The 115343-nt window shown below is 51.9% G+C and carries 91 protein-coding genes, 3 tRNA genes and 1 pseudogene (2 of these 95 only partly in view); 61 read left to right on the forward strand and 34 right to left on the reverse strand.

All coding sequences use genetic code 11. From position 1 onward, the window contains the following. A protein-coding gene (locus VCU37_RS02430; protein WP_336249039.1) for a multifunctional oxoglutarate decarboxylase/oxoglutarate dehydrogenase thiamine pyrophosphate-binding subunit/dihydrolipoyllysine-residue succinyltransferase subunit crosses the window boundary here: on the forward strand, positions 1-3299 show its 3' portion. 412 nt of this gene lie to the left of the window's left edge; 3299 of the gene's 3711 nt are visible here — the last part of the coding sequence; the start codon falls outside the window, past its left edge; its stop codon occupies positions 3297-3299. Between the two features lie 229 nt (positions 3300-3528). Here the strand turns inward: VCU37_RS02430 and VCU37_RS02435 are convergent, their stop codons facing one another. Next, positions 3529-4839, reverse strand: a complete 1311-nt coding sequence (locus VCU37_RS02435) for a M18 family aminopeptidase (protein ID WP_336249040.1) — start codon at positions 4837-4839, stop codon at positions 3529-3531. Between the two features lie 135 nt (positions 4840-4974). Between VCU37_RS02435 and VCU37_RS02440 the strand changes: the two genes are divergently transcribed. From VCU37_RS02440 to VCU37_RS02455, 4 genes are all read left to right on the forward strand, one after another. After that, the gene (locus VCU37_RS02440; protein ID WP_336249041.1) at positions 4975-5520 is read left to right on the forward strand and encodes a DUF2510 domain-containing protein; all 546 of its coding nucleotides are present in this window, start codon (positions 4975-4977) and stop codon (positions 5518-5520) included. 139 nt (positions 5521-5659) lie between these two features. Further along, complete coding sequence (locus VCU37_RS02445) at positions 5660-6421, forward strand: DeoR/GlpR family DNA-binding transcription regulator (protein WP_336249042.1); 762 nt, start codon at positions 5660-5662, stop codon at positions 6419-6421. Between the two features lie 16 nt (positions 6422-6437). Then, positions 6438-7376 (forward strand): 50S ribosomal protein L11 methyltransferase, encoded by a 939-nt coding sequence (locus tag VCU37_RS02450; RefSeq protein ID WP_336249043.1) that lies wholly within the window; start codon positions 6438-6440, stop codon positions 7374-7376. Then, complete coding sequence (locus VCU37_RS02455; protein ID WP_336249044.1) at positions 7363-8598, forward strand: class I SAM-dependent RNA methyltransferase; 1236 nt, start codon at positions 7363-7365, stop codon at positions 8596-8598. The genes VCU37_RS02450 and VCU37_RS02455 overlap by 14 nt, the downstream gene beginning before the upstream one ends. Before the next feature lie 75 nt (positions 8599-8673). Here VCU37_RS02455 and VCU37_RS02460 read toward each other — a convergent pair whose 3' ends face one another. Beyond that, positions 8674-9645, reverse strand: coding sequence for an alpha/beta hydrolase (locus VCU37_RS02460; protein WP_336249045.1), 972 nt, complete (start codon positions 9643-9645; stop codon positions 8674-8676). A gap of 318 nt (positions 9646-9963) precedes the next feature. On the opposite strand from VCU37_RS02460, the gene dacB reads away from it, so the two are divergent. Both dacB and VCU37_RS02470 read left to right on the forward strand, forming a co-directional pair. Next, positions 9964-11646, forward strand: coding sequence for a D-alanyl-D-alanine carboxypeptidase/D-alanyl-D-alanine endopeptidase (dacB, locus tag VCU37_RS02465; RefSeq protein ID WP_336249046.1), 1683 nt, complete (start codon positions 9964-9966; stop codon positions 11644-11646). Between the two features lie 3 nt (positions 11647-11649). Further along, positions 11650-12948 carry an alpha/beta hydrolase family protein gene (locus VCU37_RS02470; RefSeq protein WP_336249047.1) on the forward strand — a complete coding sequence of 433 codons (1299 nt, stop codon included), beginning with the start codon at positions 11650-11652 and terminating at the stop codon, positions 12946-12948. Here the strand turns inward: VCU37_RS02470 and VCU37_RS02475 are convergent. Continuing rightward, positions 12901-13512: a PTS sugar transporter subunit IIA gene (locus tag VCU37_RS02475; protein ID WP_336249048.1), complete on the reverse strand. Its 612-nt coding sequence runs from the start codon at positions 13510-13512 to the stop codon at positions 12901-12903. The genes VCU37_RS02470 and VCU37_RS02475 overlap by 48 nt on opposite strands. A gap of 106 nt (positions 13513-13618) precedes the next feature. Here VCU37_RS02475 and VCU37_RS02480 point away from each other — a divergent pair, with 106 nt between their 5' ends. The 9 genes from VCU37_RS02480 (at position 13619) to metH (ending at position 23877) form a co-directional block, all read left to right on the forward strand. Continuing rightward, a complete protein-coding gene (locus tag VCU37_RS02480) occupies positions 13619-14014 on the forward strand; it encodes a response regulator (protein WP_336249049.1) in 396 nt (131 codons plus the stop codon). A 9-nt stretch (positions 14015-14023) separates the two neighbouring features. Then, the gene (locus tag VCU37_RS02485; protein ID WP_336249050.1) at positions 14024-15124 is read left to right on the forward strand and encodes a protein-glutamate methylesterase/protein-glutamine glutaminase; all 1101 of its coding nucleotides are present in this window, start codon (positions 14024-14026) and stop codon (positions 15122-15124) included. Next, positions 15121-15996 (forward strand): CheR family methyltransferase, encoded by an 876-nt coding sequence (locus VCU37_RS02490; protein ID WP_336249051.1) that lies wholly within the window; start codon positions 15121-15123, stop codon positions 15994-15996. Before VCU37_RS02485 ends, VCU37_RS02490 begins: the two co-directional genes overlap by 4 nt. 2 nt (positions 15997-15998) lie before the next feature. Beyond that, on the forward strand, positions 15999-16439 hold the full coding sequence (locus VCU37_RS02495) for a chemotaxis protein CheX (protein ID WP_336249052.1): 441 nt from the start codon (positions 15999-16001) through the stop codon (positions 16437-16439). Between the two features lie 20 nt (positions 16440-16459). Beyond that, entirely contained in the window at positions 16460-16822 is a 363-nt protein-coding gene (locus VCU37_RS02500; protein WP_336249053.1) for a response regulator, read from the forward strand. Positions 16823-16886: 64 nt separating this feature from the next. Further along, positions 16887-17372, forward strand: coding sequence for a hypothetical protein (locus VCU37_RS02505; protein ID WP_336249054.1), 486 nt, complete (start codon positions 16887-16889; stop codon positions 17370-17372). Continuing rightward, positions 17326-18861: a GGDEF domain-containing protein gene (locus VCU37_RS02510; RefSeq protein ID WP_336249055.1), complete on the forward strand. Its 1536-nt coding sequence runs from the start codon at positions 17326-17328 to the stop codon at positions 18859-18861. The genes VCU37_RS02505 and VCU37_RS02510 overlap by 47 nt, the downstream gene beginning before the upstream one ends. A 1-nt stretch (position 18862) precedes the next feature. Then, positions 18863-20320, forward strand: coding sequence for a GGDEF domain-containing protein (locus VCU37_RS02515; RefSeq protein ID WP_336249056.1), 1458 nt, complete (start codon positions 18863-18865; stop codon positions 20318-20320). A gap of 65 nt (positions 20321-20385) precedes the next feature. Beyond that, positions 20386-23877, forward strand: coding sequence for a methionine synthase (gene metH, locus VCU37_RS02520; RefSeq protein WP_336249057.1), 3492 nt, complete (start codon positions 20386-20388; stop codon positions 23875-23877). Between the two features lie 484 nt (positions 23878-24361). On the opposite strand, the gene VCU37_RS02525 is transcribed toward metH, so the two are convergent. The 8 genes from VCU37_RS02525 to VCU37_RS02560 all read right to left on the reverse strand — a co-directional run bounded on the left by VCU37_RS02525 (position 24362) and on the right by VCU37_RS02560 (position 35596). Then, positions 24362-24943 carry a DNA-3-methyladenine glycosylase I gene (locus VCU37_RS02525; RefSeq protein ID WP_336249058.1) on the reverse strand — a complete coding sequence of 194 codons (582 nt, stop codon included), beginning with the start codon at positions 24941-24943 and terminating at the stop codon, positions 24362-24364. Between the two features lie 9 nt (positions 24944-24952). Further along, positions 24953-26530 carry a GTPase gene (locus VCU37_RS02530; RefSeq protein WP_336249059.1) on the reverse strand — a complete coding sequence of 526 codons (1578 nt, stop codon included), beginning with the start codon at positions 26528-26530 and terminating at the stop codon, positions 24953-24955. Next, the gene (locus tag VCU37_RS02535) at positions 26527-28173 is read right to left on the reverse strand and encodes a GTPase domain-containing protein (protein ID WP_336249060.1); all 1647 of its coding nucleotides are present in this window, start codon (positions 28171-28173) and stop codon (positions 26527-26529) included. Before VCU37_RS02535 ends, VCU37_RS02530 begins: the two co-directional genes overlap by 4 nt. 87 nt (positions 28174-28260) lie before the next feature. Next, entirely contained in the window at positions 28261-29526 is a 1266-nt protein-coding gene (serS, locus tag VCU37_RS02540; RefSeq protein WP_336249061.1) for a serine--tRNA ligase, read from the reverse strand. Positions 29527-29574: 48 nt separating this feature from the next. After that, positions 29575-30942 (reverse strand): amino acid permease, encoded by a 1368-nt coding sequence (locus VCU37_RS02545; protein ID WP_336249062.1) that lies wholly within the window; start codon positions 30940-30942, stop codon positions 29575-29577. A 33-nt stretch (positions 30943-30975) separates the two neighbouring features. After that, a complete protein-coding gene (locus VCU37_RS02550; RefSeq protein WP_336249063.1) occupies positions 30976-31971 on the reverse strand; it encodes a 5'-3' exonuclease in 996 nt (331 codons plus the stop codon). 57 nt (positions 31972-32028) lie between these two features. Beyond that, a complete protein-coding gene (locus tag VCU37_RS02555) occupies positions 32029-34647 on the reverse strand; it encodes a cell wall-binding repeat-containing protein (RefSeq protein WP_336249064.1) in 2619 nt (872 codons plus the stop codon). Positions 34648-34744: 97 nt separating this feature from the next. After that, on the reverse strand, positions 34745-35596 hold the full coding sequence (locus tag VCU37_RS02560) for an NAD kinase (RefSeq protein ID WP_336249065.1): 852 nt from the start codon (positions 35594-35596) through the stop codon (positions 34745-34747). A gap of 80 nt (positions 35597-35676) precedes the next feature. Between VCU37_RS02560 and proS the strand changes: the two genes are divergently transcribed. From proS to VCU37_RS02585, 5 genes are all read left to right on the forward strand, one after another. Then, a complete protein-coding gene (proS, locus tag VCU37_RS02565) occupies positions 35677-37080 on the forward strand; it encodes a proline--tRNA ligase (RefSeq protein WP_336249066.1) in 1404 nt (467 codons plus the stop codon). Between the two features lie 92 nt (positions 37081-37172). Further along, a complete protein-coding gene (locus VCU37_RS02570) occupies positions 37173-37865 on the forward strand; it encodes a DUF4446 family protein (RefSeq protein WP_336249067.1) in 693 nt (230 codons plus the stop codon). A 12-nt stretch (positions 37866-37877) separates the two neighbouring features. Next, positions 37878-38828: a prephenate dehydratase gene (gene pheA / locus VCU37_RS02575; protein ID WP_336249068.1), complete on the forward strand. Its 951-nt coding sequence runs from the start codon at positions 37878-37880 to the stop codon at positions 38826-38828. 101 nt (positions 38829-38929) lie between these two features. Beyond that, complete coding sequence (locus VCU37_RS02580) at positions 38930-40621, forward strand: glycerophosphoryl diester phosphodiesterase membrane domain-containing protein (protein ID WP_336249069.1); 1692 nt, start codon at positions 38930-38932, stop codon at positions 40619-40621. A 288-nt stretch (positions 40622-40909) separates the two neighbouring features. After that, a complete protein-coding gene (locus VCU37_RS02585) occupies positions 40910-42766 on the forward strand; it encodes a glycerophosphodiester phosphodiesterase family protein (protein ID WP_336249070.1) in 1857 nt (618 codons plus the stop codon). 50 nt (positions 42767-42816) lie between these two features. On the opposite strand, the gene VCU37_RS02590 is transcribed toward VCU37_RS02585, so the two are convergent. Together VCU37_RS02590 and VCU37_RS02595 are read right to left on the reverse strand one after the other, a co-directional pair. Continuing rightward, complete coding sequence (locus VCU37_RS02590; RefSeq protein ID WP_336249071.1) at positions 42817-43428, reverse strand: SA1002 family membrane protein; 612 nt, start codon at positions 43426-43428, stop codon at positions 42817-42819. 105 nt (positions 43429-43533) lie between these two features. Further along, on the reverse strand, positions 43534-45654 hold the full coding sequence (locus VCU37_RS02595; protein ID WP_336249072.1) for a cell wall-binding repeat-containing protein: 2121 nt from the start codon (positions 45652-45654) through the stop codon (positions 43534-43536). Positions 45655-46033: 379 nt separating this feature from the next. Here VCU37_RS02595 and VCU37_RS02600 point away from each other — a divergent pair, with 379 nt between their 5' ends. From VCU37_RS02600 to VCU37_RS02630, 7 genes are all read left to right on the forward strand, one after another. Further along, on the forward strand, positions 46034-46729 hold the full coding sequence (locus VCU37_RS02600) for a hypothetical protein (RefSeq protein WP_336249073.1): 696 nt from the start codon (positions 46034-46036) through the stop codon (positions 46727-46729). Positions 46730-46981: 252 nt separating this feature from the next. Further along, complete coding sequence (locus VCU37_RS02605) at positions 46982-47794, forward strand: ABC transporter ATP-binding protein (RefSeq protein WP_336249074.1); 813 nt, start codon at positions 46982-46984, stop codon at positions 47792-47794. A 23-nt stretch (positions 47795-47817) separates the two neighbouring features. Further along, positions 47818-48444: an ABC transporter permease gene (locus VCU37_RS02610; RefSeq protein WP_336249075.1), complete on the forward strand. Its 627-nt coding sequence runs from the start codon at positions 47818-47820 to the stop codon at positions 48442-48444. Between the two features lies 1 nt (position 48445). Beyond that, complete coding sequence (locus VCU37_RS02615) at positions 48446-49111, forward strand: ABC transporter permease (protein WP_336249076.1); 666 nt, start codon at positions 48446-48448, stop codon at positions 49109-49111. A gap of 72 nt (positions 49112-49183) precedes the next feature. Continuing rightward, a complete protein-coding gene (locus VCU37_RS02620) occupies positions 49184-50119 on the forward strand; it encodes an ABC transporter substrate-binding protein (protein ID WP_336249077.1) in 936 nt (311 codons plus the stop codon). Positions 50120-50269: 150 nt separating this feature from the next. Next, positions 50270-51751, forward strand: coding sequence for an SNIPE associated domain-containing protein (locus tag VCU37_RS02625; protein ID WP_336249078.1), 1482 nt, complete (start codon positions 50270-50272; stop codon positions 51749-51751). A 251-nt stretch (positions 51752-52002) separates the two neighbouring features. Next, positions 52003-53454, forward strand: a complete 1452-nt coding sequence (locus VCU37_RS02630; protein ID WP_336249079.1) for a S8 family peptidase — start codon at positions 52003-52005, stop codon at positions 53452-53454. A gap of 99 nt (positions 53455-53553) precedes the next feature. Here the strand turns inward: VCU37_RS02630 and VCU37_RS02635 are convergent, their stop codons facing one another. Next, positions 53554-54192, reverse strand: a complete 639-nt coding sequence (locus tag VCU37_RS02635) for a TetR/AcrR family transcriptional regulator (protein ID WP_336249080.1) — start codon at positions 54190-54192, stop codon at positions 53554-53556. A 95-nt stretch (positions 54193-54287) separates the two neighbouring features. Here VCU37_RS02635 and VCU37_RS02640 point away from each other — a divergent pair, with 95 nt between their 5' ends. The 4 genes from VCU37_RS02640 to VCU37_RS02655 all read left to right on the forward strand — a co-directional run bounded on the left by VCU37_RS02640 (position 54288) and on the right by VCU37_RS02655 (position 58207). After that, the gene (locus VCU37_RS02640) at positions 54288-55586 is read left to right on the forward strand and encodes an ABC transporter permease (RefSeq protein WP_336249081.1); all 1299 of its coding nucleotides are present in this window, start codon (positions 54288-54290) and stop codon (positions 55584-55586) included. Beyond that, positions 55583-57139 (forward strand): ATP-binding cassette domain-containing protein, encoded by a 1557-nt coding sequence (locus tag VCU37_RS02645; protein ID WP_336249082.1) that lies wholly within the window; start codon positions 55583-55585, stop codon positions 57137-57139. The genes VCU37_RS02640 and VCU37_RS02645 overlap by 4 nt, the downstream gene beginning before the upstream one ends. 163 nt (positions 57140-57302) lie before the next feature. Then, entirely contained in the window at positions 57303-57839 is a 537-nt protein-coding gene (locus tag VCU37_RS02650; RefSeq protein WP_336249083.1) for an ImmA/IrrE family metallo-endopeptidase, read from the forward strand. Between the two features lie 8 nt (positions 57840-57847). Next, entirely contained in the window at positions 57848-58207 is a 360-nt protein-coding gene (locus VCU37_RS02655) for a hypothetical protein (protein WP_336249084.1), read from the forward strand. A gap of 123 nt (positions 58208-58330) precedes the next feature. On the opposite strand, the gene VCU37_RS02660 is transcribed toward VCU37_RS02655, so the two are convergent. From VCU37_RS02660 to VCU37_RS02675, 4 genes are all read right to left on the reverse strand, one after another. Continuing rightward, a complete protein-coding gene (locus VCU37_RS02660; RefSeq protein ID WP_336249085.1) occupies positions 58331-59500 on the reverse strand; it encodes an LLM class flavin-dependent oxidoreductase in 1170 nt (389 codons plus the stop codon). 69 nt (positions 59501-59569) lie between these two features. Continuing rightward, positions 59570-60007, reverse strand: coding sequence for a MarR family winged helix-turn-helix transcriptional regulator (locus VCU37_RS02665; RefSeq protein ID WP_336249086.1), 438 nt, complete (start codon positions 60005-60007; stop codon positions 59570-59572). A gap of 133 nt (positions 60008-60140) precedes the next feature. Then, positions 60141-61259, reverse strand: a complete 1119-nt coding sequence (locus VCU37_RS02670; protein ID WP_336249087.1) for a heparan-alpha-glucosaminide N-acetyltransferase domain-containing protein — start codon at positions 61257-61259, stop codon at positions 60141-60143. After that, on the reverse strand, positions 61252-62535 hold the full coding sequence (locus VCU37_RS02675; protein WP_336249088.1) for a hypothetical protein: 1284 nt from the start codon (positions 62533-62535) through the stop codon (positions 61252-61254). The genes VCU37_RS02670 and VCU37_RS02675 overlap by 8 nt, the downstream gene beginning before the upstream one ends. A 32-nt stretch (positions 62536-62567) precedes the next feature. Between VCU37_RS02675 and msrB the strand changes: the two genes are divergently transcribed. Then, positions 62568-62963, forward strand: coding sequence for a peptide-methionine (R)-S-oxide reductase MsrB (gene msrB / locus VCU37_RS02680; protein WP_336249089.1), 396 nt, complete (start codon positions 62568-62570; stop codon positions 62961-62963). A 106-nt stretch (positions 62964-63069) separates the two neighbouring features. On the opposite strand, the gene VCU37_RS02685 is transcribed toward msrB, so the two are convergent. After that, a complete protein-coding gene (locus tag VCU37_RS02685) occupies positions 63070-64317 on the reverse strand; it encodes an MFS transporter (RefSeq protein WP_336249090.1) in 1248 nt (415 codons plus the stop codon). 299 nt (positions 64318-64616) lie between these two features. On the opposite strand from VCU37_RS02685, the gene pyrE reads away from it, so the two are divergent. The 3 genes from pyrE (at position 64617) to mce (ending at position 66111) form a co-directional block, all read left to right on the forward strand. Then, positions 64617-65150 (forward strand): orotate phosphoribosyltransferase, encoded by a 534-nt coding sequence (gene pyrE / locus VCU37_RS02690; protein WP_336249091.1) that lies wholly within the window; start codon positions 64617-64619, stop codon positions 65148-65150. A 58-nt stretch (positions 65151-65208) separates the two neighbouring features. Next, on the forward strand, positions 65209-65580 hold the full coding sequence (locus VCU37_RS02695) for a hypothetical protein (protein WP_336249092.1): 372 nt from the start codon (positions 65209-65211) through the stop codon (positions 65578-65580). 81 nt (positions 65581-65661) lie between these two features. Next, positions 65662-66111, forward strand: a complete 450-nt coding sequence (gene mce, locus VCU37_RS02700; RefSeq protein WP_336249093.1) for a methylmalonyl-CoA epimerase — start codon at positions 65662-65664, stop codon at positions 66109-66111. A gap of 62 nt (positions 66112-66173) precedes the next feature. Here mce and recD read toward each other — a convergent pair whose 3' ends face one another. Genes recD through VCU37_RS02725 form a run of 5 tightly spaced genes read right to left on the reverse strand, consistent with a single transcriptional unit; the run spans position 66174 to position 78139 of the window. Continuing rightward, the gene (gene recD, locus VCU37_RS02705; protein ID WP_336249094.1) at positions 66174-68108 is read right to left on the reverse strand and encodes an exodeoxyribonuclease V subunit alpha; all 1935 of its coding nucleotides are present in this window, start codon (positions 68106-68108) and stop codon (positions 66174-66176) included. After that, a complete protein-coding gene (locus VCU37_RS02710) occupies positions 68099-71533 on the reverse strand; it encodes a UvrD-helicase domain-containing protein (protein ID WP_336249095.1) in 3435 nt (1144 codons plus the stop codon). The genes recD and VCU37_RS02710 overlap by 10 nt, the downstream gene beginning before the upstream one ends. Continuing rightward, a complete protein-coding gene (locus tag VCU37_RS02715) occupies positions 71533-74844 on the reverse strand; it encodes an exodeoxyribonuclease V subunit gamma (RefSeq protein WP_336249096.1) in 3312 nt (1103 codons plus the stop codon). The genes VCU37_RS02710 and VCU37_RS02715 overlap by 1 nt, the downstream gene beginning before the upstream one ends. 2 nt (positions 74845-74846) lie before the next feature. After that, positions 74847-76940 (reverse strand): hypothetical protein, encoded by a 2094-nt coding sequence (locus VCU37_RS02720; RefSeq protein WP_336249097.1) that lies wholly within the window; start codon positions 76938-76940, stop codon positions 74847-74849. Next, a complete protein-coding gene (locus VCU37_RS02725) occupies positions 76937-78139 on the reverse strand; it encodes an Rv1476 family membrane protein (protein ID WP_336249098.1) in 1203 nt (400 codons plus the stop codon). The genes VCU37_RS02720 and VCU37_RS02725 overlap by 4 nt, the downstream gene beginning before the upstream one ends. An 18-nt stretch (positions 78140-78157) precedes the next feature. Here VCU37_RS02725 and VCU37_RS02730 point away from each other — a divergent pair, with 18 nt between their 5' ends. Genes VCU37_RS02730 through VCU37_RS02740 form a run of 3 tightly spaced genes read left to right on the forward strand, consistent with a single transcriptional unit; the run spans position 78158 to position 81023 of the window. After that, complete coding sequence (locus VCU37_RS02730) at positions 78158-78694, forward strand: beta-class carbonic anhydrase (protein WP_336249099.1); 537 nt, start codon at positions 78158-78160, stop codon at positions 78692-78694. Between the two features lie 53 nt (positions 78695-78747). Beyond that, complete coding sequence (locus VCU37_RS02735; protein WP_336249100.1) at positions 78748-79401, forward strand: DUF4191 domain-containing protein; 654 nt, start codon at positions 78748-78750, stop codon at positions 79399-79401. Next, positions 79401-81023, forward strand: a complete 1623-nt coding sequence (locus VCU37_RS02740; RefSeq protein ID WP_336249101.1) for a DEAD/DEAH box helicase — start codon at positions 79401-79403, stop codon at positions 81021-81023. Before VCU37_RS02735 ends, VCU37_RS02740 begins: the two co-directional genes overlap by 1 nt. A 29-nt stretch (positions 81024-81052) precedes the next feature. Here VCU37_RS02740 and VCU37_RS02745 read toward each other — a convergent pair whose 3' ends face one another. The 10 genes from VCU37_RS02745 to VCU37_RS02790 form a co-directional block, all read right to left on the reverse strand. Next, positions 81053-81538: a PspC domain-containing protein gene (locus VCU37_RS02745; protein WP_336249102.1), complete on the reverse strand. Its 486-nt coding sequence runs from the start codon at positions 81536-81538 to the stop codon at positions 81053-81055. Between the two features lie 17 nt (positions 81539-81555). Continuing rightward, complete coding sequence (locus VCU37_RS02750) at positions 81556-81822, reverse strand: PspC domain-containing protein (RefSeq protein ID WP_336249103.1); 267 nt, start codon at positions 81820-81822, stop codon at positions 81556-81558. A gap of 118 nt (positions 81823-81940) precedes the next feature. Further along, entirely contained in the window at positions 81941-84553 is a 2613-nt protein-coding gene (locus tag VCU37_RS02755) for an ATP-dependent helicase (protein ID WP_336249104.1), read from the reverse strand. 2 nt (positions 84554-84555) lie between these two features. Beyond that, positions 84556-86934 (reverse strand): SMC family ATPase, encoded by a 2379-nt coding sequence (locus tag VCU37_RS02760; RefSeq protein ID WP_336249105.1) that lies wholly within the window; start codon positions 86932-86934, stop codon positions 84556-84558. Continuing rightward, entirely contained in the window at positions 86931-88160 is a 1230-nt protein-coding gene (locus tag VCU37_RS02765; RefSeq protein WP_336249106.1) for a metallophosphoesterase family protein, read from the reverse strand. The genes VCU37_RS02760 and VCU37_RS02765 overlap by 4 nt, the downstream gene beginning before the upstream one ends. Positions 88161-88202: 42 nt before the next feature. Continuing rightward, positions 88203-90617: a putative bifunctional diguanylate cyclase/phosphodiesterase gene (locus VCU37_RS02770; RefSeq protein ID WP_336249107.1), complete on the reverse strand. Its 2415-nt coding sequence runs from the start codon at positions 90615-90617 to the stop codon at positions 88203-88205. Positions 90618-90624: 7 nt separating this feature from the next. After that, positions 90625-90930, reverse strand: coding sequence for a thiamine-binding protein (locus tag VCU37_RS02775; RefSeq protein WP_336249108.1), 306 nt, complete (start codon positions 90928-90930; stop codon positions 90625-90627). A gap of 128 nt (positions 90931-91058) precedes the next feature. Continuing rightward, positions 91059-91901: an alkaline phosphatase family protein gene (locus VCU37_RS02780; RefSeq protein WP_336249109.1), complete on the reverse strand. Its 843-nt coding sequence runs from the start codon at positions 91899-91901 to the stop codon at positions 91059-91061. Positions 91902-92074: 173 nt separating this feature from the next. Beyond that, a tRNA-Leu gene (locus VCU37_RS02785) sits at positions 92075-92156 on the reverse strand. Between the two features lie 35 nt (positions 92157-92191). After that, a tRNA-Leu gene (locus VCU37_RS02790) sits at positions 92192-92276 on the reverse strand. A gap of 159 nt (positions 92277-92435) precedes the next feature. On the opposite strand from VCU37_RS02790, the gene VCU37_RS02795 reads away from it, so the two are divergent. The 22 genes and pseudogenes from VCU37_RS02795 to VCU37_RS02900 form a co-directional block, all read left to right on the forward strand. Continuing rightward, entirely contained in the window at positions 92436-93155 is a 720-nt protein-coding gene (locus tag VCU37_RS02795) for a DUF3662 and FHA domain-containing protein (protein ID WP_336249110.1), read from the forward strand. After that, complete coding sequence (locus VCU37_RS02800; protein WP_336249111.1) at positions 93156-93611, forward strand: FHA domain-containing protein; 456 nt, start codon at positions 93156-93158, stop codon at positions 93609-93611. Next, positions 93608-94960 (forward strand): Stp1/IreP family PP2C-type Ser/Thr phosphatase, encoded by a 1353-nt coding sequence (locus VCU37_RS02805; RefSeq protein ID WP_336249112.1) that lies wholly within the window; start codon positions 93608-93610, stop codon positions 94958-94960. The genes VCU37_RS02800 and VCU37_RS02805 overlap by 4 nt, the downstream gene beginning before the upstream one ends. Continuing rightward, a complete protein-coding gene (locus VCU37_RS02810) occupies positions 94957-96324 on the forward strand; it encodes an FtsW/RodA/SpoVE family cell cycle protein (RefSeq protein ID WP_336249113.1) in 1368 nt (455 codons plus the stop codon). The genes VCU37_RS02805 and VCU37_RS02810 overlap by 4 nt, the downstream gene beginning before the upstream one ends. Next, positions 96324-97808 carry a peptidoglycan D,D-transpeptidase FtsI family protein gene (locus VCU37_RS02815; RefSeq protein WP_336249114.1) on the forward strand — a complete coding sequence of 495 codons (1485 nt, stop codon included), beginning with the start codon at positions 96324-96326 and terminating at the stop codon, positions 97806-97808. Before VCU37_RS02810 ends, VCU37_RS02815 begins: the two co-directional genes overlap by 1 nt. Before the next feature lie 48 nt (positions 97809-97856). Continuing rightward, on the forward strand, positions 97857-99860 hold the full coding sequence (gene pknB, locus VCU37_RS02820; RefSeq protein WP_336249115.1) for a Stk1 family PASTA domain-containing Ser/Thr kinase: 2004 nt from the start codon (positions 97857-97859) through the stop codon (positions 99858-99860). A 2-nt stretch (positions 99861-99862) separates the two neighbouring features. Beyond that, positions 99863-100018, forward strand: coding sequence for a hypothetical protein (locus VCU37_RS02825; RefSeq protein WP_336249116.1), 156 nt, complete (start codon positions 99863-99865; stop codon positions 100016-100018). A 72-nt stretch (positions 100019-100090) separates the two neighbouring features. After that, positions 100091-100163: transfer RNA gene (locus VCU37_RS02830), tRNA-Ala, on the forward strand. A gap of 439 nt (positions 100164-100602) precedes the next feature. Continuing rightward, the gene (locus VCU37_RS02835; RefSeq protein WP_336249117.1) at positions 100603-101334 is read left to right on the forward strand and encodes an ABC transporter ATP-binding protein; all 732 of its coding nucleotides are present in this window, start codon (positions 100603-100605) and stop codon (positions 101332-101334) included. After that, a complete protein-coding gene (locus VCU37_RS02840; RefSeq protein ID WP_336249542.1) occupies positions 101318-102046 on the forward strand; it encodes an ABC transporter permease in 729 nt (242 codons plus the stop codon). The genes VCU37_RS02835 and VCU37_RS02840 overlap by 17 nt, the downstream gene beginning before the upstream one ends. After that, the gene (locus tag VCU37_RS02845) at positions 102046-102264 is read left to right on the forward strand and encodes a hypothetical protein (RefSeq protein WP_336249118.1); all 219 of its coding nucleotides are present in this window, start codon (positions 102046-102048) and stop codon (positions 102262-102264) included. Before VCU37_RS02840 ends, VCU37_RS02845 begins: the two co-directional genes overlap by 1 nt. Positions 102265-102633: 369 nt before the next feature. Continuing rightward, positions 102634-104697 (forward strand): cell wall-binding repeat-containing protein, encoded by a 2064-nt coding sequence (locus tag VCU37_RS02850; RefSeq protein ID WP_336249119.1) that lies wholly within the window; start codon positions 102634-102636, stop codon positions 104695-104697. Positions 104698-104897: 200 nt separating this feature from the next. After that, complete coding sequence (locus VCU37_RS02855; RefSeq protein ID WP_336249120.1) at positions 104898-105287, forward strand: hypothetical protein; 390 nt, start codon at positions 104898-104900, stop codon at positions 105285-105287. Positions 105288-105444: 157 nt separating this feature from the next. Next, complete coding sequence (locus tag VCU37_RS02860) at positions 105445-105666, forward strand: helix-turn-helix domain-containing protein (protein WP_336249121.1); 222 nt, start codon at positions 105445-105447, stop codon at positions 105664-105666. Continuing rightward, on the forward strand, positions 105663-107624 hold the full coding sequence (locus VCU37_RS02865; RefSeq protein WP_336249122.1) for a site-specific DNA-methyltransferase: 1962 nt from the start codon (positions 105663-105665) through the stop codon (positions 107622-107624). The genes VCU37_RS02860 and VCU37_RS02865 overlap by 4 nt, the downstream gene beginning before the upstream one ends. A 3-nt stretch (positions 107625-107627) precedes the next feature. Beyond that, entirely contained in the window at positions 107628-110603 is a 2976-nt protein-coding gene (locus VCU37_RS02870) for a type III restriction-modification system endonuclease (RefSeq protein ID WP_336249123.1), read from the forward strand. Beyond that, entirely contained in the window at positions 110600-111133 is a 534-nt protein-coding gene (locus tag VCU37_RS02875; RefSeq protein ID WP_336249124.1) for an SLATT domain-containing protein, read from the forward strand. Before VCU37_RS02870 ends, VCU37_RS02875 begins: the two co-directional genes overlap by 4 nt. 17 nt (positions 111134-111150) lie before the next feature. Continuing rightward, a complete protein-coding gene (locus VCU37_RS02880) occupies positions 111151-112422 on the forward strand; it encodes a nucleotide-binding domain-containing protein (RefSeq protein ID WP_336249125.1) in 1272 nt (423 codons plus the stop codon). A gap of 483 nt (positions 112423-112905) precedes the next feature. Next, positions 112906-113356: pseudogene (locus VCU37_RS02885) on the forward strand (hypothetical protein); the annotation flags it as partial. Positions 113357-113520: 164 nt separating this feature from the next. Next, complete coding sequence (locus tag VCU37_RS02890; RefSeq protein WP_336249126.1) at positions 113521-114147, forward strand: 3'-5' exonuclease; 627 nt, start codon at positions 113521-113523, stop codon at positions 114145-114147. Positions 114148-114286: 139 nt separating this feature from the next. After that, complete coding sequence (locus VCU37_RS02895; protein ID WP_336249127.1) at positions 114287-114580, forward strand: type II toxin-antitoxin system RelE/ParE family toxin; 294 nt, start codon at positions 114287-114289, stop codon at positions 114578-114580. A 29-nt stretch (positions 114581-114609) separates the two neighbouring features. Next, positions 114610-115343 carry the 5' portion of an ImmA/IrrE family metallo-endopeptidase gene (locus VCU37_RS02900; RefSeq protein ID WP_336249128.1) on the forward strand. It continues 364 nt past the right edge of the window, so 734 of the gene's 1098 nt are visible here — the first part of the coding sequence; it begins with the start codon at positions 114610-114612; its stop codon lies beyond the right edge, outside the window.

Consider the following 115343-nt stretch of genomic DNA (forward strand, 5'->3'; position numbering starts at 1 on the left):
ATCTCAATCGTACGTATCAAGGGAAAGTAAGTTTCACACAATTACTGGCCTGGGCACTTGTGCGAGCCCTCAGCGCCCACCCTGGTATGCGCGCAATCTATGGGTTGGATCAACAAGGAAATCCTTGGGTTACCGAGGTTGAACATATCAACTTAGGCATCGCGGTGGACGTGGAACGTCGGGGAACACGTTCCTTACTCGTTCCGAATATCAAAGCAGCGGACACGATGACATTCACCGAGTTCTGGTCAACGTTTGAGCAAACAATCCGGCGAGTACTTCGCGGTGACCTTGATGCCAAAATGTTTGAAGGGACGACCCATACCCTTACAAATCCGGGTGGGGCAGGTACGGCCATGAGCGTGCCACGATTAATGGCCGGCCAATCAGCCATTATCGGGGTCGGTGCGATTGAGTTTCCTGGGCAGCTCAAAGGTTCGGACCCAGCCACGATGGCTGAACTCGGGATTTCAAAAATTATTCAAACTACCTCCACGTATGACCATCGGGTCATACAAGGTGCCGAATCAGGTGCCTTTTTAAATACCTTTGAGAATCTGCTCTTAGGTGCAGATGGTTTTTATGACGAGATTTTCACCGCGTTGCGGGTGCCGTATCATCCGCTTCGATGGACCAGTGATGCGGCGAGTGCAGTTCGTACGGACAAATATGTACGCGCCAAAAAACAGCTTGGTGTCCAGAACATCATCGGCAGTTATCGGACCCGTGGCCACTTAACCGCAAATACGAACCCACTTCAGGTAGCGCTCCCCGCACTGTATGAAGAGCTTGATCCGTTACATCACAATCTGACGATCTGGGATCTCGATCGTGTATTCCCTGTTGATGGCTTAGCTGGCCAGGACGAAATGACCCTCCGCCAAACGCTTACAACATTGCGAGATGCGTACTGCCGAACGTTGGCCATTGAATATATGCACAATGACCGCCCAGATAAGAAACGTTGGTGGCAAGAACGTATTGAGGGTGTAGAGGATGATGTTGATGGTGCTGACCGTGAACGTATCTTGCTGATACTGAATGAGGCTGAAGCATTTGAACGGTTCTTAGGGACAAAATATCTCGGCCAAAAACGCTTTAGCCTTGAGGGTGCAGAGAGCTTGATTCCTATGTTGGATGAGCTCTTTAATATTGCGGCTGATGATGAAGAGGTAACAAGTGCCGTTATCGGAATGTCACATCGTGGTCGCCTTAATGTGCTCGCCAATATCTTGAACAAAGACTTTGACCGTATCTTTGGTGAATTTGAAGATGCGATGGATACCAGTAGCTTGCAAGGCTCTGGTGATGTGAAGTACCACCTTGGACAGTCTGGGATACACGTCAGCCCAAAGGGTAATGAGATTTCAGTTACCCTGGCTGCGAATCCGAGTCATCTTGAAGCAGTAAACCCGGTGGTTGAAGGCATTGTGCGCGGTCGCATGGATGAGCTGGGCTTCCCGACACCACAAGAGAACAAGGATGAGCCTATCGGCACGGTTGGCCGGGTATTACCGGTCCTCATTCACGGTGATGCTGCCTTCATCGGTCAAGGTGTCGTTGCTGAAACCATCGGCATGAGCCGACTTGAGGGGTATCACACCGGCGGCACCATTCACATTATTATCAATAACCAAATTGGGTTCACGACCGCACCAGACCGCGCGCGATCAAGTGTCTATGCCTCTGACATGGCGAAAATCATCGGTGCTCCCGTCATGCACGTAAATGGTGACGACCCCGAAGCTTGCATTCGTGCTGTGCGTCATGCGATGGCCTATCGTGAGCGTTGGCACTCCGACATTGTGATCGACATGCTTTGTTATCGTCGACATGGTCACAACGAGAGTGACGAGCCTTCATTCACTCAGCCACAAATGTATGAGCGTATCAAGCAGCATCGCAGTGTTCGCAAGGTATACACCGATGCATTGCTGGCACGTGGTGAACTAAGTATGGAAGAAGCCGAAGCCAATTTCGCATCATTCCAAGTTCGCCTAGATGAGGTACTCAGCCAGGTTCGTGAATCCGAACCAGTTGTTCCTCAAGATCAGCTACCACCACCGCCACCCGTGATGGACATGGGCTTTACGATCGAAACGGGGGTAAGTCGTGAGCGATTAGATGCCGTTGCGAACACGCTGGCTGATATTCCCGAAGGATTTAACTTGCATCCGAAGCTAGCCAAGTTAGTTGATAAGCGCAGCTCGATGTTGGAAGAGAATCTGGTGGACTGGCCAATGGCTGAGCTTTTGGCCTTTGGCACCATTCTTCAAGACGGCATGAATGTTCGTATTGCGGGACAAGATGTGCCTCGAGCTACGTTCAGTCAACGCCATGCAACCTATCAAGACGCGGTTACGGGTAAGCGTTTTATTCCTTTGCAGTATCTCCCCGTTTCGGGCCAACCTAACGGGCCGGTACCTGATCGGGTCCGTGGCCAATTTCTTTGTTATGAAAGCCCCTTGAATGAGTTTGCCTGTCTCGGGTTCGAATATGGCTACTCATTGTCACGTATGGATTCGCTTGTGATTTGGGAAGCCCAGTTTGGTGACTTTGCGAATGGTGCCCAAATTATTATTGACCAGTTCGTGATGAGCGCATGGCATAAGTGGAAGCAAAACTCGGGGCTGGTTGTGCTATTGCCTCACGGGTATGAGGGGCAAGGTCCCGAACATTCGAGTGCCCGCATTGAGCGGTTCCTAACGATGGCTGCCCAACACAATGTTGAAATCTGCCAGCCATCTACCGCAGCTAGCTATTTCCATTTACTCCGTCGCCACATGGCTCAGGACCCAACAAAACGCGTACCACTCATCGTGTTTAGCCCCAAATCAATGCTGCGTGCACCCGCAGCAATGAGTCCGACTGAGGAGTTCATTTCTGGCCGTTTCAAGCGCGTTCGGGTTGAACCAACGAATACCCTCCCCGTTGCCCCAGAGGCTGTTCAGCGGGTCCTTGTGTGTTCAGGGAAGGTCGCCCATGCACTAGAAACCGCACGGGGCAATAAGCCGATTGCTGTTGTTCGGGTTGAGCAGCTCTATCCGTGGCCTGGAGAGCGGCTGCGTGAAGCCTTGGATCGGTATCCCAATGCAGTGGAAATCGTTTGGGTTCAAGAGGAACCAGAAAACCAAGGTCCGTGGCCCTTTGTACGGCCCCGTCTCGAAGCCCTCGTTGCCGAACAAGCCACTTGTCGTGCCATCACCCGAGTAGCAAGTCCATCACCGGCCACTGGGTCACACACCGTGAGTGATCTGGAAGAGGCCACACTGATAGCACAGGCCATAGATATGGAGTAATACATGCCAATCGAAGGCCCCCAAACCAGTACGGTCTGGGGGCTTTCTATGAAATACCTGTGAGCTACCTGGCGCTTTGGAGAACCCATTAGGGCTGGGTTGGTTTAGGACCTAATCCAGACCTACATTGATGTATACATTAAATGAGGTTTGGAATAGTCCCCATCACCTATCCGGGTTGTGCGCAATGGTTAAGCGCTTTCATGATTCACCCCACCTTATAAATGCTCTAAAAGGGCAATATAGGGATATTGAGACAAGCAGATAAAAATGCTGTCGTGGTATCGGCATCGTCCAAATGGCTAAGCTCACGAATTGAATGCATCCCGATGATTGGTTGACCCACGTCCACCGTTGCAATCCCTAATCGTGTTGCGGTAATTGGCCCAATAGTTGAACCACAGCGCTGATCAGCACGTGAGGTGAATGTTTGCAATGGCACTTCGGCTTGTGTTGCCGCCAAGTGTGCCCAAGCAGCCGTTAACCCGGTCGTGGCATAAGACTGATTGGCGTGGACCTTCAAACACGGTCCACCACCCAGTAGGGGATACTCCGTGTCGTCATAGCGATCCGCATAGTTGGGATGCCAACCGTGTGCAACATCTAAACTGACCAACCCACTTTTGGCAATCATGCGATATACCGCCTCGGTATCACCCCCTTGGGCATGAACAAGGCGGGCAAGGCTTTCTTGCACAAATGGCCCACCAGCACCTGTATTTGTTTCTGAGCCGATTTCTTCAAAGTCATAGCAGACAACCGCCCGGCTAAACGGTGTTACCGGTTGGGTGTGCACGGCATCCATTAAGGCATGTACTGCGGTAAAGGTTCCCAAGAGGTTGTCTTGGCGCGCCGCGGAGAAAAAGCGCTGAGAAGCTCCACTTACCAAGGGTTGTTCAGTTGGAACAAGTACTAAATCATGGGTCAGTATGTCGCCTGGCGTGATGTCGAGCGCTTGGGCAATCACGTCATAGAGGGTGGGATCACCAGATAGCCCCCAAATTGGTCGTGTTTTCGTTTGGGCATTAAATGCAGTTCCAGTGCCGTCTCGGTCTGTGAGGTGAATTGCTACGTTCGCAATCCGAGTACAAGACCGTTCAAGGTGGACAAGATGGCAACTACCATCTTGGAGAATAACTCGCCCTGCTACGGTGAGGTCACGGTCAAACCAACTGCTATGTAAGATGCCGCCATACGGCTCAACATTGAGTAGCTGCATACCCCCGGTCTCGCGCATGGCATGGGGGCGAATCTTGTAGGTAGGACTATCTGTGTGTGCACCGATGAGCCGAAGGCCATGGTCAGCCAGGGGTTCACTACCCAACACCACAAATATGATTGAACCATCACGCCGAATAATGACCTTGTCACCGGGTTCGGCATGCCACTGATTACCCTCATTCAATTCAGTAAACCCCCAACCGGTCGCAAGTTCTACCAAATGTGCAACCGTGTGATATGGCGTTGGAGACTGTACAAAATGCGTTATGAGATGGTCGCTAACGGGCTTGGCGAGATCAAAAGAAGCAGTATCAGACATAGCTCCATTGTGAGCTATTCAATCTGTGTTGACTGATACCAAGAGACCTTTTATTGAAGAGAGAAGTAACTTAACGCGAATAACATTCTTGAAGAAGAATTCCCTTTATCAAAAAAGTGCCATAAACTCACCCCTATGGAACACCTGCAACATCCCAAAGCCGATTGGTACGCCGACCCGTCAGGTAAATACAGCCTTCGTTATTGGGACGGTGCCACATGGACAGGACACGTTTCTACTAATGGCAGCCAGGAGTGGGATGATCCTGCTGATGCGCCGAAGGCTTGGACCTCATCAACAGACCCAAATGTGCAGGCGGTCTATCGTGCCGGTATCGATGAAGATGTAGCCCAGTGGTTACAAGCGGTTGCTGACCAAGTTGATCAGCGCCTTGATCTCGTTGCGACGAACTGGCGTCAACGCCCTCAGCCAGAAACCATTCGTGCGTGTGCGTACGGCCTGTTATTAGGGCATCTGGCTACGATGTACCCTCTCGCAGAACAACAAATCAGTTTGGTTGCTGAATCACATGCTTCCTTTGTCAACATTCCGGCGGGAAATCGGCTTGGTACGTTCAAGGAAGTTGCTGCCGATCCTGCCCGTACTGCCTCTTGGCTTGGACCGATGCTAGGTACTGGAGAACCAGAAGCCGTAGTGCGTTTATTTGCTGACGGCGATTAGAGGCGATTACGTGAGAAACCTGCCTAATAGGGCAGGTTTTTGGTGGCAATATTCAATTATTCCCAAGATTTTCCAGGAATATCCTAGATCATCGTTTAACTAGGTCGGATTAGCCGATTCCCTCTGTCATACTGCAGATGTGGAAACCATTGCCTTACCCGAAGAACGCCGCCAGCACATTCTCACCCGTCTTAATACCGACGGCCGTATTGAGGTTCCTGAAATTGCCAAGCAATTTGATACCTCGGTTGAAACAATCCGCAAAGACCTTATTGAATTGGAAAAGCGTGGACTTTTAAAGCGAGTCCACGGTGGTGCTTTGCCACTGAACCAGCATCCGTCACCACTTGGTGATCAATCTGATGGCCCAACAGACACACAACGCCGTATCGGTGTTGCCGCAGCTGCTCGTTTGACGAACGGAGGGTCTGTACTCATTGATGCTGGTACGACCACACAAGCGGTTGTCGAGGCCATCAAAACACCGACCGATACCGTTTTTATTACGAACTCTCTACGTGCTGCCGCTCATTTGGCCTCTGTAGCAACCACTCACTTCTTAGGCGGGGTCATCAATGCAGCCACGCTTGGAACTCATGGAGCTAAAACAGTCGACCAGCTCTACGCCCTACGTCCCGATTGGGTTGTCCTTGGCGCCGATGCTATAGATCCTGATTATGGGTGCTCATCAAGTGACCCGGAAATTGCCGAGGTAAAACGCAACATGGTCAGCCAGGCTACTCAAGTCATGGTTGTCGTTGAGGGCAGCAAGTTTACAACTCCAGCCCTCGTTCATTTTGCGCCGATTGACCACGTCGATGTGCTCATCACTAGCAAGGACCTACCCCAAGATGTGCGTGATGCCTTAGCAGAATACGACTGTGAAGTGATTTATACCTAATCATTGAGGTGCATTCATGAGCGATACGAACACCCCTGTCGGGGGTGAAGACCACCCGTCTGGGTATTGGACCTTTCATTCCCCAATTAACATTGATGAAGTTGCTACTGCGCTCTTACTGGCTGACATTGCTTATGATGCGCTCTCCCAGGCCGCAACTCTGCGTCCAGGAGCCAGCGAGGGGCGTGAAGAAACACCAGAAGAAACCGATTTTGAATCTCAATCAACGGTTGTGTACGCCCAGGATTGGACTGAAGACAACCGCCCCAATATGCCAGTACCAGGGCAATGGGTTTTTGAGCCTGAGCGCGACTGGAATGAAGCATGGCGCCGCGGCATCGAGCCAGTTCGTATCGGTCACGTACTCATTGTCCCCCCGTGGTTGGATGCGCAAATATCATCACAATCCGGTGATATTCGCTTCATTATTGACCCCGGCCAGGCGTTTGGTACTGGCCACCACGAAACGACCACACATTGTATTCAAGCACTCGTAGACACAGATCTTAACGGCAAACGTGTGGCTGATATTGGCACCGGAACTGGCATTTTGGCAATGGTTGCTGCCGCTCTTGGAGCAACTGAGGTGATGGCAGTTGATATTGACTCCACCGCCGTTCGTATTGCCCGCGACATCATTGCAGACCATCAACCACGGCTCTTTCCCAATACCCGTATGATGTGTGCCCAAGGCTCCGCTGATTCAATACCAACACCACCCACATTTGATGTGGTTGTTGCCAATATGATCTCACCCGTGTTAATGGAGATCGCAAACGACTTAGCACGTCTACTCAGCCCCAATGGCCAGTTAATTATGAGTGGCATTTCTAACCAACGTGCCCAAGAAGTAGAGAACGCATTTGCCCAAGAAGGAATCAAGCTGTCGATTACACCTGGTGTGGAGTGGGCCTTGGCGATAGGGCACACAATGGAGCGCAATGACGAACGCTGATATTCAAGATATTGAGATAACCGGCTGGACCCACGGGGGTGAAGGGGTAGGACATCTCAATGATGGCCGTGCCGTGTTTGTGGCCGGCACCATTCCGGGAGAGACGGTTCGCGCAGACGTTACGGTGAAACAAAAACGATTTGCCCGTGCAAACCTTGTTGATGTCCTGGAATCGAGTCCTCACCGTGTGGCACCGGCATGCACATGCCCAGGGTGTGTGTTGTCCTATATCGACCCGAATCATCAGCTTGCATTAAAGCGCCGCACCATTATTGAACAAGTTGAGCGTATCGGTCATATTGCTGATCCGCCTGTTGATCAGCCAGTCACACCAACCGCATGGCCAACAGGCTATCGAGCGACTGCTCGGGTGGTACTCACTGATGATGGCCGCATTGGTTTTAGTGCCAATAAGAGCCATGAGATCGTGCCTATTGATCGATGCGTCACATTCACGCCAAGTTTGTTACGCCTGGTGGAAACGATGGATGGCCATTGGGCTGGTGCTGAGATGCTACGCCTGCTTGCTACCGATACGGAGCATCTTGTTGAGGTGTACCCCGGCGAAGGCGGCCTTCCAAGCGCACCCGATGGCGACTATACCTATGCCATCGTCACCGTTGGCGAACCAGCAATCATGCGAGGGAGTGGTCATGTAACCATGCCCATCAGTCCGTCCAGCGTTCCGCCCTTTGCGTTACAAGTCAGCGCAGGGAGTTTCTTCCAATCTGGCCCGAGTCCGGCAGCCACCCTTGTCGATGTTGTGCTTGAGGCTGCACAGGTCCAACCAGATGATGACGTCGTCGATTTATATGCCGGTGTTGGACTCTTTACGCTGCCCCTAGCAAGGCTGGCCAGACACGTTACCAGTGTGGAGAGTTCACAAACCGCCACCGACGATGCGGTGGCAAATCTGGCGGATACGAGCGTTACGGTCTATCACGATGATTGCACCGACTGGCTTAAGAACGGTTATTGCCCTCCTGGTGCGGTAGTGGTCTTAGACCCTCCACGGTCGGGTGCCGGTGACGAAACCATCCAGCTTCTCGCGGCCACATCACCTCAGCGGGTGGTCCATGTGGCTTGTGATGTGGCTGCCCTTGCCCGTGACCTCGCAAGCTGGGTCAAAGCTGGCTACCACCTTGAACGCATCACGCCGGTTGACATGTTTGCCCACACTGCCCATATCGAAGCGGTCGCCACGCTAACACTCGGTGAATGAAATTAAGGTGTTGGGTCTGACGCGTTTTTCCACTTCTAACCCAACACCGTAATGTGAAGGTGATTTCATTCTGAGCTATGCACGGACCGCAGCAAGGAAAATACCGAGTGCCTGGTCACTTTCGGGAATCGGGACACAGGGGAAACAGTGGAACAATCCAGGGAAGGTGTGCACGGTAATGGGCAATTCTTGTTCCTTGGCGAGGGTTCCGAGCCGACGGACATCAGCGTGCAAAATGTCATGGGTCGCACTCACAACAGTAATGGGCGCTAAGCCGGATAAATCGCCATAAATAGGACTGACCAACGGGTCTTTCGTATCACGTTCACCAGCTACATAGGTACCTTGAATCCTGAGGAATTCACGGTTCAGCATGGGATCGCTTGGTTGGATAGCATCCATCTCATCATTGCTGTTAGAAATATCTAACCACGGCGAAATCAATAACCCAGCTTTGGGCATAGGTGCATTCCGGTCTCGTAGCATTTGAAGTAATGACAGGGCCAAACCACCCCCCGCCGAATCCCCCATCACTACGATAGATTGCGGGTCAATCCCACGTTCATTAATGAGGTACTGATAGCGGGCGAATACCATATCATGCATTTCCGGTGCACTGTGGGTTGGTGCTTTGGGATAAACGGGCATGACAATATGAGCATTAAAGGCCCGAGCTATCCGGTTAAAGAATGGGTAGTACAACAACGCTGGATCACTCCAATACCCGCCCCCGTGAAGATAGAAGATCGTGTAATCAGGATGGGTACGCTCATGACCGGCAATGATGGTGTCTGATAACCCGTCATAGGTGGTGATACCAAACAAGCTCGATGCTAATGGGGGAAGCTCATAGGTCGTTGTGCTGTCAGCATATCCAGCTTCAACATCTGGCTGTGTCTCAGCTCGTCCACCCATCAGCAACAAATAGTCCTTATACAGGACACTTCCCAGACTCTCTTTCTGTTGATTGGCTGCTGCAGTACGCATTGCCAAGAACCCTGCCCCAGCAACTGCAGCTAACCGAATCCCAAGATGTAACGGCCCCATCTTAAGAAACCTTCCTTCTCATACCCTTCAGTCCAACGCACCTTCTGTAGGTAGTGATAACGCTAAACGACGCCCAGACCCGTTGTCGAACCCACTCCTCGTTTCCCAGGGATAAAAATGGAGAACAAACCGGAGGAGTTGGTCATTGGTACGAACAAGACCGCATTGATGTCCTAAGGTAAGGCTTGCCTGTTCAAATGGATTAGCCGGAGTTAGGCGACTATTTGCCTCCCGTTTGGTACCGTGAGCCACAAGCATGTGTATGAAGCGAGACGGATCAGCCTATTACACTTCCTGTAGCCGAAGGCAAGGGGGTAGATGATGGCTACATCAAAAGTGGGTAGGCATGTAACGCCTCAACCCAATGGTCGTCGTGCTCCTCGTGCACAACAGCCTCGTCGATTCACTCGTAAATCGAGCGCGCCCACGTCTCGTTATCGTGGCCCAGCAACCATCATCGAGTGGATTATGAGTGTTGGCCTCGTAGGCCTCGTCGGTCTGGCATTAGGCCTTAATGCCGTAAGCGCCTATACCGCCCCTCAGTCAGCACCTCCCATTTCCTCAATGGCGGCACAACAAGCCGCTACCCCGGAGCCAGGGCAAGCAAGCGACCCCAACAGCGAGGGCATCTCGCGGGTCGGCCGTGATGTGCGCCCACCTATGTTAGGGAAAGCAGCTGATACGAACGCCGTTGAGGTCATCCGAAAAACCCTTGCACCCACGTTGGCAAGGTTTCCTCAGCATGACCAAGTGAGTGTTGCCCTCATTGACCCATCTGGCCGAATGATTGTTGGCCTCAACGAGGATGAACCTTTATTACCAGCTTCGGCAATCAAAGTAGCAACTGGCTCTGCGCTCTGGAACACGTTTGGTCCCGACTATCACTTCACAACGCGATTGATGGCTCGCGGCGATCTATCCCCCGACGGTGTACTGAACGGTGACCTCTTTCTGGTTGGCGATGGTGACCCATCACTGATGAGCGAGCTGGCAATTGATTGGAAAGTCCGCCCTCCTCGCCCCACGCTGAGCATGGGGACGATTGCCGAAGCCATAAAAAAAGCCGGTATCAAGTCCATCACTGGATCCGTAGTCGGCGTAGATAACATCTTTCACGGTGACCAAATCGCAAAGGGTTGGAAAGACTCCTATATCAGCGAACAAAATGCTACCTATATCCGTGCCCTCAGCGTTGATCGTGGCCGCGTCATCATCCCGAAAAATGAAAACGCATCGGATGAACGTGCCACTGACAAGGCGGTGTACCACACCACTCAAGTGGGTAACGCCGAACCTGAAACATTCCAAACGATTGCAAGTCCAGACACTCGAAAAGATGCCGCAGCCGCATTAACCCAGAGTTTGTCTGCACGCGGAGTCATGGTTGGTGGCCTCCCTGGTGCCGAGGATGCGCTGCCCTCTGATGCCAAAGAAGTAACCGCAGTACAAGGCCCCGCACTCCGCCAACTAGTTGATTGGATGGCATTACGAAGCGACAACCATATGGCGGATATGTTGATTCGCCGCTTGGACGTTCAAGAAGGTGGAGACGGTTCGTTCAAATCTGCGTCCAACGTCGTTATTGACCATATGGAACAGCTCGGTATTGATACGGCCAATATGGTGATGGAGGACGGTTCCGGATTAAGTCGTGATGACCGAGTTTCAGCCATGCAACTTGCCCAGATTGTCCTGCACATGGGTTATACCGACCCAGACTGGTTAGGAACCTTGGCCCTCATGGGGGAAACAGGCACCACGACAAACCGGTTAAAAAACACACCAGCACAGGGCCGTTGGATGGGAAAAACCGGCACCCTTGACGATGTATCCACCTATGTGGGTGCCATCAAAGATCGCCAAAACGGAGTCTGGACCCTTGCCATGATGGCCAATAAGACCACATCAGCGAGCGAAGCGGAAACACTCCAAGACGAACTGCTTGTGAGCCTGGCAAAGGTTCTGGTCCCACCGCCGAGTTTTTCGCCATCTGAGGGGTAGGAGATGATGGGCAAACGCCGTAGACAATCGAGTATCGCGCTTGCAGGGGCTATCACAACTGGTGCATTAGTTGCCAGCGGCATGGTGTTGGGAGAAGTGATCCGCTCCCAAGTTGTTGCACCTACCCGGGCACGAACCTTGTTAGATACAACCGTGCAATTCACAGCTCGCGGCACCGTCATTCTTCCTGGGGTACATAAATCTTGGACTCCATTGACAGGGATACGTACAGCCCGTTCTGTCTATCGACTTGGCCCCTTGAGCGAGCCGGTAGATCCCTCACGCACGAGTGGATGTGAGCGGCCAGTTACCCGTATGTTTGGGCCAGAGGAAGCCCCAGGTACCTACGGAGCTCGGTTTTATACCTACCAATGGTTCAGCGCTAAAGAAGCTGGCCTTAATGAGCGTTTTGAAGCGGTACCAACCCCTTATGGCACTGCCCCTGCCAAAATATGGACGGCACCACAGGTAGCCCAACAGTCAGACACATGGGTCATAGGCGTCCACGGTCGTTCTGCAGTCCATGAAGAATTGTTACGTATGGCGACGATCAGTTGTAGCCGTGGGTTCCCGTTTATGGCGATTAGTTATCGCAATGACCAAGTGGGAGGACCCCACACTGATGGGGTCAGCCGCATGGGCAGTACGGAATGGGAGGACCTGGACTGGGCCATTCGCCATGCACAACAATCGGGCGCCAAACGAGTCATTCTGCTTGGCGCCAGTCAAGGAGCATCCCTTATCGGATATTGGTTAGCTAAGGCTAAAACAGACCCTGATGCCCTTGTTTCCAACCCATCTGGTATCGCTGGAGTCATTCTTGATTCACCGCTTATTCGTGGATCAGCCGCGTTACGGGCCGCTATTCATAGTTCAGGAGTGCCGTCTGGGGTAGACCGTTTTTTAACGATGGCTACATCGGGGTGGATGGGTGTACGCGGACCACAACATGTCATTACTGTCAATCACCTCAATACCTTTAAGACGAGCAACCTCCCAACACTGCTCTTTGTCGGGATGAAAGACACGATGATGAGTCCTGAGCCGGCCTTACGGCTCTCAAAAGCAGACCATGTCACCTCAGTTATTGATGACCAGGCTGAACATGTTGAGGTGTATAACGAATCCGAAGAAACCTACACCGAAGTAATGGCGGCCTGGCTGGAGCATATTGCTGATCCGATATACCACCCCTCGGCACCAGTACGTTCAGGTGATCATCTCCCACCCTTTACACCTGATGAAACTGACGACTCATCGAACCTCGAGACTGAACAGATCGTCACCCGCAAACACACCTAAACTCCCCGCATTGGGCCGTACCTCTACATCATGGTCGCTGATGTGTTGGATAAGAACACAGGTGGCTAATGACTGAACTTGGGCACACACTCGCTCAAAGTCAAACCGTATGATCGGTTGCCCGACCACCACGTCGTCACCATCTTGTACCTCAGCGATAAAGGTTCCTTGAGGGAGGTGGACCGTATCCACCCCGATATGTACAAGGACGTCTATACCTGTCTCGGTCGTGATGGTGAATGCGTGCAGTGTGGGAAATGGTAAATGAAGCTTTCCAGCGACTGGTGCAACGATAAGCCCAGATTCGGCATCCACAGCAAGGCCAGCACCAAAATAAGTTTCAGCAATGGTGGGGTCCGGTACTTGGGTCAATGCCAAAACAGTCCCATCAACCGGGGCATGTACTTGGACTGTTGGGTCCACAACGGCTGGCGCATTGGCAACAGCCTTTGCCGGGGTGGGACCCCGATACCCTTTGCCGGGTTCGTCAATAAACGTAGGGATAAAGGGTTCGTCCTTCCCTCGCCCAATCAAGGTTCTTAATGTGCGAATTAACCCGGCCATCATCAAAACGGTAGCGCATACGGACGATCTTGACCGACACTCAGGTTCCACGCTCCGGTGCCGAACTTATGGGCACGATCAATTCCGTTCACCTCATGGAGATACTTTGAAACGCGCACTTGTGGTAGATGATTCACGAGCGATGTGCAGTCTATTGCGCCGGTTACTTTCTCGGTTCGGCTTTGAAAGTGATATTGCGCACAATGGTGAAGAAGCTCTAAAAAAAGTGGAAGAGCATGGGGCCTATGATGTGGCGTTAATTGACCACAACATGCCCATTATGAATGGGATCGCGATGATCGAAGCTATCCGTGAACATCGTGAGTATGACCATATGAAACTGTTGATGGTCACTGGTGATTCGGATCCACGCACCGTGGTACGTGCTTTACGTTCTGGTGCAGACGAGTACGCAATGAAACCGATCACCGTTGAAGTAATCGAAGACAAACTTCGGTTGCTCTCACTACCGATCGATCCTGTTCCAACGGCAAATCCCTAGGACGAGATTATGGCCTCCGCAGTAAAGGTGTTGTTAATTGACGACGCAAGTCTGATTCGTCGGTTACTTGGTCGTGTCTTAAATCAAGACCCGCTAATCGAAGTTGTTGGTGAGGCCGAAAACGGTCAAGAAGGCGTGGAACTCGCCCGGACCTTACAGCCCCAAGTCATCATCCTTGATATTGAGATGCCGGTGATGAACGGCATGGAAGCGTTACCACTCCTCAAAAAAGCCGCTCCAAAAGCTCGTATCATCATGTTCTCAACGCTCACGGAAAGCGGTGCGCGTGCAACATTGGATGCGTTATCTGCTGGAGCAGATGACTATGTAACGAAGCCGTCGAATACGGGTAGCTTTGCGGCAACAGCAGGCCAGATAAATAAGCAGTTGGCTCCAATGATTAAAGCATTGGCAGCCTCAGCAACGACATACCCTTCTATACGTCCTCATGCCGAGCCAAAGGCAGCGCAACAAACGGTGCCAGATGCTGACCACTCGTGGTTAACGGTTACAAGTGATGGGGCACCAGAAATTGTGGTGGTGGGTGTTTCAACGGGAGGCCCACAAGCCTTGCAAACGTTTGTGCCGGCGTTACCAGCAGATCTCGAGGTACCGGTATTGATTGTTCAGCATATGCCTGCAATGTTTACCCGCCTCCTTGCCGAACGTTTGGATGCCCAAAGCGCCGTGAAAGTGGGTGAAGCAACAAACGGTCAGGTCGTTAAACCTGGAGAAGTGTGGTTTGCCCCTGGTGGAGAGCATATGTATGTAACTCGCCAGGGAGAGAACATCGTATTAACCACGGACACAGCACCACCGGTCAATGAATGCCGCCCTGCTGTCGACCCGCTCTTTGAATCTGCGGTTGAGAACTTTGGATCCCGTGTATTAGGTGTCATGTTGACCGGCATGGGTAACGATGGCTTAGCTGGTTCACGCCTTATTAAAAGTGTTGACGGGTATGTCATCGTTCAGGACCAGGCCAGCAGTGTGGTATGGGGTATGCCCGGCATGGTCGCGAAAGCTGATCTTGCCGATCAAATCCTTCCTCTGAATGAAATTGCACCACGTGTTGTTGATTTGCTATCAACCCCGAGGAATCGCAAATGAGTATGGAGGCGTCAGCCCCATCCAGTAGCCCTCTGAGACTTAACAACAAAGTCAGTCAAGGGGACTACGAGTGGGTTCGTGAGTTCTTGCGCCGTGAGTGTGCGATATCACTGAGCGCTGGAAAAGAGTATTTGGTATCCAGTCGGATGACGCCGCTTATTCGACAATATGGTTTTAATGACATTGCTGAGCTCATTGAGGCAGTTCGCCAAGACCAAACCTCTCCACTGGCAGGAGAATTGGTTGACGCAATGACAACAAATGAAACATCATTTTTTCGTGATGTTCACCCATTTGATAGTCTGCGCGACAATGTTCTACCAGAACTGATACCGGCACGTTCAGCAACAAAGCGCCTCCAGATTTGGAGTGGGGCTTGTTCATCGGGCCAAGAACCCTTAAGTATCGCAATGTTGATCCGCGAGAACTTTCCTGAACTGAACGACTGGAATATTCAGATTATCGGTACAGATATTTCTCGATCTATTTTAGCCAAGGCAGAGAAAGGCGAGTACAGCCAGCTAGAAGTTAATCGCGGTCTGCCTGCCCGTCTCCTTGTTAAGTATTTTGACCGCCATGGTGCACGATTCCGTGTAAAAGACGAATTAATGCAGATGGTGAAGTACGCCCACTTAAACCTTGCAAAAGAATGGAAAGACCTTCCAACTTTTGATGTGATTTTCCTAAGAAATGTGCTTATTTATTTCGAAGATGACACAAAAGCAAGCATTCTTCGTCAAGCACGAGAACATCTTGCCGATGATGGGTGGCTTGCACTAGGTGGAGCAGAAACGACCCGCAGAGTACCAAACATGGACTTTTCACGTCACCTGGTTGGCCGTACGGTCTGGTATCGAGCGTGTAGAGGTTAATGATGATTTGTACTGACGATGACATTGTTGAAATTGTTGACACTATTTGGGCATCCTTTTTTGAAGGCGATGTTGACCCAGGTGACCCGGCAGAGTTTTCAGCTCAAACGCGAACCGGGCTTATCCATGTTCATGGACAAGATGAAGCCACAATCAACATCAAAGTCAATGAAGAGCTGGCTCAAATGATTGCATCCATGATGTTTGGTATCCCCGCGGAAGAACTCGCAGATGATGAAATCACTGATGCACTTGGTGAGATTACCAACATGCTGGGTGGTTCAGTGAAGGCCTATTTAACTGGAGATGCCAATCTCAGTTTGCCAACCGTAATTACGGGTGCCTATCGCGTCAATAGCCCGGGAACGATTACCACAAATACCGTTTGGATGTGGAATAACGATCAACCCATTCTGGTTGAAATTGTTGAACGAGCCAGTTAAACGCAAACGAAAGAAATGCTATGAAGGTACTAGTTGTTGATGACTCAAAAGCAATGCGCATGATCGTGACTCGAACCCTGAAGCAAACTGACTTTGCTGATGCAGAAGTCGTTCAGGCTGAAGACGGTGTTGAAGCGCTTGAAAAAGTTAAGCAAGAAGGTCCATTCAGTCTCATTCTGAGTGACTGGAATATGCCCAATATGGATGGTCTTCAATTCTTAAAAGAAGTCCGTGCCCTAGGGGTAGACACGACCTTTGGGTTTATTACCACCGAATCAACGGGTGCCCGTCGCCTTGAAGCGATTAAGGCCGGCGCTGACTTCACTATCGGCAAACCGTTTACAGCCGATGGGTTTAAAGAAATCATGGCAACTCTGGACTAACCCGAATACTAAATCCACGGTAGCTCGGGAGGACATAATGGCGAAAGCACAAGACCCTATCCCTATGCCTCTACAAGATGATGTAAGAGAAATCTTTGGCGATCTCTTTGGGCGCGGGTGCACAGTAGAAAAAACAAAAGACCGAATACCGTTTGGTCCCGATCAAGAAGAAATTGTATTAGGTGATTTCATTCTTGATGACGGGTCTGTCGGTGCGGTCGTCAGTGCCGATCTCGCGATGGCTGCTTATGCCGGGGCCGCTTTGGTCATGATGCCAGTAGGTATTGCTGAAGAAGCACTTAGCGCAGGGCGTATCGATGGAGACATGTTTGACTGCTTTCGCGAAGTAGTCAACGTCATGGGCCGGTTATTAAACCGAGAGAGCACACCCCATCTACGACTCCGCGCCATTTACCGATCGGGAGATATTTTGCCCGGTCAAACCCGAACAATGTTACGACAAGCTGACCGCAGGAAAGACTTCGATGTTGCAATCGAGGAGTATGGAACAGGCAAATTGGCCATCATGGTTAAAGGTACCGCTGCTTAGCAAACCCTTTGCTAAGGAGTCATTCGACGTACCTTCCATCGCAGTAGTTGCTGCGATGGCATCGGTCCTTACCGCATTTACGTGGTTTGGGCCTACTTGGGCGTCCAAAACCGTTATTTGGATATGTCTGTTTTTGACGTTGGAATCCTTTGGGTCTTTGCTTCACGAAACCGAGCACAAAACAACCTGGTTCTTCGCCATGGCCTGTGCCTTGTTACTCCCAATTTGGTTAACGGTTGCTATCCAGTATGGCCCCCAAGCCAGCCTGATCATTAACGTGCTCATTCTGGCCGCTGACGTATCTGCGATTTTAACGATTGCAAGTACAACGCACCGGACCCTATCAGCCATGATCACTAACACGATGCCAGTGCTCATTATGGTTTCGTCAATCACGATTGCGGTCATACTTGAGAGCGGTAACCCCGATGCATTGATCACCATCAAATGGTTGCACCTTGTTTGCTTACTCCTAATCGGGTTGACCGCCTATGACGCTTCCAACTACGTGCATTCAATCGGTCCGGTTTCGAGCATCATCATGCTGACTATGTCAGGGTACTGGTTTGGCACACTCTTCCAAGCGCTACCAACCGTCTCCTATCTTGTTGAAGGACTTACCTGGGAAACGGCATCTGGGCGTGTCATTACCGTATTGTGGTTGAGCTTTCTGACCTTGAGCATTACCGCCCAACGAGAAGCCATATCACTCAGCGAGTTCAATCGTAAAAAATCTGGGTTCAATTCAGCAGCAGCTTCGATCGGGAGCGTAGAACTGGCAATTTGGGTCCTGCCACTTACCGCCATCATGGGTATGTTCTCCTTGTCTGCCACGTCCTTCCGGGTCCTTGCGGTTTCTGCAATCATCGCAGCAGCCCTCTTTATTCGCCGGTTCCGGGTATTGCAGATAAGCGAAATGGAAACCAGTGACCGGCTCCATGTAGCGCTTGCCACGGACCCCTTGACCGGCGCTTTAAACCGCACTGGTCTCGCTAAACACTGGGATGAGAACCATTCAGGAGCAACGGTTGCATTCATTGACTTAGATCAATTTAAGCCAATCAACGATCGGCACGGTCACATCGTTGGTGATGAAGTTCTCCAGGTGCTATCTCGCCGGATCATGAACTCCATTCGCTGTGAAGATGTTGTATGCCGGTGGGGTGGTGACGAGTTCTTGATTGTCGGTCCAATTATGGATGCTGACGACGCCGATACGTTCTGCGACCGTATCCGAGACGCGATTCAAGTACCGATAACGGTTAAAGGCGGCCTTGTGCTCAAAATGGATGCATCCATTGGATACGCCTTGGTCAATGCTGGGGTGGACTTTGTGACCGCCACGGAGCAAGCCGACCGCATGATGTACTTGAAGAAGCAGAAAAAACAAGGTCGTGCACCAAAATCTACTACCACCCGGACTCGTGAAACCGCTCGGGTGAATACAACGCCCCTAAATCCCGAACCAACCGTATCGGAGAGGGGGTAACATGCAAGAACGTCGTCGGGCCAACCTCCAACTCGCTGAACAGCGCCTATCTGGTCCAGCTCTTGTTGCGTTGGTTGTCGCCATCGTGGTTAGTCTTGCTTTCACGGTCTATCTTCCACTGACCTGGTCGATTAACTTCTCAGCACTCGCCTATGTGGTCTGTATCGTGGCGTTGACCATCCACCTGGTCTTTGCAGAACGTCGCTTTGTGATCCTGCTTTTAATTTTCAATTTGTGCTGTTCATTGACAATGATGGCCGGTGTCTCACTGAACTTTTTGGGCTTCCCAACCGACTGGCCGACTTGGCTTATCGTTAGTCTTTCTGAATTGCAGTGGATTACCTTACTGGGCATCATCGTGGCAACGAACAACCGTGAGGCACGTGTTCAGCTCCAAACATTTATCCCTATCGCAATCGTATTTGTTTCCTTCGGCCTGCTTCGGATTTTAGATGTGGAGTCCTTGACGCTCCCGCAAATTCGTGTCCTAAACTCAATCCAAGACATCATCGTCGTCATTCTCGCAGCGGACTCTGTGCTCAATAACGCCAGATCCACGATTGCAGCTCGATTGATGATGGCTTCGATCCTGCTATTCAGTTTCTTTGACATGGTGGGTGTGATGCCCCATACCTACCTCACGGTGTACACGCCCGAGATGGTCACAAGCTATCTCGTTCGTTACTCCCTATTCTTCGGCGTAGCAAGTGCGTGGCTGATTTCGCTCGTGGTATGGCTACCAAACGCAGATCATATCGACATGCTGTTCCGGTTAGACCCAAACCGCCAAACACGGCAAATCAGCGCCGATGTGACCGTCATGTCCTTACCCGTTTTAGTACTGATCTTTGGTGGGTTCCCCACCCCCAATATGGGTTGGATACTTGGTGGAGCGTCGTTACTCAGCTCAGGCATCATCTTTTTGCAGTACCGTTCATCAGCTCGCCAACTCGAAACGGTCAACGACGGCCTCAAACGTTCTGCTACAACTGACCCGCTAACCCAGTTATCAAACCGTTACGGGCTTTCACAGTCCCTAGATAACTTGAAAACTGTTGGGGCAAGTGCCTGGTTTATCGACCTTAACCACTTCAAAGATATTAACGACGAGTATGGGCACGCCCTGGGTGACGCCGTCTTGCAATTTACGGCCCAGCAGCTTTTAAAGTGCGCACAACCTGACGACGTCGTTGCCCGATACGGCGGGGATGAGTTTGCCATTATTCGCCCCGAAGCTCGCCCACTGGAACTCTCTTCGTTTTCAAAGGAGTTGGAAGCTGCGGTTGGTAAGACCGTCACCTTGCACGGCCGCGAACTCACCATTAGTGCCTCAGTAGGTTCGGCCGTAGCCGGTGCAGGCGAAGATGTTCATGAGGTTGTTCACTTTGCTGACCTGGCCATGTATATGAAAAAGACCCGTCGTGGACGCGGACGGGCACGGGCACGGGTGAATCACTAATAGTCGCTGTTGACTGCCCGTTTCCCTGTAAGACTGGTCGGCTCTCTGTTTTTTGAAGGTGTGCCATGCCAGATTTCGCAAAAGCCCTCGCCAACACGGTTAACGATGGTCCTATCATCCTTGATGGAGCTATGGGTGCTTCCTTGCAAACGAAGGAACTGACCGAGGCTGATTTTGGTGGGCTTGATGGGTGTAACGAAGTGCTCGTTCGCACCCGGCCTGATGTGATCCGTGATCTTCACCTTGAGTTCCTGGCGGTCGGAGTGGACGCAGTTGAAACCGACTCCTTTGGTGGGGCGCCATGGGTTCTTGATGAATACGGCTTAGGTAAGGAGACTGAGGAACTCAACCGCCTCAGTGCGGCTATTGCACGCGAAGCCTGTGATGAGGCATACCGTTCAAGCAACCGTTCACGGGAACGGTTTGTTGTGGGTTCGATGGGACCAGGTACTAAAAGCCCGACGCTGTCACTAGCCAAACGAGGTGATGAGTTCGATTTTATTGCCACGAAAACAATGGTTGACGGCTATGTCCGCCAGGCTCGTGGCCTCTTGGCTGGTGGTGCCGACCTGCTCCTTATCGAAACGGTGTTTGATTTATTACAAGCTAAATCGGCGGTCGTTGCCTGCCATGAAGCCATGGCCGCAGAGGGTATCACCGTCCCTATTGCGGTGAGTGTGACTATCGAAGCCAATATCAACACGATGCTGTTGGGGTCTGACACCTCTGCGGCGCTCTATACGCTCGAAGCGTTGGGTATCGACCTTATTGGGTTGAACTGTGCGACTGGCCCGCAAGATATGCGCGAACACGTTCGCTATTTGAGTGAGCACTCTCGCTTGCCAATCATGGTGGTACCAAACGCGGGGCTGCCAGAGAATATCAATGGCCAAACGTGTTATCGCTTAACTCCAGAGGAATTAGCGGCGTCGCACCATGAATTTGTAACCAAGCTCGGTGTGCAGATGGTGGGTGGCTGTTGTGGCACAACGCCAACCCACTTAAAGGCCGTGGTTGATGCCGTCCAGCGGCAACCAGTGGCTGATCGAGCCGTGACATTTGAACCAGGGCTTGCCAGTTTGTATTCGGCAGTGCCATGGGAACAAGAAAACAGCTTTCATATTATTGGTGAGCGGTTGAATGCCAACGGATCGAAGGCGTTTCGTGACTATCTCTTAGCCGAAGATATGAACGCAATGCTCAAAATCGCGCGGACCCAAACCGCTGAAGGGGCAAATAGCCTGGACGTTTGCGTTGACTATGTAGGGCGCAACGGTGTTGACGATATGGTGCCCCTGGTCAACCAATTGGCCACCACATCTACGCTACCCCTGGTTATCGACTCCACCCAAACAGATGTCATTGAAGCCGCATTGATTCGTATGGCTGGTCGGGCGGTCATCAACAGTGTGAACCTCGAAGATGGACGCACAAAGGCAGATGTGTTGTTGCCGCTGGCTAAAAAGTGGGGTCATGCCGTGATAGCCCTGGCTATCGATGAAACCGGCCAGGCGCGAACGGCTGACTGGAAGGTCGATGTCTGTAAACGCATCGCTGAGATTGCGATTAATGAGCATGGATTACGGGCTGAAGACCTCATCTTTGACACACTGACGTTCCCGCTCGGCAGTGGTGCGGAGGACCTGCGTAAAGACGGCATGGAAACGCTCGAAGCGATCCGCCGAGTTAAAGCTGAGATTCCAGGCTGTTTGACAACCCTCGGTCTTTCAAACGTGAGTTTCGGGTTAAACCCTGCGGCCCGCCAGGTATTAAATAGTGTGTTTTTACACCACTGCTTAGAGGCCGGTTTGGATTCAGCCATTGTGCATGCCTCAAAGATTTTGCCGCTCGCCCGTATTGATGATGAGGCACGAATTACCTGTGAAGACCTTATCTTTGACCGGCGCGGAACGGCTGGGCGTGATGGTACCGCAGGTGAGGACTATGACCCCTTAATGCACCTAATTGAACTCTTTGAAGGGGCCAAAGTTGCCGACGATGGGGCGGCTCGGCTGGCCGAGTTGACACTTGAAGAGCGTCTCGCAACACGCATCATCGATGCTGAACGAGAAGGGCTCAATGAGGATTTAGATGCCGCGATGGCTGCTGGAATTAGCCCACTGGACATTATCAATGAACACCTCTTAGCGGGGATGAAAGTTGTGGGTGAACGCTTTGGGTCCGGTGAGATGCAGCTCCCCTTTGTGCTGCAATCAGCAGAAACGATGAAAGCGGCGGTTGCCTATTTGGAACCATTTATGGATGCGGTTGATACCAAAGCAAAGGCATCTATTGTGCTCGCTACGGTAAAAGGTGATGTGCACGATATTGGTAAGAACCTCGTAGACATTATTTTGTCGAATAACGGGTTTATTGTGCACAATATCGGGATTAAACAGCCTATTGATGCCATCATGGCTGCCGTTCGTGAAACGAACGCCGATGCGATTGGCTTGAGTGGGCTATTAGTGAAGTCCACCGTGGTGATGCGTGAAGACCTAGAAGTACTCCGTGCCGCCAATATGGCCGGTATTCCGGTGCTGCTAGGTGGGGCGGCGTTGAATCGTTCCTATGTTGAAAAGGATTTGCGTTCAGAACACCCAGGCCCTGTGTTTTATTGCAAGGATGCCTTCTCTGGCCTTCAAATTATGGAAGAACTCGCAGCAGGTAATGTGCCGGAGAATTGGGGCCGCGAGATCGCTGAAAGCAGAGTCAAAGCGGTGGGTGTCAAACGTGAGGAACGCGACTTGTATGAGGTGATCGAACGTACCGTACCTTCTGCACCGACGATCCCGACACCACCTTTTTGGGGTACACGAATTACCCGCGGGCTGACCTTAGCGTCTATTGCTGAATGGCTCAATAAAACCGCCTTGTTTAGGACCCAGTGGGGGTATGGGGCAAAGGATATTGACCAGGGCGAAGTGGCACTACGAGATGTGCTTGCGCGTGCACGAACCGAAGGCTGGCTGGTTCCTGAGATGGTTCATGGTTGGTTCCGCGCAGCATCTGACGGGAACGATGTCTTGATCTGGCGGCATCCCGATGACGCCGAACCAGCCCACCGCCTCACGTTTCCCCGGCAGACTGCTGGCCGTCGCCGTTGTATCGCAGATTTCTTTGAGCCAGTTGAGCGTGGGGTCACTGATGTGATCGGGTTTCAACTCGTAACGATGGGGAATGCGGTATCTGAACGTGCGGCTGAGCTATTCAAGGCAGACGCATACACGGATTATTTATATACACACGGCATAGGTGTTGAAATGGCTGAGGCGCTTGCTGAGATGGCCCATGCCCGTGCACGCACGGAACTGGGTATTGATGGTGATGATGCCAGCACCCTGAAAGAGATTTTCCGTCAGGGATATCGCGGGTCACGGTATTCCTTCGGCTATGCGGCCTGCCCGGATCTTGAGATGCGTGCCGTTTCTATGGATCTCCTTGAGGCTGAACGCATTGGGGTCTCCCTTTCTGACACCTTCCAATTACACCCGGAGCAATCAACCGATGCCTTTATTGTGCATCACCCTGACGCCAAGTACTTCAACGCCCGCTAAGAGAATAGGATACGAAACCTTATTCGAAAGCCATTATGCTTTGCCACCATCTGGCTAGGTAGTCACCTTTTCGAGGATTATAGGTTCTCCCTATGAAGTGTTTTATAGCCACTATTTTGGCTTTAATCACTTCAATCTTTCTTCTGAGATAATGCTCATTTGTTTTCATACTAAATGCTCACAGCGCTACATATTTGAGTTCAACCGGAACATGGAGAAAACACGAATACAAATGAGGCCGCTCACAGGAGCAGCCTCATTCATCTAATGGTCAGACGTATCCTACTCGAAGAGCACGCACAATCGTGCAGACCATCACGACGTTAAATGAATCGTTGCCATATATATCCCCATAGATTCAGGAAATAGCCTGGAATATCAGCTGTTCAGCAGGCCATTGCTCCATAGGTTCATGGTGATTAAACAAATGTGCAGCATTCGACCGCAGAGAACGGGGTGTGTGATATCCCGTGTTCACCTGAGATCAGATCGACTCAGCCGTACCTCGGAATGCACAGGAACGGATATGGTCATTCACCATGCCGGTTGATTGCATAAATGCATACACAATCGTAGGCCCAACAAAGCTGAATCCTCGCCGTTTGAGGTCCTCGCTCATCTTCTGGGCAATGGGAGTGAACGAAGGCACTTGGGTTGGGTCCTTCCAATGATTCACAATCGGAGTACCATCCACGAACTCCCAACAATACGTATCAAACGCAAGACCTTGGTCGCGCATGGTCAAAAAGGCACAAGCATTCGTTGTTGCAGCCGCAATTTTTAACCGGTTACGAATAATGCCGGGATTGGCTACCAATTCAGCGCGTTTTGCATCGTCATATTGTGCAAGCCTCTCGGGGTCAAAATCATCGTATGCCGTGCATAGTGCATTCCACTTCCGCAAAATCGTGACCCACGACAATCCGGCTTGTTGTCCTTCAAGCATCAGCATCTTGAATAACTGGTGGCTATCGTGAACAGGGTTTCCCCACACCTCGTCGTGATACTGCATTTCGATGCGTGAAGAAAGAGCCCACTTACAGCGCGGGAGTGTGGTGTCTATCATTTGCTAAGGTCACGTCCGTCTTATGGTCGTTGAGTGAGAAGGAACGGGGTGTTCAAGCTCGTGGAGTTCAATCGCAGCAGCAGATAATTCAGCAAGCGGTTCAGTCACGTGGGTATTGATCAGCGCATGCATCCCACTCAATAGTTGGCGCGTCGCCAGTTCACCTCGTTGACGTGCAAGAAGTGCCCCACCACCAGCCGCAAGCATCGAAGCAACCAGTCCGATAATAAGGCCGATAACCACAAGCCACGTAGGTGCGGGCAACGCGCCGATAGGGAGTGCAGCTTCACGCAACGTATCCGTACTCACAAGCAAGAACGCACCGATAAGGCGCAACCCGATGAGCCAGATACCTCCCAGTACTACCGCGAGTATGCCGATGAGTTGGCTTGCATTGAGGGCACGCACCCACCAAGGCATCGTTTCTGGCAGACTGAGCGTACGAGAAGCCGCCTGGTCAAGGCCAGCCAACACCGGTTCACGTGCCTGGTCAACAAGCGCCTTAACTGCAGGGCGCCAAACCGGCCCTGTTGCCGCTTCGATTGGGGCAGCAACGGCTCGCATTGCCTTCGCTACATGCGCACTCGCCATGGGTGAAACGGTGGGCCGTATAACTGTGGTGACAGGAATCTTTCGCCATCGTTCAAGCCATCGCATCGGTGGCCACCCTGCTTGTAAAAATACATCACGACGGGTTTGTGCCTTGACCGCATCAGCTACTTGGACAGCCCCAATACCTGCCGCTAGATCAGGAATCATCGCCTGTAGCACCACCGGCTGTTCAAGTACGTGGGGGTTCTTGACGCTATCGGCGCCAGGGAGTTGGGCACGTGTCTGGTGGAGGTCAGTCAGCACCCGCTGCACCATCGCTTCACGGGCTCGAACACGCTGGCCAATTCGGTTTCGCAAGGCAGGAATACCATCACCAGTAAGCCCACTAACGGCCAGTGGCTTAACCTGTTCTAGCCCGTCAGCCCGGAGGAGACGGGCCAAGTCGGCCATTACGGTGGCCACCTCATCTGATGAAAGACGATCACATTGGTTCAACAGAACATCTAAGACAGCAGCATGGCCGCGCATAGGTTGTAAAAAGTCTTGGTGCAAACTGGCATCAGCATATTTTTGTGGATCCGTTACCCAGATGATGGCATCCACAGCACCGATCAAACGCTCCGCCTGGGCACGATTACTCAATGCAAAGGAATCAAAGTCTGGGAGGTCAACGAGTACCAAGCCCATCAACGCCTCGGGGCTGTATTCAAGATAGTGGCGGTTACTGATTGCTAGCGCATCTAAGAGGGGGCCGGCTTCATCTAAACCGCCAAATACCACAGCTAATGGTTCGCCAGTGGTTGGGCGTTTCATTCCAGGTGTTGCAACCTCATGACCCACGATGGCATTAAAGAGCGTTGACTTTCCCGACCCTGTTGTGCCCGCAAGTGCTACAACCGTGTGGGCTTGACTCAACCCCAGTCGTCGTTTCGCCTGGTCAACGACAGCAACCGCATCCTGAACATCACCAAGTTTATAGCGTTGAATAATGGCAATCGCACCCTCGACATCGGCTAACGCTTCTTGAACATTCACGCCGTGTTTCCTCCTCTGGGCAACTCGCGGTGGTGTTCAACCGCCACTTGTTCAACCAAGGAGCGTAGGCGGGCACTGTCGTTATGGGTGGGGAGGTCGGCCAAGGCATCGACTGCAACCTGGCCTTGGGAATTGGCTAGTGCATACACCCTCGTTTTTAAGTCCTCTGCCGCCGCCTTCACCAAACTACGAACCGCCTGATCACCAAATACCGCACTCAGCATGGCTTGCCCAATTGCTGCGGTGCCGCCAGCCACCGCGACTTCTCCCCCAGTAATCCCACCGGTATACGAAAAGACGGCCAGCATGAGGGCAACCCCAATCGCGTTCACCCCAATACTCAGCCCGCGAGCAACCCCAACCTTCCCTTGGGCCTCTTGACGAACCATAGCCAACAGGTCGCTGCGCCATTGGGCAACCATGGCGTCAACACGCCCGCTCAAGTCGTCACTATCAATGGGTGGGAGGGTCGGTGCATGCTCATCAACGGCCCATGTTGATTGCACACGATCTTGGGCATCAAGGAGGGTTTGTGTAACGATCAGTGATAACCCACCCTCGATCTCTTGGGCGGCAAGATCTTCAGGCGTGTCTTCACGGGTAAACAGGGATACAAGCTTGTCTCGCCAGCGTCCTGCTGTGCGCTGGAGTTGGTCCATCCAACCCGACGTGCCGACGTGTTCAACAAAGCGATCAATCACTTCTGTTTTCAGCGCCACACCACGACCGGCTTGGAGCATCACCGAATCGGCTGCATGTTCAAACTCATTCCGAGCGATCGTTTCAAGGCGATCTCTCGCATCAGCCTGACGGTCCAAGTGGGCGGCTACTTCTTCGACGCGCGCCGGGAGGCTCTCCAACACGCCGTTCAATGTTGTGCCAATGGTCTGGCGACGGGTTTGTTCATCGGCAACCAGATTCCACATCCAGGTTTTCAGCTCCTCAACCCCATCAGTAATGAGTCCATCGTGTAAGCCATGTTCTTCGATTGCGAACACGGTTACATGGCCAAGACCGTGGTCATGGAGGAGGCGCTCAAAATCCTCAACCACGACCTCAACCGTTTCACCGGGCGGAATCCGGTTGATAATCACAGCGATAGCGACCCCATGTTGTGCGGCCTGATCCAAAAAGCCCCACGGCACTGCATCGGCATAGCGTGCGGCCGTGGTGGTAAAGAGCCATAAGTCTGCGGCACGTAAGAGCTGTGCAGCAAGTTCATGGTTGGCAACCTCAAAGGAGTCCACATCAGGAGCGTCAATGAGGCCGAGCCCAGCCGGAATGGTAGCCAGCGGGACAATATGGAGCCCAATTCCCGTGCCCCGTGCCCCCGTTGACCTTGGTAGCTCAGGCAGTACTCCTCCGGCCGTGAACCATGCCTGGTCATCAGGGTTGCACAACAACAACGGTGACCGAGTGGTTGGCCGTAACACCCCGGCTTCACTGACTACCTGGCCTATAAGAGAGTTCGTAATGGTGCTTTTCCCGGCACCAGTGGACCCCCCAAGCACCGCGAGCAGCGGTGCATCAAGCCGATTCAGTCGTGGAATCAAATAGTCATCAATCTGGTCAACAATGTTTACACCTTGATTAACGGATTTGAGCAGGTGTTTGAGCTCATTGAGCGCTGAAACCAGTGACATTACGCCAGTTTACCGATGTAAACGTGGTTCAAGTGTTGGTTCAGAAGCGTTTTTTCACTTCCAAGCCAACACTTGAACGTGCGTTATCTATGTGGTGGGTACCAGGGCTTCCTTACCCATTCGGGCAGCAAGTGCATCAGGCAAGACCACCGTGCCATCGGCTCGCTGATGGGTTTCCAAAATGGCGATAATGGTCCGCCCCACGGCGCATGCGGTGCCATTCAACGTGTGCAGAATCTCAGTGGAGCCATCTTCCTTGCGATACCGGATACCTAATCGGCGAGCCTGATAGTCGGTGCAGTTAGAGGTTGAGGTCAATTCACGGTACCGGTTCTGGCCAGGAAGCCAGCATTCCAGGTCGTATTTGCGGGCCGCAGGATCACCTAAGTCCCCTACCGCAATATCCACAACTTGCCCGTGTAAACCTAATCCTTCAAGAATCTCAACTTGGATATCGCGAAGGCGCACGTGTTCATCCCATGAGTCTTCGGGGAGGACCCAGGAGAACATTTCGACTTTATCAAATTGGTGGACACGGAAGAGTCCACCCATATCTTTGCCGTAGGTTCCTGCTTCACGACGGAAGCACGTACTGAACCCACCCATGCGCAACGGAAGGTCTTCCGGGTTGAGAATCTCGTCGGCAAACATCCCAGCCAATGGGGCCTCGGCAGTACCGACGAGATAGAGATCATCATCATTGATGTGATAAATCTGTTCTCGTCCACCAGGTAAGAAACCCGACCCAAATAGACTCTCCGCACGGCTTAAAACTGGTGGGATTGCGGGTTTGTGCCCATAGGACTCAATGACACTCATCGCATGTCCAACAAGAGCAAACTCAAGCCACACCGCATCACCCAATAAAAAGGCGAAACGGCTACCAGCAACCTTTACCGCACGTTCAATATCTAAAATGCCCAGTGCAGTACCGAGTTCAACATGGTCTTTCACGTCAAAATCGAACGCAGGTTTAGTCCCAAATGTGAATAATTGAACTGCGTCATCCTCACCACCGTCAGGGACGTCGGGGTGCGCTAGGTTTGGCAAGGTAGCCAGAATGTCCTGTTGAGTTGCCTCAAAGGCGGCAACTTGCGCTTTGAGCGCTTCTACCTGGTCACTCAAGGCACGGTTTTGTTCGATGAGCGCCGGGCGCTCCTCAGGACTTGCCTTACCAATTCGCTTCGAAAACGCTGAGCTTTCGGCTCGTAACGTCTGTTCTTTGGTCATGAGCTCACGGCGTTGTTCATCATTGGCGAGAAGCTGGTCAATGACCTCAGAACCCACCCCACGACGAGCCAGGCCGGTCTTGTACATCTCTGGGTTCGCGCGCAGCGCTTTAATATCAATCACACAGGCAGTGTAATTCGTTCACAACCATTTGAGCCAGACAAGCACACGCTATCTACTTGAGGGGGTTGCGATAGCCGGCCCTGAAGTCCGAAAACGGAGATACCACACCACGGCAAACACCACCTGTAATCCCATTGACATAGCAAAGGCACTTGGGCGTGTCACGGCGATAAGAACCAGCATCAACACAAAGAACGCGAGCGCCACATACTGAGCATACGGGAAGAACGGCGCAGGGAATCGAGGCGCTTTGGTGTAGCGCTTTCGACCAATAATTTGGCTGAGCACGATAAGAATCCAACACACGACAGCCGTACATGCCGCCAATGTGGCCGCAGGGAGGAATAAGGGCACCTGGCTAATCAAGTGCCATACAAACGCCACGATCATCACTGTGACGAGCGCCCATACACTGACCACCGGCACCCCGCGACTGTTGCGGCGCGCCAACGCTGCACTTGCAAGCCCGTCATCGGCTAGACCAGCAATCATCCGGCCAGAAGCAAAAAGTACGGCGTTGATAGTTGATAGTGCGGCGAGCAAAATAACAACGTTGAATACCCCAGCAGCCCAGGTCAATCCAAGGTCAGTCATGGATTGAACAAATGGAGATGCGTCCTCTGTAACGGTATTCCATGGTTGGATAACGACAGTTAGGGCGATAAGACCGATGTAAAACAGTGCGATACGCCAAGGCACTTGGTTCACGGCACTCGGAATAGCGGTATTGGGGTCATCTGCTTCCGCAGCAGTCAATCCGATCGCTTCAGTTCCGCCAAATGCAAAGAGGACTACCGCAAAACTGGTTGCAAACCCAACAATCCCATTGGGGAATAGCCCCCCGTTGCCAACAAGATTGGGAATATTCGTTGCTGGGTCGTGGATACCTAGCCCAAAGATGGCGAGGCCGAGTCCTCCGATCAGTAAAAGGATGACTGTTGTGACAAGCACAAGGGTCATGGCAAATTCAGTTTCACCGAAAATACGTACTGGAGCCGCGTTTAAGAGCCCCATACCGATGATGGTGACGAGTACCCAGATCCATGAGGGCACATCGGGGTACCAGAAGGCCATATAGATAGGAATCGCCCCAATTTCCGCCAGGGCAATGATGAGCATCAAAATGGCATAGGACCAGCCCAAGGAAAAACCAGGTAGGGCACCAAGGTACCGTCGCGCATAGGAGCTAAACGCCCCTGTATCTGGATGTTCAAGAACCATTTCACCGACGCTGCGGCACATGATAAAAATGGCCAGGCCACATAAGAAGTATGTGAGAACCACGCTGGGTCCGGTGGTAGCTATTGCGTTGCCTGAACCGAGGAAAAGACCGGTACCAATTGCGCCGCCAAGGGCAAAAAAATTAATGTGGCGAGCACTTAGCCCACCAGCTTTGGAGGCGGTTGGTTCGCTCATCGGCTTCTCCTTACACAGTGTTCCTATACAGCGTTAAATAATCTCGTCACCAAAGGCTAACGGCCATGGCTCATCAGGCAGCGGTGGATGTTCACCTGGTTCCCCGAACGCCAGACACGTCCGCCAGGCCATTGCGCCTAAGCCATTATCTTCCAATACAGCTTGTACCTGGTCAACAGGTGCACGGTCCGCATAGGTTTCTGGGCGAATGGGGACGTTCGTCTGAATCGTCATCAATGCAATATTTCTTCGTGTCATTGAGTGCTCATCGTGCCAATCGTCGAGCAGGGCTTTGCCGAGGCGAGCACCAAGTACATCTAGGCAGCCGGTGGGGTCATGAATAGCATCCTCAATCGTGGGATAACGCTGTAAAAGCTGAGCTGCCCGTTTTGGCCCAATACCTTTGACACCAGGCAGATTATCCGAAGGGTCACCACGGAGAGCAGCGAACTGGGTGTATTGGTTCGCTTGTACGCCATATTTGGCGTACAACTTGTCTCGATCAATCAGTGCGTGGTTACCAAGTCCTGGAGAAAGATGCAATACACGGGTATATCCCGTTATCAGCCCAAAGGCATCTCGGTCCGCGGTGGCGATTACACAGTGCTGGCCTTGGCCTTCAGCATTAGCCGCCACTGAACCACATACGTCGTCTGCCTCGAAAGGATCGTGACATTCGACGCTGATTCCGAGCGCATCAAGCAGCTCTGGGGTCCGCGCCAACAGGTCACGTAAGGCATCAGATTTGGGTGGCCGCTGGGCCTTATAGGCCGGCCATTCATTACAGCGGAAACTGCCACCAGGTGTATCAAACCCAACCACCGTTGCCCCTGGTTGAACCTGATTAGCGATATCCGCTAAGAGCGTCAGTACCCCGCTAAGACCTTCACGACGGGTATGGTCATTAGCCTGAACCACCGACGTGTTTTGTGCCCACTTCCCAATACGAGCATGAAAGGCACGATGAACGACCGCATTGCCATCAATAACAAGGACGGGAGAAGAATTAAGCTGCTGTGGCACAAACACCACAACAGCTTAATTCGTTATGCCACGTGACTGGGTAGGTCACGAATACATTGAGTCTTAATTTGTCCAGCGGACGGTAGCAACACCGAAGAGTTCAACAGGACGACCAGCGGCATCTAGGTCCAGCTTGCCATTACCGTTCCCGTTGATAGCCATAAAGGCACCACAGTCGGCCTTGGGTGATCGAACTGTGAAGCGGTACTGCCCATTGACGGGTGAGGCACTAAACACCCGGCGTGGCTGACTATCTGGCTTACCCATAAAGTGCGTAACATTGGCACCATTGGTATCGGTATTGCCATAGCCAGCTCCAGCACGCGGATCGTTTGATGCCGGCTTCACGAGCACATCACCCTGACCAACCGTGACCGACTTACATGGCAATGCCACAACACTAAGTCGGCCACTCACTGGTTTCCCATCCTTACGCTTGACGGTTAGCTCAACACTATCTCCGGCTCGCTTTGTCGAGTTTTCAGGTGTCACCGTGTAAATGTGTTTGGGGTTAACTTCCTTAGGTGCTTGCTCACCTGGCTTGGGACCGTTACCAATCTGCAACCAACCAAGTCCAAGGGCAGTTGTTGCGCGCCCCTCGTTATCGACACGGATCTTGTTACCATCCGCCGGATCAAATGCCGCAACCCACGCGCAGTCATCAATTCCAGATGTCAACACAGCATTGGTCAGGCCTGATGTAACTGGCTGGTTAATAAGGAGTTTGCCATTGGCAACGTTACGCCCGTTGATACCCGTAATCTCAATACCTTCGTTTGAGGCATGGCCAAGGCCATCAGCCACACCGTCATTATTCGTGTCGGAGAAGATTGGTACGCCATTACCGTCAAGGCGTACTTGGTTACAGGCGAATAGGCCCCAGTTCACCTGGCGCGGGAGGCTTGACCCATCACGGGTGCCTTGGAGGGAAAGCACCGACAAAGTTGAAATCCGATCTTGCATACCACTGATGTTCTGACGGATTTGACGATTGACCTCGGGGTGGATCCTCCATTTAGACATCACGACTTGCTTGAACGGATCTGCAGACCCTGATGGTGGGTTACTCGGTCGTGGTGAGGGAGAACCGGTGGGCCTTGGGGAAGGGGTTGGTGCAGGTGTTGTCGTAGCTGTTGGCTTTGGTTTCGGTGTTGACGGGTTGGGTACTACCTGAGGCAATGATGACGGACGAGTACAACCAGCCGCACTGGCCATTGCCTTGAGAACGGTTTCATCCAATGCGGAGTTTCCGCCAAAGCCCACAACACGGTCAATCGCACGGCATTGCTTTAACGCAAACTGTACAGGGACCTGGGTGAGATACTTAGGCGCGGTAGACAACACGATGGGAGAACGATGGTGCGCCGCGAATTGGGCTGATGTCATTGCATCGGGAAAGGCGTCACCTCGGGCAATACTCAGTGTGTGTGGGTCAAAGCCAGCCTGCCTGATCGTCCATTGCGCAACTTCAACACTCGTGGCCACACGTTCAGCTCCGGCAAGACGAACAATCTGAGTAGCCTTACCCGCCTTACTTAATGCAGTAACGGTGTCTTGGCTAATCGCACTCGTTCCCCCCAGCACCACGATTTGTTCTGGCTGATAGGCCTCGATAGCCAACAGGGTGTGTTCAGGCACTCCCTTGCCTGGCGCGTCGGCAAAGAGCACGGGAATGTGATCACGGTAGCTCAGAGGAGACGCGGCAAGGGCATCAGGGAAAGCATTACCACTTGCAATAAAGACTGTCCGCTTACCGTTTACCTTGGCAAAGGTATTGGGCACATTCCATACCGGTGTACTTGGGCGGTTGAGGAATGCCGATTGGTCTTCAGCTGGAGATGACTCACTCGTGGTAACCGGTTCTGGTTCGGTGGAAGCATCGGTGGATGCTCCCCCACTTCCCTGGCCACCTTGTGTGGGGTTGGCTGCACCATTACCGTCTTCAGTATTGTCTTCTTGTGCTTTACCGGTAGACGGTAAGACTGCGGAGTCACTTGCTGCACGGGCAGAAGGTGATGGCGTTGGTGTTGCTGATGGTGACGAAGATGCTGAAGGCGATGGCGTGGCAGCACCGGTGGGATTGTCTGTTGTTGGGATGACCCCTGGCGTGTTCACGGCTTGGCCGCCTGCAGCCATTATGGTGCGCGCTGTGAGCTGACGGGCAAGTTCGTAATAGCTATCGTCACCGAGTGACGTGGGTGCAAGCCGTTCAACGATGAACTTCTCACGGAGTTGACGCTCCACCGCACCACTCACCTCGGAAATCGATCCCACAATGATGATGCGTTTTACACCCAAACGGTCGAGAGATTTGGCGGTTTCATCAAGGCGGTCTGGCCACGCAAGGAGCTGTGCAGCATTAAGCTGGCCGGCGAGTGCAGCAGAGCCAAGTGTGGCATGCCAGTCGTCGGCACCAGTGATAACTGCCCAGTCAGTTCCTCCGGGGAATGCCTCCTCGGCGACACGAGCAGCAGTAGCCAAACGGGTGTCACCAGCGATGCGTTTCGTTGCGGCTGGCGCAGCGTCAGCAGGCAAATAGGTCAGTGGGTTTGCGGCTACAAGCAGCGCCGCAGCCACCACTCCAGCTACCGCGTGCCAGGGTCGTGTCGAGAAGTAGGTATGCACAGTGGACTCCATTGAATCGGGGAAGTCGGGCGTTACGTGCCCTCTCCCAGTGTGCATACAAGACGCTTCAGGGAACTAAATGATTGCGAAAAATTAACTGTACATACGGGCAGGACTATTCCAAGTACCTCGTGTTACAGCATCAGATTGCCCGCTATATGGGCATAAACTGTTCGCGCAAAATACGTTCTTCAAGGTTGTGATCGGCGTCAAAGAGCATCGTGATGGCATCTTCACGATGCTGCTCTATTTGCACATGTGAAATATCGCGGACCTCTTCATGGTCGGCAGTCACACTGACCGGCCGCTTCTCATATTCATGTACTTCTATCTCAATATCAACCGTGTCGGGCAACAATGCGCCGCGCCAACGACGAGGACGAAATGCACTAATTGGGGTAACCGCCAGTAGCGGTGTTCCAATGGGAATAATCGGCCCATAGGCACTGAGGTTATAAGCGGTGGAACCAGCGGCGGTACTCACGATAAGGCCGTCACAAATCATCCTGTGGAGGCGTACCGCTCCATTTACACGAATACTGAGCTTGGCTGCCTGACGTTCCTGACGCAAGAGCGAAACCTCGTTAAATGCTAGGGCTTCAACCACGGTTCCATCTTTTTTGGTAACGGTCATTTTCAGCGGATACAGGACCTCTGGCTGGGCAGCTTGGATGCGCTGACGAATATCACCCACCGTCCATCGGTTCATCAAGAAACCAACCGTGCCCCGGTTAATACCAAATACCGGAATGTTGAGATGTAAATACTTGTGAACCGTTTCAAGCATGAACCCATCTCCACCAAGCACAACGAGCACATCAGCTTCACCTGGATCGACATTGCCATATCGTGCGATTAAATGGGCATGTGAAGACTCCGCATCAGGACTACCTGACGACAAAAAGCACATCCGAAAGCCATTCGGGAACGGCATTCCCCCTCGGTCATGATTGGCACTCACGCGGGTTAGATCTTGTAATGATGATTGGCTTCGCTGATTGGTCACATCTCCTAGGTTGCCATTTCTTTCAATCTGTTTGTAGTTAGCTGAGGCCCCTTTCCACTCAGCGGTCTACTCTTGCAGGCATGTCAAAGCGCGTCCTCACCCCTCAATCCGAAGATTTCCCTCGCTGGTACCAAGATGTTGTTGCCAAAGCGGACCTAGCCGAGAACGGTCCGGTTCGCGGCACCATGATTATTAAACCGTGGGGGTACGCCCTTTGGGAGAGTGTGAAGGCAGAAGTTGATGCGCGTATTAAAGCCACAGGCCACCACAATGTCGCCTTCCCTATGTTTATCCCTAATAGCTTCATTACAAAAGAAGCCGACCACGTAGAGGGGTTTAGCCCTGAACTGGCGATGGTGACCCATGCGGGTGGGAGTGAACTCGCTGAGCCACTTGTGGTGCGACCAACGTCAGAAACGGTTATTGGCGATGCGATGAGCCGATGGATTCAGGGCTATCGTGACTTACCGCTACTCATTAACCAATGGGCCAATGTTGTGCGTTGGGAGATGCGTCCTCGACTGTTTTTGCGCACCAGTGAGTTTTGGTGGCAGGAAGGACATACAGCCCACGCTACCAATGAAGATGCCCAAGCCGAAGCCTTAATGGCTCATATGGACATCTATGCAGATGTACTCAACAATCACATGGCTATCGCCTCCTTTGCCGGGCTGAAGACCAAGCGCGAGACATTCGCTGGTGCTGATCTGACGTGGACCCATGAAGGGATGATGAAAGACGGTAAAGCCCTTCAAATGGCAACGAGTCACAACTTGGGCCAACAGTTCGCCAAAGCGTTCGACATCACCTTTACCGACGAAACCAACCAGTTGCGCCACGCTTGGACGACCTCCTGGGGTTTGAGTACGCGCACAATCGGTGCGCTGATTATGAGCCACGGTGACGATAACGGTTTGGTTCTCCCCCCGGCGATGGCACCTGAACAGGTTGTGGTTATTGCAATCAAGGAAGAAACTGTTCCGGCAACCCATGATCTTGTAGCCAAGCTTCGCACCGCTGGTCTCCGCGCTCATGCTGATATTCGTACCGAACAAGGATTTGGCCGTCGGGCAACAGAGTGGGAGTTAAAGGGCGTTCCGGTACGGGTTGAAGTCGGGCCACGAGATCTCGCCGAGGAGAAGGTCACCTATGCGGTTCGAGACCTTAGCGACGGCAAAAAGAGCGTTTCAATCACTGAGCTTGAAGGGGCACTGACACAAGAGCTAGATGTCATGCAAACACGGTTAAAGGAAGCCAGTGCAACCCGTCTGCGCGAACGCACCGTGGACGTTGAAACGGCAGATGCTGTCGATCGTGATTACGCAGGCTTTTACCGCATTCCGTGGGCAAACCTCGGCGAAGACGGCGAAACGACCCTGGCCGAAGATGCATGGACGGTACGGTGCCTTATCCACGAGAATGGTGAACAACCAAGCAGCCGTGACGAAGCAGGCTTGTTAGCAATCGTTGCTAAGGCGTACTAATTCATCACCAGATTGGCATGTAAGTTCACAACCCATTCGTTCACACTGTAAGTACCACAACATACGCTCCAAGTTTCCCCCGGAGGAGCCAGATGGACCAAACCACCCTTATCCTGCTCGTTATATCAATATTGCTCAGCGTCGCATCTTTAGCGATGGCTTTGAAGGCCATTAAAGGTGAGCAACGGATCAAGGCTGCCTACCGGCGCTTCTCGAAGGGTCGCAAGGAAGACGTTATTACGTTGCTTGACACCCATATCACAGAAGTTGAAGCCCTCCGAGATGAAGTGGCTGGTATGAGTGCAGAAAACCGCCAGCTACGCAGCCTGATTTCTAAAACTTTGAGCCGAGTCGGTGTTGTTCGCTATGACGCATTTGATGATATGGGTGGTCGCTTGAGTTTTTCGGCCGCCCTGCTTGATGAACATGGTGACGGCATCGTGGTTACGGCAATGAACGGTCGACAACAAACCCGAACCTATGCCAAGCCAGTGCGTGCTGGGGGGTCGAGCCACCACCTTTCTCGTGAGGAGGGCGCCGCAATTGACCAGGCCATGAATACCGGTCGAAACCGCACCAAACAAGCATTAGGGCCTTCGGGAAGCTCAACTCAGGTTGCCGTCAGTCGTGCTGATCGAACAGCAGAAACAGAAGCACCACGCGACCTTAATGACACCGGTGACTACATCGAAGTACTCGATCACAACACACCGGCACCTCACCGTGCAGCCCCGATGGCCGGGTATGGCGATGATGATGAATTGGACGGCACTCCCCAGGGGTAGGACACGCCCATCATGAAGACGGTTACAGATGGACAACCTAAACCCCTTGCGCATTTAGGTCCGGCCGGTACGTTCACTGAGTTGGCCGCGATGCGCTTTGCACAGCCTGGACAGCCGCTATCTCCGCTTCCATCTATTCGGGCGGTCATCGAAGCGGTCCGAAATGGGCATGTTGATGCGGGTGTAGTGCCCATTGAAAATGCGGTTGAGGGAGCAGTAACGGCAACATTGGATTTGCTTGGATTTGGACCTCCTGGCGTGTATATGCAAGCTGAAACGGATGTGCCTATAGAGATGGCGCTGCTTGCATTCCCAGGAACCGTACTTGATGAAATAACTGAGGTGCGTTCCCATCCAGTTGCACTCGGACAATGCACACAGTGGCTGGATACACACCTTGATTCAGCAGCCCTCATTGATGTGGCTTCAACCGCTGAAGGAGCTACTCAGGTGCGTGACGCAGGGGCACATTCTTCTATAGCTGCTCTTGGGAATGCGCTATTAGCCGAGCAGTTGGGCTTAGAGATTGTGGCGGCACCTGTCCAAGATCTTCACACTAACGCCACTCGATTTGCACTTATTGGCCGGTCCCTCCCTCCCCTGAGTGGCCACGACCGAACCTCTATCGTCGTGTTCTTGGATAATGATCGAGCTGGCCAACTCCTGTCTGTCCTCAGCCATTTCGCTAGCCGTGGTATTAACTTGACCCGCATTGTGAGTCGCCCTACACGACGTGCATTTGGGGACTATGCCATGTTCATTGATTTTGAAGGCCATGTAGAAGATAACCACGTCGGGAATGCACTTCGGGCTGTTCATCGTCACGTTGGTGATATCCGCGTCCTTGGCTCGGTTGCGCGAGCAGATGGCACGCCATCACCATCTAAGCCCCAAGGTGAATCAGACGCAGACTATGCCGCAGCCCGTACCTGGTATGATGGGTTACGAAATCTTGTGCAGTAATCACCCGCCAGATGGCCTGGTCACCGTCGTTTAGGATAGGTTCAATGCCAGGTCAGACTACAGAACCACAGTCAACTGTTACACCTCGCCAGACTCCTGATATGGCAAGTCGTCTCTGGGCTGACCTTTGGTTGTATGTGCGTTACCACATCGTCACAAAAGTATTGTTGCTCTTTGGTGTCTTGCCAGTTATTCGTGTGGGCATCAACACAACGATTGCAAGTGTGGGTAAACCCATTGTCGGACGAGATGACTTACTTTCTCTTGCATTTAGCCCACAAGGGATTGTGGTTATAGTCCTTTTGAGCATGTTCGTTGTTCTTGCTATCGCAACCGAGATTTCAGCGTTCATTATCATGGAAGCAACACGTGTGTTGCGTGGTGGGCAACCCGGGGTGTTTGCCACATTGGGAGCAGCCATCCGAGCATCTCAACGCTACTTCGTTCCATCTACGGTATTGCTCATTGCGTATATGGGATTGATCGTTCCTCTTAGTGGTGTTGGGTTATCCATCGGGCCACTTCGGCAATTCGCTCTTCCTGTTGATATCCAAGAGGTCATCCAAGCAAATTCAAGCTATTCCAATGCCTATGCCGTGGCTGTCATTGGATTTATGGTGCTCAGCTACTTCTTGATGTTTACGTTCCACTACATCCTGTTGGACTATGCAACCCCATGGCAAGGGATGACACGTTCAATGAAGTTCATGTGGATAAATGGCCTCAATTTGGCAAAAGAAACGATCACACGTTCAGGTAAAACTGTGGCCATTGGTGCTGGCATTGTCCTTCTTGCCGCGTTCGTGTTATCGGCCTACCAGGGAGCAGCAGTAACGGCCAAACTCCGATCATTTATCTCACTCATTGGGGTTGTTGGTGCCATTCAAGCAAATGGGGTATTGGTATTCATCTTGCTCCCGCTTCAGATACGAAATAGCACCCAACAGTTCATCACATACCACACACCACCTGAAACGGATGAAACCGCAACAGCCCCATTGGGGTTTGATCTGACCTATCTCCCAGAACGCACCGCCTCACCTACGCCCTACCCAAAGTTCTTTGTAACTGCCCTCCTCCTTATGGCATTTCTAGGAAATGGGGTTGGGTTTTATACATCATTTGTCCGTATTGATGATGTGATTGTGGATCGAAAGCCAATCAGTATCATTGCCAATCACCGCGAAAATGACCTCGGTGTGGAACCATCCATCCAGGCAATCACCGAGAGTATTCAGCATGGCGCAACCGGAATTGTTGTTGATGCCAGGAATGATGGCAAGGGACAGTGGGGCTTAGCTGATGGTACGGCCTTATCCATCGTGACCCAAGTAGCCAAAGGACAGGCAAGGGTATTTGTGGTTCTTCCTCGACACATCACAGCGCACGATAGCTATGCGCTTATTGATGTGCTTGAACAAGAATCGACCCTCGCAGAGGCTACGTTGCTGAGTACTGATTACTCGTTGCTGGCTGATATCCACCGCCATAACCCAACGGTCTCTACTGGGTATATTGCCGATTTTGCACTTGGGGACCTGTCGGCATTGCCAGTAGACACGATTGTGATCGAACGATTTAATGCCACCGAGGAGACCTTAAAGGCATTAAAGACGAAGCACATTCAAGTGCTCTACCGTTCCGCAGAGCCGCCCAAAGAACTTGCGCTGACCGTACCCAATGAAGTGGATGGCCTGATCACCAACCACCCAAAGCAGTTGCGAGAAGCCTTCAATCAAGTGGAGGGACGGAGCCCGGCTGAGCTTTTGATTACTCCGATCAGGTCAGAGTAAACCCAAGACGAACAATAACTCTAACGACATAACATGAAATTACAATATTCTGCATGATATAGAAATATTATATTATATATAAGACCTACATGTACTTACTCTCTAGTACTAAAAAATAACAGAGTGTAATCTGTTTGATTTTCAACTATATCAAGGAAATGGTGCTAGGTTTGGAAACTTGCCATGGTTCCAAGGATTTTAATAATCGTTAGAACATGGTGTAGCACATTCACCATAGTTGGCGTGAGATACGGCTGGTCTTGCCGAAAGAATGAAAGAGAAGACCACATGCAGCAAAATAACAACGAGGAGCAAGCATTTGCTCCACCAATTTCTATCGACAATGACTTTTGGCTAGATAACTGGCTCTTTATTAAGTACCAGCTACTGACCAAACCAATACTGGCTCTCTTAGTTCTTCCAGCATTTTCAGTTATCATGAAATGGCTGATTAGGTCATCTGGCCGAACAGCATTGAGTAGCGGTGACTACATTTCATTTTTACTTAGCCCTCAGGGTTTTGCCTTGTTGGCAATTGGGATCGTGTTTATTGTTGTTGCGATCGCCACCGACATCCTGGCATTTGTGATTATTGAATCCACAAAACGAACCAGAGGCTATCGACCAAATGCGCGACAGACCCTCATCGCAGCGTTTAAGACACTGCCCCTCTTTCTACACCCATCAGTCATTCTCTTAGTTGCCTATATTGCGCTCGTGGTACCGCTTAGTGGCGTTGGTATATCTGTTGGCGCCTTCAGCCAATTCAAAATTCCAAACTTTATTACTGATGTAATTTTTAGATCTCCGCTCTATAGCACACTGTATTACGTTGCTATCGGTGTCTTTATTGTGCTTGGTGTTTTCTTGCAGTTCACATTCCACATCATGCTGCTTGAAAAAGTCTCACCCTATGTAGCGATGAAGCGATCCTTTGTGTTTATGCGTCACAATCTTTGGGGCTATATCAAACATATTTTGCCACCATCATTAATCGTAACTATCACGCTTATCGCCATAGCTGCCCTCACATATTTTGGGTTAACTTTGGTAAATGGGCTGAATATCGAAATCTTGGCACGCCGATTTGGTTTAGTCCTCTTGTTACTTATCGGCGCTGCACTTCTTGCGTTTGTAACATTCCTGGCATTGCCGTTCTTCTTGAAATTGACAACACAGTTTTTCTTGCAACAGTACTTCCATATCTCAAAACCGAGCGATGTACGCAACTACGATTCACTCGTCCTCACCTATCTCCCCGATGAAGAGCGGGCGCAAGCCACCCGTCCAAAAACAATCATGGCGGGACTCACCGCAGGTGCCCTGCTGCTTAGTGTTGGCGGAGCCATGATCGGGGCTGCCTTTTTCGATGAGATCTTTCGCCCCAAACATCACATCGCTGTTGTAGCCCACCGAGGTGGCGGCGACCTCGGACCCGAAAATACGGTGGCAGGATTACAGGCTGCTATCGATCAAGGGGTGCAGTGGTCTGAATTCGATGTTCAACGCACCAAAGATGGCGGGTATGTGATCAACCACGACAAGGACTTCAACCGTGTTGCAGGTGTGGATAAAACTCCTGGCGATCTCACTGTTTCAGAGGCAACCGAGATTCCGGTTAAGGATCTATTCAACCCTCAGAAGCCATCCGGTTCCGTTGCGACACTTGATGATTACTTCAAGACTGCCAAAGGCAAAATTGGGTTATTCATCGAACTTAAAGGTGTCTCCGCCGATCATCAAATGGTTGATGATGTTGCCAAGATGATCAAGGAATACGGCGTTGAAGACCAGGCGGTTATCCTGAGTCTGGACTACGACATCATTCAGTATGCGGAGTCTACGTATCCTGAATTACTCACAGGGTTCTTGTATTTCTTTAGTGTCGGGGATTCGACCAACCTTGTAGGCGATTTCCTCATCATGGAGGAGGAAGAAGCCAAACAAGACAAAATTGATGAGATTCGTGCAACTGGAAAGAAAGTTGTGGTTTGGACGGTCAATAAGGACGAGTCCATTGAAAAATTTGTTCAGTGGGATATCGACGGATTAATCACCGACTTCCCAGGCAAAGTGCAACAGGGATTACAGCGCCAGGCGGGTTTGACCGACCTTGACCTAGTTCTTCAGGCGTTTAGCCTTTGACCCTCAGCTATGGAGTGGCCGAATAGCCTGATGCTGGCCACTCCATAGCGCTATTCAGCTCCAACCTGCTCGGGCAATCGCCGCTGTCGGAGCTTTTCAATCACTACAGCAATCCAAGTAGAAATAAGAATTGGTTGCATGGCTAAGTTGATATTTCTTGGGGTTAGAATTACCTGAAACATATCTTTTGCAGTCGATGCACCAATAACTTCAGAAAATACTTGGTTAATACCATCAAACATAAATTGGTAGACGGCAAGATAGATCGTGCTCCATTGAATAAAATATTCAATAATTTCTATATCTTCGCTTCCCAGCCGCTTAAGCCACCCACGATTAATCATAAATAATCGCAAGTAGAACTGAATAATTCCAGCAACAAAGACAATGATAAAAATCATTAACAGAAAGCTCGTTGAATTAAACTTTGAATGGAAGATTCCATCAATAAGCTCTAAGTAGCCATCGATGAGTAATGCAGACCCTCCAATTGGAATAGCTGCTAGCACAACGGAGATAGCCCCCGCAACAACCATAATTATAAAGTTAATAGCTATATACAAGAAACGGAACCTAGACTTCCCCTCCTTACCTCTATTAATAATTAAATCAATAAAATAAAATATAGTTATAATTCCTATTATTTGAATAAGGTTAATCATCAGGCCCCTTCATGCTCGGACCATAGCCTACCGCCTCCATCCCAACACAAAGAATGGGTACCTACAGTCAAATGAATCCGTAGGTACCCACACAGTACTGTCAAGCTAGGACCGAATACTTGGCGTTGGACTGATGACCTGTTCACCACCGACAAGCGTGAGTGATGTTGCATTATGGGGAATACCAACGGTCGTTCCATCAGTCAACACCATCGTCGCATCGTGTCGGGCGCTCCACGCACCCGCTGCCAGCGCATCGGGGAAATTGGAGGCTGAAACGGCAACGACCTTACCCGAGTAGGGCAGCCTGGCGGCTAGTAAATAGGCTGTTTCTAGACGGTCCTGACCGATGATAGTCGTGGCATTCGGTGCAGCTTCACAGGCCGGGCCACCTACACAGATGCCCTCACCTACAAAGGGGTGGTTGGTATCGACGAGTACAACCTTTCCACCCAGACGGGCAGCTGCTGACGACGCAACGAGCGCATCAGGAAAGTTTGACCCCGAAGCAATCAATGTTGGGCCAGGTTTAGGTGCAAGGCGGTCAATCATTTGATTAATCCGCTCAGCAGTTTCAAATCGGCTGGAGCCGGCGAGCCGTGTGAATGTGATCCCGTCTTCTGTTAGTGAGTTTTCTACTCCGTTGCCAATTGCGGCTAACCCACCAATGACATACACCTGCTTAACACCACTCGCGTTGAGCTGGGCACGTACAGCTGGCTCCAAACCATCATCACCCTGGGCGGTGGTAAGTAGGATGCCGGTTCGGAGTACACCTGCCAGTGCACCACCGGCAAGACCATCGGCATAAGAACGACCCGTAGCCAGGACCGCCACGGGAGCCTCTACCGTTTGGGCAAATAGCTTGATAGCCGTATCAACTCGGTTCTCTCCCGCGACCCGCGTTTGTTCAGCCGGTTCAACCGTGCGAGTGAACCGCTGCATAAATGGGATGGTATATCCATCACCATTCACCTGGGGGAATGCCGGTCCTGGCCGGTCACTAATGCGCCGTTCGGGGGAATCAGGCTGCGGTGATTGTGTCGGTGCTGGGGAAGGCGTTCTCGGCTGTTCAGCTACAGGCGGTGGCCCTTCAGGGCTGGGTTTCATAGTTGGTGGCACCGGCACGGGTGCAGGTGCCTGTACCGGTGGTTGTATCGGGTTTGGTTGCTCCGTTGGAGGTTGGGGCTGTACTGGCCCAGAAGGCGGTGAAGGTTGGGCATTCCCTGAAGATTGATCGCTAAAGAGATCTGGACGGGTACGGCGCAACCGAGCCTCTTCATGGGCTATCACATGTTCCCAGCCAGGTAGCTCCTCGCCATACGTTATTGCCGGTGGTTCAGGCTGAGTGGTACCGCTATAGACGATATTGTTCGCCCAATCCAGCGTCTCACCTTCGAGGAGCACTGCTCCAGCTCCAGGAAATTCAATTCTTGGCTGACCGGGTACTTCGAAATCCTCTGGTCCTGCGTACGATTCGACCGCTACTAAGCGTTCGTCATCTTCGGTCTCTGAGAACCAACCTCCGCCACTGTCACCAGAAGAAAGCTCGTAGAGATAGTTCAACTTGGCGTTGATATTAACTACACGGTGTTCTTGGCGTTCGATTTTTCGAATCATTTGGTAGTCAGGAAACGGCCCCCATATCGCAGAGGCAAATGGACGGTCCAACAACTCGCCGGGCCACGCATCATCCTGACGGATGGAATACATATAGCTTTTAATATTCTCAGCCGTACAACTCATCGAATAGTGATCAATATCCCGCTTACGTTCGGCAGCGATATTGCGGCCACACGCGCGAAAGGACATCCCAAGGGCCTTATTGGGCGTTTTAATTCCAAACTTCCGATATGCGATACCCGTATAGGTGCCAGGCGGCATAGTTAGTGCAGCCAAATCGCCTTCGCGGTACAGGTCAACACGAATGGCGTCCGCACAGTGCAAACGAGCGGTGCAGACACGAACTGTTTCAGGATTGTCAACGGATAACTGTTTACCCATTTCAAAACAGTGAGCAGAGGTTAATACATGCTGGTCCGAGACCACGGTCCCAGAACACAACATGCCTCTGGAGTTGATATCGCCAACCGCTTGAATCTGGACATGCATCGTTTGGGTGTGATCATCCCAGAACGGGTCTTTGCCCGCCGCCATCACGGGCGACGCAGTAGCTAAGAGCAATGCTCCCGCGCTGATGAGTCCACAAATCTGCCGTACTACCATCAATGCTCCATTCACGAAGGCGAAACGCCTATCAAACAGCTCCCATATCTACGGCGATTGTTCACAACAGCTAAAGGCTAAAAACCCAGGTCGTACCGAAAGCGCAACCCAACGTGCTCTCGATACCTCTGGCGGACATAGCGGCCAACAATGATGCCATTCCTCAGTACGAGGCTCATTGTCATCATTTCGTAAAACCTATTCACTAATACTAATCCTTAGGCAGACATAACATGAAAACTATTTAATAGAATCTTAAGTTACTTATAACTAAAGACTCCAAAACCCTTATTTTAGTTGATGAGTATCGGTTCTGTTGCTCTACTTGATGTATTCAGTTCACGAGCACGTTGCTCCCCACTTCAATTAAGGTCCGACTATGAATACACCATTTCGCCCCCATCAAATCGCCATCCTACTAAGCGCACTTGCACTACTTGCAGGGTGCTCTGGAACCGACGATATCGCCACAACTACATACCAAGACAAAAGCGACGCCATTACTTATCCCGACCAGATCGAAGATGATGCCATCACCTACCCCGACGACATCAAATCTGACGATGCCATCACCTACCCTGACGACATCAAATCCGATGACGCCATCACCTACCCCGATCGTGAACCAAAACCCAATCGGAAGGAAGGAGAGGATAAGGTGAACACCCACATCATTGTTGAAGGCAAAGACGATATGAACGCCGGTGAAGATGAGTTGCCGTTTGGATTTAATCCATCTGAAGTTAAAGACACCACAGCGGCAAAGAACTTGAAAGACGAGCACGCCTTGTCAATCGACACCCTTGTAGTTAAGCGCGACAACAAACTCCGGCTGATCTATATCGCTGGCGACGATAAATGCTATGGCCATCGACCTGTCGTAAAAGAGACGGACAAGGAGGTCATGGTTGGGCTTGTTGAGGGCCATCGAGAAGACGCACCAGAAGCATGCAGAGCTATCTTGATGGTAGAAGGTCAGAGCGTTGATCTCGAAAAGCCTGTCGGAGACCGAAAAGTTGTACTTCTGCCTGAAAAAGAAGTCTTAAAAGTAGACAAAGAAGTAAACGGTAAGTAAACCGTTTTCTCAACATTCTTTTGAATACGGTAAACAATATATTGGCTGGCTATCAATAGTCAGCCAATATTAACGACTATTATTGATATTAAGTATTAGATACTTACCCATATATCATCTATTTTTGACCTAATTCTTCCTACGTCTTCTCTGCCTCCAACGCCATTCAACAAGGCATAGCACTTCAGCAATACGCTATCTTACGGCCAATAGTGTCATGGCCTTATGGGCGTAGGCCGCTAAATTAAGAACATGATCACCTTCAATTCGGTCTCAAAGATCTACCCCAGCGGGGCTAAGGCAGTCGAGGATTTTTCACTGGAGATTTCCACGGGTGAAACGCTTGTACTTGTGGGGTCATCTGGTTCAGGCAAAACCACACTGCTTCGCATGATTAACCGGATGGAGGAACCAACCGAGGGTCAGGTACTGATTAATGATGAAGATGTGAGTTCGCGTGATCCTGTAATCCTCAGGCGCAATATCGGGTATGTACCTCAAAATGCTGGGTTGATGCCTCATCAGACCGTTCTTGAGAACGTAGCGATCCTGCCCATCCTTCAGGGCTACCAGAAGAACGAATCCCGTGATAAGGCAGGAATGTACCTTGAAATGGTCGGTATTGACCAGTCCATGTGGAAGCGCTACCCCACCCAACTTTCTGGCGGTCAAGCACAACGGGTAGCCGTCGCCAGGGCACTAGCCTGCGAAGGTGACATCTTGTTAATGGATGAACCCTTTGGTGCAGTTGACCCGATCGTGCGCCGAGAGCTTCAGGACCAAGTGAAGGTGCTCAAGGAGAAGCTTGACAAATCCATTGTGTTTGTCACCCACGATATTGAAGAAGCGTTTTATTTGGGTACCCGTATCGTTATCTTGAAGAAAGGTGGCGAGGTCGCACAGGTAGGAACGCCACAAGAGATCTCTGAGCACCCGGAAGATGAATTCGTGAGCTCGTTTATCGGCGACTTCCACCATGAACGGATGCTTCACATTGTGAATGAGGATGGGCGCAACATCGTGGTTGATGAGTCCGACCGTGCGATCGGGGTTATCAGCGAATGAATTGGATACTCCAAAATCACGAGATGATTCTTGAGCTCCTTGTGCAGCACTTATTGCTGTCTATCCCAGCGATTGTCTTGAGCTTTGTTATTGCTATTCCCATCGGTCGTATTGCGTTTAATTACCCAAAGATCGGTCGAGTGCTCACGAATATGGCGTCCCTGTTGTACACCATCCCCGCGCTGCCGCTACTTATTATCATTCCAATTCTTTTCGGGACATCCTTACGCTCCTACTCCACCGTCATTATCGCCCTGGTGGTGTACGGAGTAGCCCTTATGGCACGCTCTGCCACCGATGCCTTTGGTGCCGTTGATCCTCAACTCCGAGATACTGCACTTGCGATGGGGTATTCCAAAATGCGTATTTTCTGGCAGGTTGACCTTCCCTTGGCAGCCCCCCTTCTCCTCTCAGGCTTGAGGGTCGTAACGGTCTCAACCATTGCCCTCGTCACCATTGGTGCACTTGTCGGTATTTCAAGTTTGGGGAGCCTCCTCACTGATGGCTTTCAACGTGGCATTGTCGTCGAGGTCCTGACCGGAACACTACTCACGATGGCCATTGCCCTAGTCCTTGATGTTTTGTTGGGAAGTTCAAGAGGGCTACTGTTGCCTTGGACCAAGGCAACCCCGGAATCAGCAGGTAACTGAAATGGATATTTTTTCAGAAGCCTTTCAGTGGCTCGGTCAAGCTTCATCATGGGTAGGCCCATCCGGTATTGGGATGCGGATTATCCAGCACCTAGGCGTCAGCCTCTTGGCCGTTGTCGTTGCACTTCTATTAATCGGCCCACTTGGCATGTGGTTAGGCCACCGGCGTAGTCCCGGTAAACTCATCTGGACCTTCACCGCAGCAGCCCGATCAGTACCCACCCTGGCATTGTTAACCCTCGTTGCATTGATGTTAGGTATCGGCTTGAAGGCTCCACTCATCGCCTTGATTGTGCTCGCAATCCCATCGATCTTGGCTGCAACTTACTCAGGCATTTGGGCGGTGGACGATCAAGTTATTGATGCCATGCGAGGCTCCGGGATGAATGAGCGCCAAATTCTTATGTTGGTAGAGATCCCTTTAGCCCTGCCGGTAATACTCGGTGGCATCAGGAACGCGATGCTGCAAGTCTTTTCCACCGCAACACTGGCTGCCTACACAGCCGATATCGGACTCGGTCGTTACATCTTTGCTGGCCTTAAAGCCAAGGACTATCCACTTATGTTGGGTGGTGCGATCTTAGTGACGGTGTTAACCCTGACGATTGATATTGGGTTTGAGTTTTTACAGCAACGCTCAATCACTCGTGCGGTTCCCACCGATTAAGGTAATCACCCTAGAATAGGTAAGTGCCATTCAGCCGGTAGTTCCGGTGCTATCCAACGAGAGGACTATCCCATGCACCTATCCAAGCACGTCAAACTTCTTGGTGTACTCGCCCTATCTTCACTCGCACTTGCAGCTTGTTCAGGCGGTGACCCGCTCGCGAGTACGAGTGAAGGTGCATCGACTTCAACCGGAGACAGTGCGAATAATTCGCCGATTGTGGTTGGGTCTCAGGACTATTACTCCAACGAAATTATCGCAGAAATCTATGCTCAGGCATTGTCGGCAAAGGGTCTTGATGTCAAACGCGAATTTCGTATTGGGCAGCGTGAGGCCTATATCGGTGAGATTGAGTCAGGGAAGATTGACCTATTTCCCGAGTACAGCGGACCTCTCCTTCGGTATTGGGACAAAGAATCCACGGCAACAACTGCCGATGACGTACTAACGGCACTCAAAGCGACCACTCCACAGGGGCTGCAAGTATTGAGTATGGCGCCAGCCGCCGACCAGGATTCTTATACCGTCAGTAAAGCATTCGCGGATAAATGGGGGCTCAAGAACCTCTCGGATATCACGAAGGTGACGGACCCAATCACTGTTGCGGCTAATTCGGAGCTCGAATCACGCCCATTTGGACCTAAGGGCTTGAAAGAAGCCACCGACGTTGAGGTGAAGTTCACGCCTATCGAAGATGGTGGTGGCCCGCTCACGGTGAAAGCACTCAAGGACGGTACCGTTCAGATGGCGATCGTCTACACGGCGTCACCTTCACTCGCTGAAAATGACCTCGTCTCTCTCAACGACGATAAAGGGCTCTTCACCGCCTCAAATATTGTTGCCATCGGCAGTACTGACCTTCCCGAAGAAGCCGTGACAACCATTAATGAAATCAACAGCAAGCTCGAAACTGATCAGCTCATTCAAATGAACATGAAGAGCGTGAATGACCAGCTCCCTGCAGACAAAATTGCTGAGGAATGGCTAAGCACGAATTACACAAACTGAACCTTGTTCCCTGCAAGAACGACCGGCCCATGCCGGTCGTTTACTTTTTAGGCTAGTTAATAAATACCTGGCCTAGATCATCAAAAATGCTCCCTGCATTCCGATTGAATCCTTAGAACTACTGGCTTTAATGTTTCTAAAGGTGCCACTATGCCAATTTTCGGGCGTAAAAAAATTGAAGAGCTTACACAGAGCAACGCAGTCCTTACCCAACAAATATTTGCCCTCGAATCGCAGAATCGTGTATTGCAGCAAGAACTAAACCGTATCAATCAACTTTTCTCTACTGTTGGTGGAGAGGGTGCGGACCAGGTCCGAGCAGCTGTTCAACAATTATATCTTCAGCAAGAACAGCTGAAGTCTTCGTATGAATCGACCAAAACCTACGTAGAAACTGAAAAACAAAAAGCTCATGAAAGCCTACAGGGTTATATTAATCAGATTGATCAGGAGGCAAGAAACTATCAATCCGTAAAAGAAAAAGAGCTTAGCAAGCTTCAAACAAAAGTGCTTAAATCAGAGGAAAGACTCAACCACCTTAAGGACGAATATAATCAAATAAAAATACTAATTGATGAACTTAATGAAGTCTATCTTATGACTTCAACCTACCTTGATGCCGGACTACTGGAGTACTCCAATCCTGCCGAATCATCCATCCAACTAAAAAGCCAATTATCAAGTATAAAAGACTACAAAAAACACTTAGTAAAAAGTAATATGGCAACAGTTGCCGCCAATCACTTCACCTACAACAACTCTTCTAAAAAAGGTAAAAAATTCATTAGCGATATGTCTAAAATGTGCTTACAGTCTTACAATGCAACAGTTGAGAACTGTATTTTAACGGTAAAGGCAGGAAAAGGTGATGCCGCTCGGAAACGTATTGATCGTGCACGTAGCCAAATAGCGCGACTAGGTGCAATGATCAATTTAAATATCACAGATGAGTATCACAACCTTTGCCTCCAAGAACTTCATTTAACACTACAGTATCAAAATGCCAAGAAAGCTGAACAAGAGGCAAATCGGGAAGAGCGTAGACGCCTACGAGAGGAGCGAAAAGCTCAAGAAGAGTTCAAACGTGAACGCGAGAAGTTGTATAAGGAACAACAACACTACCTCTCTATTTTAGATCGTATTCAAACATCTGGTAATGAGCATGAGGCTCAAAAAATTAAAGACAAACTATCAGAAATTGGCCATGCGATTGAGCAGGTAGATTATCGAGCTGCCAATATTCGAGCTGGGTATGTGTATGTTATTTCTAATATCGGTTCATTTGGTGATCGCATAGTTAAAATTGGGCTTATACGGCGATTAGACCCTATGGATCGCGTCCGCGAATTGTCCGATGCATCAGTACCGTTCAATTTCGATGTTCACGCACTATTCTTTACCGAAGATGCTGTTGGGGTAGAGACCGAACTTCATCACCACTTTGCATCACGACGAGTGAACCTTATCAACAAGCGTCGAGAGTTTTTTGAAGTAACACCCGCCGAAGTAAAAGAAGTCCTTCTTTCTATCCAAGGGAATCTTCTCGAGTTTGTTGAAGAGCCAGAGGCCGAACAGTATCGGCAATCCATTCAGGAGCGAACAAGACTTCAAAATTCTCAACCAGCTAGCTGACTAGCTTTGACCATCGACCAGCCCCTGAGGCATGAATGGACCACTACATCCAATGTCTTACTCAAACGACCGGCCTTTTCCGGTCGTTCTTACTGTGGGTATGGACCCATTACGCGAGCGGTATCATGCCTAAGGGTTGAGCACATCGTCCATCTACAAAAAAACCGATGAAAAAACTACGTACTATACGTAGAAATAAATCACCCTTAGCTAGGCTTAAGCACTTAGAGTGATATTCCGTCACTCTGGGCATGATCAAGTTTGGTAGTGTCTCACTCTTAGCAGCAGCCTTATTCGCTGGCGGACTTAGCACTCCCGCACTCGCTAATACTAGCGACATTGTCCGCCTTATTGAACGTCCTGATGGCACGTTGGCCATTGAGGAAGCTCCCCAAACCTTCTCCTTAACAAAGGTATTCAGTGGCGACAAGGTCTTGGGGCAACAAACCGAAGAAGTCGCCACCTTCCCAGACCAGATTGACCTTCAAGAACACGACGACGAACAAGTTACTGAGCCCTCATTTAGCCTGTGGACGAATGATGCCTGGGTCAATGACATGCGGCGTTGGGATCAATGGAATCTTGACTACGTCAAGGCCGAAGATGCCTGGAAAATCAGCCAAGGTGAGGGTGTAACAGTCGCGGTCCTAGACTCAGGAGTCTATGCCGAACATCCCGACTTTGAAGGTCGCGTGGTTCGTGGGTACGTGGCTCCCGGTTCTACACCGGGGGATCAGGACGGCCACGGCACCCATGTTGCAGGGATTATCGCCGCAGGCACAAACAATAAGATAGATATTGCCGGTTTGGCGCCAAAGGTAACGATTTGGGACGGCAAAATTACGGCTGATAATGCCCATGGCACATCAACGATGATGGCTTCTGGGATTGTGGCCGCTGTTAACGCCAATGTCGATATCATCAATATCTCGATGACCGCAAAGACCGAAATGCCATTGGTTGAGAGTGCCATCAAGGCAGCGAATGACCGTGGCATCCCTGTCGTGGTCTCAGCCGGAAACGATGCGGCGAGCGGTTCTCCAAAGCGCTGGCCTGCTGCCTACGATGACTGCTTTACCGTTGGAGCTATCAAGGAAGATGGCAACTGGGCTAGTTTCTCTAACACCAATGACTACATTGATGTAACGGCACCGGGCTATTACATTGCCGGGCTCAATCACCAAGGTGGTTTCATGTATATGCATGGAACGAGTCAGGCGGCGCCAATGGTTTCAGGTACCTTGGCCTTGTTGAAGGCTGCAAATCCTTCTCTCAGCTACACGACCTTGCAAGATACTGTCCGCAACACAGCAACTGGCCCACGCAAGACCATTAACGTGCTCAGCGCACTCACTCGTGTCGCACCTCAGCCAACCCCCGTTGCACCAGTTGCACCCGAAATGCCAGTCAACCAAACCCCGAGCAGCCCTACACCGCAAGCCCCTCCTGTAACTGCCCCGTTGCCAGCACCTGTACCAGCCCCGCATGTTCCAGCACCAGCCCCTCATGCACCCCAACCAAGTCCGGTTTATCCGATGCCACAGCCGGCCCCGGTACAGCCTGCTCCTGCTCAGCCAGCTCCAAAGCAACCGGCACCTGTTGAATTAGCACCGGCTCCGAACGTACCGACTCCGATTCTTCACAAGCCTAACGCTCCAAAACCGATGAATCCGGTTCGCCACTTCACGCGGCCTGAGCGTTAACCAAGGGTCATATCGACCATCATTACAACCAAACATGATCACCCAGGACGCGAGCATATGCTCGCGTTCTGTGGTTTAAAGACCTGCTTACATGACTGATTACAACGACCCACCCAGATAACGGTCGATTGTCGGGCCGATATCGTGAGCTAATTGATCGATAGGCACGTTGGCGAGAACAGGATTCTTCAAGATGTAGCGAACAAAAAAGAGTCCAAGCATTTGTGTTCCGAGCAACGACGCACGATACCGCATCTGCGCTTCTGGCTCCCCGCCCTCAATCATGTGCAGGACTGATTCAATAAAGGTCAACATAATGCGTCTTGACTCGTCGTGGGTTCCCACACTTCGGATAAGCGCAAGGAACGCTGGTCCAACGTCACTCTCTTCTATGAAGGTCAACGCCGTTTTGATATACCTTGCCCCTTGACCTTCACCAGGAGTACGCACAGCCAAAAGTTGATCGCGTAACCCAAGATCAGCGAAGAGAAAACTCATTGTGGCAGCAAAGAGGTCAGCTTTCGTACCGAAGTAATAATGCACCAATTTGGTATCTACACCGGCTTGCGCCGCTATGGCTTTGATCGTTGCAGATTGGTACCCAACCTCTGCAAATACGGCAATTGAAGCATTCAAGATCTCAGCTCTGGCTGTATCACCACCGCCACGAGGACCCCGTCGAGATGGTGTGATTTGTGAATCCTCTGCCGCACCCATATGACCTCCGATCATCATCATAAACGAATTAATTTCACTAAGAGATGAATTAGGTCTATACTTTATTTCACTACGAAATGAAATATAGACCTGTGGAGGTGAATGCGGTGTATGCAATGGCAATCAAGGAACTTCGAGAACTACTCCGAGACCGACGAACCTTGGCCTTGTTGGTCATCATCCCAATCGTCCTACTCATCATTTTTGGGTATGCGGCAAACTTCTCAGTAGACCGCACCTCTATCCTGATCACCGGTCCAGGTAAAACCGATGTTGAAGCGGTGCTCCGCCAATCAGCTACCGCACAGGACGATTTCAGTGTGCACAGTGCAGCAACATCACTCACCCAGGACGAGATATCAACGGCATTGCAGCACCAGGATTATGCCGCGATCGTGGTTGCCCAAAAGCCCGACCATAACGCCCTCCTCTCTACGTACACCCACATCTACATTGATGGCTCAGAACTCTTTAGCGCCCAGTCGGTGCAGCGGGCATGGATGCGTGTTATCGCTGATGATAACCGAACCCATGTCACTGAAATACGCGCCGACATTGAGGATGCACGCCGTCGCGCAGAAGCCTTTAAAGGCGATTTGTCCTCTATTCGCACGCAAATTGACACGCTTCGCACCACATTCGATGGACCGCTCACCCCTGAGGTACTTGCCCAGCTGCAACAACAGCCCAGCCTCCCAACGATTCCCGAGACGCCGGAACTACCAGACACGACGGTCCTATCCATTGACGATGTTGACATTGATCAGCTATCCACCGTGTACTTCAATCCCGATTTAAAGACCTCATGGATCATGGTGCCTGGACTAATAGGTGTGGTCATCACCTTTATTGGCGTGATCGTGACGAGCATTGGGCTTGTTCGAGAACGTGAAACAGGAACCCTTGAACAACTTGCGGTTATGCCGATTCGGCCAACCGGCATCATTCTCGGCAAAATTGCCCCGTACTTTGCACTCGCACTGGCAGATGCCAGTGCCATCACGGCCATTGGCGTATCGCTATTTGGGGTTCCATTTACTGGAAGTATCTGGCGCTACGCCATATTCACCGTGCTTTTTGTTGTCGTTGTACTCGGTGTTGGCATCCTCATTTCATCACTCTCAGAAACCACCGGCCAAGCAATCCAACTAAGCATTATGGTGGTGCTACCCCAAGCCCTCATGTCAGGTCTTGTTTTCCCCCTTGAATCAATGGGTGAACAGGTGCGTTGGATTGGGTATGTCCTACCACTGACCTGGTTCATCAAAGTATCTCGAGGCATCATGTTGCGTGATGCAAGCATCGAACAACTCAGTATGTCCTTGGTAATTCTTTTTGGTATGGCCATTGTGCTCTTTGGTGCCGCCACCATTCGTATGCACATGCTCCTTCGCAAAGGCGGTGCAGTGCGATGATTAGCCTGTCCAATCTCACCATTACCTATGGGCGTCAAGTCGCACTTGACCATTTTTCGGCAACCTTCGCCCCGCACACAATCAGTGCCTTGGTTGGGGGTGACGGTGCCGGGAAAACCACTTTGCTTCGTCGGTTAGCAGTGCCAGCCAACCACAAACGCCAGTGTTTAACAGGATTGCCCGCCCATCAGATTGGCTACCAGCCAGCCACCTCTGGGGTATGGAATCACCTTTCTGTGGCCGAAAACCTCGCATTCATGGGGCGGGCTTATCGGATACCTCGCATCGTTGCGCAAGCACGGACACAAGAACTGCTTCAGATAGCTGACCTTGAAGGCACGGAACAACGCCTAGCCAAGCAGCTTTCAGGAGGGATGCGCCAAAAACTCGGTGTCATCATGGCCATGCTGCATGAGCCGGCATTACTTCTTCTCGATGAGCCAACAACCGGAGTAGACCAAGAAAGCCGAGCATCCCTTTGGCGGTTGATCGAAACAGCCAGTGATAACGGGAGCACTGTTATCCTCGCAACAGCGTATATGGATGAAGCCGAGCAGGCCGATCAAGTCTTCGTCTTAAATGATGGACGTACCCTCGCCAAAGGCACACCTAAAGAGGTTATTGCACAATCACCGGGCACGATTTGGGAAGAACCTATACCTTCACTGGCCCAACACCGTGAGCAACCAACCCGAGACACGCCCACCCTACCTACCGCAGAAACCTCAGGCAGACAGTGGTCCTGGCAGCGTGGCCATACCCAGTTGTATTGGTTCAGCTCTTCGGCTCAACCACCCACCAACGAATCATTGCACCGCGCAACCGTAGATCTTGAGCTGGCCACCATCGGGGCACTCTTAGCCGCCGCCCACCATACGCCTGATCCACAAGAGACGTGGAATAACAAGCACAGTCATGCACCATTGCATGGACACCTCATTGATGCGCGCCATATCACCCATACCTTTGGATCATTTAAAGCCTTAGACAATGTGAGTGTGCAGGTTGATCCTGGCGAGATAGTAGGCCTCATCGGCGGGAACGGCGCGGGCAAAAGTACGCTCATACGCATCATATTGGGCTTAACCCAACCCACGAGTGGTACGGTCAACTTACTTGGCGGACCACCAAACCATCAGACTCGTTCAGTTATAGGTTATGTTCCGCAACGCTTGGGGCTGTATCCCACGCTTTCGGCACGTGAGAACCTGGCCTTTACGACCACGGTATTTCACACACGCATAGATGCCGACCTTCGCAAACAGCTCACCCCATTTAGAAGCACACCGGTATATCGCCTACCTCTAGGGGCCCAACGCCGATTAGCGGTGATGTGCGCAATGAGCCATCAACCCCGGCTCCTGCTTCTCGATGAGCCAACATCAGGGATGGATTCGCTCGCACGCGCTCAGCTATGGAATACCCTGCGAACAGCCGCCCAAGCCGGTGTAGGCATGTTAATTACCACCCATTACCGCCAAGAAGCCCGTCAATGTGATCGCCTGATTCGGTTGCACCAGGGTCTTGTGGTGCCGTCCAACGACTCATCGTGACAGGTAGTTTCACCTACCAATCCCCGCAGCAATACTGTAATAACACTAATTTTATCCTATTATTTATAATCAATAGATAATCGTTTGATTATTCCTATTGCTTTGTTCGAGTCTTCCTGTTATCCTGTACACACGTTCAACATCACGCAAGAAGAGGTGCATGATGGCAGACAGGATTTGGGTCCTCGCCCGTCAAGAGGCCAAGCGCGTCCGCAATTCCTTTCTCCCAGATGATGAGAAAGGTGCTATTAGCCTGTCAAAACTATGCCGTTACCTGGATATTGATGTGCAATTAGCTGATTTAAAGCCAGGCATCTCGGGGTTTATTCAAAAAGAACACCCGAATGAGCAGCCCTTCATCGTCTTGAATAAGAATGAACCGGTGTTGCGCCAACGCTTCACCCTTGCCCACGAACTTGGCCACTACTTCGAACGCAAGATGAATAACGATTTGGAATACACCTTCGTCGATTCGCGCTCGTCTAATGATTACGACCTACATGAGTTTTATGCCGATGAATTCGCCGGTGAGTTGTTGATGCCTGCCGATCAGATCGAGGAATTACGGGCAAACGGTCGCGATGAGATCTATATGGCCAAGTATTTCAAGGTAACGATCCCAGCCATAGAAAAACGGTTAGAGCGCATCCGGCTCGGCGAGGAAGAAGCCGCATCCCGTGCCACAAACACGCCCGCATAGGAATGGCCATGGGTGATATTAAAGCACTGTATTCTGCGGTACCTGATGAGATCGAAGCCGATCAGAGCCGCCTTGAATTAGCGCATTTGAAGGATACCTTTCAACAGACCACCACATTCCGGAGTGCCTTATTCAAGCACATTTTGATTCTTGCGTACGGGTGTACCGCAGCGTCAATTGGCATGGTGATCGTGTGGTTTGTGTACTTTCCACCACCACCTGCCGCCGTTGGGGTGGCACTCATCACCGGTCTCACCGTTGAGGTCATCGGGCTCATCGCCATCATGGCTCGCTCCCTTTTTCCTAGTGATGGGTTGCGTTCGACCGTTGGCACAAACCGGCAACCTGAGGTTCCTGACGAACTCTAATGCCCGAACCGTAACCAGACCTATCTGTGGGTCTGGGATATGAACAAACCCTTGGGCCATATCAACGATGGTCCAAGGGTTTTGTTTAGCGTTGAGTACGAACGCGCATGCGCCCGTTAGGGATTAGCGCTGGTCTTCAGCACGCAACCCCGTCCAGTTGTCACCCGTGTGGAAACGATAGGCCTCGCTCCAGGGCTTCTTGCCTTCCTCAGCCAACTTGGCATCACGTGCAGCTACAAGTGATTCGTGGGTCGGGGCGTCGGGCACATCAGCCGGACGGTTGTCGTCAAATTCCTTGCGCAGGGCAGGCGCAACAACCGTACCGAGAATCTCAATCTGCTTAATGACCTTGTCAATGGGTAACCCAGCATGGTCAATCAAGAACATAATGCGCTGCACGTTACCGTAGGCTTCACGCATGGCAGCGTACCGTTCGATAACCTGCTGTGGTGAACCCACCGTCAGCGGGGTCATCTTTGTGAAGTCCTCCATGGACGGCCCATGGCCGTAGACAGGGGCGTTATCAAAGTATGGACGGAACTCATTAATCGCATCCTGAGAGTTTTCAGCCATGTACGCCTGGGCACCAATACCCACGATTGCCTGGTCAGCACGGCCTTGGCCATGAGCTTCCCAACGCTGACGGTAGTAATTAATGAGTTCTGCGGTGTGGCTTTGGCCCCAGAAGATGTTGTTATGGAAGAACCCGTCCCCGTAATAGGCTGCCATATCAGCTGTTTCGGCTGAACGGATTGAACCATGCCAAACGAAGGGGGCAACGCCATCAAGCGGACGAGGAACTGAGGAGAATTGCTGCAAGGGAGTGCGGAACTGCCCCTTCCAGTCCACAACATCCTCGTGCCACAAGCGGTACAAAAGACCATAGTTCTCGGCAGATAATTCAATCCCCTTACGGATATCCTTACCGAACCACGGGTACACGGGTGCTGTGTTTCCACGTCCGAGCATTAAGTCCACACGCCCACCCGTCAAGTGCTGGAGCATGGAATAGTCTTCAGCGATCTTGACCGGGTCATTTGTTGTGATCAAGGTTGTGGCCGTGCTCAGCAAGATGTTCTTCGTCTGCGCACCGATCCAAGCCAAGGTCGTGGTAGGCGAGGAGCTAACGAACGGTGGGTTGTGGTGTTCACCCAGAGCGAAAGCGTCTAACCCAACTTCTTCAGCCGTTTTTGCTGCGGTAACGATGTTCTTGATGCGCTCGGATTCGGTAGGCACCTTACCTGTTGTCGGATCCGGGGTAACGTCAGAAACACTAAAAATACCGATATGCATGATTTGTACTCCTCAAAATGAGCTGAACTGTGTAGTTCTAAATGATGGTGATGATGCTTGAAATAAGCGCTACTTCAGGTGATCGGCCAGATGAGACATTCCTAGGCACATGCCCTGGCGGTCTTTCTCACTCAGCGCTTTAAAAAAGGTCTCTTGAACAAAGGCAATATGACCAGGGTTGACCTTCTTAAATGCCATTAACCCTTTAGCGGTAAGTGCAATGTGCACCTGGCGGCGATCGTTTTCGTCTGTGGTCTTTTCCACCCATTCACGTTTTTGCAAACGTGAAACCGAGCGCGACAGTCCCGAGGTTGTAACCAGCACCGTTGCTTTTAAACATGACATCGACATGGTGTGTTCAGGAGCATTAAAGAGCGTTACGAGTATGTCATAGTCAGACAGACTTAAACCACCCTCAGCTTGCAACTTGGCTTCAGCACTCGCCAAGATGCGTGACGCCGTAAAGAGGTAGTCACGCCACATCTGCCAGTCTTGTTGGGTTGCCATGGGGACATAGTACCCCTTTTAGTTGCGTGCGCAACTATTTTTTCAAAATTATTTTGCTCAGGCAACTAATAGACATCGATTTGTCGGGAAACTAAGGCACATACACTAATATTTTAGTTGCTCAAGCAATCTCCTATGCACGGATATAAATCTTATAGCGGTCCAGTAAGATCGCGAGCAATGTCCAAGCGAATACACAGATAATCGCAAATCCCCAGGGTGCAAAACCGATACGTTCGGCTGCAATAACCGGCCATGCGGGATGTTCGGGAGTACTGCCATACATCACCATGGCGATAAAGAGGTGTGACCCGAAATACACAAACAAACTGTTCTTCCCTAAGGACTGTAAGGGCTGGAGGGCTAAGGGCGGGTAGGGCGGGTAGTCATCACCTGGTTTATCCAGCAACATCCAAAAGAGAATGACGAGTGCAAGGGCAGGCACACAGGCCAAAAGAGCAAAGCTTGGTGTCCAGAGGCGTTTGAATGGTTCAACAAAGAGGCTGAGCCCAGCCCCTAGTGTGGCGCAGTACATAAGTAAGAAGCTCACCGCTTGAACGGGGCGTTTGCCGGTTTGTCGGGCTTGGAGAAGGAGATGGCCCAATGTCGTGCCGGCACTCATGGACAATAAGGCCCCGAGTGTCGAGATGAGGCCTTCGGGATCATGACCGGCTAATCCGTGTTTGTAGATATGACGAAGTCCAAACACATTGACGTCTAGGTAGAGGGACGGATTACAGGTTTGGGTCAGACCGTCCATACCACACACAATCGGGGGCCATGCGGCGTGCAGCGCGGTGAGTGCTGCGACGAGGAGGGTGGTCCATCGGAACCAACCGCGCCATGTTTTGATTTTCCAGTGCAGCAAACCCTGGGCAAAGGCCAGAACACCGTAGAGCTGCAAGACACCAGTGAACCGTAAGTCGGCGAGGTTATAGGTATGCGTGGTGACCGCCGTATACCCAAGTCCGAGCAAAATAAGAACAAGGGAGCGCCGCAAGACAATGACTCCACGAACACGTGTTGCATAGGCAAAGGCAAATCCCACACCGCTCATGGTCACAAATACCGGGAATACTAGGTCGAGGAAATGGGCGCCGTACCAGGGTGAATGTGTAAATGCGCTGGGCAGTGGTGAGGTGACCAAACTTGCCGACAGTACGGACACAACCAACATGACCCCGCGGGCAACATCAAGGGAGATGATGCGCGGCCGTCGGCGTGAGCGGATGGTGTACTGCGGCTCAGCCATCTGAGGTTGTGGGGGCTTGGGCCGGCTGATCAGCATTACTTGGTTCTGGTTGGTCCGTTGGGGGTGGTGTGGACTCATCTGGTACAGGAGTGGATGTTGCTAGGCCCTCTGGAGAGGCAACGGCAGGTGTGTCTTTGCCGAACGGGTCTTCAGATGAACTCGGGATGGGGCTAGGTATTTCGATAACTTCGGTTGGGGCAGGGCGTAAGTCACCGGGTTTAGTTGCAAAGGTTTGGTCTGCGTGGAAAAGCGCAACCTGGCCCTTTCGCCCTAAAGGAAAGTGCCCTGGCCAGAGCCATCCGTAGGCAAGGCCGTGGGCTCCATCAACGTTACCAGCGATGGTGTCTGCACCGGCATCATCGGTATGGCCAGATTTTTCGTGCTCAGGGTCATCTTCCTTTGCCCCAAAGGCAGCTCGCATTGCTAAATCCGAGAGACGATACCGCCGTGTGATGTTGGGGTCACTGGAACAGGTTGCAAGTGCGAGCATCTCCTCATCAAGATCGTCTTCTTGTTCAACTAGGAGCGCGAGGCCCTGTTGAACCGCATCGTGGTCAGGGTGATCGTAGATAATGCACTCACCGCGACCATTTGTGTAATTGGATGCCAACACCGAAATGGGTGCCCAACTCAACCCCCACGATTGGCGACGCTCAATGAGTTGGCCAACCGCCCAGGCAACTTCTTGTGGGGTGACGTCATAGTCGCCCGCATCATAAAACACGGCAGCACCACGGTATTGAGCATCTATCCACACGAGTGGTTTGTGGTCTACGGGGAGGCACTGACTCTTATCTGGATTGTTTTTGCACCATTCAGTTGACCAATCTGGGATCTCATCAATCGTTTTTGACACCCACTGCCCTGGGAAATGCGGGTCCGCTTGTGACATCAACGTGAGAAACTTCAACGTGCTGTTAATCCTGGCTTCTGAGCAGGCCGGGGTGTAGTTGTCTGCGGGAACCGGATTAGGACCAAGTTCCCCTGGTTCCAGTGTGACGGTTTCAAACTCGCCAATGACTGATGATTTGTTGTTGCAAGCGGCAGTAGATTCACCGCGATTCATAAATACAAAAATGGGCCAGGCTTCACGGTCGGCTTCAAGGAGGCTCCACATTTGCATTTCATCATCTGGATGGGCGCTGACCAGGATGGCTACTGATTTGGCGGTGTCACGAATGGGACGCGCCGACCCGTCGCTTTGGTGCGGCACCTGGGCACACCCCGCCGCAAGCACAGCCCAAAGGGTGGCCCCGGCAAGAAATAATCGATGCATAACGTTTGAGGATACCGGGTACCGTAATAAGTATGACGGATGCGAATACTTCTAATGAGATTTGGCGTGAGCGCCTCACCCCTGAGCAATACCACGTGCTGCGTGAAGCCGGCACGGAACGCCCCCACACTAGTGAGTTCAATCACGTATGGGAAGAAGGGGATTATCACTGTGTGGCCTGTGATGCCAAGCTGTATGAGTCAGTGAATAAGTTTGATGCTGGCTGTGGCTGGCCGAGCTTCGACCGCGAAGTACCCGGTGCACTCACCACACATGAGGACCGTAGTCATGGCATGGTTCGCACCGAGATGCGCTGTGCAAACTGCGGTGGCCACTTGGGCCATGTATTCCCCGACGGCCCCACCGAGACAGGCATCCGCCACTGTGTGAATGGCATTGCCCTAGCCTTTAAACCCAAGGCCGCCTAAGTCCCACCCCTTGTAGAGAGGCAGCGTAGAAAACTCCGCCGTTGGCGGGGTTTTCTTGTTCGTTCGGTTCAAAACCTATCTGCTATCACCGTTACAAGAGATGTTGTTAGTCGCGTGGGTCGCTGATGTCTGGGTCGAGGGGGTAGCCGAGGGATTGTGGTTTGCCGGCCCGGTGGCGACGAACCATCCCGAGGGCGTAGAACAACGCCGCGGTGAACGGGATAGCTGGAAGAAGGTGTAAGAGCACGGAGGCATTGATGACCTCCACGTTGTTCATGAGTAGCCCACTCACAAAGAGACCACCGCCAGAGGCCACAAGAATGGTGGCACTAGCCAGGGCAAACCCTTCAGATTGTTGCCGTTTTGGCACGATGTGTTGCAAGGCTAGCATGAGGGTAGACATAAGCGGAGCGATCGGTAGGCCTACAAAAAAGAGCAGCCCACCGAAAATCCAGGGGTTTGGGGCATAGATAGGGACACCAAAAGCAACCATAAAGGCGCAGTACAAGATAATGACGATCCAGCGCCCCTTGCGGAGTACCCCGCGCACATTGGTCATCAATATCCCACCAACCCCTGACCCAAAACTAATCAGTGTGGTCAACAGGCCGGAGGTTGCGGTCTTCCACCCAAAGGTTTGCACGTATTCAGGTAGGGCAGCGTCGAACACCCCAAAGGTGAACCCAAAGAAGAAGAACAGCAGGTAAATCGAACCCGCGCCGGTCACGAATAGTGGTATCTGGCCTTTGATATTGTCTTCGTTATTGGGCCGATGTTTAGGTAAGGGCCGTATTGAAAGCACCCCGATAAAGAGCAAAACCGCCTCGGTGGCAATCAAATATGGTGCGGCGAAGAAGCTACCAATCACGCCGGCCACAACTGGCCCACTCACAAAGGCCACTTCAACGAGCACCGCATCAACTGAGTTAGCCGCTTCAAGTAATTCTGGTGGTACCGACGGAATGAGTAAGGAGCGAAGCCCTCCGGTAATGGCAGCTGTCAGCACACCCATCACACAAGCCGTGATAAAGACCAATGGCAACGGTGCACGCATCCACACCAACACGGCTAAGACCAAACAGGCCACTGCAGATTCCCCTACTTGGCGCATAAGCCCGTATTTCAGTACTGAACGATCGAGCTGGGCGCCACGAAAGCGCGCACTGAATCCCCCACACAAGGTGCTGGCGCCTGCAAGCAACGCACCCGTACCGACGGATCCGGTGAGGTATTCACCGGCCAAGATAAACGACAGCAAATTCATCGTCACCGGCATACGAACCAACACATTTGCCACAGCCCATTGTCTAAAAACTGGTTCGCGAATGAGTTGCTTAAGTGGCGAGGATGACATTGGGCAGAGGATAGCTATCTATCCACAGATTGCCCTTGTTATCCACAAGTAATCCCCAAGAACACTTGGAAAAGAAATAATGTGCAGGAACCATTGCCACCATAGGAAACACCGCAGATGTAGTTCACATAGTCCAGCCGATAATGAGAAGTTATCCACAAGCCTGTCGGGAGTATTATCCCCGTTGACAATTTGTTTTGAGAAACAGACTGTTATCTGGACACAAAATCTGAAAGAATGATTGCCGCCGTTTTCGGCGCTATTGCTCTACCCAGCACTCACTTCTAGATGGGAACACTGTGAACGACCTGATCTCCCTGGTAAAAGACCTCTGCGTTGTACATGGAACGGTGACGCTATCAAGCGGCCGGCAAGCCGACTGGTACATCGACCTTCGCCGGGCAACCTTGCACCACAAAGCTGGCCCCATGATTGGTAAAGCCATGCGAGACCTTACCGCAGACTGGGACTATGACGCCGTAGGTGGGCTCACCATGGGTGCAGACCCTGTAGCCGGAGCCATCATGCACACGCCCGGCCGCCCAGTTGATGCCTTTGTGGTTCGCAAGTCAGCTAAAAGCCATGGCTTACAACGCCAAGTTGAGGGCCCCTCAATCAAGGGTCGTAAGGTGCTGATTGTCGAAGACACCACCACCACTGGAAATAGCCCCCTCACCGCAGTCGCCGCCGCCCGAGCTGCTGGCGCCGAGGTTGTTGGTGTAGCCACCGTGGTAGACCGTGATACGGGTGCTCGAGAAGTTATCGAAGAAGCCGGCCTCGAATATCGCAGCGTCATTAGCCTTGAGGATCTTGACCTGAGTAATCAGCTCTAGAGGGCCACAGCGCTCACGGGTACCAAAACCCGTCGATCTCAGCTATTAGTCTTGCAGTATGCCTGTATTTCCCTTCAATCGTCCTGTTGGGTCAACCACACCAACCACCACGGTAGAAACAACCGACGGGAAACGGTTTACGTGGCGATACCGACATATTAAGGGTGGTATTGACGGATTAGTGATGAGTGCCAAAGAAGCTGCCCCCTTTGGCAAGACCAACTTGCCGGTGACGGTTCATCTCCCCACCGGCCCCAAGCGCGGCACCGGACGAACGGTCACTGGGGATGACCTTAATGATGCCATCATGGACTTTGTGCGCGAGGACAAAGGATTGTGGCAAGTATTGGCCGTCCCCAACAGCCCAACCAAAGCCAGCCTGCCCGTCACAATCGTCCGCATCACCTTCAACGAACCCACATCGAATTAGGGGAACCAAACGCGCGGTGGCGCTTCCTTTCCGGTCCGTTAGTCCCTGTCCCAACGTGGTATATCGCCTATCGTTTGCAGCATGGACATTGACATGAACGTACCCCACGAATATGTAACCGCGATCGACCACGTTGGTGTGGCCGTACCCGACCTTGACGAGGCACTGGCCTACTACCGTGATTGCTATGGCATGGTGGCTTTGCACATCGAAACCAACGAAGAACAAGGCGTTAAAGAAGCGATGGTTGGCCTGCCCAATCAGCACCCCAACGCCGCACTTATCCAGGTGCTTTCCCCACTGAGTGAAGACAGCACAATCGGCAAGTTCTTAGCCAAGAATGGCCCTGGCCTCCAGCAGCTCTGCTTGCGCACCAACAACCTTGATGCCCTCAGCGAACACCTGAAGGCACAGGGTAAGCGCCTGTTGTATCCAGAACCCAAGAAGGGGACCGCTGGTGCCCGCATTAACTTTGTTCACCCTAAGGATGCTGGTGGCGTTCTCCTTGAACTCACCGAACCAGCTTCTTAAGTAACCACCACACCGATCAGGCGGCCACGTGCCGCCTGTTTTATGCTCCAAACGGTCATTTTCTACCGCAAAGACAAGGCCGCTTGTAACCCCTCATTCAATCCAGTGGCACGCTGGTTTTTGGTACGTATTCCAGCATCAAGTACCTCGCGAGACCCAACAATAACCACATGCTTTTTAGCGCGAGTGATCGCGGTATACAACAACTCACGGGTCATCAACGGGCTTGGGCTGGTCGGTAACAACACAACAACGGTGCCATATTCTGACCCCTGACTTTTATGCACGGTCATCGCATGCACTGTTTCGAGCGAACGCAACCGATGCAAGTCAATCAGATCCGCATCACCCGTGGAAGTCCATCGGCCATCAAGAGCAACTTGTGGCTGAGCCCCCGCACGCACCACAATCCCTACATCACCATTGACCACGTCGATATGACGATCATTGGCCGTCACCATTACCGGCCGGCCCACCCAATCATCAGGGATACGGTGCAATGGCAACTCATGGAACCACCGATCCATGGCCTGATTCCAATAGGCTCGGCTCCCGTAGCCACGCTGATGAACGGCTAACACCACCGCATTTGTATTGGCGGCGAGCGCACCTGGAATATCCCCCGCCAGCACGAAATCACGGACCTGGCGACGCTGGTCAATCATGTACTCGGCCAGCCCTACCCCAACCCGTTCTTTCGTCAATGGGCCGTGCAGATCCGTTTCAACAAAGGCACACCGCCCGATACCATCAGGATGCCGCAACTCGTCAAAAAACGCTGCCGTTTCCTGTGGGCTCATCACATCAAGTTGGTCCCACATGGCTACGCCGTCACCGGCAAGTACGGCAGCGGCAAGATGGTTGATGTGCTGCTCAGAACGATAGTTTGTTTGCAACGTGATAATGGCATCATCAGCCCCAGCGGCAGCCGCACCACCAGTCAAATCAGCCATCACCTGCCCAGCATCAATGGAGGGGAGCTGGTTATGGTCCCCAACCAACACCACATGGGTACGTGGATGGGTACCAGCCAGCACCGCATGTAAATCACTCAAACTAACCATCGAGACTTCATCAAGCACAATGAGGTCTGCATCAATGGGATTATCTGCGTTCACCTTGGGCTGTGTAGTAATCCCCCACCCCATCCCGATAAGCCGAGCGATAGTCATCGGTTCAATCGCACGAATACCGTTAGTGTCTAACCCCAAATTGGCATGGTGGACATCAATAGCATCGGCTGACGTACTCAACGCTTCTTTTGCCCGTGCCGCCGCCTTGCCCGTAAAAGCCGCAACCTTAATGACGGGTGCACCATCTGGCCCAGAACCTGTGAACCCGGTGAGCACCAGGGAAAGTGCTTTGGCAACAGTTGCTGTTTTTCCGGTCCCTGGCCCACCTGAAATAACAGTAAACCGCTTATTCACGACGGCATGTACCGCAGCTAACTGGGCCTGGTCTACCCCGCGGTCCTCATATTCAGGTGCGGGTGCAAAGAGCTGATGCATAATGCCCGTAAGGTCAAACCCTGCCTTGGGCGTTAAGCCAGGTTTCCAAGCCAACGGATCATCAAGCACCGTGCCATAGGTGCCCTCATCATCACGCAAGCGTGCGGCCAACTGAGTCACCACCGCTTGTTCTGCCCTATAGAGACGTTGCAGATACACCCACGACCCCGCTACCACAAGGGGACTATCCTCACCCGATAGTTTCGGTTCATCGCGTACCCGTTGGACCCAAGCGTCCAGGTCATCGGGCCACAATTCGCGCGGCAAGGGCTGCACCGTACCTTCACGGTCTACAAACGTGGTGGGTAGGTGAGCCAAATCCACAAGCACATGACCAGTACGGGCGCGCCACAGTGCCAAAACCACAGCCAATCGCACCGTTTCATCCTGGACATCAGCAACATCGCATAGGGTCTTTGCCTCGATCACATCACCGGAGCTAACCATGCCAATGTCCTGGAGATACGTCAAGGCAGCATCTACGTCCATGATCCCTCCCCAGCGAACGCTGCATCAACGGCTTCAATTAAGGCAGCACTTGGAGTCCACCACATCACCCCTGGTCCGCTTGCCCCTTGGGCAACCGCTTGGGCCACGGTTGCGTTCGGTTCTCCACTCATGCCACGCACAAAGAGGTAAGCCGATCCACCCAAGTGCACACGAGGGGTATAGCCAATCAAACTTGCCCGTAAATACCGATGTAACGCCACCTGGTACAACAGCGACTGCAATGGGTAATGGTGCACTTCCATCTCGGTACGCAGATTGCCCGGCTGATAATGCCCTTGGCGCAATACTTCCACACCAGGAATCGCAATACGGTTCGTTTTGTAATCCATCACCGTCCAGGTGGTTTGCCCATCGGGGTGTTCATATTGGACCACAAGGTCAATAAACCCCAAGAGATAACCGCGCAATGGCCGGTCATCACCCTGTTTGGCCAGGCGTTTGGCGTAGGCCGCAAAGGGATCATCATCGTGCACATGAGCAGCCCAAATCTTGCCGAGCTCTGCCAGTGAAATACCGGGACCACCGGCTGACTGCACACTGAACTCATACCCTATTTCGTCAGCGCGATGCGCCCGACTCACCTTCGCTAACGTCAACGCTCCCAATGGTCCACCCAAGGGGGTGTGCAACACCTGATGTAATCCGAGCGCAACCTGGTCAAGAGTCTCTGATTCTAATTCAGCTAACGGGCCAGCCAGTTGGTCGGCTAAAAACTGGCGAATAACCTTCTGGCTATTGGGATCTTGAAAATCGAGCAGCTCATAAATTTTGTGTACGGCCGTACCCGTTTCTGCTCCACTGGGCATCACCGTCAGGGTCACCGCATCACCGGCGACCCCATCATCAAAAGCTGTTTCACCATCGGTGTCCACATCGGGCTCATCAAAGGTTGGCCGGTCTGTGTCATCTTGTTCTTGTACCCACCCGCTGAAGGATGAGCGGCGCCAATGCATGTCTATAGCTACGGAATCCATACGCGGAGCCAACGGGGCCTGAGTCTCCCCACTCCGTGAAGTTGGCTGGTAGGTAGGAATCTCGGCGTCAGGCTGAACCTCGTGAGCCGCAAACAGGTGGGGGTAGTGTTCAGCGAGTTCTTGGGCTTGGGCAACAAACCCCCCGTTTCTGGCTGGTATGGCTGTCTTACCTGCCTCATCGGAGCTGTCGATGGTGCCCCCACCTTGAGCAGATCGGGCCTCCATCACCGCATCATGTACAAGTTTGGCCACCGTCCCGAGCCCTTCTCTGGCTTCTTGGTGCCAAATGGCCACGTGGTGCTTGGCACGAGTGGCTTCCACATAGAACAAGCGCTGATTCGCATACGCTGCTGTCTCTATGACGTTGGGGGCCACATCCGTCTGGTCAAGCGTGTTCGTATCATCAAGATTCAGGTACCGCTCCCGCCGTCCTGGATGTTTTGGGTCTTGCCGGTAATACAGGCGCGGAATCATCATGGCCTGACGGGTGGTATTGATCCACGCAAAGGGCACGAGCACGATTGGGCGTTCTAACCCTTTAGCGGAGTGGGCAGTCCGCAACTCAACGGCACCCCCATCAAGGTCAAGGCGTCGGCGTTCTTCTTCGGCACGCATGTTGTACGAATACCGTGCATGGCGAAGCCACTGCGCCCACCGACGCCGTCCCCATTCCCCTGAATTGTCGAGGAGTTCACCAACATGTTCGAGGTCTGTCAGGAGCCGCCGCCCATCGGGACGCGCAAGCAGCTTGCCCGCAAAGCCAATATCTGTATCAATGGCTTCGATCAGTGCGCCTGGCCCATACCGCTCAAGGATCTGTCGCCACACCAACGTGTACGTCCAAATGGCGTTGCTATCGAGGGCGGTGCCACGAAGCCACGGCCCCACGGTTAAGGCGGTCAGTGCCCCAGGATCAGGTCGTTCAACGAGGGCTTCAAGCAGGTCGAGCCAGTAGGTTGCCGCTTCTGACTGTAAGACATTGCCTGATGCCATTAATGACGGGATATTGTGTGACAAGAGCGCATTATTGAGTTTAAAAATGTCATCATTGCGCCGAACAAGCACACAAATATCCCCAGGTGTAATGAGTCGCGGGGCTTCACCTTCATTTGGTTTAATTTCAATACGGCTGGTGAGTAGTTCGGCACAGTAGCGAACAACATCTTGGATGGTCGCAACAATCGTTTCATCCTTGTTGCGGTTAGTTTTATCTATTGCTATAGAACGCAGTGTGCATGGTGGCATAGCACCGGCTGCTGTTGAGATACGTGCAGCTTTATGCCTCGGTTCTACCGGCAAAAAGTCGGTGTTGAAGCTAAATCGTTGCTTCATAAAGAGCGTATTGATTGCCTCAACAACCGGCCCATCGGAACGATAGTTTACGTTTAATTCAAACTGTGTTTGACGCAACTCTGGTTCAGTTTGACCTGATGATTCAGTCTCTTGAACCCATCGGCGAGCATCATCCCACGCATTAATATCACCACCCCGAAACTCATAGATAGCCTGTTTGGGGTCACCCACCAAATACAAGTGGATATCAGTATCTTTGAAGAGCTTTTTTAATAGTTGTAGCTGTGCTTCGTTCGTGTCTTGAACCTCATCAACCATCACTACCTTGAACTGGCCAATGAGCTGTTGGATTGCTTTTGCATGGGTTGCAGTGCTGTCCGAATGACCGTCAGCCTTAAGGTATTGGTTAAGGGCCTCAAGGACATCGCTATAGGTGTATGAATGACTTTTCTGCCTAATCTCCTTTGCGCTTTCTACGCTGCGAACGGCCAATGCACCCAATGCTGCTGCAGTCGATGACGTCACATTTACTACAGGTACATCAAGCTTGGTTTTGGGTACATTCAGCATTTCATACACAACTTTGAGACCCTCATTCATTTTTGGAATAGGAGGGGGCCTGTTGTAGTGATTAGCTGCCTGAATGAGGAAATGATGGAGGGTTGACTGGGCAACAAACGCTTCATCGATGAGATCAAGTTCGCCTTCTGGGGCAATATCGAGCCACTTGACCAGCATCGCCCAAAAACTGTCCAAGGTGGTCACAACAGCTTGATCGATGTCCGCCAAGGCCTGTTGGGCTCGTTCATAGCGTTTGGTCAGTGCTTCTTTATCCTCACAGCGATAAATCACACCAAGCGGTTCATCATCGTGTACGTCCCGTGCAGGATCACAGAGCTGCACGGCCTGTTCAAGGGCATTCACCAAACGCTGGCGCATCTCTGCCGCGGCTGCCTTGGTGAAGGTAACCATCAACAACTCCCCGATCTTGCAGTGACCCTCAATCAGGTTGCGCACTGCTAAAGCTTGGAGTGTGTACGTTTTGCCCGTGCCTGCACTGGCACCCAAGGCAATACGGGGATGACGTTCAAGGTCAATATCTAACTGAAATAGCGACGGCTGTGATTCGCTACCCATCATTTTCCTCGCCCTCGCAACTCTGGGTGACCGTTTGGAAGCTGGTCGAGCATCGGCTTCCATAGCCCATCACTCACCACATCAAGGTGACGTCGCCCACCATCAATACGTTGGTCAATCACCCACTCGGCCGGCAGATTCCCCCCAAGCAGTCGCACGACCGATCCCGCTTTGGCCTCTGGCATATCAAAGCCGAAACTACTGCCTTCCCATGCTTGTCGAATTGATCGGGCATCGGGTTCAGCCGCTTTTGACCACGCCAAGGCTGTTGCAAGGGGTGCAACAAGTGGTGTCATCAATCCTGTTTCAACCGTAGCCACAAGTAGATTTAGGGCGGTATTTGCCTGGTCAGCCGGTATGGGGATAAACCCCAACGGTTTAAACCCCTTGTATCTATCTTTATAGAGATACGTCACATCAATCGCCCGACCGGCAAAGGCATGATTGAGTATGAGATAGGGCACCCACAAGGCCCACGTCGTTCTGCTCTTATACGACGAAGCGGTAATAGCCACAATGACATAGGACTGATCCGAGCGACGATACACCGTCATCCGATCCACAATACGAATCGTTCGTCCCCTCGGGGTAGTAACCGGAATATCGACACTCACCACAATCGGTTCGGCCGAGGTCAGCCCTTGGGCATGTTTAACTTGGGCTACTTGCTCAACCGTATGCTCGATATCTCGTTCAATATCACCAGCAAGGGGACGTATCGGTAAAACACCAGAACGAATAGCTCGCTGAGTAATCACCTCAGCCGACTGATTAGTTCGCAACGCTTCGTCATGGACCGCCCATCCACCGAGCCCTCCAGAGGATGCCTTGATCACCACATCTTCCGGTTCTTGCTCATTGCCCAACCACCCTATTCCAAGGGTATGGCGGGCATAGGCGTGAAGCGGGTCTTGCCCAAAGCGAATTAAGTCAGTGACACTCACCTCATCTGGCAACGTTGGATCATTAACCACTAGCGCACCGAGTCGATCAGGGTCGGCAATGGTCCGTTGACTTTCAAAATGAATGGCGGCAAGTTCGCTGGCCCGTCGGTCAGGGCTTGGCTGATCACAGTGGTCCAGGACACTCCAGCGATGCAACGCGGCTCGTCGTATGCGTATCGATTGAAGCCGGTTGGCCCCAAGAGTCTCAAGTGTTCGGTTCAAGTCCGTAACCATCACGCTGGGGTGAGCTTCTCCACCTTGTGGTGGAGCAGACCAGAAGATCGCTACCCGTTCAGCCTGGCCAGCTAGTAAATCCAGCCAGGCCTGGCGGTCACTGCTTGCGGCATCACGATCTCCTACCCGTTCTTCACCCCACTCGTCAACAGACACTCGTGTTCGAGGCCGGGGTACCTGCCCTTCATCCATACCGAGCAAACAGACGACACGATGGGTGAGTCCACGCGCATTCGATAAGGAGGTAACAATTAAATCCCCTGCCGCAATATCACCGCGTCGGCCACCACTTCTCGCCATCTGTTGAACAATTTCGAGGAACTCCCACACCGGGATGGCGGCCTCATTCTCTGCGGCCAATTCACTGAGCCGGTTCACATCTCGCAACACGCTGGTTACCTGCCAGCCATGGTCAAAATCAACCCAACAGCATTGCTCGACAATCTGATGGAGTAACGGCACCCATCCCTCAACCACCGATTGGGGTTGTCGTGCCTGTTCAAGAACACGGCCCAGTGCATCAGTTGCCGTAAAGAAACGCCCGATAAGGTCCACATGACCAGGTTTAATCCCAAGGGCTGGTAGGTCGTCCATACCACCATCAAGGCGTGCGAGGCCCAGGGCAAGTTGCTCTCGACTGTCTTGAAGCGTGCCACCGTGATAGACGGGTAACCCAAACCGTTCACGATCTTGTGGGTTCAGGCCCCATGTCATATGGGTTGCTTCAAGATAGGCCCCGAGATCATCAATATCTTGTTCATCAAACCCAAACTTGGCGGCAACCGGTCCCATGGCCAGCAGATCCAATAGCTGAAGGCGAGTCAGTTGGCCCTCAACCAGGCTAAGGATGTACTCAATGACATCACGAACGGGGTTGGGCAGTTTGGCATACGGGTCAACGAGGCGAACGCGAAGATACGGGCGATTGGTCCCAGGTGCGAAGGCACGCCGGATAGCAGCTTCCCAATGATGTGGGTCAGGGCAAGCAACGACCACATCTCTTGGTTCTAAGGACGGGTCGTCCATAAAACAGTTCAGTAAGTAATCTCTTAACGCTTCAACTTGGCGTTGAGGTCGAGCACAAGCCACTCTGACCAGAGATGCCGGAGATTCGTCACTGGTGGTATCAGCAACGGGTTCCCCTTGTGTATCCGTGCGTATGGCCTGTTGGACCTTCCCAAGTACCGTTGCTGTCACCGGTGCATCATCAAGAATACGAAGCGTTGTTTCATTGCGCGCTGCCACGCATGCAACCCCGTTCAGCCCTTCAATCGTGGCTCGCGCATTAGCTTGATTGAGTGGCGTTTTGGCAATATCTGTAATGGCTAAGGCGCTGCGAGTATCACGGACAATAAAGGTGTTCGATGCATCATAGGACACCGAGGTGAATGCGAGATCGCGTTCCAGCATCTGTCGTGCGATAGCCATCAGTGGTGTGGTAATCCACCAGTACACATCGTGATGCTTTGCGTAGGCCGTTAACAAGCTCAGTTGTAAGGCCGACAGGCTATGCACCCCAAATAGCATTAACGGGCGAACCTTGGAAATACCAGGAAGCACAAGGTTTTCCATGCCTTCGTTGATGAGTTGGTGTGCCCGCTCAACAAGCGTGGGCACCTGGGTACGCGCTCGCAAAAACGCGGCCATGTCAGCCAAGCGATGGGTCAATATGGCAGGATGTACCTCAGCTGGGTCGGGATAGGCGCGTATCCAATCCAACACCACATCGGGCCGCCAGAGCTGAGAGCGGTCAATGTCATCGGCGATACGGCGGGCCAACCGCCACCGATGAACCCCAGGATCGGCGGGTAAGGCCATCAGCGTCCATGCCATACGGTCGATAGCCCACGGGTCAGGTGCACGATCTTGGTGGGGCTGCGGTTCAGCCAGAAACACATCAGATAGCCAATACGGCAGTTCGAGCATCACATTGGCGCTAACCCCTGAAGGTACCGTTGCATGAGCTGCGCCAAGCACATGGCTGAGCCGTTGGCTAACAATTCGTTGGGTAGAAGAGCCGGGCACAACAATGTGCCAAGGCTGTAACACATTGGCCGTTTCCCCTGGAGGCATGTGGTTGGCAAGGTCACGAACGGCTTGGTCAAGTGTTGGGCTGACGGTCAAATGCAGCATACCTACCACCGAGATTGGGCATCACGATTAGGAAGAACACGTGATTGAGTCCGCATGACCCTTCGTGCTTCGTGACTGATGGCCACCGCTTGATAACGCACTTTGGTTGCGAGGTCGAGTTGACGCTCTGGAACTGATTCTCGAACCGTATCATCGAGATGTTCTGCAAGCTCCTCAATCACCTGCATATATGAATCTGGGAGTGCACGTTGATGGGTGACAACTAATTGGGCTGTTTGGGCACACCGTAGCCAAGCCTGTTCCACTGCTGACCGTGCGGCGCGCTCAATTTGTTCTTGAACAGCCTGGTCACCCCGTTCGCGTGCAACCCACTGGTCAGCCTGTAAGGTCAATAATTCTGCACTATCTATCAGGGCATGAAGATCTGGTTTGTCCGCAGCTTGTTCATTGCGGATTCGTTCACGCATTGCCTTGAGCTCTGCGATGCCATCATCACGTTCACGGGCATGGGCAACCTGAATCGCGGTTTCTACTGCACGCTCGGCAGAACGCACCGCGTCAGGTAACAGCCGAGCCGCGTGTTGCAGGCCAGTGAGCGTTTCATGAATAGCATCAATAAGGCCTTCAGCTGCATCTAAATCAAGGGCAATGGATGACAACTGTTTAGCCGCTTCATCAATATCCTGAATGTCCATATCTAGGGCAGCTTTTGCGGCATCAAGTTGCTGAGGTATCCCAGCCAACAAGGCTTGTGCCGTTGATCCGTTACCGGCAACAAACTCCCAGGACCGTTGCCCGAAACTCGTTTCCAGCCCAGTCATTGCCTCACGTGCCGGCCCCAATGATTGTTCTAACTCACGATGACGATGGGCTGCAGTGTCTACCTGCTGGGTCATATCAAGATACGTGCGTTCCATATGTTGAACACTCATTAGGCTGGCGGAAAGCTTTGACTCCGCGACACGTAAAAACTCATCAGCCCCAATCATTTCCTGATGGTCACGTGCCCGTTGAGCCCACTGGGCATATACCGTTGCGATTGCCAAATCAGCCTGAGATGACGTGCTTTTCCAACCCTTTCCAACCGCAAGGTCAATCGCGGTGGCTGCCACGTGTAATTCATCCTTAATGGCGGCAAGACGACCATCAATGCCATCAATAATCGTGATGATATGGGCCAGGTTCCCCTGAATCACCATCATCTGGTCAGCGACGTCCTGAACGTCAGCAAAGACCACAGTGAGTTGTTCATTAAAGCGATCATACGATTCGGCACGAAAGCCCTCGGCGGTACCCATTTGGTTGACCAATGCATGCCATCTTCGTAGCACTGCGTAGGCACGTAAATCGATTTCGACATTGGCCCGCCTGATAGGTTCAACCTCACTCATGGCCATCCATTCGGCCAAGTCTTGGGTCTGTTTGGCGAGTGCACGTTGGTCTTGTTCAAGGTTGAGTGCGACCGTCATCCCTTTTGCGCGCGTCGCTTCCGCATTAGCCCTTGCTTGCCGAAGCACTTGCCGGTTCTGAACGAGCCACAGTCCGCCAACCCCACCAGCCAGCAGAATCAGTACCCCCAAAACCATCCACGCAAGTGGAGTTAGCAATGGTTGTTGTGTGGTCTGGCCGCGTGTTTCATAGAGCTGCTCATTGATTGACGTAAAACCAGAAACCAGCACTTGCTCCAAAGGAATATGGCCAATTTGGTCACGCATTGATTTAGCTAGCCCATCACTATCAATCCGATGAGCTACGTCGATGCCAGGATGAACAACAACAGCTTGGTCATCAATGGTTATGCCGACCGCGATGACTGACCCAGGATCATCAGCAAGTACAGGACAGGTACTGATTGCTTCGGTGAGTTCACCGTTGATATCTCGGCCACCACTCGTACGTAAGAGCACAATTAATGGCTGAGTACCAGCTAGCCGAGTCGTATCCGTTACTGTCTGGACCTGTCCTTCTTGGTCGGCGGGAATAAGATCATCACCGTCACGCAAAACCCCACCACAGGCAGTAATCGCTCCGACGGGTTGAGCAATGGGTATCCCTAGAATCACCCCAACGAGGACAGCTACCACCATGACGGTAGCTGATGGCAGCCACGGTGCGAAACGATGCATCATGCTCATGTACTCATCCTGCGCTCAAGAACAACTAGTTGCTCACTCAGTGCGGTAATCCGTTCATCAAGATCAAGAAGGTCAATCGGACGACTGACATGAGCCAAGGCTTCCTTTGTCTCTTGATACCCGGATGCGACAAGCTCAAAGGCAACCATTGATTCCATATCCTCTGAACGCGCAACAACCTCACTGAGGGCAACAATTTGTTGGCCAAGGAGCGAAAGTCGCTGCTGTTGGGCTACCGTTCCGTAACGTTGTGCACTTGATGTGCTGCGCTTCGCTGTTTGCCCCTCCGGCTCAATATCAATAACTTCTGCCGCAACCCGCCGAATTGACGCCGATTGAGGAATCTGATCATCCGCTAACCCACCTGGTGGTGTATGCGCTGCGGCTGGTTCAGCTTCGTACGCTTGAGACGATGATGGTGAACGTTCTTCATCATCTGATGTTCGTCCGGCCAGTAACCGATTAATGGTGACCCCAATCCCGGTCATTCGTTTTCGCCCAAATACGACCCATAGCCCACCACCGATAACAAGTACGGCGAGCCCAATGAGGAGGGGGACATACAGCGAACCTTGCGCTGGTTGGGCACTGGTTAATGCCATAGCCACAGTTGATACCACCACGGCTGGGTTTGATTCACCTGCAAGTTGTGCGGTGACTGGCTCAAGGGCGGCGGTGAGCGCCTCATCTGAGTGGGTTGCACTATAGACACCTACCGCGTCAGGTCCGATTGCAATGACCGTGCCGTTGATCGCTTGCCCAATGCCATAAGCAACATCTTCGGCATTGACTCCGGGCTTGTCAGCCCCCCAGATCGCTACACGCAAATCCAGTTTGGTAGCTTCGGGACTCTCTAGTGCCGCATTGATGGCTGCAAAATCCGGTATGGTCGCTTCTGGACTAGACCATATGCGTGGCCCACCGTCCATAGCGGCAATAATGCTGGCGATGAGTGGTGCTGTCCCATCTGCGCCTGGGGCTGGTAGCGCAGAACCAGACTCCGGCGACGGTTGACCAGGGGTTGGTGGGGTTGAGGGCGAGATCGGCTGTGTCGCCTCAGGCGATGACTCAAGGGATTGCCCTGGCACTGCCGGTGCTGAGGATGGGTCTTGTGCCAGCGCCAGGCTGGGAACCGCGCACAATCCAATGGCAAGCGCGTAGAGACACGCGTTGCGCAATACGTTGCCATGGTGTGACATCGTCTTGATTATAGAGGCATGTCCCATACTGCTGACCATTCATCTATTACCGACCGGATCGTGGACTACGTGAACGGAACCCCAAATTATTCTGAAGGGTTACATGTCATCCCACGGGCACACCTTGCGGTTGTTACCTGTATGGATTCTCGTATCGAAGTCAGTGTCACCTTTGGTCTACAACCTGGTGAGGCGCATATCTTGCGCAATGCCGGTGGCTTGATTACAACAGACACCTTGCGGAGCCTGTCACTCAGCCAGATTCAACTTGGCACACGAGAAATTATGCTTATCCACCACACCGACTGTGGGTTGCATCTGACCGATGAGGATGACTTCAAACGGAGAGTCGTTCAAGACTACGGGCGAAAACCGCTCTTTTCGCTCGGATCATTTGATGATCCCTACGAAGATGTCTATCTGTCTGCCCAAGAAATTTATGCCAGCCCCTTTATCCCCTATACAGACCGGATGCGTGGCTTTGTATACCGTGTTGAAACAGGACGATTAGACGAAGTTGACTTGACGTCACCACCTGAACGAGCACCCATCTAAACCATTTCCCCAACAGAAAAGGTACCGTGGCACAAGAGCAACGAGGAGGCCTTGTGGAACGCATCAAAAACTTGTGGACGATGTTCACCCTTACCCACCAGAACAACCCAAAGGTTGTGTGGTGGATGGCGCTTGCGGCATTGGGCACACTTGCTGTTTTCATTATCACCGGGATTTTGACAACCCATATCTGGCCGTGGGCCATCACTGGGGTGTTGATGGCTGGGTTAGTTGCCATGATTATCCTGGGCCGTAGTGCGACAAAAGTCCAGATGGATGCTATTCGTGACCAAAAGGGCGCTGCGGCCGCCATTTTGCAGACGATGCGAGGTGGATGGCAAGTCGCCCCTGGTGTGGCATTCAACCGTCGCCAAGATATGGTTCACCTGTGTGTGGGCCGTCCAGGTGTTGTGCTTGTTGGTGAGGGGGATTCTGCCTCTCGTGTTCGCCAGTTATTAAACCAAGAACAACGGCACTACCAGCGTTCTGCCGGATCGGTACCTGTGCAAACGGTTGTGGTCGGTACCGGCCCAAATACCGTCAAACTTGATGACTTGTCCTTGCACCTGACCAAGATGGATCGCACCATCAAAACGGGTGAGATAGGCCCGCTATTTCGTAAGCTCACCGCCCTTGGTTCATCGAAACCACCCATGCCAAAGGGGCCACTTGGAGGGAGTGGCCGAGTACCGCGCAAGATGCGCTAATGGCTGAACTGCTCCTACGGCCATGGCAGCGCCTGGCCTTAGACAAGCTGGCCACGCACACTGAACGCGACTTTCTCACCGTGGCCACTCCCGGTGCGGGTAAGACCACATTTGCGTTGGTTGCCGTTAACCGTGAACTCCACGCGCGCCCTGGACCAACCGTTATCGTGGCCCCCACTGCCCACTTAAAGCGTCAGTGGGCTGAGGCTGGCGCTTCAGTTGGGTTGCACCTTGATCCTGATTGGGTTGCAGGGAATGACTTTGCGCCTGATATGCATGGGATTGTGACGACCTACCAACAAGTTGCGTTGGCTGCACCAGACCTTGTTCGCCGGTGCTATGACGGCATCATCGTTTTAGATGAAGTGCACCATGCGGGTGATGAAATGGCGTGGGGTACAAGTGTGGGTGAAGCATTCAAACTGGCACGACGCCGAATCAGCCTCTCTGGCACCCCGTTCCGTTCAGATACCGCGGCAATTCCCTTTGTGCGCTATCACTTCGAAGAAGCCGTTCCTGATGTTGAATACGGCTATGGCGACGCCCTTGCAGACGGTGTTGTCCGCCCTGTCTATTTTCCACGCATTGATGGTGAGATGGAATGGGTTGCCCCAGATGGAAACGAGTATCAAGCCTCATTTGCCGACAAGTTAAATCACACGTTAACAGCACAACGGTTACGCACAGCCTTAAGCCCCCACGGCAACTGGTTGCCCGATGTGCTGGGTCGCGCCCACGAGACACTAACCCAGATTCGGCAAACACACGCTGAAGCCGGTGGGCTTGTCATTTGTATCGACGCTGAACATGCCAAAGCGGTGGCAGCGATCTTGCGCCATGTCACCCATTCGGAACCAACCGTGGCCTTGAGTGAAGATCGAGATTCATCGGAACGTATCGCTCGGTTCCGAGAGAGTGATAGTCCTTGGATTGTTGCGGTACGCATGGTGAGTGAAGGGGTTGATATTCCGCGGCTTCGAGTGGGGGTATTTGCCACTACGACAACTACAGAGCTCTTTTTCCGTCAAGCAGTCGGGCGACTGGTTCGTACCACCAAAGAAACGATGGGCGCACGTGCGGTCATGTATTTACCTGATGACCCTCGGCTGCGTGCCCACGCAATGGGGATAGCTGAGCCACGACGACATGTGCTGCGCCGAAAAGAAGACGACGAGCAGCCCAACGTCCCCGACCAGATAGAAGACCCACTTGATGGGATGCTTGCCGGTCAAGCTGAGCAGGCCAGCCTGTTTGAAGTGCTCAGTGCTCAGGTCGCTGACTCTGGGGAGGCCGTACCAGAATGGTTAGATATTGAACCCTTCCCCCAAGCTGATGCGCAGGGTTTTGAACTCATTATTGATACCCCACCCACCCCGGCTGGCATTGTGCCGGCCAGTCCACCAGCGGGTATAGCTACCAAGTCACGTGCTGTAACAAAAACGACGCTCCGACAACGCAATAGCGACTTGGTCAGGGTCTTGGTACGACGAACCGGTCACGGTCCACGTGAAATTAATGCACGGCTCAATAGCCGTATCGGGTTAGCCAAGATTTCAGATGCCACGGCTGAACAATTAATGGACCGCATTACTGCGGCCCAACACTGGATTGATGAACTCTAAATAACGGCCAACACCATAAATGAGCCCTGCTATAAGGTTGTATCTGGTTTAGGAAATGTGGCGTCGTCCACCGGAGGAGCGCTCGTTGGCTCACTCGCTGGTTGATCCGTTGACTCCGTTTGATCAGGGGTCGATGGTTGTCGAGAAGGATGCTTTTTTGGCATTGGGTCTACCCCTGGAACATCCACATAAGGACCACTGCGAGGCATTGGAGGCAAGTCGTCAATCTTGGCGTCCAATTCACCAGCAACGGTCGCTTCACTTGGGAGGAATATCCACAAGAGGACATAGATCCAAATGCCACTGCTCCCGGCTAATGCAGCCACGATAATGGCAAGACGAAGCAAGCTTGGGTCAATACCTAACCGTTCGCCAACACCCCCACATACCCCGCCGATGTATCTATCGGTCGAAGATCTGTACCACCCTTTGTCAGCACTCGCGGTACGGACATCATTCACAAATGTCCGCGTTCCAGATTCAATTCGTTCGGCATATTCTTCTGCGTTTTTCATATTGTTGCCTTTGCTTGTCATATCCCACGAGAACGACGTACCCGCTGTGTCCAAACCGTGACATCGGTTGGGAGCAGGATCCATAGCCCCATATAGAGCACCAACAAGAAGATCCCTAGATTGGATAGGTGCGTTTTCCTGAAAATGATGAGCAGGACACAAATAAGAATGACATATATCAACCGAAGGGTACTTGCGCGCCAGCCCAAATATTCACTAATACCGCCGATAACACCGGCAAATTTTTTATCACGGGTTGAACGATAAAGCCTTTTTTGCACCATTCCGATCCACCTCCTCTCCTCGTTCTGGCTATAACTACAACTAGATAGTGGACTAGGAACACCGTTTCGTCATACGGCATATTCCCTGTGCTTGGTATCTAATGTGTGGAAACACTGATCACGTGATGGTAAGACGAACTCGCTTCCCATCTATTCTCACGACGCTTCCAGTAGCTACACGAAGGATGGCACGTGAAGATGTGGCAATAAAAACCTGGCCATCACGAATTTCAACTATTTTTCCAGACAGCCCACCAGCGAGAGTGACCTGTAGCCCAAGAACCGCTGGCACATTTGGCTCCCGATTCCTCCGCTTGGATGAGGCCTGTTGTACCCCACGTAGGGACCGCTGACCAGATACCGATTGTCCACCTCGACTCTGCTCACCATTCATTTCTCGGATAAACCGGCTGATTGACTTTCGGTGGGTGACAATATCGAGGCCTATCTTCGCTCGTGTGATCGCAACATGAAATACTCGGCGTTCTTCTTCAATCCATTCAGGCTGTTGTGCCATTCGATGCGGCAGGGTGCCTTCATTCGCGCCAACCAGCACAACGTATGGCCACTCCAGACCCTTTACCTTGTGAATTGAGGAGAGTGTGACGCCTTGGCCATCTTGAGCTGGTGGATTGATGACTTGGCGTAAAAAATCCTCAAACTCACTCACTTCGCGGCAATACTCCCCGACCAGCATCAAGGCAGTGAGATCATCGGTGTGTGTGGCGCCTCCGGGTGTCTGATCGCCTGCCTCAAGGTCTTTGGCTACGGAACCTAGGTCAATGTCAACGATAATGCGGCGCAACACCTCGGCTGTTGGTTGGTGACGAGCAGATCGCCGTAGTGCGGCTAATTCACCACAAAGTGCACGCCAAGCTTTGAGTTGGAATGGAGTGAATTCAATTGGAATCGATTGGAGTCCGTCAACTGTCCACCGTCGGCCACGGAGGTGCTCTTTCACCTGTCCAGGTATAGCCCGCAATGGTCGGTGGAGTATCTCAGCAATGTCTGAACCAGACATCAAGGGATCAATTGCCAGCCGAATATAGGCCAGTGCAGCTCGGACTGCGGAACGGTCTAAAAGACTTGGTGTGATCGGTGAATGAAACCCCACACCTGCTTTGGTTAAGGCTGCCTGAACCGGCAATAACGCCACATTAACGCGTGCAAGTACAGCAATATCATGCAACGGCACACCACTATTGATCCGATTTTGGATAATAGACCTGGCAGCGTCTGCCCCATCCTCAGCTTGAACGTCATGGATGGTCACCGGACAGGTACTTGCCCCTGGTGCCGATTGAATCGTTTTAGCAATGCGATGTTTATTGTGGCTAAGCAACGTATTGGTTTTGGCAACCACATCTACGGGACACCGATGGTTAGTCGTTAGGGTGTGACTTTCTGCACCAGGAAAGTAGCGTTCAAACTGAATAAGGAACGACGGATTTGCGCCAGCATGACCATAAATAACCTGGTCATCATCACCAACCCCAAAGACCGCCAACTGGGGGCTGGCCAGGAGTCGGATATAGAACAGGTAGGCCGGTGTGAGGTCCTGAAACTCATCGACAAGGACCTGACCGGCATGGCGTTGTTCGTGGGCGCGAATCTGAGGGTTAGTTAATAGCAGGTCAGTTGCAAATGGCACCATCTCAGCAAAGTCCACCACACGACTATCGCGGAGACGTTGCCGGTACTCGGTAACGGTGGCAGCGAAATCTGGCAGGTCTCCGCCATAGGTTTGAGCTGCCGTAGCTGGGTTGCTCAAGGTAGCCCGAACCGTGTCTATCGCTTCAATCCATGGGCCAATAGGGTCACTATTAGCTTGTCTTGGCACATCAACGAGGGTGGAAAGGGCACGCCGAACCTCACGTTCGTCAATCACACGAATCCCTGGAATATGGCGCCGTAATAGCCCGTAGGCGTGGGCGTGTACCGTACTAATAGTTGTCTCAGTCACCCCGACACGGGCGCGCAATTCCTCAGCCGCTCTCGTGTTATAGACCAGACTTAACACACTGTCTGGAGGTGTTTTTCTTGCACCAAGAATGGTGGCTAATCGGGCTGAAAGGACCCGCGTTTTGCCACTTCCCGCAGGTGCTGGCACACGGACGGCACCATGCCCCGCCTGAATGGCACCTTGTTGGTCAGGTGTGAGACTAGCGAGTACCTCCGGATCTACCGGCCTTCCAACCGGACTGATGATCCCACGTTCAATATCTTCTCGATGGACCACAACCTGATTGATGGCACAGGCATCTCGTGGCCCTCCGTCAACCCACGCCACACGCCCATCAGGTAACACAATATCGCCCAGCTGATCAGCACTCGCTGCCGTGATGCCTTGATATTGCAACGCTCTACGAGTGTGCCACCATGTCCCTTCCGGTGATTCGGCGGTGGTAAATCGCATGTCCACCGTATTAGCCCAAACAAGAAACCGGAGGCGTTCTCTTGGGAAAAGAAACCCCAATCCCAATGCCCAGGCCGGCTCATCGGTACGTTCTTCAACAAGGAACTCGGCAGGGTCAATACCTAGCTCAATAACGATTGGGGTCCGGGTGGCCCAGGCACGGTGGAGTTCAGTGATTGTGGGATGATCTGCCCGGATCGTGTACTCATCGACACGAATACGCTGGGCACTCGCTAAGGATGGTGGTTGGAGCTGACCGGGGAGAACAACAACGCCTCGGCCAAGTGCGGGAGGAGCGTCAAGGGGATTGGCCACCGCTATTCACTCACAATCTTGCTACTCCCCGCTTGGCGTAGAACACGAATACGGTTTGGTAACCGTTCTGCCAGTTCAGGCACGTGTGTAATCACACCAACCATACGGTCTGTTGCACCAAGTTGTTCAAGTGCTTGGGCAGCCTGGTCTAAGGCATCACTGTCAAGACTCCCAAATCCTTCATCAATAAATAAGCTGTCGATGGCTACCGGACTGGCTGCAATGCGGTGGATATAGTCAGCAAGTGCGAGGGCAAGCGCCAAACTCGCCAAGAAGGTTTCTCCCCCACTGAGGGTACGCACACTCCGGGTGAGATTGGCATTCGAGCGGTCGATCACCACGATGTCATTCCCATCCATCGCCAATTGGTACTGCCCATTGCTCAGCATTTGCATGTGTTTGCTCGCACCTGCAACAAGCATGACCGTTGTTTCATGCAACAGCCAGGTAGGGAATGCTCTTGCGCCAAGGTGTTTGGCAACTGCGGCATATACTGCACTTCGTTCGTCTTGGATATCAATCTCTTGTTTCCAACTAGCTACCTGAGCAAGCTGTGTTTGGAGTTGTTCAACACGTACCGAGGCTTGGGTCAAGGCACGTGCCACGGCAATAGGCGGTTCACCCGCATGCATATCAACCCCGGCTTGTTGACAGAGCATTTGAACGTCATTACGAAGCGCCATGCCCTCTTGTTCACGCCGATTGCGAACAGATTCAGCCTCGTTCCACGCCTCAGCCACTCCGGGTCGTGTCTGATGCGCCCAGGTGACCAATCGTTCCCAGCTGCCCACGACATCGCCAGTATCTATGGCCGGTGGCTGCAAACTCGCTACATTCAGTCGGTACTGGTCGAGCACTTGGATAAAGTGTTCACTTGCTTGTTGTTCACTCGCTAATGTCCGTTGGTCACGCTCCAGTGTTGTTGCTGCTTGGCTAACTGCCGTACTCAGTTCACGCCACCGCTGTTTAAACGTGGTTTCTTGATCAAGTATCGACTGGGCTTGAGCCATGGTCATCAATGCTGCGATCTCTCGCTCATGGGCTTCCAACGCGGCTTTGGCGGATCTGGCACGTTCTTCGTCCTGTTTGGCCTGGGCTGTGGCATTGTTGATCGCAACCTTCACCCCTTCCAACGTTCGAATGGCATGGTCATAACGCTGCTGGGCTTGATAAATCGCGGCCTGGTCAGCTTGCATCCCCAATGCGGGGGCTTGTGCGGTCACAGTGTTTGCACAGACCGGGCAGGTATCGCCTTCATGGAGATCTTTCGCTGCTTCGGCCGCTGCATTATCACGGGCAATTTGATCACGATGAATACGTGCACGATGTAACGCTTCTTGAGCAGGGGCAAGTTCCTGTTCTTTTTCGGTAATCATGGGTGCCCATGCCTCGGCCTGCTTTGTTGCTTGAAGATGGGCTTGAATCAAATCCTTGGTTTGTCCATGAGCGCGTATCGCCGCGTGCGCTGCGGCAGTATCGGGTGCCTCACCCAGGGCATCTCGCTGCGTAAGGAGGGTGCGATAGGCAGATTCACTCGTCTGCACCTGGGTAGCCAAGGTCGCCACCCGCTCACCATGGGCAACCAGATCCTTTGGTGCAGGGCCAATGGCGTCCAGGGCGTCAAGCAACCCCTTTTGGCGCTTCACTTCTTCATTGGCTTGCGCATAGGCAGCTCGGCCGGCTTCGAGACGTGCAAAGGCTTGGTCAACGGCATCGGTGATACGTTGAAGATCCTCAACTCGGCCCATCGCTTGAGCCAAGTCTGCTTCCTGCACATCCCCAACCTGGTGTACTTGTACTCGCAGTTGTGATGCCATCGCCTCAGCCACTTTTGATTCTGTACTGGCCTGTTGACGAATCTGTTCATAGAGCCCTGTTCCCAGCAGACTTGACAACAAGTTTTGTCGGTCCTTAGGTGTGGCCGTCAATAAGGAGGCGAAGGCCCCTTGGGGGAGCACAACCGCTTTGGTGAACTCGTCAAATGTGAGGCCCAATAATCCCGTGACCGCTTCGGTTAGCTCGTCTGCCGTTGCAGCCAATACCTGTGGGTTTGGCGAGAGGCGCTCTAAGGCGGCTTCATCAGTCGATGCACCTTGTTTGGTGCGCTTAACACGGCGAATCGCTCGGTAGGTTGTTGCACGAATAGAGAACGTTAACGCCACAGCCATCTCTTTTGCACCCACGCTGATCAATGGCTCTATCGTTCTCCCCCCAAGACGAGCAACTCGCCCGTACAGCACAAAACAGATCGCATCAATAATTGAGCTTTTCCCTGATCCGGTTGGCCCAACAACCGCAAAAAGCCCCAGATCACTGAAGGATATAACCGTTTCTTCGGTGAATGTCGCCAACCCTCGAATCGTTAATTGTTCGGGTTTCATCGGAGTTCCTGCCCGGTCGTCAACACCGTTGCTGATGCGTCAGGGACCACGGATTCTGGCTGATGAACCGTATCGAGGAGCAGTTCAAAGGCGCTTTGGATACGCGGGTCGTGTTCACCCTTTTCAGCACAATATTGGGCAAACAGTTCAGCGGCTGATTGTTGTAGTCGATCATCTGTGCCTTGTTCGTCTATCTCATCGTGCTGGTGCTCAACACGAATATCGACGAGGGCTTCTCCGAAGTGTTCACGCAGCTGAGGCACCGTATCAGCCAACGTTTCACCTGTGACATAGACGCGAAGCCAGGCATGGCCAGGAGGACTGGTCTCAAAAAGTGAGGAGGCCGGTCCCCGTAAGGTCAGCATCTGTTTGCCTGAGGTAAGCGGGACTGTGCGAATCTGTGGATCTTGCTCCGTGTATAGCGTTACGACGGCCGCCTGAGGCTTATGGCGGTGTTCCCCAAAATCAAGCGATAACGGTGAACCGCTGTAGGAGGTGATGGGAGCATTGGCTACTTGCTGTGCCGCGTGAATATGCCCTAGGGCTATCCAATCCCAGTCAATTGAAAACGCGCTCGGGTCAACGGCATACCGGTCAAGGATATGAATGTCGCGTTCACCACCGCCAACCGTGGCGCCAAAGGTTGATACGTGACCCATCAAGATACGGTGTCCTTGACGCCCTTGTACCCGTTCAACCTCGTAGATTTCCTTCAACAGGAACTGGGCATATTGGTGATACAGCGTTGAATACGCCTCGTGCATACTCAAGTCGGTGCTTTGCGCGTCAATAATGGCATCAGGACGAACCGCGTTGCGGTGGTGTAAAAACGGGAGACAGGCAATATGCGCGATGTCCCCAGCGCTGGTTTCAATGGTGACTACCCCGCCCTCCGTGCCAGGACGTACTTGTCCAAGGGCGTAAATCTCATTGGTTGCCAACAACCCCCGAAGAGCCTCCAAGCGTCGTGGGTTATCATGGTTGCCTGCAATCGTCACAACTGGCGCGATGGCAGCAAGACGACTAAAGGCACGCCAGACAATCTGCTCACTCTCAGCAGATGGCGTTTGTACATCGAATTGATCGCCGGCAACCAAAATGAGATCAACCGCTTCTTGCTCGGCCAGGGCGACAAGTTCATCAAGCACCGCTTCATGTTCGTCAGCTCGACTGCGACCACGAACGGTCCGGCCAACGTGCCAGTCAGCAGTATGCAAGATTTTCACACCTTCTCCTTGCCTATCGGATGTGATCGGTAATCTTGCAGCTTAACGCTTATCGGACGGATGTTCGATTTTGATATGTGGATTGGGTTCAGTGAGGACAGGTGCAGTCTCATCGTGTTGAAAGAGGGCAGCCAATTCAGTGTGCCCGGAGAGTTCCATATCAGGATCAGACTCGGGTGAAGCTAGATGCTTTTCAACCCAAAAACGATCTATGGTGCTCATTTCTGTGGCTTGTTGGGGATGCCCGATGGCAAACCCCTGTCCGAGATCAGCACCGAGCTTTTGGAGCCATTGCGCCTGATCGGGTTCCTCAACACCTTCGCCTACAACCGTCATCCCCATGGAGTGGGCCATACCAACAACAGACCGGACAACTTCAATATCATCCACTTGGTTAGTACCCAGCCCAGCCACATAGGTATTGTCAACCTTTACCTGGTGGAAGGCGTACCGCCGAAGCGCAACAAGGGTTGAATAGGTTGACCCAAAGTCGTCCATAGCCAACTTGACACCCATCGCGCATAACCCATCCAAGTTGGCTTGTACTACAGGGTCAGAGAAGATAACGGTTTGTTCGGTTACATCGAGGACCAGGCGACTTGCGGCGAGTCCGGTGTCCTCAAGAATCGTTTTTACGACCTCTGCAAACTGTTCTTCACCGAGTTGGGAAACACCCACATTGACACTGACTGTCGTATCGCCCTCAGGATCATTCTTCATCAGGTCTTTACAGGCTTGACGCATCACGATTTCACCGAGGCGGCGGGCATAGCCGCTCTCTTCAACGATATTCCAAAACTTGCCGGGTAAAAGCAGCCCTTGTTCTTTATGCCGCCAACGGACTAAGGCTTCAAAGCCAACAACTTTTCGGCTCGTTAACCCGAGAATTGGTTGATAGAACACTACAAACTCTTGGTTTTCAATTGCCGCACGAATAGCGTCTTTGGTTGGCAACATTTCTTGGCTGTGGATGGATTCATCGTAGATAACAAAATGTTCTGTCTTGCTATCTTTCGCTACGTACATGGCCTGGTCAGCACAACGTAAAAAGGTTTGGGTATCCCACCCGGTCTGATACACCGCGGCACCAAGACTGCCTGAAATGACATGTTCATGACCGTCAAGACCGATGGGTTTGCGCAGCTCATCAATGATGCGGTCGGCAATGGTGTACAAATCATCGTGGCTTTGAATACCCCGAAGTACCGCAACAAATTCGTCGCCACCAAAGCGTAGGAGAACATCACCGTGACGCATCACATTGCTCATACGGTTAGCTACCGTTTTGAGCAATACGTCACCCCATTCGTGGCCCAACGTGTCATTAATCTGTTTGAATTTATCCAAGTCGATGAACAACAACGCTAAATCGGTATTGGTACCAATCGCGTCCAGGAGGGCTTCCTCAACGTAGAAATCAAGTTGAGATCGGTTTGGTAACCCAGTCAGGGCATCTCGACTTGCTTGCCACTGCAGCTCTAGCTCAGCTTGACGTCGATCCGTAATGTCGGTGATTTGTAAGATAAGTCCGGTACTCAACGAATCTTCGTCATGTTCAGATGTGATAGAGAGATCTAGCCATTTATCAGGCAACATGCGTGGCCGGACTTCTGCATTGGCACGCTGTTGTCGGTTACTCACCACTTCGGCGAGCGCATCGTTAGCTCGACGGCGTGACTCTGCACCAAGCCACGCAAAAATCTTGTCCTTACCTCTGTCGTCAAGTTCGATACCAAGCAAGTTATAAAACTGGTCGTTTGCCCAGACTAATGTTTGGTCTGGCTGCATCGCAGCCAGCCCCAAGGTTGTTCCGCGAGAAATGGACTTGAACCAACGGGTTTGTTCTGTGTCGTGGCTCTCTAGTTCTCGGAGACGGTCACGCTGTTCTTTCAGTTCTTCACGTGATACTTCCACAGGAAATGTGCACACTGATGTCGCAATAACAACCGCTAAGGACATAACCAGATAGGTGAGCGTGTACCCCCAGGGATAGTCAAGAAATGGCACATCAAGGATTGGATCACCCATGTATCTGGGTGCCACGACATACCCCAAGGAGATAATCGAAGCCGGTACTACCAGAGCTGGCCACCAACGGACGAGGGTGAGATAGGCAAAGGTAAATACTGCTATCAGGTCAGCCAAGTAATTCCCCGGCATCGAGATATACGTCCCGATCGTGCCTACGACCATGGATAGCGTGATCGCGGCGCTGGAGAGGTGATATTGAGCTATAGATTTATGCGCAATATAGGCAAGGGCAACTCCAATACCAATAACTGGCAGTGAGAGGAGTTCGCCGTCGAGATACATAATCCCGATTACCGCAATCGGGAAGCGCAAAACAGACCCAGCAAGCAGCAAGGCCAGTCGGCCATGTGCTATCTCAGGGTCAATTGAGGAATAGAGGCCGCCCCATTGGTGAACCAGGCCGAACCTCTTATATCGAGAATCCATCAAATTATTACATTTCGTTTCTTAAAGCATCCTCAACGCGCTGTACTTTGCCCGTGATCATATTTGTATGGCCAGGGCGAATATCAGCTTTGAGAACGAGAGAAAGTCGAGGTGACGACTGGGCTGCAATTTCACAGCACCCCTTAACAACTGCCATAACCTCATCCCACTCACCTTCAATATTGGTGAACATCGCATTGGTTTCATTAGGCAGGCCTGATGCTCGGATGTATTGGACCATCCGTGCCACCGTGTCGGTCACACTGCCATCTGCCTGTGTAGTCATCGGGGCAATGCTGAATGCCACCAGCATTAATCTCCTCATTTCTCTGTGTTAAATAGTCTTACTTATTGTCACATTACGGCCAATAGAGGCGATATTAAAGTAATTCAGCAATGAATCCTGTGTTCACTGTTGGCCAAATAGGCAAGCAAAAAGCCCTATCGAGCCGCTAATAGGAAGGGCATTAATGCTGTCGGCTCTAAAACAGGCGGCATTGCTGGTGTATCCGTCCCAAATCCAGCAATAATCACAAATGACGCTACTTCCTGTGGTGTTCCGCCACCGTGTCCACCTTCAGGCCGGTGTCCGTGATCAGTAGTAACCGCCACCAACCAACGTTCCTTAAACTGACTGACCCGCTCCTGCACGCCGATCACAATATCGGCGACGTAGGTATCAATTTGCGCGATTGACGCACGGTATTCGGGCCCAGTTGACCCATGTAAATGTGCGGTCTCATCAGCATCACAAAAATGTACAAACCCAACGTTGGGACAAATAGGCAAACGCAAGGCTGCTCGAGCATAGGTCGCAATCTCGGCGTCGCATCGTTGATACCCCAGAATTTCACCATCACGGCTTACCACACGGTGTGTTCCAAACGACGATTGTTCGGCGCGATGGTGAATGACCGGGCCAACTCCATTGGGATCTACAAGTGGAGGCCATGATGCACCGGCGAACGTAATAGTCGTTGGGTCTTGGTGAAAGGCACGACTCAAGAGGTCTGGGCAGAGGGCGAGGTTATTCCCACGAAACGTGTTATCCACCACACCGTGTTGTGCCGGACTTGCACCGGTTAGCAGGGTTGCCCAACCCGGCCCACTCAGGGTAGGTACGGGCATCGTCATCGTAGCGAATGCGCCCTGTTCAGCCAGTGCGCGCAACGTGGGTGCTGTTTGGTCATCTGCCGCACCCCAATTCAATCCATCAATACCGATGAGTACGAGATTGGATCGGGATGACGGTGTGGAGGTTTGAGATGAATGATCAGATTCCATACCCCTACGACTACACGATTTATACAAGCATGCATGCCTATCTCCCTAGGCACGGGTATAGGAAAACTTTAGATAGCTCTGCCCAGCAGCATTTGAGGTGACTATACCGCCATGCTCAAATAAGCATTGGCCGTGCTACCCCTTATGAACTGCTCAATACTGATTGTTCTTTGTGGGCAAGAAGGGACTTGAACCCCCACTCCGTAAGGAACATGGACCTAAACCATGCGCGTCTACCAATTTCGCCACTTGCCCAAAACCACCTGCATCTCCAACTGGGGTGAGCTGCATGGTGGGCGAGGGGGGACTTGAACCCCCACCTCCGAAAAGACACGGACCTGAACCGTGCGCGTCTACCAATTCCGCCACTCGCCCATGGGTGGACGCAAGATTGTACCGTGCTTTAGACGACACGCCACCTCGCCTCTAGGCCCAGAACCCGGATTTTTTCATGCAGAGAAGGTGGCACCTTTAACCCGTCTTTAGTGGGTCGTCGTAGACTACAGGGTTAACTTCCGCTTTCATAGGTGACTAATGAACATATTGCGCACATTTGAGAACAACTTAGAAGGGGCTATCGATGGCTTGTTTGCCCGGATGTTCCGATCCGGATTGCAGCCCATTGAGTTAGCGAAAGCGATTCAGCGCTATCAAGCGAACTACCAGCAGGCTGGGCCTAATGGGGCAATCGTTTCCAACGTCTTCCGCTTTACATTAAGCCCCGAAGATTTGGATCGGTTCTCAAGCTTCACACGTAGCTTGCAGCGAGAATTAGCTGACGTAGCACGCGCGACCGCTGATGAGCGCGGATGGCGAACAATGGGGCCAATCCGAATCGAGTTTGAACGCTCTGACGACATCAAACCGGGCACCTTCGAGCTGCGAGGTAAAACCGAGAGCACCGCACGTGCGAAGAGCGCCAAGCCGTCTCCCGTCCCCGAGCCATCCCCCGAACGCCGTGACAATACCCGCATTACTGTGCATGCCGTTGAAGGCGCTGATGCCGGTAAGACCTGGACGGTTGAACGCGAGGGGTTGATTGGCCGACTCCCCGAGTGCGACGTTGTCCTTACCGGCCCGTCAGTCAGTCGTCGTCACGCCCGCCTTGTCTTAACCGGTGGGGTATGGCGTATTGAGGATCTTGGATCAACAAACGGAATCAAGGTGAATGGCGCGGCCACCCAGGGTGCATCATTGAAAGAACATGATCGCATTGAGGTCGGGGGCGTAACCTTCACATTGACTGGAGTGTAAATGTCTACCGTCGCCCTTCTCGGGCTACGGGTCTTATTTGTTCTAGGCCTGTATGGGTTCATCCTGTGGTGTGTCCGTTGGATAGCCACAGATGTACGTCGGGCTGGTGAGCAGCCTGGTGCATCCACGGGCGTGGATGCCAGCCGACATGCCGGAGCAAAACGACCTCGTGAATTAGTGGTGCACTACGCCAGTGGTGCGCCTGAGAAGTTTGCACTTTCACGAGGTTTGGAGTTGACATTTGGCCGTGCCAGTCAAGCTGATGTTGTGATTAAAGACCCGTATGTCTCATCATCTCACGCGCGTGTCGCAGAAAGTGGGGGTGACTGGGTGCTCTATGATTTAGGCGCAGCAAATGGCACCTTTTTAAACGGGCAACGTATTACGCAGCCCACGCCGTTGCGTGCCGGTGACCAGATCAGAATCGGTAGTGCCACTGTGGAGGTGCGTCGATGACGGTGATCTCTATTCATGCCCGGACAAGTACAGGTCGGGTTCGTGACCACAACGAAGATTCCTATTATGCCGGTGACCTTGTTGCCGCAGTTGCTGATGGAATGGGCGGCCATGCGGCCGGTGAAGTGGCCAGCAACCTGGCGCTACAGCCAGTTATCGCCCTCGAAGGTGTTCCGTATCCAGACGCCGAAAGCGCAACCAAAGGCCTTGTGAATGCTGTTTTAGAGGCGAATGAACTCGTATTGAGTCACGCAACTGACAATCCTGACCAATCAGGCATGGGTACCACGTTGACGGCCGTGCTGATGCGTGAAGGTGCCTTGCACCTCGCTCATGTGGGTGATTCACGCGCCTATCTTTTCCGTGATGGCACCTTAACCCAGCTCACCACGGATCACACCCTGGTGAATCGTCTGGTCCAAGAAGGTCATCTGAGTGAAGAAGAAGCGAAGGTACACCCACATCGCAGTGTCATTACCCGTGCCATCGGGGTTGATAGCAACCTGGATGTAGACACCTTGGAGCCACCATTACCGATGGTGCCAGGTGATCGTTTTTTGCTCTGCTCTGATGGGTTGAGTGGCCCTGTGTCAGATGAACAGATTGCAGCCATTCTTGCCAACGAACGTATTCCTGAACGCGCGTGTCGACGCCTTGTTGACGCGGCCAACTCCAATGGTGGCCCAGATAACATCACCACCATCATCATTGATGTGCTCAACGATGGTGAATCACCCGAGCCTACCTTGCATCTGACTGATGATGAAGCCACTGCCGAACTCGCTGACCCACAAGCGATTGCGGCCCATGTGCCAAAAGCAAGCCACGAACCAATCGATACTGCCCCACCACTGGTTCCCCCGAGTGCAAAACCACTTGAACGCCGACATCCCCCAAAGCGCTCCTTTCACCCGATGATCTGGGTCGGTTTGGGTCTTGGGATGTGTTTAGCCCTCGTGGTGACCAGTGTGACCGTACTGAATAATCAGATATATGTGAGTATCGATCCCCAAGGCAATGTAGCCATTTACCGAGGGCTAAAAGACCAGCATGTGTTTGGTGTACCGCTCTTTAGCGTCATCGAGACCCAAACGCTGAAAGCTTCAAGTTTGAGTGAACCGTTACGTATTCGTTTGGCCGAAGGTGTTAGCCAAACAGACGAAGACGCGGCGCGCGCCTACATCAATGAGACATTGCGTGAAAGCTCGGATCGGGAGGAGAACGACCAGACATCACCCGAGGCGAGTCCGATGCAACCGAGCGAACCATCGGCTGCTGCACCACTGGCACCGCCGGCAAGTGCCCAACCCCCGGTTGCAACACCAAACCCTAATCCTTCTACTTCATGATCCAACGACCCCGCCTAGTTGAGCTTGTACTGATTGTTCTAGCAATCGGTACGGTTGGCGTTGCCTGGCTTCAAGTCGTCCTAAATGCTGAGCTCGCACAAGTAGGAACACCTCAGCTTTGGGAACAGGTGAAATGGCTCGTCACGTTACCGGTGATGGCATTAGTTGGCCATGTTGTGATTCGACGGTTTTGCCCACAGGCTGATCCGGTATTACTTCCGGTTGGGGTGATGTTAAATGGGCTAGGCCTCGTGATGGTGCGCCGTCTTGACCTCGCAACAGCAGGTAATAGTCCCGTGCTGGGGGATCGGCACATCATGTACACCCTGGTGGGGCTCGCAGCATTTAGTGTGGTGGTGGCCTTGCTCCATGACGTGCGCGTACTCGATAAATATCGGTATTTAATTGGTATTGGTGCCATCATCTTGCTGATTCTTCCCCTGGCACCTGTGGTTGGTACCGATTTGGGTCGAGGGTCTCGTATTTGGATTTCGCTTGGATTCATGACCTTGCAACCTGGCGAGTTTGCCAAGATTGGTCTCGCTATTTTCTTTGCGTCCTTCCTTAGCGAAAAGAGAGCGCTATTAGCCACACCGGTTGCCCGTTTAGGGCCCATTGGGGTGCCGCCGCTTCGGGCACTGCTGCCTATTGCAGCCGCCTGGGGGATGAGCCTATTGGTGCTTGTCTACCAGCGAGACCTTGGGTTGAGTTTGCTGTTATTTGGGTTATTTGTGGCCTTGCTCTACGTAGCGACTGGTAAACCACACTGGGTTGTGTTGGGCATTGTCCTCTTCACCGGTGGGGCCTATGTGGCGTGGAAGTTATTTAGCCACGTACAAGTTCGTGTTGATATTTGGATGGATCCCTTTGCCGATCCCTATGGTCGTGGATGGCAGTTGGTGCAGAGCCTCTTTGCGCTCGCCAGTGGTGGGCTTGTTGGCACAGGGTGGGGTAATGGAAGCCCTGGATGGATTAGTGACGCTGCCACCGACATTATTTTCAGCGCGATTGGTGAAGAAACTGGCTTGGTTGGCACCTTAGCGATGCTCTTGTTGTACCTCGTACTGGTTATGCGTGGCTTCGCCACCGCCCTGCGTGCCCGTGACGATTTCAGCCGGTTATTGGCTGCTGGGCTTGCCTTTGTGATCGGGTTACAGGTCTTTGTCATTGTCGGGGGGGTCACGAAACTCATTCCCCTTACCGGGATTACATTGCCCTTTGTGAGTTATGGCGGGTCAAGTCTGATGGCCAACTATGTGATGTTGGGCCTCCTTGTCGCCATGTCGGCTGAACGACCTCCCCGGTCCAAGGGGTTTAAAGGCAAGAGCCGAACATTCTTTGCATTAGGGAAGCAGGTGCCCTGATGAAACGTGCAATCCGAGTTTCTGCGCTTGCGGTCGGCATTATGTTTGCCCTCCTTGCTGGTAATTTGACGTATATTCAGGCAGTTGATCCTGATCATTTGGCTGACAATCCACTCAACCCTCGCGGCCGTTTAGAGCGCTATTCGATTAAGCGTGGTTCGATTTTGGCTGGAACGGGGGCAGACCAGATTGAAATAGCCCGCAGCGTTCCCAATGACGGCCGGTTGAAATATCGCCGTGAGTACCCCAATGGACCGTTATATGCCACAGTGACGGGATACCTGTCCCCGAACATGGGCAGTTCTGGCCTCGAACGCCGCTTCGATTCAACCCTTCAGGGTACAGATCCCGGGTCGTTCTGGCGTAATGTGAACGATTGGCTGGGTGGTAATGACCGTCGTGGTGACAATGTGATTACGACTATCGAACCCCAGCTCCAACAGACCGCCTTTGAAGCCTTGGGCAATCAAAAGGGTGCTGTTGTCGCCCTGGATCCACGTAATGGTGACATTCTTGCGATGGTCAGTAACCCCACGTGGGATCCCAATACGCTGGTTGGCAGTGATGGTAACGCGGTTCAAGAGGCGTGGAATGCGTTGAATGAGGACCCTCAGAACCCGCGGTTAAACCGTGCAACCAGTGAGCTTTATCCTCCAGGGTCAACATTCAAGGTCGTGACAGCATCAGAGTTTTTAGAAAAGGGTGGGACGCTGGATTCTTCGTTCAGAGATCCACCGAGTGTTCAACTGCCCGGTTCGAGCGCTCGGATTGGTAACTCTGGACGAAGTACGTGCGCAGGCGGTTCATCGATTACGTTGCGCCAAGCGTTAGTCGTGTCGTGCAATACAACCTTTGCACAAATTGCGATTGATGACGGTCCGGTGGCTTTGACCGAGCAGGCAGAGAAGTTTGGGTTTAATCGAGAGATTCCGTTTGATACCCAGATTGCGATGCCCACCATTCCAAAGAATTTAGACCCAGCCCAAGCTGCCCAAAGCGCGATCGGGCAGTTTGAGGTTCGGTCTAGCCCCCTGCATATGGCCATGATTGCAGGTGCTATTGCCAATGATGGGGTCATGATGACCCCACGGCTTGTCCGATCAATTACAGATCAGGCCGGTCGTGTCATTGTTGGTCCTCAAGAAGGCCAGCCCCTCTCGGATGCATCAACACCAAGTGGTCGTGTGATGAGTGCAGAGACGGCGAATGCGGTGACATCGGCAATGGTGTCAGTTGTTGAGTCAGGTACGGGTAGGCGGGCACGTATGAGCGGTGTGGATGTTGCTGGAAAAACAGGAACAGCCCAGCGCGGGGATAATCAACCCCCACACGCATGGTTTATTGGCTTTGCCCCTGCCGAGAATCCGACGATTGCGGTTGCTGCAATTGTCGAAGGTGGTGGTGATGCTGGTGATGAAGCCACGGGTGGCTCCGTTGCAGCCCCCATTGTTAAAGAAGTCATGGAAGCAGCACTAGAGGAATGACGGTATGGACATGGCTAGTGCCGTAAAGAAACTGATACAGGAGACATCATGAGTCCCACAGACGGACAAGCCCGGCGAACAGTGGCCGGACGCTATGTGCTACGTGGCCTGCTGGGCAAAGGCGGGATGGCTGACGTAGAGCTCGCCTATGACGAGGTCTTAGATCGTCAAGTTGCCATCAAACTGTTGCACGACCAGTTCATCCGTGACGAGAATTTTGTGGAGCGTTTTCGCCGTGAAGCTCAATCGGCGGCGGCGTTGAACCACCCAAATGTCGTGGCCGTCTATGACACGGGCACGGATAATGGGCGCCCCTATATCGTGATGGAATATGTGGCTGGCCGTACCTTACGCGAGATTTTAAAAACGGATGCCATCAACCCTTCACGGGCCGCAGAGATGGCTGCCGAAGCCGCTGAGGCTTTAGGCTTTGCCCACGAACGCGGTATCGTGCACCGTGATATTAAGCCCGGCAATATCATGATTGCCGATGATGGCCGCGTGAAAGTCTGTGACTTTGGTATTGCGCGTGCCGCCAATGCTGAAAATGTCACCCAAACCGCAGCAGTATTTGGGACTGCGGCCTATGTGGCGCCTGAACAAGCGCAGGGCCAAAAGGTTGATGGCCGAACGGACCTGTATGCCCTTGGCTGTGTGTTATTTGAAATGCTGACTGGCCGCCAGCCCTATATCGGTGATTCACCGGTTGCCTTGGCCTATAAGCATGTATCTGAAGCACCTCCCCTGCCTCGGAGCTTAAATCCTGAGATTCCTGAACCGCTTGAACAAGTTGTACTCAAGGCAATGGAAAAGGATCCTGACGAGCGCTATGCGACGGGGAAAGCCTTTGCTGATGATTTGCGCATGGCTGCTGATGGGGTGGCCGTGGCTGCTAACCCAACCCAAGCCTTTGAAGCCACCCGTGTTGTGCCTGCAGTTGTTGCTGCTGGCGGCAATGGTGGCGATGACGATAGCTACACCGAAGAAGACTATGACGACGAGTGGTACGACGACGAGGAGGATCCCGAAGAGCTTAGCCCGCAGCGGGCACGTTCTAGTTGGGCCACCATCGGGATGGTTGCCGCAATCTTGGTACTGATCGCTGGTGCTGCCTGGGGTGGAATGCGGTTCTTGAATGCGACCCAGCAGGTGGAAGTGCCTGATATCGCTGGTAAGAGTTTCCAAGATGCCCAAACCCTCTTGCTTGAACAGCAATTACAGCCTGCGCTTGGTGAATCCAAATCATCTGACACGATTGAGGCGAACCATGTGATCTCGACTGATCCCCTTGCGGGTACCAAGGTTGATCGTGGCTCGAATGTAACGATGATCTTGTCTTCTGGGCCAGATACGGTGCCAATTCCGGCGTTGAGCCGAATGACTCGTGCCCAAGCTGAGGAAATATTGAAACAGCTTGATTTGAAAGTCGGCAACGTCACACGCGAACCAGACCCGAAGATTGCACGTGGACTTATTGTCAGTAGCCAGCCGGCCGCGGGTACATCAGTGAAGCGTGGGACGAGTATCAATCTGGTTGTGAGCAGTGGTGGTCAGAGCTTCACCGTACCTGATTTGAAGGGGTTAACGGAGTTGGCCGCCCGTGAGGCGCTGGCTAAGGTCTGTGGGTCACCAACGTGCGTGCGCATCGTGGTTGAAACGGACGAAGACAGCACCGGAGATGGTCGTGTTCTCAGCTCTGACCCTGCCGCGGGTGAGGAACTGCAAGAAGGTGAAACGATTACGTTGACTGTGTCGCGTATTCGTTCTGACTCTGTTGTGGAAGAACCCACGTCTTCACCGTCACCGTCAAGTAGCCCTTCAGCAAAGCCCACGGCAAGTGAGAAGCCCAGCGCGAAGCCTTCCGAGAGCGAAAAACCATCGGCAAAACCAACGGCGAGTGAAAAACCGTCGGCTAAGCCAACACCTACGACTAAGCCAACCGCGAAACCAACGACGCGACCTTCACCACGCCCCTCACCACGGCCAACCGGCGGTGGCGGTGAAGGTGGCCCAATTGACGTGGCCCCGCCCACACCCATTCCCGGAGGCTGATGATGGGTAAAGGTAGCTGCACATGCCGGACTTCCGTTGTGGGGTGGGTTGTGCTCTTCGGCCTGATTGGTATTGGGTTTGTACTCATGCAACGGCACCAAGAGCTGACCGATCCGGGGTGGCACTTCCTTGATGATGACGGTCTCAACGAGGTCTAGGTCACCCGTGAGGCCAATGCTTTAGAAGAATGATTGAAGATAGCCCCAAGCGAGGTACCCTGTACGTCTCTTGGGGCTATAGCTCAGTTGGTAGAGCGCTATCTTTGCAAGGTAGATGTCACCGGTTCGATTCCGGTTAGCTCCACTCCAAGTAACAGGCTCGCACCAGGTCACGGGTAGTGGCTGGGTTGTGGGCCTTGTTTTGGTCTTGGCGATGTGAGTGGATGGCTTCAATACCTTTTACCATCCGAACCAGCAAGGCAATAATTCATATTTTACGTATCTTTTATCATCAATGCGAACTGAGTCACATCCCTGGACGCCGATGCCCAAGCTCTCACCCATTGCCCTTGAATGGGCATCGTTTGCAGTGGTCAGCACTACTTTGAGGGGGTGGTGACGAAATGAATAGCTGTGTTAGTCAGTTATAGCTCCGCACACAAATGACCTTGATATACACGGAGTACCAGGGCATATACCCCATTCTGACTATTGATTCATAAGCCTTCATACTCTTACACTCAGTCGAAATTAATCAATCCGAATCTTGTTATTGCAATCAACATGAAGGAAAGATTATTTCGATGAGTGGCGATCTTGTTATCGAAGTCAATAATCTTACGAAGAGTTTTCAAAACAAGGAAGTTATAAAGTCCTGCGATATTAATATTCAAGAGGGTACCATCTACGGCCTCTTAGGAGCCAACGGTGCTGGAAAGACAACTATATTCAAACTTCTATCTGGCATGCTTTTCCCTACCGTGGGTCGTATTCAAATTTTTGACCTCGATCATGAAAAGAACCGAGATAAAATACTTTCCAACCTTGGAATACTTATTGATACTCCTATCTTTTATGAACATCTATCAGCAGTAGAGAACTTAGAGATTCATCTAACCTACATGGGTAAAGAAAATAATATTGAGGACATACTGTCACTGGTGGGTTTACGTGATACAGGCCCCCAACCTGTATCAACATTCTCTATGGGTATGCGCCAGCGACTAGCTATCGCAAGGGCTCTTGTTCACAAACCCCAGCTACTAATATTAGATGAACCCATAAATGGATTAGACCCAATAGGCATTAAGGAAATAAGAGATTTATTCCTAAAGCTGAGAGATGAACAAGGTATTACCATCCTATTATCTAGCCACATTCTTAGCGAAATAGAACATGTTGCTAATACCATAGGCATTCTTGTAGATGGACGTATTATCGAAGAAGTCTCAATGGCAGACGTTAAGGAACGCTTTCCAAATGGATTAGAGGAATACTTCCTTGAAATTATGGGTAGAGGTGACCAAGTTGATTGACTTAATGAAGCTTGAACTTCGTAGAAATAATATGAAGACCTATATTATTTCTACTATCATCACTTGTATTATAATGATAGTTTTTATTTATCTATTTGCTTATGCACCTCAAATTGATCCTGACCCAGAATTACAAATATTTGCAGGATATAGTAATGTAATTTCGTTATTCTCTATATTAAGTATGGCAGTATTTGCAACTATGTCTGCTGTAATGCATACATCATTCATCATAGAGGAATATAAAGGCAAGCACGCTATCCTCCTTTTCACATACCCAACAAAAAGAAGCAGGATAATCCTAGCAAAGCTACTCGTTGTTTCTCTATTCACAGCGCTAGCGATGACTTTATCTAATCTTATATCATTTACTGTCTTTGGTATATCTGAGCAATTTTCTCCACTTATCGATGATCAACTTAATGCTGACATAGTAATACAATTTATTAAAACGACTTCCATAATGGCAATTACTGCGGCAGGAATTGGCGTCATCTCTGTCGGTATAGGATTCATTAAAAAGTCAGTTCCTACAACAATTATATCGGGTGTACTTATAGCTTCCCTACTCTGTAATGCTATGTTCAATCCGATAAGCAACAATAGTAATGTAGATACGCTCTCAATAGCAACAATGCTAATCACTACGATTGTAGCACTTTTAGTAGCAATGATGCTTACTATCAAAGTCAATACCATGGAGGTCTTATAATGGAATCTGCTGTAGATAGCCTTCTTGATAATATTTTTGGAGGAGTGATTTCACCTATTAATATTATCTTTGGCGTGTTATTAATCATTATCGGGATAGCTATTTTTTTCTTCTCCAAAGGCAAGGAAAGTAAGAAGCCTCAAACCATCGGTTGGATTCTTATTGCTGTTGGATTATTGGGCATCCTGAGTGGAACATTCCAGTCATTACTCTCTTAGCCATCAACACTTAACCTGCTTCCAGCATTACACGAAGGGTTTCAGTGCCCGTATTCCACCACCACACAAGAGGTGGAATACGTAAGGTCCGGTGTATTCCCACGGGTGGCACCTCCATCCAATCCAATCAGTACAGCTACCCAGGCTACGAAGCAAATCCGGCTACCAGTAAAGGCCAAAGGACCTTTTCCAAACTGACCAATTGCACTTCACTAAGGACTTCCTAAGTAGTGCATGAATCACCATTTGACCAGCTCAAACACGTCTCAAACCACATGGTTCATTGGACTAACAAGGCCTTTTGACCTTCTTTCAGGATTTTTTAGATTTCATCTTCCGTTCTGACTGCAAAGTGTTTATGCTCCCTTTATGAAACTGAATCGTAAACTCAACGCAGCAACCATGGCGGCAGTAGCCGCCCTGACTTTGTCCGTTCCGGCGCTGGCTCAGGCACCCACCGCGACACCGACGCCAACACCTACGGCAACAGCTCCTGCCCCCGTACCTGGGAGCGAAATCACCGTCACCGCGAAGGACGGTTTGGTTAAGGCTGTTGAAGACGCCACGAAGACCCTTGCGGAAGGCAAGGTGAAGGAAGTCACGATTAAGATCACAACCTGTGATGACCAGCTCCTTCCGCCTGAAATCAACGCGAAAGGCAAGATCACGATTCTGGGTTGCGGAGCCGATCTCCCTGGTGGACCTGGGACCGACTACCGCGCCAAGCGCACCAATCTCGTTGTTGGTGATGCCCAAGCTGTCAACGGCGTTATGGTGAAATCACCGCTGGCCGTGAGCGGTGTAACTGCCCGGTTCTCCGGAGTGCTATTTGAGGCCCATAGCAGCTTATCCATCACCAACAGTGTGTTCTTGAATAAGCGTGTTGAAGGTAATCGTATGTCTCGCACCATTAAGGGCATGCTGCCAGGTGGCAAGGTCGAACATGAAATCATGATCGACAATGTGTCCTTCTATCACGTGGCAACCCTGTCTGGTGAAACCGGAGGTGCCAAGGTCACCGTCAAGAACGCCCTCTTGCATGAGATCCCCGAGAAGGATCGCTACATGCTGGCCTTTGGCCCATCAAAGGGTGAATCCGGTCCGGTGCTTGTCGAAAACTGCGAGTTTGATGGTCACTACGTTAAGGACCATGCCTCCGTCTTGTACATCGAACGTCCTAACGTGACCGTTCGCAATAACTTCTTCTATCTTGATTCACCCAGTGATGAGGGCGGCGGTATTCGCCTGATGAGTCCGGCAGCAGATGTCGGTATGCCACTTAAGGGCGTCGAGATCACCGGCAACCAGTTTATCGGCCCAGTGGCCATTGAGAACCCCGCAGGGATTCCTCTTGGGAAGGATGCCGTGAAGATCACCGGCAACGACTTCTCCAAGGCTGAGGCTGTTCTGCCTACCAAGGAAAAGCTCAAGGATCATGGCACGGTTTCACCGAAGGAAGCCTTCAATGCCCAAGGCAACTTCTGGGGTAAGCTACCTGTTGCCGATGTAATGGCAGACACAAGCGGTGCGCTCACTGAAGCCCCCAAGGTTCCTGCGATGCGTATCGTGAACCAGCTTGATGGTGAAACCCGTTTCGAAACCGCTACGCGCATTTCGAGCAGCACCTATCGCAGTGGCGCAAAGACCGTCATCTTGGCACGTGCCGACAATGTGTCTGACAGCGTTTCTGCGGTGCCGTTGGCTGATGAACTAGATGCACCAATCCTGTTGACCCAGTCCACCACACTCCATGAAGCTGTCGCCAAGGAAATTAAGCGCTTGCAGCCTAACGGTGGCCAGGTCATCTTGATGGGTGGCGAAGAGGCCTTGAATAAGGCTGTCGAAGAAGCCGTCGTTAAGAATGGCGGCAAGGTGGAACGTATTGCCGGTGCGAACCGTGCCGCCACCGCAGTAGAAACCGCCAAGAAGCTCAAGGCGATGAATAAGCAGAAGGAATTCGTCTTGGTTGACGGTGCTGACTGGCAACCAGACCTGATTGCTGGCCCGGTGGCAGCTAAGGTTGAAGGCGCAACCCTCCTGACCAATGGCGATCAGATGGCTCCTGAGACGGCCGCATACCTGAAGGAAAATGCCAGCGTCAAGGTGACCGCTATCGGTGACAAGGCCATTAAGACCAACGCCGCCAAGGAAATGGTTGCTGGGATGGAGCCCACTGCCCTCAGCATTAGCGTGGCCAACCAGTTCTTCAAGGATGTGAAGATCATTGGTATGGCTACCACCGTTGACTTTGCTGATGCCCTTGCCGGTGGCTATCACATCGCTGAAAAGGAAGGTCCACTCTTGCTGGTACCAACCGCAATTCCCGCAAACGTGACGGAATACCTCAAGACGAACCCACAGATTGGGTACATCAACGTCTACGGCGGTGAAACCCGCTTCAGCGAAAAGGTTATTGAAGAACTGGGTAAGTAAAACCCGGTATTTCCTTACCGAACGAACGGGCCCCTTCGGGGGTCCGTTTCGCTGCTCGCCCCATTTTGAAGGTGGGGCCATGTAACGTTTTACGCCAAAAAAGTTACATTTCATTACCTTTACAACGTGAAATGGTGTAGCCTACACAAGGCTAGTTGGTGTCTGGTATCACCAGGTTCGCGATAGGGAGTTGTATTCGAATGATCGAAGGTTCGGTTTGTGAACACCCGGAGGGGGAGTTAGCGCTCGCACCAGGCTCTCTGGTGATCATTCGGGATGAAGAATGGCTTGTTGAATCTGTTGATAGCACCGAAGGGGTCAAGTGGGTGCATGTTCGCGGAGTAAGTGAACTGGTCAAAGACACCTCCGCCACCTTTTCTTCTGCCTTGGATACCATCACCCCCTTTGACCCTTCCCAAACCAAAGTGGTGGCTGACCGCAGTCCGGGGTATCGATGTTCACGCTTGTGGTTAGAAGCGATCTATCGCAAAACTGCCGTGCCAATTGGCACTGATGAGAAAATTATCGAACTTCTGATCATCTACGCTGACCGCCACACTCTCACAAGGGGAGCTTATGAGCCCAAGTAAGCGTTCTTCTCCTTCGACGCCACCAAGACGCATGGCAACGGAGCTTAGGACACTGTTGCTGTGAGCCAAATCATCCACCTTGATAAAGGCCAAGTTCCTCTATGGCTTTTGCCTACAACCTCGAAATCGACCACAACGATGCAGGAGATAGCCAGTCGTGATCATCACCTCCAAACCACTGTGGAAGCTCGTCGACGACAAAAACATGACCGGAAAAGATATACGCCACGGGACAGGCCTATCGGTGACCGTTATTCCCAATTTGTTTAAGAACGGCAATATCACCAACAACGTTTTAACTCGAATCTGCCAAGCACTCAACTGCGATATCGCCGACATCTGCGAGGTTGTCTCGAACGAACAGGAGATCGCACAATGATCCGTGATGCACGCGAACACAACGCAACCGTCACCCCTAACGAATTTGAAATTGAACGACTACGCGCAGCGCTACCGGAGTATTTCGACAAAGACGGGGCATTCATGCTCGACCGGCTCCAAGAGAGCCTCAAGGAAGGCGACGTCAGCATCACCAAGGAAGGCTACGAGCTCAAATTCCTCGGCAAATCATATGCCAAATATCTGACCTCCACTGAAACCGAAACCGTTGTTGTCCCAGACCTTGAACACAACCGTAAGCCGGAGAACAAGGAGTCGGAGAACCTCTACATCATCGGTGACAACCTCGACGCACTCAAGCACCTTCTTGGCTCATACGCTGGACAGGTCAAATGCATCTACATCGATCCTCCTTACAACACGGGCTCTGACGGGTTCGTCTATAACGACGACTTTGGCTTCACGTCCGCGCAGCTTATCGACAAGATCGGGCTCAGCGAAGACGAAGCCGAACGAGTCCTAGACCTTCAAGGCAAGTCCTCACACTCAGCATGGCTCACCTTCATGTACCCGAGACTCCAACTCGCAAAAGAGCTCCTCGCTGATGATGGAGTCATCTTCATCAGTATCGACAACAATGAGCAGACGAACCTCAAGCTCCTCTGCGACGAGGTATTCGGTGAACAGAATTTCGTTGGTCAAATTATTTGGAAGACGGCAACTGACAATAATAAATCGCAGATAGCTACGGAGCATGAGTACATTACATGCTACGCGCTAAATAAGTCAGCCCAACAGTCATGGTCTGCGCAAAGTTCAAAAGCGAATCTAATACTCGAACAATACTCATATTTGAAAATGAAATTCGGCAACGCTCCGGATGAAATTCAGAAAAGATTACGCAGTTGGATTCAAACGCAAGGAGAACTCCTTGACGGGGTGAAACACTACGACAGGGTGGATGAGTACGGCGTTTACTATCCAGGGAACTCATCGAACACGAAACCTGGAGATTATCGCTTTGACATTCTCCACCCAATTACGCACCGAGTATGTGCAAAACCAAAGAATGGTTATCGCTGGCCAGAGAAAACCTTTCTCGAAGCTGCAGAGAGAGGGGATGTCGAGTGGGGAGTAAATGAGACCACGGTACCCAAGATCAAAAAACGACTTGAAACGGTCAAGGACACGCTATCTAGTGTCTACTACGAGGACAATCGTGCGAATACATCCCAGCTGGATCAATTAATGGGGGCAAGCGTCTTTGACAATCCAAAATCTATAAATCTTCTCAAGAGGGTAATTCGATTTGTGACTAACTCGGAGAGTGTAGTTCTTGATTTCTTTTCTGGCTCCGCTACGACTGCCAATGCGATGATGCAACTTAATGCGGAGGACGGCGGTAACAGGAAATACATAATGGTCCAGATACCCGAGAAGATCGAACTTGGAAAGCCAGCTTACGATGCTGGTTATCGCACGATTGATGAGATTGGTCGTGCGCGTATCAAGCGTGCGGCTGCGAAGATCAAGAAAGAGACTGGCGCGGACATCGATTACGGTTTCCGCTTGTTCAGGCTGGAGGAACCGTCGGGGCAGGTACTGCATCAACTGGAAGCCTTCGACCCCAAGCAAGCGGATATGTTGTTCGCTGGGGACTATGTGTCGAAGTTCGATCTGGATGGGACACCTGGCCATGACACCGTCTTGGCGACGTGGCTGGTGAAGGATGGCCGCGGTCTGACTGCGACACCTCAGAAGGTGAAGCTGGCCAAGTATGAGCTGGACGTGTGCGGTGATTCTGGTTACGTCATTGATGCTGGGTTGACGAGTGATGACGTGATGATTCTTGTCCGTCTACTGGAGACTGGCGAACTGGGCTTGTCTAGGGTTGTGGTGTTCGGCTATTCGGTTGAGTTCTCGGTAATGCACGAGTTAAAGAAGAATCTGGCTGTGTTGAAGTCGGGCAAGACCGTTGACCTGATCGAGAGGTTCTAACTGATGCAGATTAAGCTTCAAACTCTCGACCACCAGCAGCGCGCGTTGGATGCAGCGACTGGGGTGTTCGCGGATGTTGATTTGAGTTTCTTGTCTCCTTCAGAGGCGAATCCAGTCTTTGACGTTGGGGATCCGCAGATCACGCATAATATTGCCCAACTGCAGGCTGGGGCTGTTGATGGTGTGGCGGCTGTGCCGAAAGTGTGGCGTACCCGCACTGATGATGGCGTGCTGGGTGTGGACATCAAGATGGAGACCGGTACTGGTAAAACCTTGGTATACACGCAGTTGATGTTCGAGTTGAACCGGCTTTATGGGTTCCATAAGTTCATCATTTTGGTGCCGTCGACTCCGATTAAGGAAGGCACCCGCGCTTTCATCAAGGCCGATTATGCTCGCCAGTATTTCGATGACACGTATGGTGGTCGTTTCAAACTGGATCTTGAGGTGCTCGATCCGCAGAAGCGTTCGAAGGGCCGTAAAATGTTTCCTTCGGCGATCTCGAATTTTGTGCAAGCCTCCCGGCTAGCTAAAGGCCGCATTAGCGCGTTGTTGATGACTGATGGCATGTTGCAGTCAAAGGCAACGATGGCGACAGTCTATGACCAGTCGGTGCTGGGAATGTCGAGCCAGCCCTATGAGGCGCTGGCGATGACCCGCCCGGTTGTCATCATTGATGAGCCGCACAGGTTCCGGCGTGAGAACAAGGCTTACCAAGTCCTACTTGAGCAGATCCAGCCGCAAGCGATCTTCCGGTTCGGTGCAACGTTCCCGAAGCTCGACAAGTCCGGAGCGACCGATTACAACAATCTTGTGTTCAACCTTGGATCGGTTGAGGCGTTCAACGAACAGCTCGTCAAGGGCGTGGCGATCCAATACCCGCAAGACGACGGCAGTGAATCTGTGCGTCTGAAGCTCATTGGCATGTCGCGCTCGAAACCCAAGAGTGCGACGTTTATCAACCTCGACACGGGCATGTCCATCACGTTGCGAGTTGGTGAATCTCTGGGCGATATCGATGGTGACTTCGCTGGAGTCACGGTTGAGGGCGTGGGCAAGACCGAGAACGCGCTGATCAAATCCGGTGTCACGTTATCGAACGGGCAGATTCTTGCTACGGGCGATATTTTGGCTAGCCGCGTGTATTCAGAGACTTATCAGAGCTTGATGATGAAGCAAGCACTGGATAATCACTTCGAAGCCGAGTGGGAGAACTTTCGTCGCTCCACCAAGGTCAAAACACTCACCTTGTTCTTTATCGACTCGATCGAGTCTTACCGTGGCGAGGACGGTCCTGGGCATCTGCGTGCGCGCTTCCATGAACTCCTCACCACCAAACTGGGCGAGCAAATCGACAAGCATAAGAACGACACATCCACAGTTGGTAAAGAGTATGTCGCCTATTTGCGTGCGTCACTAGCAGACGTAGCGGCAACGAACGGTGGCTATTTCTCTGCAGATAATTCCGCGAGCGATGAGGCAATCAAAGCCGAAGTCGATCAGATCCTGCGTGATAAACAGTCGTTGCTTTCGTTTACGAATCCGGACGGCACACCGAATACGATGCGGTTCATTTTCTCGAAGTGGACACTACGTGAGGGCTGGGACAACCCGAATGTTTTCCAGATCGTGAAGCTACGCTCCTCGGGCTCAGAGATTTCCAAGCTCCAAGAAGTGGGACGCGGCCTGCGCCTGCCCGTCGACGTGAGCGGCACACGGCTCGCGCACGAGCAGTTCTACCTCACCTACCTGATCGACTACACCGAGAAGTCGTTCGCTAACGCTCTAATCGGCGAGATCAACTCCGACGTTGCCGTGTCAACCCCATCAGTGAAGGAACTCTTACCCAAGGTCGCTGCAGAGCTCGGCACAAGCGAAGACGATTTGTTCTTCGACCTGCGGCGCACCCACAAACTCATCGACCGGGACTACAACGTGCTGGAGGGCAAGGAACAAGAACTGTTCGACCGTTATCCACAGTTCAACGTGGGCAAGCTCAAGCCCGACAAGGTTGTCACGAACAAGTCCAAGACCAAGGTGGGTATCCGCCCTGGGCGATACGCCGAGCTTAAAAACTTGTGGGAGGCTGTCAACGCCAAGTACTACCTGAGACTCGAAGACCTCGCCGAGCAGGAAATCGCAACCTGTATCGACGACATTCTGGACTCAGGGATCTACACCGCGCAGACCGGACGGTTCATGCAAGAGACGATCGAACGTGACGACGATGGTGAACTGATCGCAAAAACATCAACCAAGGCTATGTTCTCTATTGATGGCACACTCACTTACGGTGACTGGCTTAAAGGCGCCTATCTGCAAACCTATCTGCCGATCCAGGCGATCAACGCTGGGCTTGTGCGTTACAACGCGAAGCACCCACTACCAGAGGGATTCTTCAACAAGGCCACGCTGGCTAGGTTCGTCGCCCAGTTCCAGGAGTGGATGCAACGCGAGTTCATCAACCGCTTCTCCTATACCCGTATTGACGCGCCACTGGGAGCCACAGCACTGACCGAACCAGACGGGCAGCCGCTACGCGACATCGTCCAAGGCAACATTGGTATCTACCGTGATGCCAGCGCGAACGTGCCAGATAAGTTCCTCTACGACGCGTTCGTCTACGATTCCCCGAAAGAAAAGGACAACATCCAAGACTCCGACGCGCTTGACGAGGTCGTCGTCTACGGCAAGATCCCCCGGCGGTCTATTCGTGTGCCGGTCTATTTCGGTGGAACCACAAGCCCAGACTTCATGTACGTGCTCAAAGGAGCAGACGGCAAAATATCGCTGAACTTCATTATCGAAACCAAGGACGTCAACGCCCAATCCGACCTACGCGAGTCAGAGACGCTGCGGTTTGAAGCAGCCAAGAAGTTCTTCAAATCCATCAGCGACGATAACATCAACGTCCAGTTCTCCCCGCAGCTCAAGCACGCCGACATCGTCACGCTCATCAAACAGGTAGTGGAACAGTGAGTAACGAGAATGTTTCCCAACTTTCCCTTTTGAAAAATCGACGCGACAGGATTCTGTACACATACAAAACTCATGAGAAAGCTGCCGATAAGATAGATTGCATCGAACGCTGGCGCAAACGTGCAAGTATCGTTTTGACGGCCGTTAGTGCGACCACTTTCCTTGTCTCACTGGCTGGTACAATAGTGGCAGAGCAAGCCACAAACCTCATCATTTCATTCATTGCGCTCCTTACAACAGGTGTTTCATTGGCAAGTGATGCATTTGATCTTCCTAACGAGTCAAAAAATCACGCAGCAGCAGCTCGCGAACTGCGCTTAATATTCCAAGAGTACGAAGCGCTGGTGGTCGACCTTGAGACAGGGGCGGTCACCTTCAACGAAGCAATCGAGAAGCGAGATCAACTCGCTAAGCAAGAGAGGCAAACGCTGGCGAGTATCCCCGTTCGAACGACACGGAAGAACTATGAAAAAGCTTCAGAGGCGCTCAACACTGATGAGAAAGTATTCAATGATTCTAATCCTGAATGAGAGGATGAGTAAAACCAATGCTGTCTTCGGCTGAGCTTTTCGACCAGATCCTCGAAAACCTGAAAGTATCCAACTACCAAGAAATCGCTAATAGGCGAGACGAGATCACCAAGTCGTTGAACGGCGAATACCGAGAAGGAGACCCAGGCTCGACTGCTCATCGGTTGATGGTAGGTTCCTACGGTCGCCACACTGCAATTGATGGGGTTTCTGATCTGGATTTGCTTTATACTCTTCCATCTAAATTACGAAACAAATATAGATCGCCTGAGGGTCCTTACCGTGCCCTTAAACGTACGAAGGATGCGATTGTCAGACGTTACCCAACGACAGACGTCTCCGTTAGCCAGCTAGTTGTTGCTGTCAAATTCCAGAACTTTACTTTCGAAGTCCAACCTGTTTTTCAAGAAAAAGATGGAGATTTTGCTTACCCAGACACGAAAAAGAAATTATGGCTTCGCACTAAACCACGCAAGGAAATTGAAGCCATAAAAGATTTCAACGCCGAATCATCGGGCTCCCTAAGGGCGCTTTGTCGATTAACTCGCTCATGGAAGAACAAGCACGATGTGCACATCGGTGGCCTACTGATCGATACCTTAGCTTTCAATTTTCTGAAGCATAATGAGCAATATCAAAACGGGAAATACTATGACCAAATGTTCGCTGACTTCCTTGACTGGCTATCCAACGAGCCTTGCAAGAGCTACTATCTAGCACCTGGAAGCAACCAACAAGTGCGCGTAAAGCAAGCCTTCCAGCGGAAAGCGTCAGCTGCTCACGAACTCGCCATGAAGGCCTTCGAATCTGAGGAATCCGTTTCATACGCACAGCGATGGCGTGAACTTCTGGGTAAGCCAGTCCCGCTTTCCGATGCCCAAAAGAGCCGCAATCGCGATTACGTTGACACTGAACAGTTTATTGAAGACTACTACCCTCAAAATATTCGATATACGCTTGACATTGATTGCAGCGTTAAGAGTCAGGAAGAATCTACGTGGCTCTCCGATTTGTTACGCAGGCGCTTACGGTTGCCGCACGATCGGAAGCTAATTTTCAAAGTAACTTTCTGTGACGTTCCTGAGCCTTTTGAACTCAAATGGAAGGTTCTGAACCAAGGCGATCAAGCTCGCGAGCGAGACATGATTCGCGGATCAATCCTGGATGACAACGGAAGTCAGAGCTTGGAAGAAAGTAGCGATTTTTACGGCGATCACTTTGTAGAGTGCTACGCCATAAAAGACGGAGCTCTTGTGGCTCGAGCACATATATCTGTCCCAATTGAGTAAGTTTCACTGCATATTTTGACGCTTCCCTAAACCTTTTGACGCCCCACCTTCGACACTGAAAGGTGGGTGCACAAGCACGTCCGTCCGTTTCCGGATGAGTGTGCCGGCCGGAAACTAACTGGCGCTGGCGCACCTTCTCCGCGAGCGCAGCTTCACCCTTAACCGAAGATTTTGCACATTATCGCGCTGCCTCATGCGGCTAGGGCGAACTCGAACTCACCATTGACTCAACCATTTGGCATCAGATTCAGTCTCGACCTAACGGGGTAGCCTGCACGACCAAGCAACTGGCATGCAGTATGCTCGCCTCGTTCGTTCTCCGCATGAAATCACGCTCACACGCGACATCGAGTCTCACCTAGCCACAAGCCATTTCAACCTCAATCGGGCAATTGGCCAGCAACCTAGCTTTGTATCCAACCTGCTCCCGTTCCCGAACCGGCTCTTGGGTCGGGGGCATCCGCTATGGAGGCCACCCGCCAGGTGGATGAACGCTATTTGTACCGGCGTCAAGAAGTATTGTGTGAAGCTATCTGCCCAGAGGAATACCACAGAGAACTTCAGCGCACCAGAGCCGAGATCGTCTCACACAATGTGTATGGTGTAAGCCTTAACGCCACGGCAGTGGAGCTGGCTGAAATTCCCTTGTGGTTAGACACGATACTGAGCGGGCTGGTCGCCCCATGGTTTACATTTGCGGCGAGGCAATTCACTTATCAGTGCTTGCCATGTGGTGTATTCAACGGCACAGCAAAAAGAGAAGGCCTGGCACCACTCCGGCGCGAGACATCCCGGTTACCAGCCTGAGTGAGGAGGTTGATGCCTACCGTGTAGGTAACGAGCTCAACGAGGGCATTCATCATTTCTTGTTGCCAGCCGCATGGCGGGGGCAGCCGCCGATGTCAAGGAAGCGAAAAGCTTGCTGAAGAAGCGACGAACACACTAAAAGTCCGCATAACGGGTTTAAGAAAACCTCTCAGCTACCCTGATTTAAGCCTCGCAAGGTTTGGCCATACACGTTGAATACCTCTCTCTGGCAGCTTGGTCTGACTCTTTATCGCTGAAGATGCTCACCAACGCATTTATGGCCAGCGCATCGTGTTGAGTCACCATGGCATTAAGATCACCGGGCGCTCTCGTCGCCTCACCTTGAATTATCGCACCACCCGCGAGAACTTGAGTGCGGCCTTGCAAACCCTAGAGGGTGGGGACTACCGCGACCTAGACCTTGACGAATCCGTAGAAGCCACGGGCTATCGTTCTGCCCGATCAGGGCCAGTTCCCGTGTTTAAATCCGTGGATTCTCGTGAGCAAGAAGTTGAAGAAGTCGTTGCTGCTATCCAGGGCTGGCTTGCCCCTTTGGGGAAGGAGAATGCGCCTGGTGTTGCCCCAGAAACCATTGGGGTATTGGTCCATGATCAACGCAGCCGAGATCGCATGGTCGAGGCGTTGGCGTTGAACGATATTCCGGCAAGAAGCGTAGACCGTGAACGCCCCCAGCCTGGCCAGGTACCTGTGATGACCATGCACCGAGCCAAAGGGCTGGAGTTCTCAAAGGTCGTGATTGCTGGCCATGGGATTTGGCCGGGATATTTCAAAGAACGCATCAAAAACTGGGACACCTCTTTACAGGCCGACGCCGACCTGCGCGAACGCTCCCTGCTTTATGTGGCCATGACCAGGGCCCGAGACGAACTCGTTGTGATCACCCCCCAAGACCAATAGCAGCCCCTTCATACCCAATTCCTAAGATGAAGGTAAGGCCATGTGACGTTCTGGGCCGGAAAAGTTACATTGCCCCACCTTCATCTTTTGATTTCCCCCTAAGACTTGAGATATGTTACCCGATAGGTAACATGTATGCATGAGGGTTGCATTTGCGAGTAAGGAGCTAGAGCGCATTTGTACCGATGAGCGCTATATGCAGCGCAAACTTGGCGCCAAGGTCGCCAAGACACTCAAAATCCGTATTGCCTCCCTCACCCGCGCTCAACACACTGATGATCTCTTAGAAGATATAGGCCACTGGAAACCGTTAACCGCAGATCGATCAGGACAGTGGTCAGCACGCTTAACAGGAAACTGGCGACTCATCATTGAACCCGACGAATCTCAATGCATCACCGTCACGGTCATAGCCGTTGAGGATTACCACTAGCCAATCACCAAACCAAGAAAGGAGCAGCCATGGCTATCACACGCCTGCCATACGTCGTTACCCCCGGCGACGTTATCAAAGAGTGGATTGACGAAGAAGGCATCAACGCCGCCGAGCTGTCTCGTCGGCTTGGGGTATCTCGAAAACATGTGAGTGAACTCTTAAGGGGTAAGACCCCTCTGACCCATCAGATGGCAATCAGCCTCGAACACGTGACCGGTGTTCCTGCCCGTATCTGGAATCAACACGAAGCTGGCTACCGTGCTGACTTGGCCCATATTGAAGCACGTGAAGCATTGCTCCCACAATGGGAAATCGCCAAGCTTTTTCCAATTAAATACCTCCAATCCCTGGGTATTATCAGCTCACCAAACTCAGATAAACCCGGCATCATCCAAGAGCTCTTGAGCTTTTTACAGATTGCAACCTTGGATGCGTTCAATCCCAGCTGGGCTGATAGTTCCATTGCCTATCGGCGTGTAGCCGTGCAACACAATCAGTCCTATGCCCTAGCCACCTGGCTCATGATTGCCGAGCACCACGCTAAAACAATTGAAGATCTCCCGCCCTATACCAAAGCCGGACTAGAAGCCCATATACCCCTGTTACGTTCGTTAACCAGCAAAATGCCGGAAGAAGGGATACCCGAGGCCATCGCCACACTTGAATCTGTTGGTGTGGTGTTGTGTTTAGTGCCACCAATCCCAGGTTTTGGCACGTATGGGGCAACACACTGGGTCAACAACACCCCAGTTATTCAGCT

Origin of the sequence: Stomatohabitans albus (assembly GCF_036336025.1) — a bacterium.
Taxonomy (GTDB): Bacteria; Actinomycetota; Nitriliruptoria; order Euzebyales; family Euzebyaceae; genus Stomatohabitans; species Stomatohabitans albus.

Coding starts and splice junctions, on each gene's coding strand:
- VCU37_RS02850 (WP_336249119.1), top strand. CDS start 102,634: ATGAAACTGAATCGTAAACTCAACGCAGCAACCATGGCGGCAGTAGCC.
- VCU37_RS02610 (WP_336249075.1), top strand. CDS start 47,818: ATGATTCTTGAGCTCCTTGTGCAGCACTTATTGCTGTCTATCCCAGCG.
- VCU37_RS02795 (WP_336249110.1), top strand. CDS start 92,436: ATGAACATATTGCGCACATTTGAGAACAACTTAGAAGGGGCTATCGAT.
- VCU37_RS02585 (WP_336249070.1), top strand. CDS start 40,910: ATGCAGCAAAATAACAACGAGGAGCAAGCATTTGCTCCACCAATTTCT.
- VCU37_RS02815 (WP_336249114.1), top strand. CDS start 96,324: ATGAAACGTGCAATCCGAGTTTCTGCGCTTGCGGTCGGCATTATGTTT.
- VCU37_RS02665 (WP_336249086.1), bottom strand. CDS start 60,007: ATGGCAACCCAACAAGACTGGCAGATGTGGCGTGACTACCTCTTTACG.
- VCU37_RS02730 (WP_336249099.1), top strand. CDS start 78,158: ATGTCCCATACTGCTGACCATTCATCTATTACCGACCGGATCGTGGAC.
- VCU37_RS02505 (WP_336249054.1), top strand. CDS start 16,887: ATGCCTCTACAAGATGATGTAAGAGAAATCTTTGGCGATCTCTTTGGG.
- pheA (WP_336249068.1), top strand. CDS start 37,878: ATGAAGACGGTTACAGATGGACAACCTAAACCCCTTGCGCATTTAGGT.
- VCU37_RS02775 (WP_336249108.1), bottom strand. CDS start 90,930: ATGCTGGTGGCATTCAGCATTGCCCCGATGACTACACAGGCAGATGGC.
- VCU37_RS02750 (WP_336249103.1), bottom strand. CDS start 81,822: ATGGTGCAAAAAAGGCTTTATCGTTCAACCCGTGATAAAAAATTTGCC.
- VCU37_RS02525 (WP_336249058.1), bottom strand. CDS start 24,943: ATGATAGACACCACACTCCCGCGCTGTAAGTGGGCTCTTTCTTCACGC.
- VCU37_RS02515 (WP_336249056.1), top strand. CDS start 18,863: ATGCAAGAACGTCGTCGGGCCAACCTCCAACTCGCTGAACAGCGCCTA.
- VCU37_RS02625 (WP_336249078.1), top strand. CDS start 50,270: ATGCCAATTTTCGGGCGTAAAAAAATTGAAGAGCTTACACAGAGCAAC.
- VCU37_RS02630 (WP_336249079.1), top strand. CDS start 52,003: ATGATCAAGTTTGGTAGTGTCTCACTCTTAGCAGCAGCCTTATTCGCT.
- VCU37_RS02865 (WP_336249122.1), top strand. CDS start 105,663: ATGATCCGTGATGCACGCGAACACAACGCAACCGTCACCCCTAACGAA.
- msrB (WP_336249089.1), top strand. CDS start 62,568: ATGACGGATGCGAATACTTCTAATGAGATTTGGCGTGAGCGCCTCACC.
- VCU37_RS02745 (WP_336249102.1), bottom strand. CDS start 81,538: ATGAAAAACGCAGAAGAATATGCCGAACGAATTGAATCTGGAACGCGG.
- VCU37_RS02760 (WP_336249105.1), bottom strand. CDS start 86,934: ATGAAACCCGAACAATTAACGATTCGAGGGTTGGCGACATTCACCGAA.
- VCU37_RS02605 (WP_336249074.1), top strand. CDS start 46,982: ATGATCACCTTCAATTCGGTCTCAAAGATCTACCCCAGCGGGGCTAAG.
- VCU37_RS02695 (WP_336249092.1), top strand. CDS start 65,209: ATGCCTGTATTTCCCTTCAATCGTCCTGTTGGGTCAACCACACCAACC.
- VCU37_RS02855 (WP_336249120.1), top strand. CDS start 104,898: ATGATCGAAGGTTCGGTTTGTGAACACCCGGAGGGGGAGTTAGCGCTC.
- VCU37_RS02880 (WP_336249125.1), top strand. CDS start 111,151: ATGCTGTCTTCGGCTGAGCTTTTCGACCAGATCCTCGAAAACCTGAAA.
- VCU37_RS02650 (WP_336249083.1), top strand. CDS start 57,303: ATGGCAGACAGGATTTGGGTCCTCGCCCGTCAAGAGGCCAAGCGCGTC.
- VCU37_RS02780 (WP_336249109.1), bottom strand. CDS start 91,901: ATGGAATCTGATCATTCATCTCAAACCTCCACACCGTCATCCCGATCC.
- VCU37_RS02600 (WP_336249073.1), top strand. CDS start 46,034: ATGAATACACCATTTCGCCCCCATCAAATCGCCATCCTACTAAGCGCA.
- VCU37_RS02720 (WP_336249097.1), bottom strand. CDS start 76,940: ATGAGCATGATGCATCGTTTCGCACCGTGGCTGCCATCAGCTACCGTC.
- VCU37_RS02555 (WP_336249064.1), bottom strand. CDS start 34,647: ATGCACACTGGGAGAGGGCACGTAACGCCCGACTTCCCCGATTCAATG.
- VCU37_RS02485 (WP_336249050.1), top strand. CDS start 14,024: ATGGCCTCCGCAGTAAAGGTGTTGTTAATTGACGACGCAAGTCTGATT.
- VCU37_RS02620 (WP_336249077.1), top strand. CDS start 49,184: ATGCACCTATCCAAGCACGTCAAACTTCTTGGTGTACTCGCCCTATCT.
- VCU37_RS02825 (WP_336249116.1), top strand. CDS start 99,863: ATGGGTAAAGGTAGCTGCACATGCCGGACTTCCGTTGTGGGGTGGGTT.
- VCU37_RS02440 (WP_336249041.1), top strand. CDS start 4,975: ATGGAACACCTGCAACATCCCAAAGCCGATTGGTACGCCGACCCGTCA.
- VCU37_RS02800 (WP_336249111.1), top strand. CDS start 93,156: ATGTCTACCGTCGCCCTTCTCGGGCTACGGGTCTTATTTGTTCTAGGC.
- VCU37_RS02495 (WP_336249052.1), top strand. CDS start 15,999: ATGATTTGTACTGACGATGACATTGTTGAAATTGTTGACACTATTTGG.
- VCU37_RS02490 (WP_336249051.1), top strand. CDS start 15,121: ATGAGTATGGAGGCGTCAGCCCCATCCAGTAGCCCTCTGAGACTTAAC.
- VCU37_RS02460 (WP_336249045.1), bottom strand. CDS start 9,645: ATGGGGCCGTTACATCTTGGGATTCGGTTAGCTGCAGTTGCTGGGGCA.
- VCU37_RS02570 (WP_336249067.1), top strand. CDS start 37,173: ATGGACCAAACCACCCTTATCCTGCTCGTTATATCAATATTGCTCAGC.
- VCU37_RS02435 (WP_336249040.1), bottom strand. CDS start 4,839: ATGTCTGATACTGCTTCTTTTGATCTCGCCAAGCCCGTTAGCGACCAT.
- VCU37_RS02645 (WP_336249082.1), top strand. CDS start 55,583: ATGATTAGCCTGTCCAATCTCACCATTACCTATGGGCGTCAAGTCGCA.
- VCU37_RS02655 (WP_336249084.1), top strand. CDS start 57,848: ATGGGTGATATTAAAGCACTGTATTCTGCGGTACCTGATGAGATCGAA.
- VCU37_RS02455 (WP_336249044.1), top strand. CDS start 7,363: ATGACGAACGCTGATATTCAAGATATTGAGATAACCGGCTGGACCCAC.
- VCU37_RS02845 (WP_336249118.1), top strand. CDS start 102,046: ATGGAATCTGCTGTAGATAGCCTTCTTGATAATATTTTTGGAGGAGTG.
- VCU37_RS02725 (WP_336249098.1), bottom strand. CDS start 78,139: ATGTCACACCATGGCAACGTATTGCGCAACGCGTGTCTCTACGCGCTT.
- VCU37_RS02895 (WP_336249127.1), top strand. CDS start 114,287: ATGAGGGTTGCATTTGCGAGTAAGGAGCTAGAGCGCATTTGTACCGAT.
- VCU37_RS02660 (WP_336249085.1), bottom strand. CDS start 59,500: ATGCATATCGGTATTTTTAGTGTTTCTGACGTTACCCCGGATCCGACA.
- VCU37_RS02590 (WP_336249071.1), bottom strand. CDS start 43,428: ATGATTAACCTTATTCAAATAATAGGAATTATAACTATATTTTATTTT.
- VCU37_RS02670 (WP_336249087.1), bottom strand. CDS start 61,259: ATGGCTGAGCCGCAGTACACCATCCGCTCACGCCGACGGCCGCGCATC.
- VCU37_RS02870 (WP_336249123.1), top strand. CDS start 107,628: ATGCAGATTAAGCTTCAAACTCTCGACCACCAGCAGCGCGCGTTGGAT.
- VCU37_RS02500 (WP_336249053.1), top strand. CDS start 16,460: ATGAAGGTACTAGTTGTTGATGACTCAAAAGCAATGCGCATGATCGTG.
- proS (WP_336249066.1), top strand. CDS start 35,677: ATGTCAAAGCGCGTCCTCACCCCTCAATCCGAAGATTTCCCTCGCTGG.
- VCU37_RS02470 (WP_336249047.1), top strand. CDS start 11,650: ATGATGGGCAAACGCCGTAGACAATCGAGTATCGCGCTTGCAGGGGCT.
- VCU37_RS02685 (WP_336249090.1), bottom strand. CDS start 64,317: ATGTCATCCTCGCCACTTAAGCAACTCATTCGCGAACCAGTTTTTAGA.
- VCU37_RS02510 (WP_336249055.1), top strand. CDS start 17,326: ATGGAACAGGCAAATTGGCCATCATGGTTAAAGGTACCGCTGCTTAGC.
- VCU37_RS02535 (WP_336249060.1), bottom strand. CDS start 28,173: ATGTCACTGGTTTCAGCGCTCAATGAGCTCAAACACCTGCTCAAATCC.
- VCU37_RS02805 (WP_336249112.1), top strand. CDS start 93,608: ATGACGGTGATCTCTATTCATGCCCGGACAAGTACAGGTCGGGTTCGT.
- mce (WP_336249093.1), top strand. CDS start 65,662: ATGGACATTGACATGAACGTACCCCACGAATATGTAACCGCGATCGAC.
- VCU37_RS02640 (WP_336249081.1), top strand. CDS start 54,288: ATGGCAATCAAGGAACTTCGAGAACTACTCCGAGACCGACGAACCTTG.
- VCU37_RS02450 (WP_336249043.1), top strand. CDS start 6,438: ATGAGCGATACGAACACCCCTGTCGGGGGTGAAGACCACCCGTCTGGG.
- VCU37_RS02810 (WP_336249113.1), top strand. CDS start 94,957: ATGATCCAACGACCCCGCCTAGTTGAGCTTGTACTGATTGTTCTAGCA.
- VCU37_RS02475 (WP_336249048.1), bottom strand. CDS start 13,512: ATGGCCGGGTTAATTCGCACATTAAGAACCTTGATTGGGCGAGGGAAG.
- VCU37_RS02595 (WP_336249072.1), bottom strand. CDS start 45,654: ATGGTAGTACGGCAGATTTGTGGACTCATCAGCGCGGGAGCATTGCTC.
- pknB (WP_336249115.1), top strand. CDS start 97,857: ATGAGTCCCACAGACGGACAAGCCCGGCGAACAGTGGCCGGACGCTAT.
- VCU37_RS02675 (WP_336249088.1), bottom strand. CDS start 62,535: ATGCATCGATTATTTCTTGCCGGGGCCACCCTTTGGGCTGTGCTTGCG.
- VCU37_RS02615 (WP_336249076.1), top strand. CDS start 48,446: ATGGATATTTTTTCAGAAGCCTTTCAGTGGCTCGGTCAAGCTTCATCA.
- metH (WP_336249057.1), top strand. CDS start 20,386: ATGCCAGATTTCGCAAAAGCCCTCGCCAACACGGTTAACGATGGTCCT.
- VCU37_RS02770 (WP_336249107.1), bottom strand. CDS start 90,617: ATGGATTCTCGATATAAGAGGTTCGGCCTGGTTCACCAATGGGGCGGC.
- VCU37_RS02580 (WP_336249069.1), top strand. CDS start 38,930: ATGGCAAGTCGTCTCTGGGCTGACCTTTGGTTGTATGTGCGTTACCAC.
- recD (WP_336249094.1), bottom strand. CDS start 68,108: ATGGACGTAGATGCTGCCTTGACGTATCTCCAGGACATTGGCATGGTT.
- dacB (WP_336249046.1), top strand. CDS start 9,964: ATGATGGCTACATCAAAAGTGGGTAGGCATGTAACGCCTCAACCCAAT.
- VCU37_RS02545 (WP_336249062.1), bottom strand. CDS start 30,942: ATGAGCGAACCAACCGCCTCCAAAGCTGGTGGGCTAAGTGCTCGCCAC.
- VCU37_RS02740 (WP_336249101.1), top strand. CDS start 79,401: ATGGCTGAACTGCTCCTACGGCCATGGCAGCGCCTGGCCTTAGACAAG.
- VCU37_RS02635 (WP_336249080.1), bottom strand. CDS start 54,192: ATGATGATGATCGGAGGTCATATGGGTGCGGCAGAGGATTCACAAATC.
- VCU37_RS02715 (WP_336249096.1), bottom strand. CDS start 74,844: ATGCTGCATTTGACCGTCAGCCCAACACTTGACCAAGCCGTTCGTGAC.
- VCU37_RS02710 (WP_336249095.1), bottom strand. CDS start 71,533: ATGGGTAGCGAATCACAGCCGTCGCTATTTCAGTTAGATATTGACCTT.
- VCU37_RS02835 (WP_336249117.1), top strand. CDS start 100,603: ATGAGTGGCGATCTTGTTATCGAAGTCAATAATCTTACGAAGAGTTTT.